At 70.1% G+C, this 110,598-nt stretch carries 117 protein-coding genes, 4 tRNA genes and 4 pseudogenes (2 of these 125 cut by a window edge); 22 read left to right on the top strand and 103 right to left on the bottom strand.

What is annotated here, in order from left to right:
* Positions 1–453 carry the 5' end (the start) of a DUF389 domain-containing protein gene (locus tag C4U03_RS12435; RefSeq protein ID WP_235017824.1) on the bottom strand. 492 nt of this gene lie to the left of the window's left edge, so the window shows 453 of its 945 coding nt (coding positions 1–453); the start codon lies at positions 451–453; its stop codon lies beyond the left edge, outside the window.
* A 102-nt stretch (positions 454–555) separates the two neighbouring features.
* On the opposite strand from C4U03_RS12435, the gene C4U03_RS12430 reads away from it, so the two are divergent.
* Together C4U03_RS12430 and C4U03_RS12425 are read left to right on the top strand one after the other, a co-directional pair.
* Positions 556–1,215: an HNH endonuclease family protein gene (locus C4U03_RS12430; RefSeq protein WP_103937866.1), complete on the top strand. Its 660-nt coding sequence runs from the start codon at positions 556–558 to the stop codon at positions 1,213–1,215.
* Between the two features lie 81 nt (positions 1,216–1,296).
* Positions 1,297–1,665 carry a hypothetical protein gene (locus C4U03_RS12425; protein ID WP_235017794.1) on the top strand — a complete coding sequence of 123 codons (369 nt, stop codon included), beginning with the start codon at positions 1,297–1,299 and terminating at the stop codon, positions 1,663–1,665.
* A 15-nt stretch (positions 1,666–1,680) separates the two neighbouring features.
* Here the strand turns inward: C4U03_RS12425 and glmM are convergent, their stop codons facing one another.
* The 3 genes and pseudogenes from glmM to rplM all read right to left on the bottom strand — a co-directional run bounded on the left by glmM (position 1,681) and on the right by rplM (position 4,460).
* Positions 1,681–3,018, bottom strand: a complete 1,338-nt coding sequence (gene glmM / locus C4U03_RS12420) for a phosphoglucosamine mutase (protein ID WP_103937865.1) — start codon at positions 3,016–3,018, stop codon at positions 1,681–1,683.
* 239 nt (positions 3,019–3,257) lie between these two features.
* Positions 3,258–3,884, bottom strand: a pseudogene (rpsI, locus tag C4U03_RS12410) (30S ribosomal protein S9).
* A 132-nt stretch (positions 3,885–4,016) separates the two neighbouring features.
* A complete protein-coding gene (gene rplM, locus C4U03_RS12405; protein WP_103937863.1) occupies positions 4,017–4,460 on the bottom strand; it encodes a 50S ribosomal protein L13 in 444 nt (147 codons plus the stop codon).
* Positions 4,461–4,851: 391 nt separating this feature from the next.
* Here rplM and C4U03_RS40375 point away from each other — a divergent pair, with 391 nt between their 5' ends.
* The 3 genes from C4U03_RS40375 (at position 4,852) to C4U03_RS12390 (ending at position 9,252) form a co-directional block, all read left to right on the top strand.
* Positions 4,852–5,691, top strand: a complete 840-nt coding sequence (locus C4U03_RS40375) for a CAP domain-containing protein (protein ID WP_160146972.1) — start codon at positions 4,852–4,854, stop codon at positions 5,689–5,691.
* A gap of 126 nt (positions 5,692–5,817) precedes the next feature.
* Entirely contained in the window at positions 5,818–7,398 is a 1,581-nt protein-coding gene (locus C4U03_RS12395; RefSeq protein ID WP_103937861.1) for a hypothetical protein, read from the top strand.
* 24 nt (positions 7,399–7,422) lie between these two features.
* Positions 7,423–9,252: a hypothetical protein gene (locus C4U03_RS12390; RefSeq protein ID WP_146087351.1), complete on the top strand. Its 1,830-nt coding sequence runs from the start codon at positions 7,423–7,425 to the stop codon at positions 9,250–9,252.
* A 54-nt stretch (positions 9,253–9,306) separates the two neighbouring features.
* Here C4U03_RS12390 and truA read toward each other — a convergent pair whose 3' ends face one another.
* The 8 genes from truA to infA all read right to left on the bottom strand — a co-directional run bounded on the left by truA (position 9,307) and on the right by infA (position 14,198).
* Positions 9,307–10,164 carry a tRNA pseudouridine(38-40) synthase TruA gene (truA, locus tag C4U03_RS12385; protein ID WP_200827201.1) on the bottom strand — a complete coding sequence of 286 codons (858 nt, stop codon included), beginning with the start codon at positions 10,162–10,164 and terminating at the stop codon, positions 9,307–9,309.
* A gap of 151 nt (positions 10,165–10,315) precedes the next feature.
* Entirely contained in the window at positions 10,316–10,906 is a 591-nt protein-coding gene (gene rplQ / locus C4U03_RS12380; RefSeq protein WP_103937859.1) for a 50S ribosomal protein L17, read from the bottom strand.
* Positions 10,907–11,010: 104 nt separating this feature from the next.
* A complete protein-coding gene (locus C4U03_RS12375; RefSeq protein ID WP_103937858.1) occupies positions 11,011–12,024 on the bottom strand; it encodes a DNA-directed RNA polymerase subunit alpha in 1,014 nt (337 codons plus the stop codon).
* Positions 12,025–12,122: 98 nt separating this feature from the next.
* Positions 12,123–12,752 carry a 30S ribosomal protein S4 gene (gene rpsD, locus C4U03_RS12370; RefSeq protein WP_103937857.1) on the bottom strand — a complete coding sequence of 210 codons (630 nt, stop codon included), beginning with the start codon at positions 12,750–12,752 and terminating at the stop codon, positions 12,123–12,125.
* 19 nt (positions 12,753–12,771) lie between these two features.
* Positions 12,772–13,173 carry a 30S ribosomal protein S11 gene (rpsK, locus tag C4U03_RS12365; protein WP_103937856.1) on the bottom strand — a complete coding sequence of 134 codons (402 nt, stop codon included), beginning with the start codon at positions 13,171–13,173 and terminating at the stop codon, positions 12,772–12,774.
* A gap of 45 nt (positions 13,174–13,218) precedes the next feature.
* The gene (gene rpsM, locus C4U03_RS12360) at positions 13,219–13,599 is read right to left on the bottom strand and encodes a 30S ribosomal protein S13 (protein WP_103937855.1); all 381 of its coding nucleotides are present in this window, start codon (positions 13,597–13,599) and stop codon (positions 13,219–13,221) included.
* Between the two features lie 186 nt (positions 13,600–13,785).
* Positions 13,786–13,899: a 50S ribosomal protein L36 gene (rpmJ, locus tag C4U03_RS12355; RefSeq protein ID WP_103937854.1), complete on the bottom strand. Its 114-nt coding sequence runs from the start codon at positions 13,897–13,899 to the stop codon at positions 13,786–13,788.
* Positions 13,900–13,976: 77 nt separating this feature from the next.
* Positions 13,977–14,198 (bottom strand): translation initiation factor IF-1, encoded by a 222-nt coding sequence (gene infA / locus C4U03_RS12350; RefSeq protein WP_067912209.1) that lies wholly within the window; start codon positions 14,196–14,198, stop codon positions 13,977–13,979.
* Positions 14,199–14,446: 248 nt separating this feature from the next.
* Here infA and C4U03_RS12345 point away from each other — a divergent pair, with 248 nt between their 5' ends.
* Together C4U03_RS12345 and C4U03_RS12340 are read left to right on the top strand one after the other, a co-directional pair.
* Positions 14,447–15,028, top strand: a complete 582-nt coding sequence (locus tag C4U03_RS12345; protein WP_103937853.1) for a hypothetical protein — start codon at positions 14,447–14,449, stop codon at positions 15,026–15,028.
* A 116-nt stretch (positions 15,029–15,144) separates the two neighbouring features.
* Positions 15,145–15,966 carry a phosphodiesterase gene (locus tag C4U03_RS12340; RefSeq protein WP_103937852.1) on the top strand — a complete coding sequence of 274 codons (822 nt, stop codon included), beginning with the start codon at positions 15,145–15,147 and terminating at the stop codon, positions 15,964–15,966.
* A gap of 38 nt (positions 15,967–16,004) precedes the next feature.
* Here C4U03_RS12340 and C4U03_RS12335 read toward each other — a convergent pair whose 3' ends face one another.
* From C4U03_RS12335 to C4U03_RS12185, 31 genes are all read right to left on the bottom strand, one after another.
* Positions 16,005–16,448 carry a DUF1707 SHOCT-like domain-containing protein gene (locus tag C4U03_RS12335; RefSeq protein WP_103937851.1) on the bottom strand — a complete coding sequence of 148 codons (444 nt, stop codon included), beginning with the start codon at positions 16,446–16,448 and terminating at the stop codon, positions 16,005–16,007.
* 9 nt (positions 16,449–16,457) lie between these two features.
* On the bottom strand, positions 16,458–17,297 hold the full coding sequence (gene map / locus C4U03_RS12330) for a type I methionyl aminopeptidase (protein WP_103938001.1): 840 nt from the start codon (positions 17,295–17,297) through the stop codon (positions 16,458–16,460).
* Positions 17,298–17,342: 45 nt separating this feature from the next.
* On the bottom strand, positions 17,343–17,996 hold the full coding sequence (locus C4U03_RS12325; protein ID WP_103937850.1) for an adenylate kinase: 654 nt from the start codon (positions 17,994–17,996) through the stop codon (positions 17,343–17,345).
* Complete coding sequence (gene secY / locus C4U03_RS12320; RefSeq protein WP_200827200.1) at positions 17,996–19,288, bottom strand: preprotein translocase subunit SecY; 1,293 nt, start codon at positions 19,286–19,288, stop codon at positions 17,996–17,998. The genes C4U03_RS12325 and secY overlap by 1 nt, the downstream gene beginning before the upstream one ends.
* A gap of 213 nt (positions 19,289–19,501) precedes the next feature.
* Positions 19,502–19,963: a 50S ribosomal protein L15 gene (gene rplO / locus C4U03_RS12315; RefSeq protein WP_103937848.1), complete on the bottom strand. Its 462-nt coding sequence runs from the start codon at positions 19,961–19,963 to the stop codon at positions 19,502–19,504.
* Between the two features lie 2 nt (positions 19,964–19,965).
* Positions 19,966–20,148 (bottom strand): 50S ribosomal protein L30, encoded by a 183-nt coding sequence (rpmD, locus tag C4U03_RS12310; RefSeq protein ID WP_103937847.1) that lies wholly within the window; start codon positions 20,146–20,148, stop codon positions 19,966–19,968.
* Positions 20,145–20,768, bottom strand: coding sequence for a ribosomal protein S5 (gene rpsE / locus C4U03_RS12305; RefSeq protein WP_456119801.1), 624 nt, complete (start codon positions 20,766–20,768; stop codon positions 20,145–20,147). The genes rpmD and rpsE overlap by 4 nt, the downstream gene beginning before the upstream one ends.
* Positions 20,769–20,829: 61 nt before the next feature.
* Positions 20,830–21,216: a 50S ribosomal protein L18 gene (gene rplR / locus C4U03_RS12300; RefSeq protein ID WP_103937845.1), complete on the bottom strand. Its 387-nt coding sequence runs from the start codon at positions 21,214–21,216 to the stop codon at positions 20,830–20,832.
* A 2-nt stretch (positions 21,217–21,218) separates the two neighbouring features.
* Positions 21,219–21,776 (bottom strand): 50S ribosomal protein L6, encoded by a 558-nt coding sequence (gene rplF, locus C4U03_RS12295; protein ID WP_103937844.1) that lies wholly within the window; start codon positions 21,774–21,776, stop codon positions 21,219–21,221.
* Between the two features lie 16 nt (positions 21,777–21,792).
* Complete coding sequence (gene rpsH / locus C4U03_RS12290) at positions 21,793–22,191, bottom strand: 30S ribosomal protein S8 (protein WP_103937843.1); 399 nt, start codon at positions 22,189–22,191, stop codon at positions 21,793–21,795.
* Between the two features lie 129 nt (positions 22,192–22,320).
* Positions 22,321–22,506 (bottom strand): type Z 30S ribosomal protein S14, encoded by a 186-nt coding sequence (locus C4U03_RS12285; protein WP_103937842.1) that lies wholly within the window; start codon positions 22,504–22,506, stop codon positions 22,321–22,323.
* 16 nt (positions 22,507–22,522) lie between these two features.
* Entirely contained in the window at positions 22,523–23,098 is a 576-nt protein-coding gene (rplE, locus tag C4U03_RS12280) for a 50S ribosomal protein L5 (RefSeq protein WP_103937841.1), read from the bottom strand.
* Between the two features lie 5 nt (positions 23,099–23,103).
* A complete protein-coding gene (rplX, locus tag C4U03_RS12275; protein ID WP_103937840.1) occupies positions 23,104–23,406 on the bottom strand; it encodes a 50S ribosomal protein L24 in 303 nt (100 codons plus the stop codon).
* Entirely contained in the window at positions 23,406–23,774 is a 369-nt protein-coding gene (rplN, locus tag C4U03_RS12270; RefSeq protein ID WP_103937839.1) for a 50S ribosomal protein L14, read from the bottom strand. Before rplN ends, rplX begins: the two co-directional genes overlap by 1 nt.
* A 67-nt stretch (positions 23,775–23,841) precedes the next feature.
* The gene (gene rpsQ / locus C4U03_RS12265; protein WP_103937838.1) at positions 23,842–24,123 is read right to left on the bottom strand and encodes a 30S ribosomal protein S17; all 282 of its coding nucleotides are present in this window, start codon (positions 24,121–24,123) and stop codon (positions 23,842–23,844) included.
* Complete coding sequence (rpmC, locus tag C4U03_RS12260; RefSeq protein WP_103937837.1) at positions 24,116–24,370, bottom strand: 50S ribosomal protein L29; 255 nt, start codon at positions 24,368–24,370, stop codon at positions 24,116–24,118. Before rpmC ends, rpsQ begins: the two co-directional genes overlap by 8 nt.
* Complete coding sequence (gene rplP, locus C4U03_RS12255; protein WP_103937836.1) at positions 24,370–24,789, bottom strand: 50S ribosomal protein L16; 420 nt, start codon at positions 24,787–24,789, stop codon at positions 24,370–24,372. Before rplP ends, rpmC begins: the two co-directional genes overlap by 1 nt.
* Before the next feature lie 7 nt (positions 24,790–24,796).
* The gene (gene rpsC, locus C4U03_RS12250; RefSeq protein ID WP_103937835.1) at positions 24,797–25,645 is read right to left on the bottom strand and encodes a 30S ribosomal protein S3; all 849 of its coding nucleotides are present in this window, start codon (positions 25,643–25,645) and stop codon (positions 24,797–24,799) included.
* Entirely contained in the window at positions 25,645–26,025 is a 381-nt protein-coding gene (gene rplV, locus C4U03_RS12245; RefSeq protein WP_103937834.1) for a 50S ribosomal protein L22, read from the bottom strand. Before rplV ends, rpsC begins: the two co-directional genes overlap by 1 nt.
* A gap of 122 nt (positions 26,026–26,147) precedes the next feature.
* Positions 26,148–26,429 carry a 30S ribosomal protein S19 gene (gene rpsS, locus C4U03_RS12240; RefSeq protein ID WP_103937833.1) on the bottom strand — a complete coding sequence of 94 codons (282 nt, stop codon included), beginning with the start codon at positions 26,427–26,429 and terminating at the stop codon, positions 26,148–26,150.
* A gap of 9 nt (positions 26,430–26,438) precedes the next feature.
* Entirely contained in the window at positions 26,439–27,272 is an 834-nt protein-coding gene (rplB, locus tag C4U03_RS12235) for a 50S ribosomal protein L2 (protein WP_103937832.1), read from the bottom strand.
* 36 nt (positions 27,273–27,308) lie between these two features.
* A complete protein-coding gene (rplW, locus tag C4U03_RS12230) occupies positions 27,309–27,611 on the bottom strand; it encodes a 50S ribosomal protein L23 (RefSeq protein ID WP_103937831.1) in 303 nt (100 codons plus the stop codon).
* Positions 27,608–28,225, bottom strand: a complete 618-nt coding sequence (gene rplD / locus C4U03_RS12225; RefSeq protein ID WP_103937830.1) for a 50S ribosomal protein L4 — start codon at positions 28,223–28,225, stop codon at positions 27,608–27,610. The genes rplW and rplD overlap by 4 nt, the downstream gene beginning before the upstream one ends.
* Positions 28,222–28,872, bottom strand: a complete 651-nt coding sequence (rplC, locus tag C4U03_RS12220; protein WP_103937829.1) for a 50S ribosomal protein L3 — start codon at positions 28,870–28,872, stop codon at positions 28,222–28,224. Before rplC ends, rplD begins: the two co-directional genes overlap by 4 nt.
* 14 nt (positions 28,873–28,886) lie before the next feature.
* Complete coding sequence (rpsJ, locus tag C4U03_RS12215; protein WP_012854632.1) at positions 28,887–29,195, bottom strand: 30S ribosomal protein S10; 309 nt, start codon at positions 29,193–29,195, stop codon at positions 28,887–28,889.
* 100 nt (positions 29,196–29,295) lie between these two features.
* Positions 29,296–30,489 carry an elongation factor Tu gene (gene tuf / locus C4U03_RS12210; RefSeq protein WP_103937828.1) on the bottom strand — a complete coding sequence of 398 codons (1,194 nt, stop codon included), beginning with the start codon at positions 30,487–30,489 and terminating at the stop codon, positions 29,296–29,298.
* Positions 30,490–30,601: 112 nt separating this feature from the next.
* Positions 30,602–32,713, bottom strand: a complete 2,112-nt coding sequence (gene fusA / locus C4U03_RS12205; protein WP_103937827.1) for an elongation factor G — start codon at positions 32,711–32,713, stop codon at positions 30,602–30,604.
* A gap of 46 nt (positions 32,714–32,759) precedes the next feature.
* Positions 32,760–33,230 carry a 30S ribosomal protein S7 gene (rpsG, locus tag C4U03_RS12200; RefSeq protein ID WP_103937826.1) on the bottom strand — a complete coding sequence of 157 codons (471 nt, stop codon included), beginning with the start codon at positions 33,228–33,230 and terminating at the stop codon, positions 32,760–32,762.
* Positions 33,230–33,601, bottom strand: coding sequence for a 30S ribosomal protein S12 (gene rpsL, locus C4U03_RS12195; RefSeq protein ID WP_067832642.1), 372 nt, complete (start codon positions 33,599–33,601; stop codon positions 33,230–33,232). The genes rpsG and rpsL overlap by 1 nt, the downstream gene beginning before the upstream one ends.
* Positions 33,602–34,192: 591 nt before the next feature.
* Positions 34,193–35,764 carry a hypothetical protein gene (locus C4U03_RS42470; protein WP_103937825.1) on the bottom strand — a complete coding sequence of 524 codons (1,572 nt, stop codon included), beginning with the start codon at positions 35,762–35,764 and terminating at the stop codon, positions 34,193–34,195.
* 283 nt (positions 35,765–36,047) lie between these two features.
* The gene (locus C4U03_RS12185; protein ID WP_103937824.1) at positions 36,048–36,902 is read right to left on the bottom strand and encodes a DUF3152 domain-containing protein; all 855 of its coding nucleotides are present in this window, start codon (positions 36,900–36,902) and stop codon (positions 36,048–36,050) included.
* 75 nt (positions 36,903–36,977) lie between these two features.
* Here C4U03_RS12185 and C4U03_RS12180 point away from each other — a divergent pair, with 75 nt between their 5' ends.
* A complete protein-coding gene (locus tag C4U03_RS12180; protein ID WP_103937823.1) occupies positions 36,978–37,736 on the top strand; it encodes a protein phosphatase 2C domain-containing protein in 759 nt (252 codons plus the stop codon).
* Positions 37,737–37,887: 151 nt separating this feature from the next.
* Here the strand turns inward: C4U03_RS12180 and C4U03_RS12175 are convergent, their stop codons facing one another.
* From C4U03_RS12175 to C4U03_RS12070, 22 genes are all read right to left on the bottom strand, one after another.
* Positions 37,888–41,766, bottom strand: a complete 3,879-nt coding sequence (locus C4U03_RS12175) for a DNA-directed RNA polymerase subunit beta' (RefSeq protein ID WP_103937822.1) — start codon at positions 41,764–41,766, stop codon at positions 37,888–37,890.
* Between the two features lie 23 nt (positions 41,767–41,789).
* The gene (rpoB, locus tag C4U03_RS12170; protein WP_103937821.1) at positions 41,790–45,272 is read right to left on the bottom strand and encodes a DNA-directed RNA polymerase subunit beta; all 3,483 of its coding nucleotides are present in this window, start codon (positions 45,270–45,272) and stop codon (positions 41,790–41,792) included.
* Between the two features lie 387 nt (positions 45,273–45,659).
* Positions 45,660–46,751 carry a hypothetical protein gene (locus C4U03_RS12165; RefSeq protein WP_103937820.1) on the bottom strand — a complete coding sequence of 364 codons (1,092 nt, stop codon included), beginning with the start codon at positions 46,749–46,751 and terminating at the stop codon, positions 45,660–45,662.
* Complete coding sequence (locus C4U03_RS12160) at positions 46,748–47,272, bottom strand: hypothetical protein (RefSeq protein ID WP_103937819.1); 525 nt, start codon at positions 47,270–47,272, stop codon at positions 46,748–46,750. Before C4U03_RS12160 ends, C4U03_RS12165 begins: the two co-directional genes overlap by 4 nt.
* Before the next feature lie 13 nt (positions 47,273–47,285).
* Positions 47,286–48,785: an MCE family protein gene (locus C4U03_RS12155; RefSeq protein WP_103937818.1), complete on the bottom strand. Its 1,500-nt coding sequence runs from the start codon at positions 48,783–48,785 to the stop codon at positions 47,286–47,288.
* Positions 48,782–50,134: an MCE family protein gene (locus tag C4U03_RS12150; protein WP_103937817.1), complete on the bottom strand. Its 1,353-nt coding sequence runs from the start codon at positions 50,132–50,134 to the stop codon at positions 48,782–48,784. The genes C4U03_RS12155 and C4U03_RS12150 overlap by 4 nt, the downstream gene beginning before the upstream one ends.
* Positions 50,131–51,432 carry an MCE family protein gene (locus C4U03_RS12145; RefSeq protein WP_235017793.1) on the bottom strand — a complete coding sequence of 434 codons (1,302 nt, stop codon included), beginning with the start codon at positions 51,430–51,432 and terminating at the stop codon, positions 50,131–50,133. The genes C4U03_RS12150 and C4U03_RS12145 overlap by 4 nt, the downstream gene beginning before the upstream one ends.
* 17 nt (positions 51,433–51,449) lie before the next feature.
* Positions 51,450–52,535 (bottom strand): MCE family protein, encoded by a 1,086-nt coding sequence (locus tag C4U03_RS12140; RefSeq protein WP_103937815.1) that lies wholly within the window; start codon positions 52,533–52,535, stop codon positions 51,450–51,452.
* A gap of 79 nt (positions 52,536–52,614) precedes the next feature.
* The gene (locus C4U03_RS12135) at positions 52,615–53,646 is read right to left on the bottom strand and encodes an MCE family protein (protein WP_103937814.1); all 1,032 of its coding nucleotides are present in this window, start codon (positions 53,644–53,646) and stop codon (positions 52,615–52,617) included.
* On the bottom strand, positions 53,643–54,971 hold the full coding sequence (locus tag C4U03_RS12130; protein WP_103937813.1) for an MCE family protein: 1,329 nt from the start codon (positions 54,969–54,971) through the stop codon (positions 53,643–53,645). The genes C4U03_RS12135 and C4U03_RS12130 overlap by 4 nt, the downstream gene beginning before the upstream one ends.
* Before the next feature lie 7 nt (positions 54,972–54,978).
* A complete protein-coding gene (locus tag C4U03_RS12125; RefSeq protein ID WP_103937812.1) occupies positions 54,979–55,827 on the bottom strand; it encodes an MlaE family ABC transporter permease in 849 nt (282 codons plus the stop codon).
* A gap of 3 nt (positions 55,828–55,830) precedes the next feature.
* Positions 55,831–56,688 (bottom strand): MlaE family ABC transporter permease, encoded by an 858-nt coding sequence (locus C4U03_RS12120; RefSeq protein ID WP_103937811.1) that lies wholly within the window; start codon positions 56,686–56,688, stop codon positions 55,831–55,833.
* Positions 56,685–57,782 (bottom strand): ABC transporter ATP-binding protein, encoded by a 1,098-nt coding sequence (locus C4U03_RS12115; RefSeq protein ID WP_103937810.1) that lies wholly within the window; start codon positions 57,780–57,782, stop codon positions 56,685–56,687. Before C4U03_RS12115 ends, C4U03_RS12120 begins: the two co-directional genes overlap by 4 nt.
* 485 nt (positions 57,783–58,267) lie before the next feature.
* Positions 58,268–58,654: a 50S ribosomal protein L7/L12 gene (gene rplL, locus C4U03_RS12110; RefSeq protein ID WP_103937809.1), complete on the bottom strand. Its 387-nt coding sequence runs from the start codon at positions 58,652–58,654 to the stop codon at positions 58,268–58,270.
* A gap of 51 nt (positions 58,655–58,705) precedes the next feature.
* Positions 58,706–59,272 (bottom strand): 50S ribosomal protein L10, encoded by a 567-nt coding sequence (rplJ, locus tag C4U03_RS12105; protein WP_103937808.1) that lies wholly within the window; start codon positions 59,270–59,272, stop codon positions 58,706–58,708.
* 332 nt (positions 59,273–59,604) lie between these two features.
* Positions 59,605–60,471, bottom strand: coding sequence for an LppX_LprAFG lipoprotein (locus tag C4U03_RS12100; RefSeq protein ID WP_160146971.1), 867 nt, complete (start codon positions 60,469–60,471; stop codon positions 59,605–59,607).
* A gap of 134 nt (positions 60,472–60,605) precedes the next feature.
* Positions 60,606–61,436, bottom strand: a complete 831-nt coding sequence (locus tag C4U03_RS12095) for a hypothetical protein (protein WP_103937806.1) — start codon at positions 61,434–61,436, stop codon at positions 60,606–60,608.
* 232 nt (positions 61,437–61,668) lie between these two features.
* Complete coding sequence (rplA, locus tag C4U03_RS12090) at positions 61,669–62,379, bottom strand: 50S ribosomal protein L1 (RefSeq protein WP_103937805.1); 711 nt, start codon at positions 62,377–62,379, stop codon at positions 61,669–61,671.
* A gap of 83 nt (positions 62,380–62,462) precedes the next feature.
* The gene (rplK, locus tag C4U03_RS12085; protein ID WP_103937804.1) at positions 62,463–62,891 is read right to left on the bottom strand and encodes a 50S ribosomal protein L11; all 429 of its coding nucleotides are present in this window, start codon (positions 62,889–62,891) and stop codon (positions 62,463–62,465) included.
* Between the two features lie 260 nt (positions 62,892–63,151).
* Positions 63,152–63,865: a transcription termination/antitermination protein NusG gene (nusG, locus tag C4U03_RS12080; protein ID WP_103937803.1), complete on the bottom strand. Its 714-nt coding sequence runs from the start codon at positions 63,863–63,865 to the stop codon at positions 63,152–63,154.
* 81 nt (positions 63,866–63,946) lie between these two features.
* Positions 63,947–64,198: a preprotein translocase subunit SecE gene (secE, locus tag C4U03_RS12075; protein ID WP_103937802.1), complete on the bottom strand. Its 252-nt coding sequence runs from the start codon at positions 64,196–64,198 to the stop codon at positions 63,947–63,949.
* 134 nt (positions 64,199–64,332) lie between these two features.
* Positions 64,333–64,405: transfer RNA gene (locus tag C4U03_RS12070), tRNA-Trp, on the bottom strand.
* Between the two features lie 233 nt (positions 64,406–64,638).
* On the opposite strand from C4U03_RS12070, the gene C4U03_RS12065 reads away from it, so the two are divergent.
* Positions 64,639–65,850, top strand: a complete 1,212-nt coding sequence (locus C4U03_RS12065; RefSeq protein WP_103937801.1) for a pyridoxal phosphate-dependent aminotransferase — start codon at positions 64,639–64,641, stop codon at positions 65,848–65,850.
* A gap of 246 nt (positions 65,851–66,096) precedes the next feature.
* Positions 66,097–67,170 (top strand): adenosine deaminase, encoded by a 1,074-nt coding sequence (locus tag C4U03_RS12060; protein ID WP_103937800.1) that lies wholly within the window; start codon positions 66,097–66,099, stop codon positions 67,168–67,170.
* 214 nt (positions 67,171–67,384) lie between these two features.
* Here C4U03_RS12060 and C4U03_RS12055 read toward each other — a convergent pair whose 3' ends face one another.
* From C4U03_RS12055 to C4U03_RS12015, 9 genes are all read right to left on the bottom strand, one after another.
* Complete coding sequence (locus C4U03_RS12055) at positions 67,385–68,086, bottom strand: GntR family transcriptional regulator (RefSeq protein WP_146087349.1); 702 nt, start codon at positions 68,084–68,086, stop codon at positions 67,385–67,387.
* Positions 68,087–68,261: 175 nt separating this feature from the next.
* Entirely contained in the window at positions 68,262–69,470 is a 1,209-nt protein-coding gene (locus tag C4U03_RS12050; protein ID WP_103937798.1) for a UDP-N-acetylmuramate dehydrogenase, read from the bottom strand.
* A 111-nt stretch (positions 69,471–69,581) separates the two neighbouring features.
* Complete coding sequence (locus C4U03_RS12045) at positions 69,582–70,007, bottom strand: MaoC family dehydratase (RefSeq protein ID WP_103937797.1); 426 nt, start codon at positions 70,005–70,007, stop codon at positions 69,582–69,584.
* Positions 70,007–70,444, bottom strand: coding sequence for a MaoC family dehydratase N-terminal domain-containing protein (locus C4U03_RS12040; protein WP_103937796.1), 438 nt, complete (start codon positions 70,442–70,444; stop codon positions 70,007–70,009). The genes C4U03_RS12045 and C4U03_RS12040 overlap by 1 nt, the downstream gene beginning before the upstream one ends.
* A gap of 370 nt (positions 70,445–70,814) precedes the next feature.
* Entirely contained in the window at positions 70,815–70,979 is a 165-nt protein-coding gene (gene rpmG, locus C4U03_RS12035; RefSeq protein WP_089324515.1) for a 50S ribosomal protein L33, read from the bottom strand.
* 75 nt (positions 70,980–71,054) lie between these two features.
* A tRNA-Met gene (locus tag C4U03_RS12030) sits at positions 71,055–71,128 on the bottom strand.
* A 368-nt stretch (positions 71,129–71,496) separates the two neighbouring features.
* A complete protein-coding gene (locus C4U03_RS12025) occupies positions 71,497–72,879 on the bottom strand; it encodes a threonine/serine exporter family protein (protein ID WP_103937795.1) in 1,383 nt (460 codons plus the stop codon).
* A 142-nt stretch (positions 72,880–73,021) separates the two neighbouring features.
* Positions 73,022–73,097, bottom strand: a tRNA-Thr gene (locus C4U03_RS12020).
* Between the two features lie 57 nt (positions 73,098–73,154).
* Entirely contained in the window at positions 73,155–74,285 is a 1,131-nt protein-coding gene (locus C4U03_RS12015) for an acyl-CoA dehydrogenase family protein (RefSeq protein ID WP_235017791.1), read from the bottom strand.
* A 299-nt stretch (positions 74,286–74,584) separates the two neighbouring features.
* On the opposite strand from C4U03_RS12015, the gene C4U03_RS12010 reads away from it, so the two are divergent.
* The 3 genes from C4U03_RS12010 (at position 74,585) to C4U03_RS11995 (ending at position 76,580) form a co-directional block, all read left to right on the top strand.
* A complete protein-coding gene (locus tag C4U03_RS12010) occupies positions 74,585–74,914 on the top strand; it encodes a hypothetical protein (protein ID WP_103937793.1) in 330 nt (109 codons plus the stop codon).
* 206 nt (positions 74,915–75,120) lie between these two features.
* Positions 75,121–75,393, top strand: a complete 273-nt coding sequence (locus tag C4U03_RS12000) for a hypothetical protein (protein ID WP_103937792.1) — start codon at positions 75,121–75,123, stop codon at positions 75,391–75,393.
* A 482-nt stretch (positions 75,394–75,875) separates the two neighbouring features.
* Positions 75,876–76,580 carry a hypothetical protein gene (locus C4U03_RS11995; RefSeq protein WP_103937791.1) on the top strand — a complete coding sequence of 235 codons (705 nt, stop codon included), beginning with the start codon at positions 75,876–75,878 and terminating at the stop codon, positions 76,578–76,580.
* 245 nt (positions 76,581–76,825) lie between these two features.
* Here C4U03_RS11995 and C4U03_RS11990 read toward each other — a convergent pair whose 3' ends face one another.
* Both C4U03_RS11990 and C4U03_RS11985 read right to left on the bottom strand, forming a co-directional pair.
* Positions 76,826–77,872: a WD40 repeat domain-containing protein gene (locus C4U03_RS11990; protein ID WP_200827199.1), complete on the bottom strand. Its 1,047-nt coding sequence runs from the start codon at positions 77,870–77,872 to the stop codon at positions 76,826–76,828.
* Between the two features lie 398 nt (positions 77,873–78,270).
* Entirely contained in the window at positions 78,271–78,738 is a 468-nt protein-coding gene (locus C4U03_RS11985; RefSeq protein WP_103937789.1) for a nitroreductase family deazaflavin-dependent oxidoreductase, read from the bottom strand.
* Positions 78,739–79,047: 309 nt separating this feature from the next.
* Between C4U03_RS11985 and C4U03_RS11975 the strand changes: the two are divergent.
* The 3 genes and pseudogenes from C4U03_RS11975 to C4U03_RS11965 all read left to right on the top strand — a co-directional run.
* A pseudogene (locus C4U03_RS11975) lies at positions 79,048–79,305 on the top strand (FtsK/SpoIIIE domain-containing protein); the annotation flags it as partial.
* Between the two features lie 79 nt (positions 79,306–79,384).
* A complete protein-coding gene (locus tag C4U03_RS11970) occupies positions 79,385–79,660 on the top strand; it encodes a hypothetical protein (RefSeq protein ID WP_103937788.1) in 276 nt (91 codons plus the stop codon).
* Entirely contained in the window at positions 79,657–80,016 is a 360-nt protein-coding gene (locus tag C4U03_RS11965) for a hypothetical protein (RefSeq protein ID WP_146087347.1), read from the top strand. The genes C4U03_RS11970 and C4U03_RS11965 overlap by 4 nt, the downstream gene beginning before the upstream one ends.
* A 745-nt stretch (positions 80,017–80,761) precedes the next feature.
* On the opposite strand, the gene C4U03_RS11960 is transcribed toward C4U03_RS11965, so the two are convergent.
* The 8 genes from C4U03_RS11960 to C4U03_RS11925 form a co-directional block, all read right to left on the bottom strand.
* A complete protein-coding gene (locus C4U03_RS11960; RefSeq protein ID WP_103937786.1) occupies positions 80,762–81,346 on the bottom strand; it encodes a hypothetical protein in 585 nt (194 codons plus the stop codon).
* A 244-nt stretch (positions 81,347–81,590) separates the two neighbouring features.
* Positions 81,591–82,754: a tyrosine-type recombinase/integrase gene (locus C4U03_RS11955; protein WP_103937785.1), complete on the bottom strand. Its 1,164-nt coding sequence runs from the start codon at positions 82,752–82,754 to the stop codon at positions 81,591–81,593.
* Entirely contained in the window at positions 82,754–83,011 is a 258-nt protein-coding gene (locus C4U03_RS11950; protein ID WP_200827198.1) for an excisionase family DNA-binding protein, read from the bottom strand. Before C4U03_RS11950 ends, C4U03_RS11955 begins: the two co-directional genes overlap by 1 nt.
* Complete coding sequence (locus C4U03_RS11945; protein ID WP_327372617.1) at positions 83,008–84,405, bottom strand: replication initiator; 1,398 nt, start codon at positions 84,403–84,405, stop codon at positions 83,008–83,010. The genes C4U03_RS11950 and C4U03_RS11945 overlap by 4 nt, the downstream gene beginning before the upstream one ends.
* A 95-nt stretch (positions 84,406–84,500) precedes the next feature.
* Positions 84,501–84,791, bottom strand: a complete 291-nt coding sequence (locus C4U03_RS11940) for a hypothetical protein (RefSeq protein ID WP_103937784.1) — start codon at positions 84,789–84,791, stop codon at positions 84,501–84,503.
* Positions 84,788–85,549 (bottom strand): DUF2637 domain-containing protein, encoded by a 762-nt coding sequence (locus C4U03_RS11935; RefSeq protein ID WP_103937998.1) that lies wholly within the window; start codon positions 85,547–85,549, stop codon positions 84,788–84,790. The genes C4U03_RS11940 and C4U03_RS11935 overlap by 4 nt, the downstream gene beginning before the upstream one ends.
* A 183-nt stretch (positions 85,550–85,732) precedes the next feature.
* Positions 85,733–87,076: an FtsK/SpoIIIE domain-containing protein gene (locus C4U03_RS11930; protein ID WP_103937783.1), complete on the bottom strand. Its 1,344-nt coding sequence runs from the start codon at positions 87,074–87,076 to the stop codon at positions 85,733–85,735.
* A gap of 1 nt (position 87,077) precedes the next feature.
* The gene (locus tag C4U03_RS11925) at positions 87,078–87,419 is read right to left on the bottom strand and encodes an SCO3933 family regulatory protein (RefSeq protein WP_103937782.1); all 342 of its coding nucleotides are present in this window, start codon (positions 87,417–87,419) and stop codon (positions 87,078–87,080) included.
* 124 nt (positions 87,420–87,543) lie between these two features.
* On the opposite strand from C4U03_RS11925, the gene C4U03_RS11920 reads away from it, so the two are divergent.
* On the top strand, positions 87,544–87,924 hold the full coding sequence (locus tag C4U03_RS11920; protein WP_160146970.1) for a GntR family transcriptional regulator: 381 nt from the start codon (positions 87,544–87,546) through the stop codon (positions 87,922–87,924).
* 231 nt (positions 87,925–88,155) lie between these two features.
* Here C4U03_RS11920 and C4U03_RS11915 read toward each other — a convergent pair whose 3' ends face one another.
* The 7 genes from C4U03_RS11915 to C4U03_RS11890 form a co-directional block, all read right to left on the bottom strand.
* On the bottom strand, positions 88,156–89,373 hold the full coding sequence (locus tag C4U03_RS11915) for a helix-turn-helix domain-containing protein (protein ID WP_103937780.1): 1,218 nt from the start codon (positions 89,371–89,373) through the stop codon (positions 88,156–88,158).
* Positions 89,374–89,607: 234 nt separating this feature from the next.
* On the bottom strand, positions 89,608–90,414 hold the full coding sequence (locus C4U03_RS11910) for a phosphotransferase (protein ID WP_103937779.1): 807 nt from the start codon (positions 90,412–90,414) through the stop codon (positions 89,608–89,610).
* A 12-nt stretch (positions 90,415–90,426) separates the two neighbouring features.
* Positions 90,427–90,903 carry a glycine-rich domain-containing protein gene (locus C4U03_RS11905; protein WP_103937778.1) on the bottom strand — a complete coding sequence of 159 codons (477 nt, stop codon included), beginning with the start codon at positions 90,901–90,903 and terminating at the stop codon, positions 90,427–90,429.
* Between the two features lie 270 nt (positions 90,904–91,173).
* Positions 91,174–91,437 (bottom strand): hypothetical protein, encoded by a 264-nt coding sequence (locus C4U03_RS39890; RefSeq protein ID WP_146087345.1) that lies wholly within the window; start codon positions 91,435–91,437, stop codon positions 91,174–91,176.
* A 25-nt stretch (positions 91,438–91,462) separates the two neighbouring features.
* Positions 91,463–91,837, bottom strand: a complete 375-nt coding sequence (locus tag C4U03_RS11900; protein ID WP_103937777.1) for a hypothetical protein — start codon at positions 91,835–91,837, stop codon at positions 91,463–91,465.
* On the bottom strand, positions 91,837–92,121 hold the full coding sequence (locus C4U03_RS11895; RefSeq protein ID WP_103937776.1) for a hypothetical protein: 285 nt from the start codon (positions 92,119–92,121) through the stop codon (positions 91,837–91,839). The genes C4U03_RS11900 and C4U03_RS11895 overlap by 1 nt, the downstream gene beginning before the upstream one ends.
* 805 nt (positions 92,122–92,926) lie before the next feature.
* Positions 92,927–93,008: transfer RNA gene (locus C4U03_RS11890), tRNA-Tyr, on the bottom strand.
* A gap of 162 nt (positions 93,009–93,170) precedes the next feature.
* Here C4U03_RS11890 and C4U03_RS11885 point away from each other — a divergent pair.
* Positions 93,171–93,659, top strand: coding sequence for a YajQ family cyclic di-GMP-binding protein (locus tag C4U03_RS11885; RefSeq protein ID WP_103937775.1), 489 nt, complete (start codon positions 93,171–93,173; stop codon positions 93,657–93,659).
* Between the two features lie 162 nt (positions 93,660–93,821).
* On the opposite strand, the pseudogene C4U03_RS42465 reads toward C4U03_RS11885, so the two are convergent.
* Positions 93,822–93,962 (bottom strand): annotated as a pseudogene (locus tag C4U03_RS42465) (tyrosine-type recombinase/integrase); the annotation flags it as partial.
* A gap of 338 nt (positions 93,963–94,300) precedes the next feature.
* Here C4U03_RS42465 and C4U03_RS11875 point away from each other — a divergent pair.
* Positions 94,301–95,626, top strand: a complete 1,326-nt coding sequence (locus C4U03_RS11875) for an XRE family transcriptional regulator (RefSeq protein WP_146087344.1) — start codon at positions 94,301–94,303, stop codon at positions 95,624–95,626.
* A gap of 248 nt (positions 95,627–95,874) precedes the next feature.
* Positions 95,875–97,140, top strand: coding sequence for a transcriptional regulator (locus C4U03_RS11870; RefSeq protein WP_103937773.1), 1,266 nt, complete (start codon positions 95,875–95,877; stop codon positions 97,138–97,140).
* A gap of 529 nt (positions 97,141–97,669) precedes the next feature.
* Here C4U03_RS11870 and C4U03_RS11865 read toward each other — a convergent pair.
* Positions 97,670–97,948 (bottom strand): helix-turn-helix domain-containing protein, encoded by a 279-nt coding sequence (locus tag C4U03_RS11865; RefSeq protein WP_103937772.1) that lies wholly within the window; start codon positions 97,946–97,948, stop codon positions 97,670–97,672.
* A gap of 48 nt (positions 97,949–97,996) precedes the next feature.
* Here C4U03_RS11865 and map (C4U03_RS11860) point away from each other — a divergent pair, with 48 nt between their 5' ends.
* The gene (gene map, locus C4U03_RS11860; protein ID WP_103937771.1) at positions 97,997–98,764 is read left to right on the top strand and encodes a type I methionyl aminopeptidase; all 768 of its coding nucleotides are present in this window, start codon (positions 97,997–97,999) and stop codon (positions 98,762–98,764) included.
* Here the strand turns inward: map (C4U03_RS11860) and htpX are convergent.
* The 7 genes and pseudogenes from htpX to C4U03_RS11825 all read right to left on the bottom strand — a co-directional run bounded on the left by htpX (position 98,751) and on the right by C4U03_RS11825 (position 106,925).
* The gene (gene htpX, locus C4U03_RS11855; RefSeq protein ID WP_103937770.1) at positions 98,751–99,620 is read right to left on the bottom strand and encodes a zinc metalloprotease HtpX; all 870 of its coding nucleotides are present in this window, start codon (positions 99,618–99,620) and stop codon (positions 98,751–98,753) included. The genes map (C4U03_RS11860) and htpX overlap by 14 nt on opposite strands.
* A 306-nt stretch (positions 99,621–99,926) precedes the next feature.
* The gene (locus C4U03_RS11850; RefSeq protein WP_103937769.1) at positions 99,927–101,438 is read right to left on the bottom strand and encodes an NADH-quinone oxidoreductase subunit N; all 1,512 of its coding nucleotides are present in this window, start codon (positions 101,436–101,438) and stop codon (positions 99,927–99,929) included.
* Between the two features lie 73 nt (positions 101,439–101,511).
* On the bottom strand, positions 101,512–103,017 hold the full coding sequence (locus C4U03_RS11845; protein ID WP_103937768.1) for a complex I subunit 4 family protein: 1,506 nt from the start codon (positions 103,015–103,017) through the stop codon (positions 101,512–101,514).
* The gene (locus C4U03_RS11840; protein WP_103937767.1) at positions 103,014–105,170 is read right to left on the bottom strand and encodes an NADH-quinone oxidoreductase subunit 5 family protein; all 2,157 of its coding nucleotides are present in this window, start codon (positions 105,168–105,170) and stop codon (positions 103,014–103,016) included. Before C4U03_RS11840 ends, C4U03_RS11845 begins: the two co-directional genes overlap by 4 nt.
* 167 nt (positions 105,171–105,337) lie before the next feature.
* A pseudogene (nuoK, locus tag C4U03_RS42810) lies at positions 105,338–105,634 on the bottom strand (NADH-quinone oxidoreductase subunit NuoK); the annotation flags it as partial.
* Positions 105,634–106,431 (bottom strand): NADH-quinone oxidoreductase subunit J family protein, encoded by a 798-nt coding sequence (locus C4U03_RS11830; RefSeq protein ID WP_103937766.1) that lies wholly within the window; start codon positions 106,429–106,431, stop codon positions 105,634–105,636. The pseudogene nuoK and the gene C4U03_RS11830, both read right to left, overlap by 1 nt.
* Complete coding sequence (locus C4U03_RS11825) at positions 106,428–106,925, bottom strand: NuoI/complex I 23 kDa subunit family protein (RefSeq protein WP_103937765.1); 498 nt, start codon at positions 106,923–106,925, stop codon at positions 106,428–106,430. Before C4U03_RS11825 ends, C4U03_RS11830 begins: the two co-directional genes overlap by 4 nt.
* 382 nt (positions 106,926–107,307) lie before the next feature.
* Here C4U03_RS11825 and C4U03_RS11815 point away from each other — a divergent pair, with 382 nt between their 5' ends.
* Positions 107,308–107,946, top strand: a complete 639-nt coding sequence (locus C4U03_RS11815) for a ComEA family DNA-binding protein (RefSeq protein ID WP_146087343.1) — start codon at positions 107,308–107,310, stop codon at positions 107,944–107,946.
* A gap of 22 nt (positions 107,947–107,968) precedes the next feature.
* On the opposite strand, the gene nuoH is transcribed toward C4U03_RS11815, so the two are convergent.
* The 3 genes in view from nuoH to nuoB are tightly spaced (each overlapping or abutting the next) and all read right to left on the bottom strand, a layout consistent with a single transcriptional unit that may run on beyond the window.
* The gene (nuoH, locus tag C4U03_RS11810; RefSeq protein ID WP_103937997.1) at positions 107,969–108,937 is read right to left on the bottom strand and encodes an NADH-quinone oxidoreductase subunit NuoH; all 969 of its coding nucleotides are present in this window, start codon (positions 108,935–108,937) and stop codon (positions 107,969–107,971) included.
* Entirely contained in the window at positions 108,930–109,799 is an 870-nt protein-coding gene (locus C4U03_RS41770; protein WP_235017789.1) for an NADH-quinone oxidoreductase subunit C, read from the bottom strand. The genes nuoH and C4U03_RS41770 overlap by 8 nt, the downstream gene beginning before the upstream one ends.
* Positions 109,796–110,598, bottom strand: partial view of an NADH-quinone oxidoreductase subunit NuoB gene (gene nuoB, locus C4U03_RS43130; protein ID WP_327372606.1) — the 3' portion only. Its footprint extends 400 nt past the window's final position; the window shows 803 of its 1,203 coding nt (coding positions 401–1,203); its start codon lies off the right edge, out of view; the stop codon is at positions 109,796–109,798. The genes C4U03_RS41770 and nuoB overlap by 4 nt, the downstream gene beginning before the upstream one ends.

Below are 110,598 nucleotides of genomic sequence, written 5' to 3'. Positions count from 1 at the left end.
GACGGCGCCGAACTCCGGCCCGAGCACCATCGCGCCGACCACCAGGACGGGCGAGTCGATCAGCGCGGCGATGCCCGCCAGTTGGGTGGCCAGCACCAGGAACGCCACGAAAGACCAGGTCAGGCGGGTGTCGTCGGCGGTGCGCTCGGCCAGTTCCTCCCATACGACCGCGTCGTCGCCGTGTCCGGGGGCCGCCTGCTCGGCATGGTCGGCCACGTCCGACAGCGACAGGTCGACCCGTTCCAGCGCGATGGATCCCTCGTGGTCGATGTCGAGGGCCTGCAACCGTTCGATCACCTCGTTGGCCGACTCCCGGGCGAGGTCGCACAACACCACGTCCCCGGCGGGACGCCGGGCGGCGTCGGGATGGACGATCACATTGGTGACTCCGACGCAGTCCTCCAGCGCGGCGCAGACCTCGTCCGTCCGGCCCTTGGGCGCGATCACTCGCATGTGCAGCACGTCCGCCATCGTCCCGTACGCCTTCCGCGGTGGCATCGTTTGCCGGGAGATGACCGGGCATAAACCGGGAAAAGACGGACGGGACGGTGTGGGATGGGGTTGCGGCGGCCGGTAGTGGCCATGGCCACCGCGCTGCTGGCGGTGGCCGGATGCAGCGCCGAGATCGGTACGAGCGGGGACGGGGCGCCCCAGGATGCGAAGCCGGACGCGCGGAGCGTCTCGGCGGCCCGCGCGGACCTGGACCGGCTGCGCGTCGCCGAGGCGGGCCGCGGCGCCGGATACGAGCGGGACAAGTTCGGGGTGCGCTGGCGCGACATCGACCACAACGGCTGCGACCAGCGCAACGACGTCCTCGCCCGCGACCTGACCGACATCGGGCGGCAGGGCCGGTGCGTCGTCGTCTCCGGCCGGCTGGACGACCCCTACACCGGCAAGGAGATCACCTTCCGCAAGGCCGACGCCGCCGAGGTCCAGATCGACCATGTCTACCCGCTGGCGCTGGCCTGGCGGATGGGCGCCGACCGGTGGACGGAGTCGCGCCGCGAGCAGTTCGCCAACGACCCCGCCAACCTGCTGGCGGTGTGGGGCGTGCCCAACCGGCAGAAGAGCGACTCGGGGCCCGGCGAGTGGAAGCCCCGCAAGAGCTACCAGTGCGCCTACGGGGTCAAGTACATCGCCGTGGCCCACAAGTACGGGCTGCCGGTGACCCGCGCCGACCGCACCGCCCTGGAAGGCTTCCTCGACCGCTGCTGACCGGCCGATCCGGCGGTGGGCGCCCGGCCCCGCCCCATAGCATCGTGATCAGCCGTATCCACCGACTCAGGGGGCAGCAGCATGGGCATCGAGCAGGCCGGGCAGTCTGGGCAGGACGACCGGGACGTCCCGCGGGACGAGACCACCGAGACCACCGAGGCCGGCGCCTGTCAGGAGTACGCGCTCCCCCGGGTCCGTACCGAACGGGCGGTGGGCGCGCGGGCTACGGGGGCGACCGTCACCGGGGCGTCCGCGACCGGCCTCACCCTGCGCGCGGGCAACGCGCTCGGTTCGCTGGCGCTGGGCTCGATGGCGCTGGGCGCGCTGGCGGTCGGGGCCGTCGCGATCGGCAAGCTCGTGGTCAAGCGGGCGGTCGTACGGCATCTGCAGGCCGGCGTCGTCGAGATCGAGCACCTCAAGGTCGGCCGTCTGGAGATCACCGACCTGTGACCGTCCCCCCGGCGGTCACAGGCCGCCGACGACCGCCGCCAGGCGCTCGGCGACCGCCTGCGCCCGGTCGTGGGTACCCGCCTCGACCATCACGCGGACCATGGGCTCGGTGCCGCTGGGCCGGATCAGCACCCGGCCGCCGTCACCGAGCTCGGTCTCGGCCTCGGCGATGGCGGCGGCAAGCTCCGGCGAGCTCGCGGCCTTGGACTTGTCCACCCCGCGCACGTTGATCAGCACCTGCGGCAGCCGGTTCATCACCTTGGCCAGTTCGTCCAGCGGGTGGCCCCGGCGGGCCATCGCCGCCAGCAGGTGCAGGCCGGTCAGCACGCCGTCGCCGGTGGTGGCGTGGTCCAGCATGATCACGTGGCCGGACTGCTCGCCGCCGAAGGTGTAGCCGCCCTCCCGCATGGCCTCCAGCACGTAGCGGTCGCCCACCGCGGTCTCCACCATGCCGATCCCGGTCTCCCGCATCGCCAGCTTGAAGCCCAGGTTGGACATCACGGTGGCCACCACGGTGTCCTTGGCCAGCCGGCCCGCCTCGCGCAGCTCGGTCGCCAGGATCGCCATGATCTGGTCGCCGTCCACGACCTCGCCGGCCGCGGTGACCGCCAGGCAGCGGTCGGCGTCCCCGTCGTGGGCGATGCCCGCGTCCGCGCCCTGCCTGACCACCTCGGCCTGCAGCGCCTCCAGATGGGTGGAGCCGCAGCCGGCGTTGATGTTCAGGCCGTCCGGCGCGGCCCCGATGGTGACCACCTCGGCGCCGGCCCGGCGCAGCGCCTCCGGGGCGACCGACGAGGCCGCCCCGTGCGCGCAGTCCACCACCACGCGCAGCCCGTCCAGCGAGACCGGCAGCGTGGACAGCAGATGCGCCACGTACTGTTCGACCGCTCCATAGGCGTCCCGGACCCGGCCCACGCCCGCGCCGGTCGGCGGGTCCCAGTCCTCGCCCAGATGGGCCTCGATGCTGTCCTCGATCTCGTCGGCCAGCTTGTAGCCACTGCGGTCGAAGAACTTGATGCCGTTGTCGGGCGCCGGGTTGTGCGACGCCGACAGCATGACCCCCAGGTCGGCGTCCAGGGTGTGGGTCAGGTACGCCACCGCCGGCGTGGGCAGCACCCCGAGGCGCAGCACGTCCACCCCGGCCTCGGCCAGCCCGGCGACCACCGCCGCCTCCAGGAACTCGCCGGAGGCACGGGGGTCGCGTCCCACCACGGCCACCGGCCGGTGCCCCTCGAACGCCCCGGCCTCGCCGAGCACCCGGGCCGCCGCGACGGACAGGTCCATCGCCAGCCGCGCGGTCAGGTCGCGGCCGGCGACCCCCCGTACACCATCGGTTCCGAACAGACGACCCACAGCTCTACTCCCACCGGTCGGGTCCTGGACGCGGTCTTGAAAAGCGATGACCGCGTGGGCCGTATAGGCTCACGCGGTCATATGACGCTTGCGGCCACCATGCCAGTTCGCGTCGTTCCTCGGCGAACGGCCGCCAAACCCGCGAAGCGACGTGGTGGCGGCCGGACGGGGACGATGGCCCCCGCCGACCCGCGCTCCACCACCCGACGGTCCAAGGGTGGGGAGCGCAGGTGCCGGTTTTAGCGCTTGCTGTACTGCGGGGCCTTGCGGGCCTTCTTCGAGCCCGTACCGGCCTTCTTGCGCTCCACCACCCGACGGTCCAAGGGTGGGGAGCGCAGGTGCCGGTTTTAGCGCTTGCTGTACTGCGGGGCCTTACGGGCCTTCTTGAGGCCGGCCTTCTTGCGCTCCTTGACCCGGGCGTCACGGGTCAGGAAGCCGGCCTTCTTCAGGACCGCGCGGTGCTCGGGGTCGACGATCTGCAGGGCGCGGGAGATGCCCATCCGCAGCGCGCCGGCCTGGCCGGTCACGCCGCCGCCGCCGACGCGGGCGATCACGTCGAACTGGCCCTCGGCCGACAGCTGCACGAACGGCTCGTTGACGATCTGCTGGTGGACCTTGTTCGGGAAGTACTGGTCCAGGGTCCGGCCGTTGATCGTCCAGTTGCCGGTGCCGGGCATGATGCGGACCCGGGCGATGGCCTCCTTGCGGCGGCCGGTGGCCGAGGCGGCGCCGGTCGCGACCGGCTGTGCCCCGTACTCCGCCGGGGCGTCGGGCGTCTCGGTGGTGTACTCCGCCGGGTACTCCTCGGAGTACTCGTCGAACTCGGCGCCCTCGACGGGCGTCTCGATGCCGCTGTTGTCGGCCACTGTTCTCCTCAGGTCTTCTAGCCGGGGCGGCAGGCCCGATCTCGCTGCTCGGGTGCCCCGGCGGCCACGGTCAAGGGGTCGTGCTCATTGCCTGCGAGTCGCCGCGAGCCGCTCGGCGCGGCTCGCCGCCGGTCACTGGGAGATCTGGGAGATCTCGAAGGGGACCGGCTGCTGGGCCTGGTGCGGGTGGTTCGGGCCGGCGTAGACCTTCACCTTCTTGAACATCTGCCGCCCCAGCGTGTTCTTGGGAAGCATGCCCTTGATGGCCTTCTCGACCGCCCGCTCGGGGTGCTTGGCCAGCAGGTCCTTGTACGCGATGGACCGCAGACCGCCCGGGTAGCCGGAGTGGCGGTAGGCGCGCTTGGTCTCCAGCTTGTTGCCGGACAGCGCCACCTTGTCGGCGTTGATGATGACCACGAAGTCACCGGTGTCCATGTGCGGCGCGTAGATGGGCTTGTGCTTCCCCCGCAGCAGGGTCGCGACCTGGCTGGCAAGCCGACCCAGCACGACATCGGTCGCATCGATGACGTACCACTGACGCTGCACGTCAGCGGGCTTAGGGGTGTACGTGCGCACGGTCGTAAGCCTTCGTTTCTTGTCGACTTCACAGCGGATCCGGGGCCCGCCCACCGGATCAACATGGTCCGAAGCGACACCCTGGAGGCCGGGGCCCTGATGTGGGCACACCGGTAGATGCAACGAACTGGCAGAATACCCAGCCGCGCGGGCATGGGTCAAAGCGAGCCGTCACGACAGTCTCCCGGCCACTTTCCAGTATGCCGTACGCGAAGCGGTGTCCCGACACGGCTCGCGGGGCCGGACACGGACGCCAGCACACTCCCGGGCGCGACCCGGCTCATCGGAGATCCGTTTCGTCCTGATAGGTCCGATACGTCGGACCTGGTGGTTTCCATGGGGATAAGGTGCGAAGGCCGACGGATTCGTCCCCGCACCCGGAAGGCCACCGATGCGCTCCCCCCGCCCCCGCACCCCGCGACGGCGCGCCCTTGTCACGGCCGCCACCGTGACCGGCGCCGCACTCGCCGTCAGCACCGGCGTCGCCCTCGACCGCCTGGTGCTGCCCGCCTTCGAGAACTCGGGCAGCACGACCGCGCTCGCCCAGCGCGACCCCGCCGCCGGCGACCCGGCGGGTTCGGCGGGCGGCACCCGGCCCGGAACCGCGGACGTCACCGGCCACGGTCCCGCCGCGCGTCCCGCCCCCGGCCGGACCGCACAGCCGCCCGAGGAGACCACGCCGCCCCTCAAGTCGCTGCGTATGCCCACCCCGAAGAAGACCGGCGACGGCGACAAGGACCGGGACGGGTCCGGCGGCGGATCCGGGTCGTCGGGCGGCTCGGGCTCCGGAAGCGGCTCGGGAGGCGGCTCCGGCTCCGGCGGCGGCGGCAACACCCCGCCCCCGTCCGGCTTGGCCGGGCTGGAGGCGAGCGTGGTGGAGCTCACCAACAAGGAGCGGGCCAAGGCCGGCTGCCCGGCGCTGCGCGTCGACCAGCGCCTGGTGACGTCCGCGCGCGGACACTCGGCCGACATGGCCGCCAAGGGCTACTTCAGCCACACCTCCCCGAACGGGGACACCTTCGCCGACCGCATCAAGAGGACCGGTTACCCCAGCCCCGGGGCCGAGAACATCGCCATGGGCTACGCGACCCCCGCCGCGGTCATGCAGGGCTGGATGAACAGTTCCGGCCACCGCGCCAACATCCTCAACTGCGGGCTGAAGGCGATCGGCGTCGGCGTGCAGACCGGTTCCGGCGGCCCTTGGTGGACGCAGAACTTCGGCTGGGCATAAGGCCCCGGAGTACCCCGGAATCAAGGCCGACCCGGCACGTTCCGCCCTTCTTCGCTCCGCTTCCATGCCATCGTGGTGCCCTGACGAGGTCTGAAACCACACAAATGGAACGGTAAGGTCCAAGTCATGGGTTACCCGGGTGAACAAGGCAGATCCGGCGGCCACTCCCCCGAGCCGCCGTCCACGCCGTACGGCCCCGGGGCGGAGCCGCACGGTCCGGAGCAGGCCGGTGCCGGCCGCCCGGGGCAGGACGATTCTCCCTTCACTCCGCCCTTCGGCGCGTTCGCCGCGCGCCCCGGCGAGTCGTTCGACACCGGCAACGACCGGCCCCCCGCCGACGACCGCTTCGGCCCCGCGGAGGGCGGCTACGACGCGGGCACGACCGCGCAGTTCGGCCTGGGCGAGACCGGCCGATTCGACTTCAGCACAGGCGGTTCCGGCATAGGCGGTTCCAGTACGGGCGGCTACGACACCGGCGGCGGTTTCGACGCGGCCCCGGGCGGCCGGTTCGCCTCCGGCACGGGCGGCTACGACATCCCCGGTGCCCGTGCGGACGGCCCCGGCTCCGGCACCCCCGGCACGGACGGCCCCGGTCCGAGCGACTTCGGCCCGGGTGGCACGGGCATGGGCGGTTTCGACCGACACAGCCCTGGCGTGGGCGGCTACGACTCAGGCGGTCCCGGCTCGGCTGCTCCCGGTACGGGCGGCTACGACTCGGGCGGCTTCGACCAGGGCGGCCAGTTCGGGGCGGGGTCCTTCGAGCGGCAGGACTCTCCGTCGTTCGGTCCGCCCGGTGAGTACGGGCCCGGACAGGGTCGTCCCGGACCTGGGTCCTTCGACGCCCCGGACGACGAGCCGTACGGCCCGATGGGCGGGCGCCGCTTGCCCGAGGACGGCGGTCCCCGCGGTCCGGAGGGGTTCAACGGACCTGAGGGGCCCGGCGAGCCCGGCGAGGGCCGCGCCGAGCGGCGCGGCCGCCTGCCGCTGATCATCGGCGGGGCGGTGGTCGCCGGCCTGGTACTCATCGGCAGCGGCTTCACGGTGTCCACCATGCTCAAGGGCGACTCCGACGACGGCGCGGCCGCCGCGAGCACGCAGACCGCGGCCCCCCGGCCGACGGCGACCCCGACGCCGACCACCCCTCCGGCGCCCCTGAACGCCAAGCTGAAGAGCCGTGCGACCGACCCGGACCCGCTGACCCTCAAAGAGGTCTTCGGCACCGCCTCCTTCACACAGAAGGGCAAGAAGTTCGTCCGGACGGCCTGGAAGCACGACCGCGGCTGCACCGGCGCGGTCAACGGGAGCAAGCTGGAGGCGGCGCTCAAGAAGGGCGGCTGCGCCCAGGTGCTGCGCGCCACCTACGCCCGCGCCGACGGCCTGCTCATCGGCACGGTCGGCGTGCTGAACCTCAAGACCGAGAGCGCGGCCAAGGCCGCCGAGAAGGCCGGTGCGGGCCGGGACGCCTTCCTGCAGCCGCTGGCCGGCACCGGGTACACCAAGAAGATCGGCAAGGGCGCCGCGCTGGGCACCACCTTCGTGCGCGGGCACTACCTGATCATGACCTGGGTGCAGCGGCCCGACGGCAAGACCATCTCCGGCAAGTACCACAAGGTGGTCTCGGCGTTCCAGCAGCAGATCATCCTCGGCAGCAACCTGAATAAGGCCTTGCACTATCGGGGAATCGAAGGCAAACCCCTCACGGGCTGATCGCGGCGAATACCCTGTTTGCCTATGTCTGGACCTGAGGAGACCTCCGAGTCCGCGGTGGACTCGGCGTCCCCCGCCTCGGACGGCACGCCGTCGGCGCCGACCCCGCCCAGCTTCGGGCAGGCCGGAGCGCCCGTCATGGAGTCGGTGCCGGACCCCGGGCCCGAGCAAGCGGCATCCGCCTCGGAGCCGGAGCCCGAGCAGGCGGCGCCCGCGTTCACCGTGCCCTTGTTCGGCCCCGACAAACCCTGGTGGGCGGCGACTCCCGACGACGATCCCCATGACGACCGGGACGAGCCGGAGACCGGTCCCAAGGCCGCCGAGCCCGCAGTCCCGGAGCCGCCCTCTGCGACTCCTCCGGCCGCCGAGCCCGCCTCCACCGTGGAGCCGGGCTTCCTGGTGGCCGGAGCGGACGTGCCCAGCGTGGACACCCGCGGCGCCGTACCGGCCAAGCCGATTAAGGAGACCTTCCTCCCGGCCTACCCCGACACCACCCCGGACGGCATCCCCCTCTACCCCGGCCCGCAGGACGAGCCGGAGGGCTCGGCCGGACCTGCCCGGCCCTCTACGAACAAGACCCCCGCCCCGCAGACGCCCCAGTCCCCCGGGCAAGAGGCGTCCACCCCCCACAGCTCCCAGCCAGAGGCCTCCGCTCCCCACGCCTTGGCACCAGAGCCGTCCACCTCCCAGGCCCCCGAGCCGAAGACACCCGTTCCACCGGCTCCCGAACGAGAGACTCCCGCCCCGCAGAGCCCCGAGCAGAAGACCTCCGCTCCACGAAGCCCCGGAGTCGAGGTGATCCCCCAGGGCGAGGAGCCCGCGGGCATCGGCCTCCAGGCCAAGGCCGGGAGACCGGCCGCCGAAAGCGTGCCGTCCGACGACTCCGGCTCGGAAGGCGCGCTGACACCCGACGCGGTGCTCCCGCCCGGTGTCGCACCCCCGGAGTACACCGGCCCCCCCGATGAGGGGCTGCCGCACACGGCACCGGCCGCGTCCGCCGAGCAACTGGCCGAGGGCGGGGTCATCTTGGTGGTGGCGCAGGCGCCGCCCGAGTCCTCCCAGCCGTTCCCGGAGACGGGCACCGAGCAGCAGCGGCGGACGCCGGACCCGGACCCGCAGCCGATGGTGCGTCGCCGCAACCAGCTGATGATCGCCATGGTGGCGATCGTGATCCTGATCCCGGCCACCGTCCTGGCCGCTTTCGGCCTGGCCTCCAGCGGAGGCGGGGACTCCTCGCGCGCCGCCGAACGGCCGACCCGTAGCGCCTCCCCCACCGCCCGCCGCACCGCGCCCGCCGCCCCGCCGCCCACCTCGCGGCGCCCCGCGCCGGCCACCATCGACAGCGAGCGGACCGACTCCCGCCCGCTGGCCCTCGTCGAGGTGTTCCCCGCCAAGGAGATCGAGCTGGCGGAGCGGTTCTTCACCCAGGACCGGACGTCGGTCAACCACCAGTGCGGGCTGGCCGCCCGGGGCGCGATGATCGGTGCGCTAGAGCGCGGGAACTGCCGCAGCGTCGTGCGCGCCACGTACATCAACCGGCTGGAGACGATCGCCGTCACCGCCGGGGTGGCGGTCATGCCGACCCACCGGGCGGCGCTGGTCGCCAACCGGGCCGGCGACCCCGCGGCCTACGAGTGGTTCCGTGCGATGCCCGGCGAGCGGTCGCCCGACATCGACCGGGCGGGCGGCCACGCCGCCGGCACGGTCCGGGGACGCTACATCGTCTACGCCTACGCCGCCTATACCGACGGCACCAGGCCCGAGCCCGGCGACCCGACCCTCAAGCGGATCGCCGACGAGTTCATCGAGTACGGGCTGCGCCCCATCGACAAGCGGGCCACCACAGGCACCTGACGGCCGAGCGGGGCCCGAGACCGCCCCAGACCGCCGGAAAGGGCCGCAGGCGCCTCAGGAGGCCGGACCGTCGGCCGCGCCGCCGCCCGTGACGCTGAGAGTGCGCACCCGCCGGGTCTCCTGAGCCCGGCGGGCCAGATCCGCGTCATCGGGATAGCGGATCTCCTCCAGGGACAGCCCGTGCGCGGGCGCCACGTTCACCGCCGAGTCCCGGACGCGGGCGCCCAGCACCTCGGCGGGCCAGCCCACATCCCGCCGCCCGTCGCCCACCACCAGCAGCGCGCCGACCAGCGCGCGCACCATCGAGTGGCAGAACGCGTCCGCCTCCACGGCGGCCGCCGCCAGCCTCGGCTCCTCGCGCGCCCACTCGTAGCGCAGCAGCCGCCGGATGGTGGTCGCGCCCTCCCGCCTGCGGCAGAACGCGGCGAAGTCGTGCTCGCCCGTCAGCAGCGCCGCCGCCTCGTTCATCCGGTCCAGGTCCAGCGGCCACGGGTGCCACAGCACGTCCCGCCGGCGCAGCGGGTCGACGCCGACCGGATCGTCACAGACCCGGTAGACGTACCGCCGCGACAGCGCCGAGAAGCGGGCGTCGAAGCCGTCTGGGGCGGGCGCGACCCGCCACACCCGCACGTCCGGCGGCAACACCCCCGCCAGCCGCCGCAGCAGCCTCCCGCCGGCCGCCTCGTACGCGTCGGCCGGCACCTCCACGTGGGCGACCTGGCCGCGGGCGTGCACCCCCGCGTCGGTGCGGCCCGCCACGGTCAGCGCGGGCGGCGGATCCAGCCGCAGCACCCGGCCCAACGCCTCCTCGATGACGCCCTGCACCGTGCGCTGCGCGGGTTGCCGCGCCCAGCCGGCGAACTCCGAGCCGTCGTAGCCGATGTCGAGCCGCAGACGCACCAGCGCCGTCATGATCTCCCGTCCCAGGCCATCCGATCACTGTCTCCGAAGCCGCGGGCCGCCGCCGGGACCGGCGGGACGGCCCGCCGGCGCAAAGCGGCGGGCCCGCCGCCCCTGCGGGGACGGCGGGCCCGTCACGTCGTGCCGAACGGACGCGGCGCGCCTACTTGGCGTCCTCGTCCTTGGCGTCCTTGGCGTCCTCGTCGCCCTTGGCCTCGGCGTCCTCGTCGCCCTTGGCCTCGGCGTCCTCGTCGCCCTTGGCCTCGGCGTCCGCGGCCTTGGCCTCGGTCGCCTGCTCCTCGGCGCCCTCGGCCGCCTCAGCGTCGGCCTTGGTCAGGTCGAGCTTCTCTGCGCCCTCGCCCTTGGTCTCGGTGGCTCCGACCGTGGCGGTCGACAGCGGCTCGGCCACCAGCTCGATCACCGCCATAGGGGCGTTGTCGCCGCGCCGCGGCCCGATCTTGGTGATCCGGGTGTAGCCGCCCGGACGTTCCGCGAACGCCGGAGCGATCTCGGTGAACAGCGAGTGCACCACGCTCTTGTCGCGGATGACCTCGGCCACCAGCCGGCGGTTGTGCAGGTCGCCCTTCTTGGCCTTGGTGATCAGCTTCTCCGCGAACGGACGCACCCGCCGGGCCTTGGCCTCGGTGGTGGTGATGCGGCCGTGCTCGAACAGCGACGTGGCGAGGTTCGCCAGGATCAGCCGCTCGTGCGCGGGGCTGCCGCCGAGGCGGGCTCCCTTGGTGGGCTTCGGCATTGCGGTTCCTTCCTGCGCCGGCCGTGTCAGGTACCGGCGGCTCGTTCACGACACCCGTACCGCCCGTGCGCGGGCGAAGCGCTCGCGCACGGGCCGGGCGGGCTCTAGTACTGCTCGGTCTCGGCGTAGCTGGCGTCGTCGTCGCCGTAGCTGTCGGCCGCCGCGGTCGGGTCGAATCCGGGCGGGGAGTCCTTCAGCGACAGCCCCATGTCGTTCAGCTTCTGCTTGACCTCTTCGATGCTCTTGGCGCCGAAGTTGCGGATGTCCAGCAGGTCCTGCTCGCTGCGGGCGACCAGCTCGCCGACCGAGTGGATGCCCTCGCGCTTGAGGCAGTTGTAGGAGCGGACGGTGAGGTTGAGCTCCTCGATGGGCAGCGCCAGGTCGGCCGCCAGCGCGGCGTCGGCCTGGGACGGGCCCATGTCGATGCCCTCGGCCTCCACGTTCAGCTCGCGGGCCAGCCCGAACAGCTCGACCAGGGTCTTGCCGGCGCTGGCCACCGCGTCGCGGGGCAGCATCGAGTGCTTGGTCTCCACGTCGATGATCAGGCGGTCGAAGTCGGTGCGCTGCTCGACTCGGGTCGCCTCGACCTTGTAGGTGACCTTCAGGACCGGCGAGTAGATGGAGTCGATCGGGATCCGGCCGATCTCCTGGCCCGGCTGCTTGTTCTGGGCCGCCGAGACGTAGCCGCGACCGCGCTCGACGGTCAGCTCCATCTCCAGCTTGGCCTTGTTGTTGAGCGTGGCGATGTGCAGGTCGGGGTTGTGCACCTCGACACCGGCCGGCGGCGCGATGTCGGCGGCGGTGACCTCGCCCGGGCCCTGCTTGCGCAGGTACATCACCACGGGCTCGTCGTGCTCGGAGGAGACCACCAGCTCCTTGAGGTTCAGGATGATGTCGGTGACATCCTCCTTGACCCCGGGAACGGTGGAGAACTCGTGCAGCACGCCCTCGATGCGGATGCTGGTGACCGCGGCGCCCGGGATGGACGACAGCAGGGTGCGGCGCAGCGAGTTGCCGATCGTGTAACCGAAGCCCGGCTCCAGCGGCTCGATGGTGAACCGCGACCGGTACTCCTCGACCTGCTCCTCGGTGAGAGTGGGACGCTGAGCGATGAGCATGATGTGCTCCCTTGTGTTCCACGACGCCCGCTATATGACGTCGTCGGATGATGCGTACCCGGGCGGGAGCGGGTGCATCCCGCCCGGGCGGTGAGCCCTTACTTGGAGTAGAGCTCGACGATCAGCTGCTCCTGGACCGGCGTGTCGATCTGCTGCCGGACCGGGAGGGAGTGCACGAGGATCCGCATGGTCGGCTCGACGACGGCCTCCAGCCACGCCGGGACCGGACGCTCGCCGGCCTCGGCCTTGGCGACCACGAACGGCGTGTACTCCAGCGACTTCTGCTTGACCTCGATGATGTCGTTCTCGCTGACGAGGAACGACGGGATGTCGACCTTGCGGCCGTTGACCCGGAAGTGGCCGTGCCGGATCAGCTGGCGGGCCATGTCCCGGGACTTGGCGAAGCCGGCCCGGTAGACGACGTTGTCCAGCCGCCGCTCCAGCAGCTGCAGCAGCACGTCGCCGGTCTTGCCGGTCTTCTTGTTGGCCTGCTCGTAGTAGTTGTGGAACTGCTTCTCCAGGACGCCGTAGATGCGGCGGGCCTTCTGCTTCTCCCGGAGCTGCAGCAGGTACTCGGTCTCCTTGGGGCGGCCGCGACCGTGCTCACCCGGCGGGTAGGGCCGGATCTCGATCGGGCACTTGGGCCCCTCGCACTTGCTGCCCTTGAGGAACAGCTTCATCTTCTCGCGACGGCAGAGCTTGCAGTCCGCGCCGGTGTAACGAGCCATGTTTCTCTCTCCCCCCGGCTCAGACGCGACGCCGCTTGGGCGGGCGGCAGCCGTTGTGCGGAACGGGCGTGACGTCCTGGATGGAGCCGACCTCCAGCCCGGTCGCCTGCAGCGAACGGATGGCGGTCTCGCGGCCCGAGCCCGGGCCCTTGACGAAGACGTCGACCTTGCGCATGCCGTGCTCCATGGCCCGGCGGGCGGCGGCCTCGGCGGCCTGCTGGGCGGCGAACGGGGTCGACTTGCGGGAGCCCTTGAAGCCCACGTGGCCCGAGGAGGCCCACGAGATCACGTTGCCGTTCGGGTCGGTGATCGACACGATCGTGTTGTTGAACGTGCTCTTGATGTGGGCGTGCCCGTGGGCGACGTTCTTCTTCTCCTTGCGGCGCACCTTCTTGGCGCCGACCTTGCTCCTGGGAGGCATCGCTTGCGTCTACTCCTGTGAGGTCATCGATCCGGATGCGCCGGACTACTTCTTGCCGGCCTTCTTCTTGCCGGCCACGGTCTTCTTCTTGCCCTTGCGGGTACGGGCGTTGGTCTGCGTGCGCTGACCGTGCACCGGAAGCCCGCGGCGGTGCCGGATGCCCTGGTAGCACCCGATCTCGATCTTGCGGCGAATGTCGGCCTGCACCTCACGGCGCAGGTCGCCCTCGATCTTGTAGTTCGCGTCGATCCAGTCGCGGAGCCGGACCAGCTCGTCGTCACCGAGCTGGTGGACCCGCAGGTCGCCGCTGATCCCGGTCTCGCGCAGGGTCTCCAGCGCGCGGGTCCGGCCGATCCCGTAGATGTAGGTGAGAGCGACCTCAAGGCGCTTGTCGCGCGGGAGGTCGACGCCAACGAGGCGTGCCATCGTCGGGCAGTTCCCTTCTGCTCGCGGAGGTCTGGCCCATCACGCTCCCCGCCCCTGCCCGGGCGGCGGCCCCGGCCTCCGTCCGGGGGTCCCCCACACACAGCCATGCCGTACGACCCCGAAGGAGGTCGTACGGCGACCGTGTGAAGGTTGCGATGAGCTTGTGCGTGTCGCGTCTGTCGCGCGTCAGCCCTGACGCTGCTTGTGCCGCGGGTCCTGGCAGATGACCATGACCCGGCCGTGACGGCGGATCACCCGGCACTTGTTGCAGATCTTCTTGACGCTCGGCTTGACCTTCACTGTGGTCTCCTACTGATCAGGGTCGCTCCCCCGCTGCCACACGGAGGAGAGGCAACCGCAGTGATCGTGTTGTGTCGTTACTTGTAGCGGTAGACGATCCGGCCGCGGGTGAGGTCGTAGGGGCTCAACTCCACGACGACCCGGTCGTCCGGCAGGATCCGGATGTAGTGCATCCGCATCTTGCCGCTGATGTGGGCGAGCACCTTGTGCCCGTTGTCCAGCTCCACCCGGAACATGGCGTTCGGGAGAGACTCGACGACGGTGCCCTCGATCTCGATGGCCCCTTCTTTCTTGGGCATGTCCTCCGCGCTTCACTGCTCGGTTCGTCTGGGTGCGGCCCGGCTCCCCACGGGGAGGACACGGCCACGCCCAGGCTCGAAGGCATGGGACATCAGGCGACCGAAAACGGACCGACTCAGGAGTCTACGTCACCGGCTCGCCAAACGCGAAATCGGGCGGCGACTCGACGGCCGGCACCGCTCCACACCCGAGTTTACCGCCTCGGCCGTTGTACCTTTCCTGAAGGAGACGTCTGAGGAGGATCGGCATGCCGAACTACGACTTCGAGCTGATCCTCAGCCGTCCCCTCCTGGAGGCCGAGCTCGACCCGCTGTTCCAGCGCACCTACGGGAACGTCACGGTGGCGTTCGTCCGGGACATGCAGGCGCTGCGCGGGAACGAGCAGCCCGGCCAGGCGAGCTGCCGCTGGCAGGCGTCCTCGCTGTCGGCGGCCATCATGGAGGTCATCGAGCAGTTGGAGGGGCTGGGGCCGGTGGCCGACGCCCCCGGCCTGCGGGTGCTGTCGGTGGAGGCCGACCCGCTGCTGTCCATGCGCGACATCGCCGAGCGGGTGGGCCGCAGCCTGGAGTCGGTGCGGCTGTCGATCCGCGGCACCCGCGGACCGGGCAACTTCCCCGCCTCCGAGACCACCAGTTCCGGGCACCGGCTGTGGCGCTGGTCACGGGTGGCCGCCTGGTACGGCGTGCACGACCCGCAGCTGCGCGAGGCCGGCCCCACCTCACGGGCCATCAACGGCTGGCTGGCGCTGCGGGACGTGGTGCCGCAGGTCGCTCCCGCCCCCGAAGAGGTCACCTCGGCACTGTCGGCCGTACTGTCGCACGTAGCCTGACCCTGCCACCATCGCTTCCCGGCGGCCCCGCCCGGCACGGGCGTCGCGTCATGCCCGAGGGAGCGGGTGCGGATCGGCGGGACGGCGCGCGCCGTCCCGCATCGGGAAGAGGATCAATGACGATCATCGCGCAGCTCAGTGACATCCATCTGGCCGTCGGGGCCGACGGCGAGGTCGACGACCGCTCCGGACCGGTCCGCGCCCTGCGCAACGCCGTGTCGAGCCTGCTGGCCCTGCCGGAACGACCGGACTGCCTGGTGCTCACCGGGGATCTGACCGACAACGGGCTGCCCGCCGAGTACGCCCGGCTGCACGCCCTGCTGTCGCCGCTGCCGATGCCGGTGTTCCCGCTGCCCGGCAACCACGACGACCGCGCCGCCCTGCGGTCGGTGTTCGCCGACCACGTCGCGGTGGTGGCCGCCCACGACGACCGGGACCCACAGGCCCCCTTCCAGTACGCCGTCGAGGTCGCCGGCATCCGCCTGGTGTGCTGCGACACGACCGTGCCCGGCCAGGCCCACGGAGAGCTGGACGCCGGCCGGCTGGCCTGGCTGGAGGCCGCCCTGGCCGCCGGGCCCGGCACGCCCACGGTGGTGGCCACCCACCACCCGCCGTTCCCGGTGGGGGTGCGCTTCCTGGACGAGCTGGCGCTGTGCGACCCGGCCGCGTTCGGTGCCGTCCTGGCCCGGCACCCGCAGGTGGAACGGGTGATCAGCGGGCATGTGCACCGGGCCTCGGCCGGCTCCGTCGGTGGGGTCACCGCCACCACCTGCCCCAGCACGTACCGGCAGATCTTCCTGGACACCAGCAGGCCCGGCCAGGCCGCGGTGACCGGTGAGCCGGCCGGGTTCGCCGTGCACATCATCGGCGGCGGGCGCCCGGCGGTCTCCCACTTCGTCCCGACGGGCAACTACCGCCCGCTGATGCACGTCGACTGAGGTCCGCCGGCTCCGGGGCGCGGCGGCTCGGCGGCGGCTCAGTGGCGGCGTCGGCCGCCGAAGAGCGTCCCGGCCAGCAGCACCGCGCCCCACGGCCCGGCCACCCAGATCCACCACGGGTAGACGACCTCGCCGGTGAGCGCCAGCGCCAGCCAGACGGTGAAGTTGATCGCGCTGACCATCGCCCAGGTCGCCCACACGGCCCGCATCCCGCGCTGGGCGAGCTCGCCCTGCGGGCGCTTGGCCACAGTGGCGGAGGCGGCCCCGCGCGCCGGCACCGGCCGCTCGTACAGGTCCTCCTCGGGCAGGTCGGCGGTGACCCGCGACAGCTCCCCGAACGTCTTGGAGACGTAGACGGCCTCCAGCCGCTCCTGCAGTTCGTCCACGGTGATCCTGCCCACCGCGCAGTGCTCGCGCAGCGACTCGGCCACCCGGTCACGGTCGGCGTCAGAGGCCCGCATCCCGGGGTCTGGAGGCGTCATCGGCCCGCCCTACGCACGGACGCCGAGCCGGGCGAACCAGCTGCGACCCTCGTCCAGCGCGGTGAGCACCCGCGGGCCGTCCTCCGTCACCGCGAAGGTGTGCTCGAAGTGGGCCGAGTGGCGGCCGTCGGTGGTGACCACCGTCCAGCCGTCGTCCAGCTCCCGGGTCGCCTTGGTACCGAGGTTGACCATCGGCTCGACCGCGAAGCACATGCCGGGCTCCAAGACCGGCCCGTACCCGGGCGCCCCGTGGTTGGGGATCAGCGGGTCCATGTGCATCTGGGTGCCGATGCCGTGCCCGCCGTACCCCTCGACGATGCCGTAGCGCCCCTGAGAGCGGATGTAGGACTCGATCGCGTGCGACATGTCGGTCAGGTGCGCTCCCGCCACGCCGGCCGCCAGGCCGTGCCACAGCGAGGCCTCGGTGACCTCCAGCAGCCTGCGCTGCTCCTCGGTGATCTCACCGACCGGAACGGTGATCGCGGCGTCCCCGTGCCAGCCCTCCACGATGGCGCCGCAGTCGATGGAGATCACGTCGCCCTCCCGCAGCACCTTGTGGGGGCTGGGGATGCCGTGCACGATCTCCTCGTTCACCGAGGCGCAGATCGTCGCGGGGAACCCGTGGTACCCCTTGAAGGACGGCACCCCGCCGTGGGAGCGGATGTTGTCCTCGGCGACGGCGTCCAGGTCGGCGGTGGTGATGCCGGGCTTGACCGCCTCCCGCAGCAGTTCCAGGGTCCGTCCCACCAGCAGCCCGGCGGCGCGCATCAGCTCCACCTGCTCCGGGCTCTTGATCTGCACGGCCGGACCCCGCCTGCGCCTACCCCACACGTGTTCTTCCCCTCTCATCGGTTCCGCGGGCATACGGCCACTCGCGGAACCGACGGACGGTGATCAAGCGCCGAACCGGCGGATCGCCTGCAGCGCCCGCTCGGTGACCTCCTCTACCGGCCCGGTCGCGTCGATGCCGACCAGAATGCCCTCATCGGCGTAGAACGACACCAGGGGGGCGGTCTGTTCCTGGTAGACCTCCAGGCGGTGCCGGACGACCTCCTCCTTGTCGTCGTCCCGCTGGAACAGCCGGCCGCCGCAGTCGTCGCAGAGGTCGTCCTTCTTGTCGTCCCAGTCGACGTGCCAGATCTTGCCGCACTGCCCGCAGGTGCGGCGGCCCGACAGCCGACGGACCACCTCGTCCTCGTCGACCACCAGTTCCAGCACCAAGTCCAGCTTGGCGCCCCACTCGGAGTCGAGGATCTTCTTGAGGGTCTGCGCCTGCGGCACGTTGCGCGGGAAGCCGTCCAGCAGGAACCCGTCCCGGGCGTCGTCCTCGCCCAGCCGGTCCCGGACCATGGCGATGGTGATCTCGTCAGGGACCAGATCACCCCGGTCCATGTACTGCTTGGCCTTGCGGCCGAGCTCGGTCCCGCCGCTGACGTTCGCGCGGAAGATGTCACCTGTCGAGATCTTCGGGACGGACAGATGAGATGCGATGAACTGGGCCTGTGTCCCCTTGCCCGCTCCAGGGGGGCCCACGAGAACGATGCGCACTACCGGAGGAAGCCCTCGTAGTTGCGCTGCTGCAGCTGGCTTTCGATCTGCTTCACGGTATCCAGTCCGACGCCGACGACGATGAGGATGCTCGTCCCGCCGAACGGGAAGTCGTTCGTGGCCTCCATAAGAGCGAAGGCGACCATCGGGATCAACGAGACGAGCCCCAGGTACAGTGCACCGGGTGTGGTGATCCGGGTCAGCACGTAGTCGAGGTACTCGGCGGTGGGCCGGCCCGGACGGATGCCTGGGATGAACCCACCATACTTCTTCATGTTGTCGGCGACTTCAGTGGGGTTGAAGGTGATCGCGACGTAGAAGTAGGTGAAGAAGATGATGAAGGCGAAGAAGACCGCCATGTGCCAGGCGTTGTCCTGCTGCAGGTAGGGCTGGAGCTTGATCATCCACTTGTTCTCCGGCCACAGCTGGGTCGCCAGCACCGGCAGGTACAGCAGCGACGAGGCGAAGATCACAGGGATGATGCCGGCCTGGTTGACCTTGAGCGGGATGTAGGTGGAGGTGCCGCCGTACATTCGCCGGCCGACCATCCGCTTGGCGTACTGCACCGGGATGCGGCGCTGGGCCTGCTCCACGAACACCACACCGGCCATGATCGCCAGACCGACCAGCATGACCAGGGCGAACGCGAAGGCGCCCTTGGTCTTGTAGATGGCCCAGAACTGGGCCGGGAAGACCGCCACCACCTGGGTGAAGATCAGGATCGACATCCCGTTGCCGACGCCCCGGTCGGTGACCAGCTCGCCCAGCCACATGATCACCGAGGTGCCCGCGGTCATCACCACGACCATGGTGATGATGGTGAACATGTCGGTCTTGTAGAGCACGTCGGGTGCGTTGGGGAACAGCCGCCCGGTCGCGGCCATCGCCACGATTCCGGTGGCCTGCAGGATCGCCAGCCCGATGGTCAGGTACCGGGTGTACTGCGTGATCTTCGTGGTGCCGGCCTGGCCCTCCTTCTTGAGGGCCTCCAGCCGTGGGATCACCACCGTCAGCAGTTGCAGGATGATGCTCGCCGTGATGTACGGCATGATGCCCAGCGCGAAGACCGACAGTTTCAGCAGCGCGCCGCCGCTGAACAGGTCCACCAGCCCGTAGAGCTGGCCCTGGTCGCTGTTACGGGCGCCCTCCACCGCCTGCCGGATCGCCTCGGTGTTCACCCCGGGGGTCGGCAGCTGTGAGCCGATCCGGAACACCACGATGATGAACAGCGTGAACAGCAACTTTTTGCGCAGGTCGGGGGTACGGAACGCCCGAGTGATCGCCGTTAGCACCAGTCCTCCTGCGCGAATCGGTATAGATGGCCGCATTGCGGGCCGGGTCCTGCGTGGAAGGCGTCGTACCACACCCCTGTGGTGTGGTAGCGCGCCGGTCGAACTCTAACAGCAGACGCGACCGGGGCTCGCCCCCCGCGCGCGGGGAGCCTTACGGCCCTCAGCGAACGGGAGGTGAGCCCCGGCGACGTCATCGGCATGGTCCTGCCGTGCCTACAGCACGTCGGTGGAGCCACCGGCGGCGGCGATCTTCTCCTTGGCGGAGGCGGAGAAGGCGTGCGCCCGCACCTGCACCGCGACGGAGATCTCGCCGTTGCCGAGCACCTTGACCGGCTGGTTCTTGCGAACCGCACCCTTGGCCACCAGGTCCTCGGGGGTGACCTCGCCGCCCTGCGGGTACAGCTCGGTCAGCTTGTCCAGGTTGACCACCTGGTACTCGACCCGGAACGGGTTCTTGAAGCCCTTGAGCTTGGGAACCCGCCGGATCAGCGGCATCTGGCCGCCCTCGAAACCGACCGGCACGGTGGAACGGGCCTTGGTGCCCTTGGTGCCACGGCCGGCGGTCTTGCCCTTGGACGCCTCGCCCCGGCCCTTGCGGACCTTGCGCTTGTTGGCGCCGGGGGCGGGACGCAGGTCGTGCACCTTGAGGGGGGTGCCCTCGGTGACGTCCGCCATGATCAGTCGACCTCCTCGACGGCGACCAGGTGCGACACCGTCCGGATCATGCCGCGCACCTGCTGGGTGTCCTCGCGGACGACGCTGTGGCCGATCCGCCGCAGCCCCAGGGTACGCAGCGTGTCACGCTGGTTCTGCTTCTCGCTGATCCGCGACTTGATCTGCGTGATCTTCAGCTGGCTCATGACGCCGCGGCCTCCGCCCTGGGCTCGCTGCCGGCGGCGCGGGCCCGCAGCATCGCAGCCGGGGCCACATCCTCCAGCGGCAGACCGCGCTTGGCGGCGATCTCCTCCGGACGGTTCAGCTGCTTGAGCGCCGCCACCGTGGCGTGCACGATGTTGATCGCGTTGGAGCTGCCCAGCGACTTGCTCAGCACGTCGTGGATGCCGGCGGCCTCCAGCACCGCGCGCACCGGGCCACCGGCGATGACACCGGTACCGGGGCTGGCCGGGCGCAGCAGCACCACGCCGGCCGCCGCCTCGCCCTGCGAGGTGTGCGGGATGGTCCCCTGGATCCGCGGCACCTTGAAGAAGTGCTTCTTGGCCTCCTCGACGCCCTTGGCGATCGCCGCGGGCACCTCCTTGGCCTTGCCGTAGCCGACGCCGACCGTGCCGTTGCCGTCACCGACGACCACCAGGGCGGTGAAGCTGAAGCGCCGACCACCCTTGACGACCTTCGCGACGCGGTTGATCGCTACGACGCGCTCGATGTACGACTGTCCCTTGTCGGCGCCACCGCGGCGGTCGTCGCGGCGGCCGTCACGGCGGTCGCCACCCTGACCGCCACCGCGCCTCTGCGCTGCCATCAGTGGTTCCTCTCGTTACTGGACGTGATACGGACCATCAGTTCTGGTCCCCGGGCCGCCATCAGAACTCCAGCCCGCCCTCACGGGCGCCGTCCGCCAGCGCGGCGATCCGCCCGTGGTACCTGTTGCCGCCCCGGTCGAAGACGACCTTGGCGACACCGGCCTCGCGGGCCCGGGCGGCCAGCAGCTCGCCGACCTGGCGGGACTTGGCGGTCTTGTCGCCGTCGGCGGCGCGCAGGTCGGCCTCCATGGTCGACGCCGAGGCCAGCGTGTGGCCGACGGTGTCGTCGATCACCTGGGCGAACATGTGCTTGGTGGAGCGGGTCACGACCAGGCGCGGCCGCTCGGCGGTGCCGACGACCTTCTTGCGGACCCGCAGGTGCCGACGGGCTCGGGACTTGGCCCGAGCCGACGTGACCCTGCCGGTCACCGGCTTGCCTGCTGCCATGACTACTTACCAGCCTTTCCGACCTTCTTGCGGACCTGCTCACCCTGGTAACGCACGCCCTTGCCCTTGTAGACATCAGGCTTGCGGAACTTGCGGATGTTGGCGGCGACCTCGCCGACCTTCTGCTTGTCGATGCCGTCCACGTGGATCAGAGCGTTGATCTGGTCACGCCGCACGGTCTCGACCCGCAGGGTGATGCCCTCGGGCGCCTTGTAGGTGATCGGGTGGCTGTAGCCGAGCTTGAGCTCCACCTGGTCGGAGCCCTTGGCGGCGGCCGTGTAGCCGACGCCCCGGACCTCCAGGGTCTTGCTGTAGCCCTTGGTGACGCCCTCGACCATGTTCGCGATGAGCGTGCGGGTCAGCCCGTGCAGCGCGCGGACGGTGTTGACGTCGTTGGGCCGGGCGACCGTGACGTTGCCGTCCTCGAGCTTCACCTCGATCGGCTCGGCGACGGTGTGCTTCAGTTCGCCCTTGGGCCCCTTCACCGTGACGGCCTGGCCGTCGATGCTGATGTCGACGCCGCTGGGGACGGCGATGGGCAGACGTCCGATACGAGACATGTTCTGTGCCCTCCCCTCACCAGACGTAGGCGAGGACTTCGCCGCCCACGCCGCGCTTGCCGGCCTGCTTGTCGGTCATCAGGCCGGAGGACGTGGAGATGATCGCCACGCCCAGCCCGCCCAGCACCTTCGGCAGGTTGTCCTTCTTCGCGTACACCCGCAGACCCGGCTTGGAGACCCGCTTGATCCCGGCGATCGAACGCTCCCGGGTCGGGCCGAACTTCAGGTCGATCACGAGCTTCTTGCCGACCTCGGCGTCCTCCACGTGCCAGGCGGAGATGTACCCCTCCTGCTGGAGGATCTCGGCGATGTGCGCCTTGATCTTCGAGTACGGCATGGCCACGGTGTCGTGGTACGCCGAGTTCGCGTTCCGCAGACGTGTCAGCATGTCTGCGATCGGGTCGGTCATCGTCATGGCCTACAGGCCCCTCCCCACCGCGGTTTCCACCCTGTGGGCGGACCTTCGGCGTGGTCGTGGGCGCCGGGTTCCCCCGCGGAGGCGGGGGACTCGCCGGGCGCCCGGTTGCTATTTCCTACAGAGCCGTTACCAGCTCGACTTGGTGATGCCGGGCAGCTCGCCGCGGTGCGCCATCTCCCGGAAGCAGACCCGGCACAGGCCGAACTTGCGGTAGACGGAGCGGGGACGCCCGCAACGCGAACACCGAGTGTACGCGCGCACCCCGAACTTGGGCTTGCGGGCGGCCTTGGCGATCAGCGCCTTCTTCGCCATTCCTGGTTCTCCTCGTTCAGCTTTCCTTGAAGGGGAAGCCCAGGGCCCGAAGGAGCGCCCGGCCCTCGTCGTCGGTCGTGGCGGACGTCACCACGGTGATGTCCATACCGCGCTGGCGGTCCACCTTGTCCGGGTCCACCTCGTGGAACATGACCTGCTCGGTCAGCCCGAAGGTGTAGTTGCCGTTGCCGTCGAACTGCTTGGGCGACAGGCCGCGGAAGTCACGGATGCGCGGCAGCGCCAGCGACAGCAGCCGGTCCAGGAACTCCCACATCCGGTCGCCGCGCAGCGTCACGTGCGCGCCGATCGGCATGCCCTCGCGCAGCTTGAACTGGGCGATGGACTTCTTGGCCCGGTTGACGCTGGGCTTCTGGCCGGTGATCAGGGACAGGTCGCGGATCGCGCCCTCGATCAGCTTGGCGTCGCGGGCCGCCTCGCCCACACCCATGTTCACCACGATCTTCACCAGACCGGGGATCTGCATGACGTTGGCGTAGCCGAACTGCTCCTGGAGGGACTTGGTGATCTCCTCGCGGTAGCGGAGCTTGAGCCGCGGCTGCGGCACCGGCCGCTCGGTGGTGGTCTCGGTCATGATCGTCAGATCTCCTTGCCGGTACGGCGCGAGATCCGGACCTTCGTGCCGTCCTCATTGATCTTGTAACCGACCCGGACCGGCTTGCCGTCCTCGACCAGCGCCACGTTGCTGATGTGCAGCGACGCCTCGCGGGTGATGACCCCGCCGCCCTTGCCCTGCGGGTCGGCCTTGGTGTTCTTCTTGATGAGGTTGACGCCCTCGACGGTCACCCGCTCACGGCGCGGGTCGGCGTGGATGACCTTGCCGGTCGCACCCTTGTCCTTGCCGGCGATGACGACGACCTCGTCGCCCTTCCTGATCTTCATCACAGCACCTCCGGGGCGAGCGAGATGATTCGCATGAACTTCTTCTCGCGCAGCTCCCGGCCCACCGGGCCGAAGATGCGGGTGCCCCGCGGGTCGCCGCCGTCCTTGATCAGGACGGCCGCGTTCTCGTCGAAGCGGATGTAGGAGCCGTCGGCGCGGCGGCGCTCCTTGCGGGTGCGCACGACGACGGCCTTGACGACGTCACCCTTCTTCACGCCCGCGCCGGGAAGGGCGTCCTTCACCGTCGCGACGATGATGTCGCCGACTCCCGCGTAGCGCCGACCCGAGCCACCGAGAACCCGGATGCACAGGATCTCCTTGGCACCCGTGTTGTCGGCGACCTTGAGTCGCGACTCCTGCTGGATCACGTCAACTCCTGTTCGTCACACCGGTTCTCCGCCCGCCGCTGCGGGCGGAGCCTGGTGGAACCAGTAATTACTTGGCCTTCTCGAGGATCTCGACCACGCGCCACCGCTTGGTGGCCGACAGCGGCCGGGTCTCCATCAGCCGGACGCGGTCGCCGACGCCGCACTCGTTGGCCTCGTCGTGCGCCTTGTACCGGGTGGTCCGGCGAATGATCTTGTGGTACTTGCGGTGCTTCACCCGGTCCTCGACGGCCACGACGACGGTCTTGTCCATCTTGTCGCTGACCACGAGGCCCTCGGCGATCTTGCGGGAGGGACGCTTGGCGCCCTCGGCCTGCGCCTGCTCAGCCATTGTTCTCGTCCTCCTGCGCCACGGGCTCCTCGGCGACCGTCACGATGCCGAGCTCGCGCTCGCGCATCACCGTGTAGATACGGGCGATCTCGCGCTTGACCTGGCGCAGCCGCCCGTGGTTGTCCAGCTGACCGGTGGCGGCCTGGAAGCGGAGGTTGAACAGCTCCTCCTTCGCCTCCTTCAGCTTCGTCACCAGCTGGTCCTCGGGCTCGGTCCGCAGCTCGTCGGCGGTAAGACCCTTGGCCATCAGGACTCACCCACCTCTCGCTTGACGATCTTGCACTTCATGGGGAGCTTGTGGATCGCGCGGGTCAGCGCCTCCCGGGCGATGGCCTCGTTGGGGTACGAGATCTCGAACATCACGCGGCCCGGCTTGACGTTGGCGATCCACCACTCCGGCGAGCCCTTGCCGGAACCCATCCGGGTCTCGGCCGGCTTCTTGGTCAGCGGGCGGTCCGGGAAGATGTTGATCCACACCTTGCCGCCACGCTTGATGTGCCGGGTCATGGCGATACGCGCGGCCTCGATCTGCCGGTTGGTCACGTACGCGCCCTCGACGGCCTGGATGCCGAACTCGCCGAAGGTGACCTTCGTACCGCCCTTGGCCATGCCACGGCGCTTGGGGTGATGCTGCTTACGGTGCTTGACCTTGCGAGGGATCAGCATGGATCACTCAGCTCCCCTCACCACTGGGAGCGGGCGCCGCCGACTCGGCGGTCGGCTGGGCCTGCTGCTCCGAACTCTGCTGCTGACGGTCACCGCCACGGCCACCACGACCGCCACGACGCTCGCCACCACGGCCACCGCGGCGGTCACCGCCACGGCCACGACGCTCGCCGCCACCGCCGCCGGGGCCGGAGCGTTGCTGGGCCGCACGGGCCTCGCGCTCGGCGCGGCTGGTCGGGGCCTCGCCCTTGTAGATCCACACCTTGACGCCGATCCGGCCGAACGTCGTACGGGCCTCGTAGAAGCCGTAGTCGATGTCGGCGCGCAGCGTGTGCAGCGGGACCTGGCCCTCGCGGTAGAACTCCGAGCGGGACATCTCCGCGCCGCCGAGCCGGCCGCCGCACTGCACCTTGATGCCCTTGGCGCCGCTCTTCATCGCGGACTGGATGGCCTTGCGCATCGCCCGGCGGAACGCCACCCGGCTGGACAGCTGCTCGGCCACGCCCTGGGCGACCAGCTGCGCGTCGATCTCGGGGTTCTTGACCTCGAGGATGTTCAGCTGAACCTGCTTGCCGGTCAGCTTCTCCAGGTCGCCCCGGATGCGGTCGGCCTCGGCGCCACGCCGGCCGATCACGATGCCCGGACGCGCGGTGTGGATGTCCACCCGGACGCGGTCGCGAGTGCGCTCGATCTCGACCTTGGAGATGCCGGCCCGCTCCATGCCCTTCTGCAGCATGCGGCGGATCGCGACGTCTTCCTTGACGTAGTCCTTGTACAGCTTGTCGGCGTACCACCGGGACTTGAAGTCGGTGGTGATGCCCAGTCGGAACCCGTGCGGGTTGATCTTCTGACCCACTAGCGGGTCCTCCTCTTCCTGCCCGCGCCGTTACCGGCCGTCGCGCTCTCCCGAGGCTCGACGATCACGGTGATGTGGCTGGTGCGCTTGTTGATCCGGTAAGCCCGGCCCTGGGCGCGAGGCCGGAAGCGCTTGAGCGTCGGCCCCTCGTCGACCCACGCCCGGCTCACGACGAGCGTGTCGGTGTCGAGCTTGAAGTTGTGCTCGGCGTTGGCGATGGCGCTCGCCAGCACCTTGCCCACCGGCTCGCTCGCAGCCTGGGGGGCGAACCGCAGCACCGCCTGAGCCTCCGCGGCGGGAAGGCCGCGGATGAGGTCCACCACGCGGCGGGCCTTCCTGGGCGTGACACGGATGAACCGCGCCTGGGCCCTGGCTTCCATCGCTGTTCCCTCTCTCCTGCTTCCTGGTCGGACACGCCTTCTCGTTCGCTGCGCGGACGGCTCATTTCTCACCGGCCACTGCGCTCACTCGTCGGCGCGTCCTCCGCGATCCCTGCGTCCGCTCAGCCGCGACGGCTGCGGCGGTCTTCCTTGACGTGGCTGCGGAACGTCCGCGTGGGAGCGAACTCGCCGAGCTTGTGGCCGACCATGGCGTCGGTGACGAACACCGGCACGTGCTTACGGCCGTCGTGGACCGCGATGGTGTGCCCGATCATCTCCGGGATGATCATCGACCGGCGCGACCACGTCTTGATGACGTTCTTGGTGCCCTTCTCGTTCTGCGTCTCCACCTTCTTCAGCAGGTGGTCGTCCACGAACGGGCCCTTCTTCAGGCTACGTGGCATGGCGTACTCCTACCGCTTCTTCTTGCTGCGCCGACGGACGATCAGCCGGTCGCTGGCCTTGTTGGCCTGGCGGGTACGGCCTTCCTTCTTGCCCTTGGGGTTGACCGGGTGGCGGCCACCGGAGGTCTTGCCCTCACCACCACCGTGCGGGTGGTCGATCGGGTTCATGGCCACACCGCGGACGGTCGGGCGCTTGTTCTTCCAGCGCATCCGGCCGGCCTTGCCCCAGTTGATGTTGGACTGCTCGGCGTTGCCGACCTCGCCGACGGTGGCCCGGCAGCGCACGTCCACCATCCGCATCTCACCGGAGGGCATGCGCAGCGTGGCGTACTTGCCCTCCTTGGCCAGCAGCTGGCAGCCGGCGCCCGCGGAGCGGGCCAGCTTGGCGCCGCCGCCGGGGCGCAGCTCGATGGCGTGCACGACCGTACCGGTCGGGATGTTGCGCAGCGGCAGGCAGTTGCCCGGCTTGATGTCCGAGCCCGGCCCGTTCTCGACGCGGTCGCCCTGCTTGAGGCCCTGCGGAGCCAGGATGTACCGCTTCTCGCCGTCCACGTAGTGCAGCAGCGCGATCCGGGCGGTGCGGTTGGGGTCGTACTCGATGTGCGCGACCTTCGCCGGGATGCCGTCCTTGTCGGCGCGGCGGAAGTCGATCAGCCGGTACGCCCGCTTGTGGCCACCGCCCTGGTGCCGGGTGGTGATGCGACCGTGGTTGTTGCGCCCGCCCTTCTTCGGCAGCGGACGCAGCAGCGACTTCTCCGGCTCGCGGCGCGTGAGCTCGACGAAGTCGGCCACGCTGGAGCCGCGACGCCCGGGGGTCGTCGGCTTGTACTTACGGATGCCCATCTTTTTCGTTCATCCCTTTTTCACTCGGCGGACCGCTCAGGCGGTCGGACCGCCGAAGATGTCGATCCGGTCGCCCTCAGCCAGCCCGACGATGGCGCGCTTGGTGTCCTTGCGCTTGCCGTAGCCGAAGCGGGTCCGCTTGCGCTTGCCCTTGCGGTTGATCGTGTTCACGCTGGTCACCTTGACCCCGAACACGGCCTCGACCGCCTGCCTGATCTGGACCTTGTTGGCGTCCGGCCGGACGATGAAGGTGTACTTGTTCTCGTCCAGCAGGCCGTAGCTCTTCTCCGAGACGACCGGCGCGATGATGATGTCCCGGGGGTCGGCGATCCTGCTCACTTGTCGCCTCCTCCCTTCTTGTTCGTCGCGCGTGCGATGAACGCCTCGTACGCGGCCTGCGTGAAGACCACGTCGTCGCTCACCATCACGTCGTAGGTGTTGAGCTGGTCCTGGGCCAGCAGGTGCACGCTGGGCTCGTTGCGCAGGCTCTTCCAGGTCAGCTCGTCCTCGCGGTCGAGGACCACCAGCACGCGCTTGGCCTGGGTGATCTCGCGCAGCGCCGCCAGCGCCGCCTTGGTCTTGGGGGTGTCCCCCTCGACGAGGGCGTCCACCACGTGCACCCGGCCGTGCCGGGCACGGTCGGACAGGGCGCCGCGCAGCGCGGCGGCCTTCATCTTCTTGGGCGTACGCTGCGAGTAGTCCCGCGGCTGGGGCCCGTGCACGGTGCCGCCGCCGGCGAACTGGGGCGCGCGGGTCGAGCCCTGGCGGGCGCGGCCGGTGCCCTTCTGCCGGTACGGCTTCTTGCCACCGCCGCGGACGTCGCCGCGGGTCTTGGTGGCGTGGGTGCCCTGGCGGGCCGCGGCCTCCTGCGCCACGACCACCTGGTGGATCAGCGGCACACTGGTCTTGGCGTCGAAGATCTCGGCGGGCAGTTCGACATCGAGCTTGCTCACTTGCCCGTTCCCTTCACTGCGTCGCGGACCAGCACCAGGCCGCCGTTGGGACCGGGGACGGCGCCCTTGATGAGCAGCAGGCCCTTGTCCGCGTCGATGGCGTGGATGGTCAGGTTCTGCACGGTCTTGCGGACGTTGCCCATCCGCCCGGCCATGCGCAGGCCCTTGAAGACGCGACCCGGGGTCGCGCAGCCGCCGATCGAGCCCGGCGAGCGGTGCTTGCGCTGGGTGCCGTGCGAGGCGCCGAGGCCGCGGAAGCCGTGGCGCTTCATGACACCCGCGGTGCCCTTGCCCTTGCTGGTGCCGGTGACGTCGATCTTCTGGCCGGCCTCGAAGACCTCGACGGTGATCTCCTGGCCGAGGGTGTACTCGGAGGCGTCGTCGGTGCGCAGCTCGATCAGGAACCGGCGCGGGGTCACGCCGGCCTTCTCGAAGTGCCCCGTGCGGGGCTTGTTCACCCTGCGCGGGTCCACCTGGCCGTAGCCGATCTGGACGGCGCTGTAGCCGTCGTTGTCGGGCGTACGGATCTGGGTGACGACGCACGGCCCGGCCTGGACGACGGTCACCGGAACGATCCGGCCCTCATCGTCGAAGACCTGGGTCATGCCGAGCTTCTCGCCCAGGACGCCCTTGCTCTGCTTACTCATCGTGGGTGCGTCCTCTAGAGCTTGATCTCGATGTCGACGCCGGCCGGGAGGTCGAGCCGCATCAGCGAGTCGACCGTCTTGGGCGTCGGATCGATGATGTCGATCAGCCGCTTGTGCGTGCGCATCTCGAAGTGCTCGCGCGAGTCCTTGTACTTGTGCGGCGAGCGGATGACGCAGTACACGTTCTTCTCGGTCGGCAGCGGCACCGGGCCCGCGACCTTGGCGCCCGTCCGCGTCACCGTCTCGACGATCTTCTTCGCCGAGGAGTCGATGACCTCATGGTCGTAGGCCTTGAGCCGGATGCGGATCTTCTGTCCCGCCATGGTGGCCTCGGTGTCCTTTGCTGGTAGTGCCGCTGGGTTTTCTGCTCTCCGTGGTGCGGCGGCCCGGCCTGGGCGGCCGGGCCGCCGCTCCGACGGTGTGTTACTTGATGATCTTGGTGACGCGACCGGCGCCGACGGTCCGGCCGCCCTCACGGATGGCGAACTTCAGGCCCTCCTCCATGGCGATCGGCTGGATCAGCTCGACGCGCATCTCGGTGTTGTCGCCCGGCATGACCATCTCGGTGCCCTCGGGCAGGTGCACCACGCCGGTGACGTCCGTGGTCCGGAAGTAGAACTGCGGACGGTAGTTGTTGAAGAAGGGGGTGTGCCGGCCGCCCTCGTCCTTGGACAGGATGTAGACCTGCGCCTCGAACTCGGTGTGCGGGGTGTTGGTGCCCGGCTTGATGACACACTGGCCGCGCTCGACGTCCTCGCGCTTGATGCCGCGCAGCAGCAGGCCGACGTTGTCACCGGCCTGGCCCTGGTCGAGGAGCTTGCGGAACATCTCGACACCGGTGACGGTGGTCTTGGTCGCCTCCTCCTTGATGCCGATGATCTCGACTTCCTCGTTGACGTTGACCACGCCACGCTCGATCCGGCCGGTCACCACGGTGCCGCGGCCGGTGATCGAGAACACGTCCTCGATCGGCATCAGGAACGGCTTGTCGGTGTCGCGCACCGGCTCGGGGACGTTCTCGTCCACCGCGTTCATGAGCTCGACGATGGAGTCGGCCCACTTCTCGTCGCCCTGCAGGGCCTGGAACGCCGAGACGCGAACGACCGGGACGTCGTCGCCCGGGAACTCGTACTCGCTCAGCAGCTCGCGGACCTCGAGCTCGACCAGCTCCAGGATCTCCTCGTCGTCGACCATGTCGCACTTGTTCAGGGCGACGACGATGTAGGGCACGCCGACCTGACGGGCCAGCAGCACGTGCTCCTTGGTCTGCGGCATCGGGCCGTCGGTGGCGGCCACCACCAGGATGGCGCCGTCCATCTGCGCGGCACCGGTGATCATGTTCTTGATGTAGTCGGCGTGACCCGGGCAGTCGACGTGGGCGTAGTGGCGCGCCTCGGTCTGGTACTCGACGTGCGCGATCGAGATGGTGATACCACGCTCGCGCTCCTCGGGGGCCTTGTCGATGTCCTCGAACGGCGTGAACGGGTTGATGTCCGGGTACTTGTCGTGGAGCACCTTGGTGATCGCCGCGGTAAGGGTGGTCTTACCGTGGTCGATGTGCCCGATGGTGCCGATGTTCACGTGCGGCTTGGTCCGCTCGAACTTGGCCTTCGCCACTGGTGTCTCCTTGTTGCGTCTCGGCCGCAGACGCGACCGCTTGGTTCCGGGTGTCGCCGGGCGGCGGCGTGCCGCCGCCCGGCCTGGTGATCTGGGCTAGGCCCGGAGGAGGCTACTCGCCCCGCGCCTTGGCGATGATCTCCTGCGCGACGTTGCTCGGCACCTCCGCGTAGGAGTCGAACTGCATGGTGAAAACAGCCCGGCCCTGGGTCTTGCTGCGCAGATCACCCACGTAGCCGAACATCTCCGACAGCGGCACGATGGCCTTGACGACCCGCATGCCGGCCCGCTCGTCCATGGACTGGATGTGACCGCGGCGGCTGTTCAGGTCGCCGATCACGTCGCCCATGTTGTCCTCGGGGGTGGTGACCTCCACGGCCATCATCGGCTCCAGCAGCGTGGGCTTGGCCTTGCGGGCCGCCTCCTTGAACGCCATGGAACCGGCGACCTTGAAGGCCATCTCCGAGGAGTCGACCTCGTGGTAGGCACCATCCTGCAGGGTGACCTTGACCCCCACCATCGGGTACCCGGCGAGCACGCCGAACTCGGCGGCCTCCTGGCAGCCGGCGTCGACCGACGGGATGAACTCCCGCGGGATGCGGCCACCGGTGACCTTGTTCTCGAACTCGTAGCCGTCGTTGCCGTCGCCCAGCGGCTCCAGGTCGATGATCACCCGGCCGAACTGGCCCGAGCCACCCGTCTGCTTCTTGTGGGTGTACTCGACCTTCTCGACCTTCTTGGTGATGGTCTCGCGGTAGGCCACCTGCGGGCGGCCCACGTTGGCCTCGACCTTGAACTCGCGCTTCATCCGGTCGACGAGGATCTCCAGGTGGAGCTCACCCATCCCCCAGATGATGGTCTGGCCGGTGTCCTGGTCGGTACGGACCTGGAAGGAGGGGTCCTCCTCGGCCAGCCGCTGGATCGCGGTGCCCAGCTTCTGCTGGTCGCCCTTGGTCTTCGGCTCGATGGCGACGTTGATCACCGGCGCCGGGAAGGTCATCGACTCCAGGACCACCGGGGCCTTGTCGTCGCACAGCGTCTCGCCGGTGGTGGTCTGCTTGAGACCCATCACCGCGACGATGTCGCCGGCGCCGACACGCTCGATCTCCTCACGCTTGTTGGCGTGCATCCGGTAGATCTTGCCGATGCGCTCCTTGCGGTCCTTGACCGAGTTGAGCACGGTGGAGCCGGACTCCAGGACGCCCGAGTAGACGCGCACGAAGGTCAGCTTGCCCAGGTGCGGGTCGCTCATGATCTTGAACGCCAGCGCGGAGAACGGCTCGTCCTCGCTCGGCTTGCGCGCGATGGCCTTCTCCTCGTCGCGCATGTCCGTGCCCTCGATGGCCTCGATGTCCAGCGGCGAGGGCAGGTAGCGGACGATCGCGTCCAGCAGCGGCTGCACGCCCTTGTTCTTGAAGGCCGTGCCGCACAGCACCGGGGTGAGCTTGCTGGCGATGGTCGCGCGCCGGATCGCCGGGATCAGCTGCTCGACGGTGGGCTCGTTGCCCTCCAGGTACAGCTCCATGATCTCGTCGTCGGCCTCGGCGAGCGTCTCGATCAGCTTGTCGTGCCACTCGGTGGCGGCCTCGGCGTGGCTGTCGGGGATGTCGACCTCGTCGTACATCTCGCCCAGCTTGGCCTCGGTGTTCCACACCAGGGCCTTCATCTTCACCAGGTCGATGACGCCCCGGAAGTCGGCCTCGGCGCCGATCGGCAGCTGCATCACCAGCGGAACCGCGTTCAGCCGGTTCTCGATCATGTCGACGCAGCGGTGGAACTCCGCGCCGACCCGGTCGAGCTTGTTGACGAAGCAGATCCGCGGCACGCCGTACCGGTCGGCCTGGCGCCACACGGTCTCCGACTGCGGCTCCACACCGGCGACACCGTCGAACACCGCCACCGCACCGTCGAGCACCCGCAGCGACCGCTCCACCTCGACGGTGAAGTCGACGTGCCCCGGGGTGTCGATGATGTTGATGGTGTGCTCGACGCTGTCCACGGGCCACCGGCAGGTCACGGCGGCGGAGGTGATGGTGATCCCCCGCTCCTGCTCCTGCTCCATGAAGTCGGTGGTGGCGGCGCCGTCGTGGACCTCGCCGATCTTGTAGCTCATCCCGGTGTAGTACAGGATGCGCTCGGTCGTCGTGGTCTTGCCCGCGTCGATATGGGCCATGATCCCGATGTTGCGGACCTTGGCCAGGTCTACACCGGTCTTGGTAGCCACTGTGCTCGCGTCCTCGCGTCGTTCGTCGTCAGTAGGTCCGCCGGGATCACCAGCGGTAGTGGGCGAAAGCCTTGTTCGACTCCGCCATCTTGTGCGTGTCCTCGCGCTTCTTGACCGAAGCGCCCAGACCGTTGCTGGCGTCGATGAGCTCGTTCATCAGCCGCTCGGTCATGGTCTTCTCGCGACGGGCGCGGGAGAAGGTCACCAGCCAGCGCAGCGCAAGGGTGGTGCTGCGGGCCGGCCGGACCTCCACCGGCACCTGGTAGGTCGCACCGCCGACCCGGCGGCTCTTGACCTCGATGGTCGGCTTGACGTTGTCCAGCGCGCGCTTGAGGGTGACGACCGGGTCGTTGCCGGTCTTCTCCCGGGCGCCCTCGAGGGCCTCGTACACGATGCGCTGCGCGATGGAGCGCTTGCCGTCCAGGAGCACCTTGTTGATCAGCGCGGTGACCAGCGGCGAGTTGTACACCGGGTCGGCGATGAGCTGGCGCTTGCCAGCGGGGCCCTTGCGCGGCATTACTTCTCCTTCTTCGCGCCGTAGCGGCTGCGCGCCTGCTTGCGGTTGCGCACACCCTGGGTGTCGAGCGAACCGCGGATGATCTTGTAACGGACACCCGGCAGGTCCTTCACACGGCCGCCGCGCACGAGCACGATGGAGTGCTCCTGCAGGTTGTGCCCGACGCCGGGGATGTAGGCGGTGACCTCGATCCCGCTGGTCAGCCGGACACGCGCGACCTTGCGGAGGGCGGAGTTGGGCTTCTTGGGCGTCGTCGTGTAGACGCGCGTGCAAACACCCCGGCGCTGGGGGCTGCCCTTGAGCGCAGGCGTCTTGTTCTTGGTCACCTTGTCCTGGCGGCCCTTGCGGACAAGCTGCTGGATCGTGGGCACCGCGTCTCCGTCTTCCTCGTACCGAGCCGGTAATTCTCACAACTGCTGGCCCTCGCCCGAAAACACCTCTGACGAAGGCCGTCATCACCGCCCCTGGCGAGGCTGTGACCTGCCGGTTTCCCGGCCTCTCCGACCCACGCGGTCGGGCGTGTCGCCCTTTCCGCTCTCACGTCAAGGCGTAACGCGACCGCCACGGCCCGCATCGGGCCGACAAGCCGGGGAGTGGATTGGCGGCGCTAGGACTGGCTCCCAGAGGGCCTCGCCGGCGCGCACGCACATGTGACCCGCTGCCACGGGCACGAAGGAAGAGACTACCCACGCTTGCGGCATAGGTCAAAGCGAGCACGCCATTACCGTGTCCGGCCTGTCCGGCGCAAGCTCGGACCCGGCCCGTCTCGGCGGCGGCCGGGACGGTCCCGGCCGTAGAACGGGCCAATGCCGACGGGAGTTCCCGTCGGCATTGTGACCCAGGAGTCCGAAAGGAGGGAAGGGGCCGCCACCGCGGATCCGGCCGGCGGCAGGTCTCCGGCCGCCCTTCGCCGCCCCGGTGACGGGGCACGTCCCTGGAGGACCTCCAGGAGTTAGAGGGAGTTAGAGGACGAACGCCACCAGGATGATCACGATGAGCACCACCACGACGATGGCGCCGACCCCGATCCACAGGCCCTTCTTGCCGTCCTTGGCGGTGTCCGCACTGCCGCCGTAGGTCTGCGCGCCGTACTGGCCCTGGGGCTGGCCGTAGTGCTGCTGCTGGCCCACCGGCTGGGCGCCGTACGCCTGCTGGCCGTACTGCTGGCCGGGCTGGGCGCCGTACGCCTGCTGCGACTGGCCCTGCTGGCCCGGCTGGCCCGGCTGGCCGTACGCCTGCTCGCCCTGCGGCTGGCCGTAGTGCTGCTGACCGTACTGCTGCCCCTGCTGGCCCTCGGGCTGCTGGCCGTACTGCTGCTGGGGGTAGCCCTGCTGCTGGCCATAGCCTTGCTGGCTGCCCGGCGCGCCGTAGGCCTGCTGGCCCGGCTGCCCGTACGGCTGCTGCCCATAGGACTGCTGGCCCTGCTGCTCGGAGCCCTGCTGCCACTGGGACTGGTCGGGATAGGCAGGCGAGGCGGGCGAGGCGGACGACTCCGAGCCCGAGCCCGGGTCGAAGGCCTGGGTGGACTGCGCGTCGCTGTCGGAGCCCTGAGAGGCGCCGTAGCCCTGGCCCGCGGCCCCGGCCGGCGGCTCGTACGAGCGCGGCTCCTCGGGGACCGGCCCGGCGTACTGGCCGGGCTCGGGCGGGGGCACCATCAGCGTGCGCTCGCCGCCGCCCGGCTGGGGCGGCTGCCAGGGCTGCTGCTCGGCCCGCCCGGGGGCCTGCGGCTGCTGCCACGGCTCGTTCTGCTGGGGGGTCTGCTGCGGGCTCTCGGCACGGTCGTGCGCCCCGGCGACGGGCACGTCGGTGCCCGGGGACCAGGCCACCGTCGCCTGGTCGGCCGCGGGGGGCCGCTCAGGCTGGGCGCCGTAGGACGGCTGCTGCTCGTCGGCGCCCGGACCCGGAACGATCAGGGTGCGCTCGCCGCCCGACACGCCCGCCGGGGGCTCCTGGGGCTGGTCGTAGGACGGCGGGCGGTACGGGTCCTGAGCTCCGCCGTACTGCTGCTGCGGCTGCTGCTGCCCGTAGGGCTGCTGAGGGGCCTGCGGCGGCTGGCCGTAGGGGCTCTGCGGAGGCTGCTGGCCGTACTGCTGCGGCTGGCCGTAGGACGGCTGCTGCCCGTACTGCTGCGGGGGCTGGCCGTAGGGGTTCTGGGGCTGGCCGTAGCCGCCGGGCTGCTGCCCGTAGGAGGGCTGCTGCGGCTGCTGGGGCGGCTCGGCGCCGAGGCCGGCGATCGGCTGCTCGATCATGGTGGGCGGCGCGGGCGGCGGGGTGGGCCGCTCCTGACGCTCGCCGGACCCCGGGCCGGCGGGCTCGGTGCGCTCCGTGCCGCCGCCCGGTGGGGCGGCGCTGCCCGGCGGAGTGGCGCCGCGCGAAGGCGCGCCGAACACCACCGTGCGGTCGCCCATCGGCCGCACCGGCGGCGCGGGCGCCTCCTGGTCAGGCCGCGCCTCCTGGCCCTCACCGCTCTGGGACGGGTCCTGGTTGTCGGGCGTCGGCCACTGCGGTCCCTGCGTGCCGCTCTGCTCGGTCATCGTCGGGCTCCTTCAGCACCGTTCCCTGGACGGTCCGCCCAGGCCCATCCTGTTGTGCTCCGAGGCGCGCATGACGCGGCCCCCAAGCTCGTCGTCGACCCATGACGACGTCACGCCATGGGCATTCAATTCTCCAGCCTGCCCGGATGGCAAGCGCCACCGCAAATCACCACGCTTCGATGGTCATCTGGTGGGACGTTCTGTACCCGGTCCGGGTTCGGCTGATGCCTGCCGGGTAACGGCCGGACCACGCCACGGCATGCCGTGTCCGTCCCGCCGACCGTCACGGTACCGCCGGGCCGGTGATGAGACGGCCGCGGGAATCATAGGGCCAGCCGTTGACCACGCAGCCCTTCATCCCGAAGATCTGCTGCTGCATCACCGGGGCGGGGCGGCCCTTGCGCGGGCAGGTCACGTGGTCGAAGCCCAGCCGGTGGCCGACCTCGTGATTGATCACCAGCGCCCGGTACAGCTGGGGCCTGCCCTTGTAGACGGGAGTCAGCAGCAGCCAGCGCCTGAGGTTGACCACCACCTCCTTGCCGCCGGCGCAGTTGACCCTGCTCTCGGTGTCCAGCCCGTACTTGGCGCAGATCCTGTCGACCGTCTTGGGGGCCGCCAGCCGGACCACGAAGTCGTAGCGGGCGGATCCGACCCGCTGGAAGGCCCACTTGCCGGCGGCGGTCCAGCCCCGGCGGTCCGCCAGGATGCCGTCGACGACCCGGGCGAACGCATCGGCCTGCTGGCCGATGCCCCCTTCGACCTCCACCGCGTACCGCAGCAGGGTGCCGCGCCCCACCTTGCGGCCGGATCCGGTGGCCCGGATGAACTTGCCGGTGCCCCGGCTGGGGATGACGGTGGGAGTAGGGGTGGGCGTGGCGCTCGGCCTCGCGGTCCCGTGGGACGGGTCGCCGAGGGAGGCCCTGCCCTTGCCGGAGGCGGCCGGCAGAAGGGTCCAGGTGAGGGCGGCGGCCGTGCCGATGGCCACGCACGCCGCCAGGACGGCGAGCAGGAACCTGACGCGGCGTCTGCGGCGTGCGGCGCCGTGGATGGCATCGTCCAGCCAGTCGTCGTCCTCGGCCGCCCAGCCGCCGTCGGCGTGTCCGTGAGGGTGGGCCCGGTGGGGCGTACGGGTGCGCATAGAGCCGACAGCATGCCAAACCTGGGGCGACTGGCAAGATGATCTTCCGTCAAGACCGCTTTTACCAGGAGCATCGTGGACATCCGCTACGCCAGCGAGGCCACGCCCGGACGGCCCAACGAGGACTGCGTCGTGGCGGGCGACGGCTGGGTCGTCCTGCTCGACGGGGCGACGCAGCGGCCCGACGTGGACTCCGGATGCGTGCACGGCCCGCGCTGGCTGGTGGCGCGGCTGGCGGGCGAGTTGGCCCGGCTGCTCACCGCGGAGGCCGCCGCTCCCCTGGCCGATCTGCTGGCGGAGGCCATCGGCGGCGCCCGCCGCGCCCACGCCGACGGCTGCGACCTGACCAACCCCGACAGCCCCTCGACGACCGCCGCCGTCGTGCGCCGCCGGGGCGAGCGGCTGGACTGGCTGGTGCTGGCCGACTCCCCCGTGGTCATCGACCTGGACGGCCGGATCGAGGTGGTGCTCGACGACCGGACCGCCCGGCTGCCCTCCTACACCGCCGAGGCGGTACGACGGCTGCGCAACGCCCCCGGGGGCTTCTGGGTGGCCGGTGCCCGCCCTGAGGCCGCCTACGAGGCCGTGACGGGCTCGGCGACGCTGTCAGACGTGCGGCGCCTGGCGGTGCTCAGCGACGGGGCCGCACGGCTCGTGGAGCGTTTCGGGCTCCTGGACTGGCGGGGCCTGCTGGACGTCCTCGACCGCGAGGGCCCGGCCGAGCTGATCCGCCGCACCCGTCTGGCCGAGCTCGCCGAGACCGCGGCCGAGCGGGCGGGCCGCCGCGGCAAGAGACACGACGACGCCACCGCGGCCCTCGTCCGATTCCGCTGACCGCCCGTCCGGCCGGGGCCGTGCCGTACGCGGGGCGGCCGTCTCCGGGCCGGCCGTGGCGGCGGCCGATCCCGGCGCGCCGCCACCGCCGGAAACGGCGAGGGCCCCTCCCGGAGAACCGGGAGGGGCCCTGTGCCTGTGCCGTCAGGGACTAGCGGTTGTACTGCCCGAAGTCGTACTCCTCCAGCGGGACGGCCTCGCCGGAGCCCTGGCCGAAGGCGTACTCGGCGCCGTCGTCGTAGGAGCCCACGGAGTACACCGCGGCCTTGGCCTCCTCGGTCGGCTCGACCCGGACGTTGCGGTACTGCGGCATGCCGGTACCGGCCGGGATGAGCTTACCGATGATGACGTTCTCCTTGAGGCCCAGCAGCGGGTCGCTCTTGGCGTGCATGGCCGCCTCGGTGAGCACCCGGGTGGTCTCCTGGAAGGACGCCGCCGACAGCCACGACTCGGTGGCCAGGCTGGCCTTGGTGATTCCCATGAGCACCGGCCGGCCGGCCGCCGGGGTGCCGCCCTCGGCGACCACCGCGCGGTTGGTCTCCTCGAACAGCGGACGCTCCACCAGGTCGCCCGGCAGCAGGTCGGTGTCGCCCGACTCGAGGATGTTCACCCGCTTGAGCATCTGGCGGACGATGATCTCGATGTGCTTGTCGTGGATCGACACACCCTGCGACCGGTAGACCTCCTGGACCTCCTGGACCAGGTGCAGCTGCACCGCCCGCGGGCCGAGGATGCGCAGCACCTCGTGCGGGTTCTGGGCACCCACGATGAGCTGCTGGCCGACCTCGACGTGGGCGCCCTCGCGGACCCCCTCCATCAGCCGCGACCGCATCGGCACCGGGTAGGCGACCTCGTCGGAGCCGTCGTCCGGGATGATGATGATCTTCCGGGTCTTCTCGGTCTCCTCGATCTTGACCCGGCCGGCCACCTCGCTGATCGGCGCCACGCCCTTGGGGATACGGGCCTCGAACAGCTCGGTGACACGCGGCAGACCGTGCGTGATGTCCGCCCCGGCGACACCGCCGGTGTGGAAGGTCCGCATGGTCAGCTGGGTGCCGGGCTCGCCGATGGACTGGGCGGCGATGATGCCGACCGCCTCACCGACGTCCACCCGCTTGCCGGTGGCCAGGCTGCGGCCGTAGCAGGCGGCGCACACGCCGATCTTGGACTCGCAGACCAGCGAGCTGCGGGTGCGCACCTCCTCCACGCCCGACTCGACCAGCCGGGTGATCACCACGTCGGACAGGTCGGTGCCGCCCGGGAAGATCACCGTGCCGTCCACCTCGACGTCCTCGGCGATGGTCCGCCCGACCAGGCTGGTCTCGGAGTTCACCGCCTTGACCAGCGAGCCGTCGGCGGCCCGGTCGGCCACCCGGAACGGGATGGTCCGGTCGGTGCCGCAGTCGGTGTCGCGGACGATGACGTCCTGCGCCACGTCCACCAGACGACGGGTCAGGTACCCGGAGTCGGCGGTGCGCAGCGCGGTGTCGGCCAGACCCTTGCGGGCGCCGTGGGTCGAGATGAAGTACTCGACCACCGACAGGCCCTCACGGAAGGAGGACTTGATCGGCCGCGGGATGGTCTCGCCCTTGGGGTTGGAGACCAGACCGCGCATACCGGCGATCTGCCGGACCTGCAGCGGGTTGCCGCGGGCCCCCGAGTTGACCATCATCCACACCGGGTTGGTCCTCGGGAACGCCTTGGTCATGTCCTCCATGACGTCGGCGGTGGCGTGCGTCCAGATCTCGATGAGCTCCTGCCGGCGCTCGTCGTCGGTGATCAGGCCGCGGTCGAACTCGCGCTGCACCTTGTCGGCGCGGCGCTCGTAGGACGCCAGGATCTCCTGCTTGTTCGGCGGCGCCACCACGTCGTCGATGGCGATGGTCACGCCCGAGCGGGTGGCCCAGTGGAAGCCCCGGTCCTTCAGCTCGTCCAGCGCGGCCGCCACGACCACCTTGGGGTAGTTCTCGGCCAGCTGGTTGACGATCGCCGACAGCTGCTTCTTGCCCACCTCGTAGTCCACGAAGGGGAAGTCGTCCGGCAGCGTCTCGTTGAACAGGCAGCGGCCCAGCGTGGTCTCCAGCCGGTACGGCTGGCCCGGCTCGTAGCCCTCGGGCGCCTGCCAGCCGTGCGGCGGCGGGACGTCCTTGAGCCTGACCTGGACCCTGGCCTGCAGGTCCAGCTCACCCCGGTCGTAGGCCATCACGGCCTCCGACACCGAGGAGAACGCCCGGCCCTCGCCCTTGGCCCCCTCCTTCTCGGTCGTCAGCCAGTACAGCCCGATCACCATGTCCTGGGTGGGCATGGTCACCGGCTTGCCGTCCGACGGCTTGAGGATGTTGTTGGTGGACAGCATCAGGATCCGCGCCTCGGCCTGTGCCTCGGCCGACAGCGGCAGGTGCACGGCCATCTGGTCGCCGTCGAAGTCGGCGTTGAAGGCGGTGCACACCAGCGGGTGGATCTGGATGGCCTTGCCCTCGACCAGCTGCGGCTCGAACGCCTGGATGCCCAGGCGGTGCAGGGTCGGCGCCCGGTTCAGCAGCACCGGGTGCTCGGTGATGACCTCCTCCAGCACGTCCCACACGACCGGGCGGGCCCGCTCGACCATGCGCTTGGCGCTCTTGATGTTCTGCGCGTGGTTGAGGTCCACCAGCCGCTTCATCACGAACGGCTTGAACAGCTCCAGCGCCATCTGCTTGGGCAGGCCGCACTGGTGCAGCCGCAGCTGCGGGCCGACCACGATGACCGAACGGCCGGAGTAGTCGACGCGCTTGCCCAGCAGGTTCTGCCGGAACCGGCCCTGCTTGCCCTTGAGCATGTCCGACAGCGACTTGAGCGGACGGTTGCCCGGCCCGGTGACCGGGCGGCCGCGGCGGCCGTTGTCGAACAGCGCGTCGACGGCCTCCTGCAGCATCCGCTTCTCGTTGTTGACGATGATCTCCGGAGCGCCCAGGTCCAGCAGCCGCTTGAGCCGGTTGTTCCGGTTGATCACCCGCCGGTACAGGTCGTTCAGGTCACTGGTGGCGAACCGGCCGCCGTCCAGCTGCACCATGGGGCGCAGGTCCGGCGGGATGACCGGGATGCAGTCCAGCACCATGCCCAGCGGGCTGTTGCGGGTGTTCAGGAACGCCGAGACCACCTTGAGCCGCTTGAGGGCGCGGGCCTTCTTCTGGCCCTTGCCGGTGCGGATGATCTCGCGGAGCTTCTCGGCCTCGGCCTCAAGGTCGAAGTTCTCCAGCCGCGCCTGGATGGCGCGGGCGCCCATGCCGCCCTCGAAGTACTTGCCGAAGCGGTCGCGCATCTCGCGGTAGAGCATCTCGTCGCCCTCAAGGTCCTGGACCTTGAGGCTCTTGAAACGGCTCCAGACCTCTTCGAGGCGGTCGAGCTCGCGCTGCGCGCGGTCACGCAGCTGCTTCATCTCCCGCTCGGCCGAGTCGCGCAGCTTGCGCTTGGCGTCGGCCTTGGCGCCGGCCTCCTCCAGCTCCGCCAGGTCGGCCTCCAGCTTCTGCTGGCGGGCCTCCACGTCGGCGTCGCGGCGCTGCTCGATCTGCTGGCGCTCCACCGAGATGTGCGCCTCCAGCGTGGGCAGGTCGCGCTCGCGCCGCTCGGCGTCCACCGAGGTGATCATGTACGCCGCGAAGTAGATGATCTTCTCGAGGTCCTTGGGGGCCAGGTCCAGCAGGTAGCCCAGCCGCGACGGGACGCCCTTGAAGTACCAGATGTGGGTGACCGGGGCGGCCAGCTCGATGTGGCCCATCCGCTCGCGCCGCACCTTGGCGCGGGTGACCTCCACGCCGCAGCGCTCGCAGATGATGCCCTTGAAACGGACCCGCTTGTACTTACCGCAGTAGCACTCCCAGTCCCGGGTCGGCCCGAAGATCTTCTCGCAGAACAGGCCGTCCTTTTCCGGCTTGAGGGTCCGGTAGTTGATGGTCTCGGGCTTCTTGACCTCGCCGTGCGACCACTGACGGATGTCGTCGGCGGTCGCCAGGCCGATCCGCAGCTCGTCGAAGAAGTTGACGTCCAGCACTGTCTATCTGTCCCCTTGTGTCCTCAGACCTCTTCGACACTGCTCGGCTCACGCCGGGACAGGTCGATGCCGAGCTCCTCCGCGGCGCGGAAGACGTCCTCGTCGGTGTCGCGCATCTCGATGGACATGCCGTCGCTGGAGAGCACCTCGACGTTGAGGCACAGCGACTGCATCTCCTTGATCAGCACCTTGAAGGACTCCGGGATGCCCGGCTCCGGGATGTTCTCGCCCTTGACGATGGCCTCGTAGACCTTCACGCGGCCCAGGACGTCGTCGGACTTGATGGTCAGCAGCTCCTGCAGGGCGTAGGCGGCGCCGTAGGCCTCCAGCGCCCAGACCTCCATCTCCCCGAAACGCTGGCCGCCGAACTGGGCCTTACCGCCCAGCGGCTGCTGCGTGATCATGGAGTAGGGGCCGGTCGACCGTGCGTGGATCTTGTCGTCGACCAGGTGGAGCAGCTTCAGGATGTAGATGTAGCCGACCGAGATCGGGTCCTTGAAGGGCTCGCCGGTGCGGCCGTCGAACAGCTTGGCCTTGCCGCCGGGGCCGACCATGCGCTGGCCGTCCCGGTTGGGCAGGGTGCTCTCGATCAGCCCGACGATCTCCTCCTCGCGGGCGCCGTCGAACACCGGGGTGGCGGCGTTGGTCCACGGCTCGGCCGCGTCCGCGCCGATGGCCTTGAGCTGGCGCTTCCACTCGGCGTCGTCGCCCTCGACCTTCCAGCCCCGGCTGGCCACCCAGCCCAGGTGGGTCTCCAGCACCTGGCCGACGTTCATCCGGCCGGGCACGCCCAGCGGGTTGAGCACGATGTCCACCGGGGTGCCGTCCTCCAGGAACGGCATGTCCTCCACCGGCAGCACCTTGGAGATGACGCCCTTGTTGCCGTGCCGGCCGGCCAGCTTGTCCCCGTCGGTGATCTTGCGCTTCTGCGCCACGTACACCCGGACCAGCTCGTTGACGCCCGGCGGCAGCTCGTCGCCCTCGTCGCGGGAGAACACCCGCACGCCGATGACCTTGCCCTGCTCGCCGTGCGGCACCTTCAGCGAGGTGTCGCGGACCTCACGGGCCTTCTCACCGAAGATCGCGCGCAGCAGCCGCTCCTCGGGGGTCAGCTCGGTCTCGCCCTTCGGGGTGACCTTGCCGACCAGGATGTCGCCGGGGACGACGTCGGCGCCGATCCGGATGATGCCGCGCTCGTCGAGGTCGGCCAGCACCTCCTCGGAGACGTTCGGGATGTCCCGGGTGATCTCCTCGGGGCCCAGCTTGGTGTCGCGGGCGTCGACCTCGTGCTCCTCGATGTGGATCGAGCTGAGCACGTCGTCCTGCACCAGGCGCTGGGACAGGATGATGGCGTCCTCGTAGTTGTGGCCCTCCCAGGGCATGAACGCCACCAGCAGGTTCTTGCCGAGCGCCATCTCGCCCTGGTCGGTGCACGGGCCGTCGGCGACGACCTGGCCGACCTCGACCCGCTGCCCCTCGTCCACGATGGGCTTCTGGTTGAAGCAGGTGCCCTGGTTGGACCGCTTGAACTTGGCGACCCGGTAGGTGGTGCGGGTGCCGTCGTCGTTCATCACGGTGACGTAGTCGGCGGAGACCTCCTCCACCACGCCGGACTTCTCCGCGAGGATCACGTCGCCGGCGTCGGTGGCGGCCCGGTACTCCATGCCGGTGCCGACCAGCGGCGCCTCGCTGCGCAGCAGCGGCACCGACTGCCGCTGCATGTTGGAGCCCATCAGCGCCCGGTTGGCGTCGTCGTGCTCCAGGAACGGGATCATCGCGGTGGCGACCGAGGTCATCTGCCGCGGCGAGACGTCCATGTAGTCGACCTCGCGCGGCGGCAGGAACTCGACCTCACCGCCCTTGGTGCGCACCAGGACGCGGGCCTCGGCGAAGGTGCCGTCGTCGTTCAGCGGCGAGTTGGCCTGCGCCTTGACGTAGCGGTCCTCCTCGTCGGCGGTCAGGTAGACGATCTCGTCGGTGACCTGGCCGTCGACGACCTTGCGGTACGGGGTCTCCACGAAGCCGAACGGGTTGACCCGCCCGTAGGCCGACAGCGAGCCGATCAGGCCGATGTTCGGGCCTTCCGGGGTCTCGATCGGGCACATCCGGCCGTAGTGGGACGGGTGCACGTCACGGACCTCGAAGCCGGCCCGCTCCCGGGACAGACCGCCCGGGCCCAGCGCCGACAGCCGGCGCTTGTGGGTCAGCCCGGCCAGCGGGTTGGTCTGGTCCATGAACTGCGACAGCTGGCTGGTGCCGAAGAACTCCTTGATGGAGGCCACCACCGGCCGGATGTTGATCAGGGTCTGCGGCGTGATCGCCTCGACGTCCTGGGTGGTCATCCGCTCGCGGACGACCCGCTCCATCCGGGCCAGGCCGAGCCGGACCTGGTTCTGGATCAGCTCGCCGACGGTGCGCAGCCGCCGGTTGCCGAAGTGGTCGATGTCGTCGGTCTCGACCGGCACCACGGCGCCGGACTCACCGGCGATCGCCAGCGCGGACTCCTCCTCGCCGGCGTGCAGCCGGACGAGGTACTCGATCGTGGCGACGATGTCGGTCTCGGTCAGGGTGCCCTGGTTCATGTCCAGGTCCAGGCCGAGCTTCTTGTTGATCTTGTAGCGGCCGACCTTGGCCAGGTCGTAGCGCTTGGGGTTGAAGTACAGGTTCTCCAGCAGGGTCTGCGCCGACTCCTTGGTCGGCGGCTCGCCCGGCCGCAGCTTGCGGTAGATGTCGAGCAGCGCGTCGTCCTGGCCGGAGGTGTGGTCCTTCTCCAGGGTGACGTTCATCGACTCGTAGGCGCCGAAGTGCTCGCGGATGCGGGCCTCGTCCCAGCCGAGCGCCTTGAGCAGCACGGTGACCGGCTGCTTGCGCTTGCGGTCGATGCGGACGCCGACGTTGTCGCGCTTGTCGATCTCGAACTCCAGCCAGGCGCCACGGCTGGGGATGACCCGGCAGCCGTAGATGTCCTTGTCGCTGGCCTTGTCCAGAGAGCGGTCGAAGTAGACACCGGGCGAGCGGACCAGCTGGGACACCACGACACGCTCGGTGCCGTTGATGATGAAGGTGCCCTTGGGGGTCATGAGCGGGAAGTCGCCCATGAAGACCGTCTGGCTCTTGATCTCGCCGGTCGAGTTGTTGATGAACTCCGCCGTGACGAACATCGGGGCGGAGTAGGTCATGTCCTTGTCCTTGCACTCCTCGACGGAGTACTTGGGCGGCTCGAACCGGTGGTCCCGGAACGACAGCGACATGGTTCCGGAGAAGTCCTCGATGGGACTGATCTCCTCGAAGATCTCCTCCAGGCCGGACTGGGTCGGGACACTCCGCCCACCGGCCAGTTGAGCCGCCTCGACGCGGGACTTCCACCTCTCGTTGCCCAGCAGCCAGTCAAAGCTGTTGGTCTGCAGAGCGAGGAGGTCCGGGACTTCGAGTGGTTCCTTGATACGCGCGAAGGAAACGCGGTTCGGACCGGTTGCGGTGTTCGAGGCGTTGCGCGAGGCTGCCAAGAGTGGTCCTTCCGAGGGCTCGCGGCGGTACTGGTGACGCGCAGGCCAGACCATCGCCGAGCAAGATCGTTAAAGCAGGTCCCATGGGTGCACGGACCGCGCACGGTTGATTTCTTGCACGAGGACAGTCAGAGGGCAGCGCAAAGGAGCAGTGTAGCCGAGTGCCACACCGCTGGCAACTCTGGCGCCGCAGTATGCATCACAGTTGCCTCGCAGCATCGCTCGTCTGAGCCTCGGAGTCAAGACCGGCCAGCGGTATTTCCCCCGCTGACCAGCAGTGAGGAAAGCCATAGTTTCGAGCGGGCGGCCCCTGCGGCGCCCCTCAGGCGCCTCGGCCCGCTCCCGGCATGTCCGGAAGCGGGCCTGCGGCGGGAACGCCCGGGACGGCTAGATCAGCTGAAGCTTCTCCACCAGCCAGCGGTCGTCGATCTTCTTCATGGTCAGCCGGAGCGTGTACTGGTGCGGCAGCCGCTCGACGGTGGAGGTCTTGGCGGTCTCCTGGTTGAGGAAGACCAGCGCCACCGCCGTGTTCCCGGACACCTGCTCGATGCCGGTCTTGAGGGCCACGCCCTCGGTGACGGTCTGCTCCTTGCGGGCGGTGCTCTTGACCCGCTCGGACTCCTTGACGAAGTCGTCGCGGAACTTGCCGGTGGTGTGCTCGGCCGCCCTGCGCAGGTCGGAGTCGACGGTGCGGTAGTCGTAGGACGACAGGTCCTGCGCGGCCTGGGCCGCTGCGAAGGCCACCTGCTTGCGGGCCTCCTCGGCACCGGACAACTGCCGGTCCTTGTGCCACAGCCAGCCCAGCGCCCCGCCCAGCGCCACCGTCAGGAGCAGCAGCACCACTCCGGAGACGCCCAGCCCGGCCCGGACGACCACCCGCCGCCGGGCGACGGGCTCGTCCTCGCCGTCCTCGTCGTCCTCGCCGACGCCGTCGACGTCTTCGGCCTCGTCGTCGGCGGCGGCGATCCCGGCGTCCCCCTCCGGCTCGGCCTCGGCCGGCTTCGCGACGGCGGCCTTCCGCCCGCTCTTCCCGGCGGCCGGGGTCTTCGCCTCGGCGTCGGTCTCGACGTCGCCGGCCTGTTCCTCATCGATCGCGGCGTCGGCGTCGGCTTCGGCGTCGGCCGGCTCGACGGAGGTCGACTTTGCGGCGGCGGGCTTCGCAGCGACCTCGGTGGCGACCGGCTCGGCGTCGCCGGACGCGTCGTCGTCCCGAACGTCGTCGTCCCGAACGTCGTCGGCCGGCGAATTCTCGTCCTCGGCGGCCCTGAGAGCCTCGGTGCCGCCCCCGGAGCCCTCGGTGGCCTTCTGGGAAGCCTCCGCCTCCTCAACCTCCCGCAGGGCGGCTCTGGCCTCCTCAGCTGCCTGTCTGGCCTGCTCGGCCAGTTCCTCGGCCCGCCGGGCGGCCTCCTCGGCCTTGCGCGCCTTGTCCGCCTTGTCCGCCTTGTCCGCGGAACGCTTGCCGCGACCGAGCATCGTCATGCGACCAGCCTCATGTTGGAAACGAGCCAGCGCCCGTCGGTGTTGGTCAGGTCGAACCGCCAACGGTGGTAGCGGGGCTGCCCCTGCGGGACCTTGGGGCTGGTGGCCATCGCGGTGATCGCCACGACCACCTCGGCGGAGTCGTCGTCCATCGACACCACGCCGGCCCGCACGTCCTGCACGGTGGTGGTGGTCTGCCCCTGCCGGGCGGCCTGGGCGATGTCCTTGGAGATGGTGGCCCACTGGTCCTTGGCCTCACCGGTCAGCCCACTCAGCACCCGGCCCAGGCTCTTGTCGATGTCGCGGTGGTCCAGGCTCTCCAGGTTGACGGCGGTCTGGCGGGCCGACTGCATGGCCGCGGCGCGCCGGTCCTCCTTGGCGTCGGCGCGCCACACCGACACGCCCAACAGCACGGTGAGCACCGCCAGCACCACGACCGCCGTGCCCAGCAGGCCGGTCACGACCGGGACGCTGACGACCCGCGCCGGCCGCCGCTCATCCCGCGATCGCCTGATCTTCACGCTGTCGGTCCCTTCATCGTGCCAGCGGGCCGAGCAGCAGCATCTTCCAGGAGGAGTCGCCCAGCAGCCGCTCCTGGCCACCGCTGTAACCCAGCAGGTACCGCTTGCCGTCCGGCCCGTACACCGCTCCGGTCGATGGATCGTACCCGGCCAGCTCCACGGATCCGGACGAAACCGGCACATAGAGGCTGTTACCGCTGAGGGTGGTGAGGCCGCCCTGCTCGCCGGTCTTCTTGTCGGCGGCCGGCCGTCCGGTGCCCTCGGAGCCCTGGGCGTTCGCGGCCTCGCCCGAGCCGGCGGTGCCGGTGGCGCCGCCCTCGGGGAACCCGGCGCCTTCGGTGGCGCCCTGCGGGACCCGCGGGTACGGCTGGCGGGCCTCCGGCGGGGTGTTGCGGGCGCCGCGGATGACCTTGTCGGAGTTCTTCGGCTCCTTGCAGCCGAGGTTCAGGGGGGTCTCCCGCTTCTCGGTGAACTGCGGCCAGCGCCGCTTGACCTGCTCGTACCCGGTGGTGCAGGGCGCCGGGGAGTCCAGGTTGAGCACCAGGCCCAGGTGCTGGGTGCCGTCGCCCGGCGTCACCGTGAACGCGCCCGCCACGGTGAGCGGGTAGAGGATGAACAGCGACCGGATGCCGGCGATCCGGGACGTCATGATCTGCCCGGTGGTGGTCAGGTTGGCCAGCAGCACCGGCAGGGTCGGCGACAGCTGCTCGATCAGCCTGGTGGCCTCGGCGCTGGCCGGGACGGTGGCGTCCAGGGTCGCGCGCAGGGCCGGGTCGTCGCGCCGCAGCTGCCCGGTCAGCACGTTGAGGTTGCGGGCGAACTCGTGGATGTGGCCGCCCATCTGGCGCTGGGTGTCCAGCACCGTCCGGCTGTTGTGCAGCAGCTCGGAGGTGTCCGGGTAGGCCTCCTCGGCGGTCTTCAGCAGCCGGTCGCTGTCGTCGAGGATGGCCTGCAGGTCGGCGGCCGACCCGTTGAACGCCTTGTCCAGCTCGTCCACGATGACGCGCAGGTGCTGCGGGTTGACCGAGGAGATCAGCTTGTCGACGTTGCGCAGCAACTCGGCGGTGGAGACCGGCAGGCGGGTGCGGTCGGCGGGGATGGTGTCGTAGCGGCCGCCGTCGCCCAGGTAGGGGCCGGCGGGCTCGCCGCCGGGGCCGGGCTTCTTGGTCGGCTGCAGGTCGATGTACTGCTCGCCGACCGCCGACCGGTTGCCGACGACCGCGATCGTGCCGTCCCAGGGGATCTTGCGGTCGCTGTTCATCAGCAGCTTGACCTTGATCCCGGTCTTGGTCAGCTCCATCGGGCCGACCCGGCCGACCGTCACCCCGCGGTAGGTGACCTCGGCGTTGGTGAACACGCCGCCGGAGTCGGTCAGGTCCACGTAGGCGGTGTACTGGTTCCCCAGCAGACCCCGGCCGATCCCGATGTAGCGGACCGCCACCACGCTGACCCCCAGGACGGTGATCAGCGCGAAGACCAGCAACTGGATCTTGACGCCGCGCTTGAGGATCACTGGTACCCCCCGGTCATCAGCTTGTAGAGGTCACTGGAGCCCTCCATGGGGGCCAGTGCCCGCGGCCTCGGAGCGGTGGACCCCGTGGGGGACGCGGTGGGGGCCGGGGCGGGCGTCCGGGCGCCGCCGGTGCCCGGTGTGTCGCCGGCGGGCGGTGCGGGCTGTGCCGGCAGGTCGGGCAGCACCCCCAGCGGCGGCTGCGGAACGCTCAGGCTCGGCGGCTTGAGCAGCAGCCGCATCTGCTCACCCTGCTGCGCCAGGTACTCCAGGTCGGTGCCGCCCAGCAGGTTGTGGGTGAGGTTCTTCATGTCCAGGTCGATCGTCATGTGCAGGTTGCCGTAGTCACCGCGCAGCACGTTGGAGAACGTGGCCGGGAACGGGAACGTCAGCATGGTCTCCAGCGCCTTGGGCAGATTGGCGCCGGCCTTGTTCAGGTTGCGCAGCGTGGTGTCCAGCGACCTGAGGTTGGCGACCAGGTCGGCCTGGGAGGCGTTGATCACCCGGGTGGTGGTGCGGCTCAGCTTGTCCAGGCTGACCAGCATCTTGGTCAGGTCGGCCCGGTTGCGGTTGAGGATGTCGATCGCCGGGCCGGTCCGGTCGATGGTGTCGGCGATGGTGGCCCGCTCGTCGGCCAGCTTCTTGCTCAGCCGGTCGATGCTGTCGATGGCCCGCACGATGGCGGCGCGGTTGGTGTCCAGGGTGCCCACGAAGGTGTCCACCCGGTGCAGCACCGACTTGATGGTGCCGGTGCGCCCGTTCATCGCCGCGTTCAGCTCGTGGGTGATGGTGGAGACCTGCTCCAGGCCACCGCCGTTGAGCAGCAGCGACATCGCCGACAGCACCTCTTCGATCTCGGCGCCGCGGCTGGTGCGGGTGATCGGGATCAGGTCGCCGTCGCCGAGCCGGTTCGCCGAGGGGGCCTCGCCCGCCGGCGGCGACAGCGCGACGAACTTCTCGCCGAGCAGGCTGGTCTGGGTGATGCTGGCGCGGGCGTTGTCGGGCAGGTTGACGTCGCGGCGCAGCTTGAACGTGACGACCGCTTGCCAGGACTGGCCCGGGGCCGTGCCGCGGGCGAGCTCGACCTCGGTGACCTTGCCGACCGACACGTCGTTCAGCTTGACCACCGACTGCGGCACCAGGTCCAGGACGTTGGCGAACTCGGCGCGGACCGTGACGGGCCGGTCGCCGAGGTCGGGGCCGCCGGGCAGCGGGATGGAGTCCACCCCGCGGAACCCGCAGCCCGACAGCGCCAGTGCCGCGGCGGTCGCCCCCGCCGCCAGGCCCAGCCGCGCGGGCCGGCGTCGCAGGCCCGCCGAGCCCGCCGAGCGGGTCCGGGTCACCCGGCTCATTGGCCACCTCCCGGCAGCAGCGAGCGGAAGTCGCCGCCGCGCCGCTGCGTGTCGCCGTTGGGGTCGGTCGTCCCCGCGCCGGTGTTGCGGTTGTTGCCGGCCGCGTTCACGACGCCCTTGCCGCCCTTGCGGGGGTTGCGCGGGTCGTTGGGGCCGTAGGCGTCCGGCGGGATCGGCTCGGGGTCGTAGTGCGTGGTCAGCGCGGTGACCCAGGACAGGTCCAGGCTCAGGTGGGTGAGCGCGTCGCCGAAGGAGTCGTAGGGCTTCATGAAGTCCAGGCACTGCTTGGCGGGGGTGCCGACCGAGTAGGCCAGCGAGCAGATCCAGTCGGCCAGGTTCCCCAGGTTCTGCGACAGGTTGGCGCGGGTGTTGATGGTGCCGCTGATGGGGTCGTAGGCGCGGGCCAGGTTGTTGATGGCGAGCGGGGCGGTCTCGAAGAACTCGGTCAGCGACTTGCGCTGCTTGACCAGCACCCCGGTGATCTGGGCCAGCTGCCGTACGTTGGTCGACAGCTCGCCGCGGTTGTCCTTGATGAAGCGCTGGACGTTGCGCAGCGTGGGGCCGAGGGTGTTCAGCGCCGCCGACAGTTCCTCGCGCTCGGCGGCCAACTGGCCCGACACTCCGGCCAGGTGCTGGTTGAACTGGCGGATCTGCTGGTCACTGCGGACCATCGCGGCGGTGATGACCCTGAGGTTCTCGATCGTGGTGGCCACGTCCTCGCGGTCCTCGCTGAGGGTGGACAACATCCGCGAGGTGTCGGCGATGGTCTGGCGCAGGTCCTCGCCCTGGCCCTCGAAGGTGTCGGCGCCGACCTGCAGCAGCCGCGACAGGGAGCCGTCGGAGTTGGCGCCCTCGGGGCCGAGCGCCTTGCTCAGGTCGTTGAGGCTGCCGCCGACCTCGTCCACCTCGACCGGCACGGCGGTGCGGTCGGTGCCCAGCGTCACGCCGTCGGGCAACGTCGGCCCGCCCTTGTAGACGGGGGTGAGCTGGATGAACCGGTCGGAGACCAGGGTCTGGCTGACGATCACCGCCTGGGCGTCGGCCGGCACCTTGCGGCGGGCCTCGTAGGTCATCTCCACCAGCACCGCGTCGCCCTTGGGGGTGACCTTGGTGACCTTGCCGACGGGGATGCCCAGGATCCGCACGTCCGCGCCCGGGTACAGGCCCACGGCCCGTTCGAAGTAGGCCGTCAGCCGGCGCTGCGGCGGCTCCTGGAGCAGCACGACGGCCGCGGCGACCAGCGCCGCGACGACGACGAGCACGCCGCCGAGCCTCAGGATGGTTCCAGATCTGCGCACAGTGGTGTCCTGCCTGCTCACGGGAGGAAGGGCAGCGGGTTGTCCTTGCTGGGCCGGGGGGTGCTGCTCGGCTGCCCGGTCCCCGGCCGGCCGCCCGCGTCGCCCGTGCCGCCGGCGCCGCCGTTGCCGCTCGGGGCGTTCTTGATGGAGGCCGGGATCGGGAGGAGGTTCTGGATGTAGTTGTCGAACCAGCGGCCCGAGCCGGTGGCGTCGGCGAACTGGCGGGTGAACGGCCCGTACAGCTCCAGCATCCGGTCCAGGCTCCGCTGGTTGCGCAGCAGCACGTCGTTGACCCGCTTCAGGTTGTCCAGCATCGGCCGCAGCTGTGCCTCGTTCTCCGAGATCAGCGCGTTGACCTGCTGGGACAGCAGCACGGTGCGGACCAGCAGCTGGTGGATCACCTCCCGGCGGGCCTGCACCGCCTGCAGGATGCGGTCGCCGTCGTCGACCAGCCGGGCGAAGTCGGCGTTGCGGTCGGCCAGCAGCTGGGAGACGCTCCTGGCCCGGTCGGCCAGCTCGTGCAGCTCGGTGTCGCGGGAGGAGATGGTCTCCGACAGCCGGCGCAGCCCCCGCAGTGACGCCCGGATCTCCTCAGGGGAGTTCTCGAACGTGTCGGCCAGCGTCTGGAACGAACGGGCCACCTCCCGGTGGTCGATCTGGTCGACCTGCCGGCTGAGGTCGTTGATGGCCGGGACCACGTTGTAGGGGACGGAGGTACGGCTGAGCGGGATCTCCCGGTTCAGCCGCCCGGTGCCGCGCGGCACCAGCGCCAGGTAGTGCGCCCCCAGCATGGTCTTGATCTTGATCTCGGCGCGGGTCAGGTCGCCCAGCCGGACCCCGTCCTCCTCGATCCGGAAGGTGACCTTGACGTGGTCGCCGGCCAGGTCCAGCCCGGTGACCTTGCCGACCCGCACGCCGGCGACCCGGACCTCCTCGCCGCTGCGCAGCCCGGCGGCCTCGCTGAACTGGGCGCTGTAGGTCGGACCGCCGCCCAGCAGCGGCAGGTTCCCGAGGTTGGCCGCCAGCACCATCAGCACCGCGATGATCCCGAACGAGATCAGCCCGATCGGCACCGGATTGCGTTCCCGGAACGGCACCCTCATGGCCGCTCCCCCCTCGTCACGCGGGCGCCGCGGGCCGCAACGGCCCGAGCGCGCTCCTGGGCTCGCCGCTCAGGCATCGCTACTTGCACCTCGCGTTCTCGTTCTGGATCCGCGGCGTCCGGTAGACCGGGCCGCCCGGCAGGGCGATGCGCGCGTCCAGCCCGCAGATGTAGAAGTTGAACCAGGAGCCGTAGGACGAGGCCGCCATCAGCTCCTCCATCCGGTTGGGGGTGCGCTCGAACAGCCGGTCCAGGTCCTTTTCGTGGTCGCCCAGGGTGTCGGCCAGCTTGTTCAGCCCGGCGATGTCGTTCTTCAGCCCCGGCCGCACGTCCTTGAGCAGGTCGGTGGTGGTGCCGGTGAGCTGGTTGATCGCCGCCACCGAGTCGAAGATCGCCTCGCGGTCGGCGGCCAGCCCGCCGACCAGCCCGCGCAGGTCGGTGATCATCTTGTCGACCTGGTCATGCCGGGAGTCGATGGTGCCCAGCACGGTGTTGAGGTTGTCGATGACCTGCCCGATGACCTGGTCCCGGTTGGCCAGGGTGTTGGTCAGCGAGGCCACGTGCGCCAGCACACTGTTGACCGTGCCGGCCTCGCCCTGCAGGGTCTGCACGATCTGCATGGCCAGCGTGTTGACCTCCTGCGGGTCCAGCGCCTTGAACAGCGGCCGGAACCCGTTGAACAGGACGGTCAGGTCCAGGGCGGGCCTGGTGCGCTCCTTGGGGATGGTCTCGCCCGGCCGCAGGTACTCGCCCGCGGTGCCGGGGGCGTCGTCGGTCAGTTCGATGTAGCGCTGCCCGACCAGGTTGCGGTACCGCAGGTTGAGCTGCACCGAGCGGGGCAGGCCGGCGCGGAACACGCCGTCCTTGTTGACGCTGAAGGTGACCTCGGCCTCGGTGCCGCGCAGTTTGATGTCCTCGACCTGGCCGACCCGCACCCCGGAGGCGCGCACGTCGTCGTTCTCCAGCAGCCCGGCCACATCGGTGAAGATCGCCTTGTAGCGCACCGACTCGGTGAAGCGCACGTTGGCGATGGTGAGCGCCAGGAGTCCGGTCACCAGCGCGGTGACCGCCACGAAGACGCCCAGCTTGAGGGCGGCGCTCGCGGTCCTCATCGAATCGTCACCACCGATCCGTCATCCAGCAGCGGCCCGTACAGCAGCACCGCCGCGTCGGAGACCTGGTCGGACGAGGTCCGCGTCAGCGGTCCCACGATGCTCTTGATCCGGTCGCGGGCCGACATCTCGGTGCCCGGGTCCACGAACACTCCGGAGGCGGCGCGGTTGCGGTGCCCCGGCGGCAGCGGCTCGTCCGGGTCGTGCGGGTCCTTCCACCACAGGTCGTCCTCGGTGCCGTCCAGCGCCAGATAGTCCGCGGAGGGGACCTTGGGGTTGGGCAGGCCGTAGCAGCGCGGGCCCCGGTGGTCCTTCATCTCCGGCAGGTCCAGCGGGTTCTTGTAGGCCGGCCGCGGCTTGACGATCTCGACGGTGACGTTGAAGGTCGGGGTCTTGCCGCCGCCGGCCTCCTCAGCCTGCGGCTGCAACTTGACCATGCCCTCGAACACGCACGACAGCGACGGCGAGTACTTGGCGAACAGCTCCAGCACCTGCCGGTTGGCGATGTTGAAGCCGACCACCTTGGGGCCGTTCTCCTGCATGAACCGGTCGCCCTTGACCGCCAGCCCGGTGACCGCCGGGATCAGGTCCTCGATGGTCTGCCGCTTGTCGGTGATCGTCTTGCTGGTGACGTTGAGGTTGCGCAGCGTCTGCAGCAGGTCGGGGGCGGCCGAGTCGTAGATGTCGGCCACGTCCGCCAGTGCCTTGAGGTCGTACACCAGCGTGGGCAGCTCGGGGTTGAGCTTGCGCAGCAGCGAGTCGACCTGCTCCAGGTTGCGGCCGATCTGGTCGCCGCGGCCCTCTAGCGCGGTGGCGATGGCGTTCAGCGTGGCGTTCAGCTTGGCCGGCTCCACCGCCCGCAGCACCGGCAGCAGGTTGTTGAGCACCTGGTCGACCTCCACCGCCGCCTGGGAGGTGTCCTGCCGGATCACCGCGCCCGAGCGCAGCCCCGCCGGTCCCCCGCCGCCGGCCGGGACCTGCAGGTCCACGTACTTCTCGCCGAACAGCGTCTTGGGCAGCAGCCGCGCGGTGACGCCGCCCGGGATCAGCCTGGCCTTGTCCGGGTCCAGCGCCAGGTCCAGCACGGCGCCGTCCGCGGTGGCGTGCGTGGCGCGCACCTCGCCGACGATCAGCCCGCGCACCTTGACGTCCGAGCGCGGCAGCAACTGCAGCCCGGCCCGCTGGGTGTGCACCTTCACGTGGACGGCCGGGGTGAGCGCCTTGTTGAACAGCGCCACCGCCAGGACCAGCAGCAGCACGATCACCAGCATCATGGCCAGGCCGTAGACGCGGTAACGCGCCTGCTGCGACATGCCGGTACTCATCTGCCCGTCACCCCGCGATCCGTACGGAGGTCGTCGCGCCCCAGATCGCCATGCCCAGGAACAGGTCGGCCAGGTTGATGACCACGATGCTGGTACGCACCGCGCGGCCCACCGCGACGCCGACGCCGGCCGGGCCGCCGCTGGCGTGGAAGCCGTAGTAGCAGTGGATCAGCATGACGAGGATGGCGAAGACGATCACCTTGCCGAACGACCAGAGGATGTCGTACGGCGGTAGGAACAGGTTGAAGTAGTGGTCGTAGGTGCCGGTCGACTGCTCGTAGAAGGTGGTCACGATCAGCCGGGTGGCCAGGTAGGAGGCCAGCAGGCCCACCACGTACAGCGGGATCACCGCGATCATCCCGGCCAGCAGCCGGGTGGTCACCAGGAACGGCACGGTGGGGACCGCCATGACCTCCAGCGCGTCGATCTCGTCGGAGATCCGCATGGCGCCCAGTTGCGCGGTGAAGCCGCAGCCCACCGTCGCCGACAGCGCCAGCGCGCTGACCAGCGGCGCCAACTCCCGGGTGTTGAAGTAGGAGGAGACGAACCCGGTGTAGGCGGCGGTGCCGATCTGGTTGAGGGAGTTGTAGCCCTGCAGGCCGACCTGGCTGCCGGTGAAGAACGTCATGAAGCCGACGATCGCCACGCTGCCGCCGATCACCGCCAGCCCGCCGGTGCCGAGGCTGACCTCGGCCAGCAGGCGCAGCACCTCGGTGCGGTAGCGGCGCAGCACCCGGAAGACCCAGGCGAACGCGCGCGCGTAGAACGACAGCTGGTGGCCGAAGTCCTCGACCCGTTCGAGAGGAGCGTTGACCGCCTTGGCGACGGCCCGGCCCCCCTTGGGAGGGGCTGCCATGGGTTACATCCCCTTCTGCGGCACGAGCTGGAAGTACAGGGCGCTGATCAGGAAGTTCTCCAGGAACAGCAGCATGAAGGTGATGACCACGGTCTGGTTGACCGCGTCGCCCACGCCCTTGGGCCCGCCCTTGGCGTTCAGGCCCTTGTAGGCCGCCACCAGCCCGGCGGTGATTCCGAAGAAGAACGCCTTGACCTCCGCCTGGATCAGGTCGGGCAGCTGCGCCATCGCATTGAACGAGGCCAGGTAGGCGCCGGGGGTGCCGTCCTGCAGCACCACGTTGAAGAAGTAGCCGCCCATCAGGCCGACCACCGACACCAGCCCGTTGAGGAACAGGCCGATGAAGGCGCAGGCCAGCATCCGGGGGACCACCAGGCGGTGCAGCGGGTTGATGCCCAGCACCTCCATGGCGTCGATCTCCTCGCGGATCTTGCGGGAGCCGATGTCGGCGCACATGGCCGAGCCCGCCGCACCGGCGATCAGCAGCGCGGTGACCAGCGGGCTGGCCTCGCGGACGATCGCCACCACGGCGGTGGCGCCAGTGAACGACTGCGCGCCCAGCTGCCGGATCAGCCCGCCGACCTGCAACGACAGGATCGCGCCGAACGGGATGGCGACCAGCATGGTGGGGATCGCCGTCACACTGACGATGAACCAGGACTGCTCAATGAACTCGCGCCACTGCACGGGGCGCTTGAACATCGCCCGGAACGTGTCCAGGCACAGGGCGAAGAACCGGCCGGGCTCCTTGATGGCGACGTTCACCAGGCCGTCGCTGAACTTCGTCAGCCGGCCGGGGCCCTTGCCGCTCTCCCTGGTCTGATCCGCTCCCTGGTTCGCGCCGATACCAGGAGTGGTCATCTGTGCGGGCCTCCTGCGGGGGGCATGCCGGGCTTCGGGCCGTGCGGGTGCTGCGGCGGCGGGCCGGGCGGCGGGGCCTGGCCCGGTCCGGCGGCGGCCCCGACCGGCCCCATGGTGGCCACGTAACGCGGCCACTCCTCGATCCAGTTGCGGCCCGTCTCGTCAACGAACGACCCGGGCGGCGGCTGTACGCCGTGCGCGCGCAGCCAGGCGCCGGGCGGGGACTGCGCCGGGCGGACCCGGCCGTCGCTGGGCATCAGCTGCGGCGGGATCGGAGGCAGCCGGCCCGGGTCGGCGCCCATGCGGGCCTCGGCCTCCAGTTCGGAGACGTCCTTCTCCTCCGACATGCCGATGGGGCCCTGCCGGCGGGCGTTGAGGAACTGCCGGACCACCGGCTCCTCGCTGGACAGCAGCATCTCGCGCGGGCCGAACATCACCAGTTCGCGGCGGAACAGCAGGCCGATGTTGTCGGGCACCGTACGGGCGGTGTTGATGTCGTGGGTGACGATCAGGAACGTGGCGTTGATCTGCGCGTTCAGATCGACGATCAGCTGGTTCAGATAGGCGGTGCGGACCGGGTCCAGACCGGAGTCCGGCTCGTCGACCAGCAGGATTTCCGGGTCCAGTACCAGCGCGCGGGCCAGGCCGGCGCGCTTCTTCATCCCGCCGGAGATCTCGCCCGGGAGCTTCTTCTCGGCCCCGAGCAGGCCGACCATCTCCATTTTCTCCAGGACGATCCGCTTGATCTCCGACTCGGACTTGCGGGTGTGCTCGCGCAGCGGGAAGGCGATGTTGTCGAACAGGTTCATCGACCCGAACAGCGCGCCGTCCTGGAACAGCACCCCGAACAGCTTGCGGGTGTCGTAGAGCTGCCCTTCCGGTAGGTACGGCAGATTGCGGTCGCCGATCCAGATGTTGCCGCGGTCCGGCTTGAGCAGCCCGACCAGCGACTTGAGGAACACGGACTTACCGGTGCCGGAGGGCCCGAGGAGGACGGAGATCTCTCCTGCGGGCAGGGTCAGCGACACGTCCTGCCAGATGACCTGACGGCCGAAGGACTTGGTCAGCCCCTCGACACGGATCTCGACGCCCACTCGTCACCTTCCGTCCAGGCCGGGGGATTCCCGGAACCAAAGTTCGAGCGTTGCCGGGGCCGCGGGCCCCGAAGCTGTCGTCACTTGGGGTGTCCGCCGACTTACTACTAACGGGTAGCTGTGGCGGGTGCCACTACGGTAGCGGTCATTGCGGGAAATGGAAGGGGTTCATCTCAGTATCTGTGACAAACCATAACGTCGTAAGCCAATCGTTACTTACATCGCGCCACCCGCCGGTCACCCGGGAACACGCGCCTCGATCCGGGCGCCGGAGAGTCTGTCGGCGGCCGCGGTGGGAGGATCCGGGAGCCCGGCCGTGGGCGTGAGACTACGCCCGGCTGTGACGGCTCACAAGCCCCTGACGCCCCTGGAAACACAGCAGGACGCCCCTGGAAATACAGCAGGCGGCCGTCCCCACCCGCAGGTGGGGACGGCCGCCTGTGCGTACCGAGCGGCTGCGCACAGCGCAGCCGGAACGGTCGGTGCTACTTGACGGAAACCGTCGCGCCGGCCTTCTCCAGGGCCTCCTTGGCCTTGTCGGCGGTCTCCTTGTTGACCTTCTCCAGCAGCGGCTTGGGAGCGCCGTCCACCAGGTCCTTGGCCTCCTTGAGGCCCAGGCTGGTCAGCGCGCGGACCTCCTTGATGACCTGGATCTTCTTGTCGCCGGCGGCCTCGAGGATGACGTCGAACTCGTCCTTGACCTCGGCCTCCTCGGCCGGGGCGGCCGGGCCGACCGGGCCGACGGCGGCCGCGACGGGCGCGGCGGCCTTGACGTCGAAGACCTCTTCGAACTGCTTCACGAACTCCGACAGCTCCAGGAGGGTCATCTCCTTGAACGCGTCGAGCAGCTCGTCGTTGCTGAGCTTGGCCATGTGTGTTTCCTCCGTACGGCTCTAACGTGCGATCTGGTGAGACCGCGGGTTTCAGTCCTCGGCGGGCGTCTCGTCGGCGGCCGGCGCAGCGGCCTCGCCCGACTCCTCGCGCTTGGCCCGCAGCGCGTCCGCCAGCAGCGCCAGCTGCGTGGGCAGGGCGTTGAAGGTCGCGGCGGCGTTGGCCATCGACGCCTTCATCGCGCCCGCCAGCTTGGCGAGCAGCACCTCGCGCGACTCCAGGTCGGCGAGCTTGGTGACGTCGGCGGCGTCCATCGCCTTGCCCTCGACGACACCGCCCTTGATCACCAGCAGCGGGTTGGCCTTGGCGAAGTCGCGCAGGCCCTTGGCGGTCTCGACCACGTCGCCCTTGACGAACGCGATCGCCGACGGGCCGGCCAGCAGCTGCGAGAACTGCTCGTCGATCCCGGCGGCGTCCGCCGCGCGCTTGGTCAGCGTGTTCTTGACCACGGCGAACTTCGCATTCTCACCGAGGTTGCGGCGCAGCTCGCCCAGCTGCGCCACGGTGAGCCCGCGGTACTCGGTCAGTAGGGCGCCGTTCGAACTGGTGAACTCTTCGGTGAGTTCGGCGATCGCGGCAGCCTTGTCGGCCTTCGCCATGGGCCTCCTTCCGATTACCTAGGGATCCAGGCCGCCGGAGGAAGGACCGGAGAAAACACAGACGCCCCGGGCGCAGGCGCACGGGGCGTGGAGGCGGCCGTGTACGGAACACGGACGCGACAGCACTCTCGTCTCACCTACGCGGGCCGTCCGCATTTTCAGCGGACCTTCGGCCGCCCAGGCGGGCGACGACCGGCGGTCTTCGGCAGTCAACAAGGGTACGCGGCCACGCCCCGGTCGCCAAATCGACCGGAACGCGACCGCGCGGACTCCGGCATCGCCGCCCGCACCGGCCGCCCGGGTGGGCGCGGGCGGGCGGGCGCCGGGTGGGGCTACCGGCCGCCGAGGAAGCGACCGAGCTGGTCGGTCACGTCGCCGACCTGGTCGGACGGCGGGGCGTTCACCGTCACCGGCTCGCCGAAGTCGCGGTACAGGACGGTCACCGTCGAGGTGTCGCGGCCGTCGGCGGTGCCCTTGACCACCAGCTTGCGCGGCAGGTTCTCAGAGTCGACCCACACGTCGAAGCTCAGCCGGTCCGAGCCGTCGGTGTGCCACTGGCGGACCTTCTCCCGCGCCTGCGGGTCGAGCCGGTTCAGCGCGTCCTCGAAGGTCACCGTCCCCGCGTAGTGGACGGTCTTGACCCCCTCGACCTCCTCCTCGCCGACCCGGCGCGCGTCCTTGGAGCCGGTGAGCATCTTGGTCTGCTCGGCGGGGTTGATCCGCTGCACCGCGTTGGTGATCTGGTCGAAGCTGAAGCCGGCCCGCTGTCCCACCTGGTCGACGTTCAGCCGCAGCCACGGCTTGTCGATGCCCGCGAGCTGGGCCAGCTGCGGCACCTTGGCGTACAGCGCGCCGTCCACCAGGATCGCCTGGCCGCCGGCGCCCGGCAGCGTCTGGCCACCCATCCTCGCCTCCTTCAGCGTGGCGCTGAAGGCCAGGGACGGCCGCAGCCGCACGTTGCCCGAACCCCGGATGGTGGCGCCTTCACCGGCGTCGGTGATCGTGAGGTCGGCCTCGAACGTGTCCGCCTGGCCGGTCCGCTCCGACGCCTTCACCAGCGCGGTATTGGCCGACAGCCTGATCGTGCCGGATGAGCCGGAGCCGTCCCCGGACCCGCCCAGGCATCCGGTGAGGGAGATGACCATGGTGGTGCCCACGGCCGCGGCCGCGGTCGCCCGGAGGGCCATTCGGCGTCCCATGAGGGGTCCTCTCTGTTGCCCTTTACCTGTTCTGACTGAGATCCAGTGTCGCCAGAGCAGGTTCGGGCAGCATCCCCCGCTGGTACGAATACCCCTGAATCCCCTACCCCTTGGGTCGTACGGGATTCCCCAGGCTATCGGTACGTGCCGAACGTGGAGCGGACCGTCACCGTCACGGTCCGTTCGTCGACCAGCATCGTGAACAGGCTTGGGCATCCCTTGCCGTCCGCCACGACCTCGACCTTCGTCGCGGTGTCGGGCGGAACGGTCTTGAGCACCTCGTCCGCCAGGTTCTGCGGCAGGAACCCGACCATCTGCCCCACGGTGGACGCCCCGCCGTAGCGAGTGAGCCCGGCGGCGTTGGGCCCCTTCCGGGTCGCTCCGGGCAGCGAGGCCACCGTGAACGTGATCAGCCTTGGGTCGGAGGCCGCCTTCATCTGGGCCAGCTGCCGCTCGGTCAGCTTCGTCTTGGTCCACTTCGTCCCGTCGAAGGCCGACAGCGTGTCGCCCTTGATGAGCACCCGCAGCGGCGAGCTGGTGGTCTCCTGGCCCACGGTCCGCTCGTGCAGCCCCTCGGTGCTCTGCCCGAACCGGGGCGCCAGCACCACCCGGGACGCCTCGTTCACCCGCTCGCCGCCGCCGTCGATCTTCCGCCGGAGCCGGCCGTCGGTGGTGCGGGTGAAGGAGTTGACGGTGAACGGCTCGGCCGTCGGCGTAGCGCTCGGACCGCCGGTGGGCGGCACCGGCGTCCCGGTCCCGGCCGGGACGAACGCCGCGATCGAGGGGGGCGCCGACGGGGTCCGCGACGCCGTCGGACCGGGCCGGTAGGCGGCCGCCGAGGGCAGCTCTCCGGGCGCCTTGGGGTCCGCCTGACCGGCCTTGATCGCCACGAGCAGCACGGTGGGCACGACGGCGACCGCCGCCACTGCCGCGACCGCGATGATCCGGTCGGCTCGACGGTTCACGGTTCTCCATCCCTGGCGCGGACGCCGCCGCCACTGGTGACACGCGAGGGTCGTTCCGGAGCAGCCGACCCACCGATAACAGAACGAGGATGGGTGATCCTACCGCTCCAGGACGGGCGTTTCCGGATATGTCACCATTTGTTCTCGGTGCGACCGGCGGCCCGAACGCCGAAGGGGCGCCCCCGGAGGACCGGGGACGCCCCTTGCGGGCCTATGACGCGAGGTGGCCGGGTCAGGCCAGCTCTGCGGTCAGGTTGCGGACCACGTTCGGGTCGACCGGGATGGACGGGCCCATCGAGGTGGTGATGGCGGCCTTCTTGATGTACCGGCCCTTGGCCGCCGCCGGCTTGAGCCTGGTGATCTCGTCGATCGCCGCCGCGTAGTTCTCCACCAGCTGGCGGTCGTCGAAGGACGCCTTGCCGATGATGAAGTGCAGGTTGGCGTGCCGGTCCACGCGGAACTCGATCTTGCCGCCCTTGATGTCGGACACGGCCTTGGCCACGTCCATGGTGACCGTGCCGGTCTTCGGGTTGGGCATCAGGCCGCGCGGGCCCAGCACCCGGCCCAGCCGGCCGACCTTGCCCATCATGTCCGGGGTGGCGACCACCGCGTCGAAGTCCAGGAACCCGCCCTGGATCCGCTCGATGAGGTCGTCGGTCCCCACGTAGTCGGCACCGGCCTCGCGGGCCTCGTCCGCCTTGGCGCCACCGGCGAAGACCAGCACCCGGGCGGTCTTACCGGTGCCGTGCGGCAGGTTGACGGTGCCGCGGACCATCTGGTCGGCCTTGCGCGGGTCCACGCCGAGCCGCAGGGCGACCTCGACGGTGGCGTCGAACTTGGTCACCGAGGTCTTGCGGGCCAGCCCCACGGCCTCGGCCGGCGTGTAGAGCCGGTCGCGGTCGATCAGCTCGGTGTTCCTGCGGTAGGTCTTGCTGCGCTTCATGGTGTCCTCCGGGAAATGAGGTTCGTGGTACGGGCCAGCGCTCGGCCCTTCCACCGGGCGTGTGGTGGACGCCCGTCAGGCGCCTACTTGACCTCGATGCCCATCGACCGGGCGGTGCCGGCGATGATCTTCTCGGCGGCCTCCAGGTCACGGGCGTTCAGGTCGGGCATCTTGGTCTGCGCGATCTCCCGGACCTGGTCCCGGGTGATCGAGCCGACCTTGGTCTTGTGCGGCTCGCCGCTGCCCTTCTCGATCCCGGCGGCCTTGAGGATCAGCTTGGGTGCCGGCGGGGTCTTGGTGACGAAGGTGAACGAGCGGTCCTCGTAGATGGTGATCTCTACGGGGATGACGTTGCCGCGCTGCGACTCGGTGGCCGCGTTGTACTGCTTGCAGAAGTCCATGATGTTGACGCCGTGCGGACCGAGCGCGGTACCGACCGGCGGCGCGGGGGTGGCGGCCCCGGCCTGCAACTGGACCTTCACGACGGCAGAGATCTTCTTCTTGGGAGGCATGCGCGCCTTCCTCTCGTTCCTGTTTCACCTGGCCCCGACTCCCGCCTTCACGCGGGCAACGTGGCGGCCGGAACACATCCGCCACGTAGGGACCTTGAAATTCCGCCGTCTCCGCTCATGCGGATCCGGCGTCACCGCACCCGCCGTTCAGCCGTGCGGAACCATCCCCGCAGGTGCGGGGCCGGCAGCCGGCCGTCGACGACCGCGCTGACGGGGTCGTCCCCGCGGGTGCGGGGCCGACCCAAGCCTATGCGAGCAGGTCAGATCTTGGAGACCTGGTTGAAGGACAGCTCCACCGGGGTCTCCCGGCCGAAGATCGACACCAGGACCTTCAGCTTCTGCTGCTCGACGTTGATCTCGTTGACCGTGGCGGGCAGCGTGGCGAACGGGCCGTCCATGACGGTGACCGACTCGCCGACCTCGAAGTCCACCGTGGCGGTGACCTTCGCCTGCTCCTTGACCTTGGCCTTCTCCTCCGGCTCGGGGGCCAGCAGGTTGGCCACCTCGTCCAGGCTCAGCGGGGAGGGCTTGTTGAGCAGGCCCACGAAGCCGGTGACGCCGGGGGTGTTGCGGACCGCGGCCCACGACTCGTCGGTCAGGTCCATCCGCACCAGGATGTAGCCCGGCAGCACCTTCTCGTTGACCTTCTGCCGCTTGCCCTGCTTGATCTCGGTGACCTCGTGCTGGGGCACCTCGACCTGGAAGATGTAGTCCTCCATGTTCAGCGACTGGGTCCGGGTCTCGATGTTGGTCTTGACCCGGTTCTCGTAGCCGGCGTAGGAGTGCACGACATACCAGTCGCCCGGTTGCATGCGCAACTGCATCTTGAAGTCGGCGTACGGGTCCTCGGCCGGAGTCTCCTCGACGGCCTCGACCTCGTCGTCCTGGGGGGTCTCCGCCGGCTCGACCGCAGCCTCCTGCGCAGAACGGGGCTCTTCGACGGCCTCGTCGTGGGGCTGTGGGGACTCGGACACGGTGACTCTTCTCTCGTTTTCGGTGGCGGAATAGGCGAACTGCGGCGCACGGGCCGGATCGGCTCGGCCGAAGACGGCGAATCAGCCGAAGATGGCGAAGATGCCCTGCTGCAGGGCCCAGTCCAGACCGGCGACGATCCCCACCATGACCAGCACGAAGACCAGCGACACCAGGGTGTAGTTGATCAGCTCGCTCCGGGTGGGCCAGATCACCTTGCGCAGCTCGGCGATGATCTGGCGGACGAACAGGGCAGGGGAGGTCCGCTTACCGGCGGACTTCTTCTCCTTGTCCTTGTCCTCGGTCGCGGGCTCGCCGCGCATCTCAGTCGCCATCGCCGTTCACCTATCGGTCGTGAATCAACCACTTGATCCCGTGGCCCGTGCGCGCCCGCCCCGTGACGTGCCCGCCGATGCCCCGCTCAGGCGTGACACCGGCGAAGACGCACTGGTGCGGGCACCGCACTTCGCAGGGCAGGAGGGACTCGAACCCCCAACCGCCGGTTTTGGAGACCGGGACTCTACCAATTGAGCTACTGCCCTTCGCTCCCCCGATCGAGACCGGGGTGGACGCGTCCCAGCTTACGGCCTGCCCGTGAGCACGCCAGCATGCGGAACCCGCCACTAGCCGACGAGTGTACGTGGACGATCCCCCGGAGTCGAACCAAAGGCCGTCGACACCTTCCGCGAGTCGTCCGCGCCCGCCCCGCGACCTGCCCGGACGCCGGTCCGGCATCCGGCTGAACCCGCCGCCGCACGTCTGGAACGATGGACTCATGAGCAGCGACCGATCTCGAATCTCCGCGCGCATCGCCGCGATCTCCGAGTCCGCCACGCTGGCCGTGGACGCCAAGGCCAAGGCGCTGAAGGCCGCGGGCCGGCCGGTCATCGGGTTCGGCGCCGGCGAGCCCGACTTCCCCACCCCGGACTACATCGTCGAGGCGGCGGTGACCGCCTGCCGGGTGCCGCGCTTCCACAAGTACACCCCGGCCGGCGGGCTGCCCGAGCTGCGCACCGCCATCGCCGAGAAGACCGCCCGCGACTCCGGCCTGCAGGTGGACGCCTCTCAGGTGCTGGTCACCAACGGCGGCAAGCAGGCGGTGTACCAGGCGTTCGCCGCGCTGCTGGACCCGGGTGACGAGGTGCTGGTCCCGACCCCGTACTGGACCACCTACCCCGAGTCGATCAAGCTGGCCGGCGGGGTCCCGGTGGACGTGGTGGCCGACGAGACCACCGGCTACCGGGTGAGCGTCGAGCAGCTGGAGGCGGCCCGCACCGACCGCACCAAGGTGCTGCTGTTCGTCTCCCCGTCCAACCCGACCGGCGCGGTCTACTCCCGCGACCAGGTGGCCGAGATCGGCCGGTGGGCCGACGAGCACGGCCTGTGGGTGATCACCGACGAGATCTACGAGCACCTGGTCTACGGGAACGCCGAGTTCACCTCGATGCCGGTGGTGGTGCCCGAGCTGGCCGACCGGACGCTGGTGCTCAACGGGGTGGCCAAGACCTACGCGATGACCGGCTGGCGGGTGGGCTGGCTGATCGGCCCGCAGGACGTGGTCAAGGCCGCCACCAACCTGCAGTCGCACGCCACCTCCAACGTCGCGAACGTGTCGCAGGCGGCGGCGCTGGCGGCGGTGACCGGCGACCTGGCGGCGGTCGCCGAGATGCGCGCGGCCTTCGACCGGCGCCGCCAGACCATGGTCCGGATGCTGAACGAGATCCCGGGCGTGGTCTGCCCCGAGCCGGAGGGCGCCTTCTACGCCTACCCCTCGGTCAAGGGGGTGCTCGGCAAGGAGATCCGCGGCAAGCGCCCGGCCACCACCGTCGAGCTCGCCGAGCTGATCCTGAGCGAGGCCGAGGTGGCGCTGGTGCCCGGCGAGGCGTTCGGCACCCCGGGCTACTTCCGGCTGTCCTACGCCCTCGGTGACGAGGACCTGGTCGAGGGCGTCAGCCGGGTCGCCAAGCTGCTGTCCGAGGCGAGCTGACCCGACGAGACGACCGCGCACCTCAGAACGCCTCGGCCCCGCACGGGGCCGAGGCGTTCGTCAGCCGGTCGCCTTGATAGATCATCTGTGCTCCCTTCGAGGCGAACGCCTACGCCTGGGACGGTCGTCGGGTTGCCCGCATCCGGGTGCGCGATGGTCACGGGTGACCATTCGCGCATGGCCCGGGCGGGTGGTCTTGGCGGGACCAGTGTCAAGGCAGGTGGCCGGATCCGGCAAAGTTGGTTCATGCGGGCCGATTCATCTTCCACTCGTCCGATTCGCGCGCTCCCCAAGGCGCATCTGCATCTGCACTTCACCGGCTCGATGCGGCACTCCACGCTGGTGGAGCTGGCCCGGCGGCACGGGGTGCACCTGCCGGAGGCGCTGGTGGAGGACTGGCCGCCCCGGCTGCGCGCCACCGACGAGCGCGGCTGGTTCCGGTTCCAGCGGCTGTACGACATCGCCCGGTCGGTGCTGCGTGAGCCCGAGGACGTCCGGCGGCTACTGCGCGAGGCGGCCGAGGACGAGGCCGCCGAGGGGTCGGGCTGGCTGGAGATCCAGGTGGACCCGAGCGGCTACGCGGGGCGCTTCGGCGGGCTGACACCCACGGTGGAGCTGGTGCTGGACGCGGCCCGGGAGGCGGAGGCGGCGACCGGGGTCGGCATCGGCATCGTGATCGCCGCCAACCGCACCCGGCACCCGCTGGACGCCAGGACGCTGGCCCGGCTGGCGGTGCGGTACGCCGGCCGCGGGGTGGTCGGGTTCGGCCTGTCCAACGACGAGCGGCGGGGCCGGGCCTACGACTTCGAGGGCGCGTTCCGCATCGCCCGCCGGGCGGGGCTGCTGTCCACGCCGCACGGCGGGGAGCTGCTGGGCCCGGCGAGCGTGCGCGAGTGCCTGGAGATCCTGCACGCGGACCGCATCGGGCACGGCGTACGGGCCGTCGAGGACCCGGCGCTGCTCAGCCGCGTCATCGAGCGGGGGGTGGTGCTGGAGGTCTGCCCGGCTTCCAATGTGGCGCTGGGGGTGGCTCCGTCGGCCGCCGCGGTGCCGGTGCGGGCCCTGTACGAGGCCGGTGCGCGGCTGGCGCTGGGCGCCGATGACCCGCTGCTGTTCGGCTCCCGGCTGGCCAGGCAGTACGAGCTGGCGCGCACCGAGCACGGCTTCACCGACGCGGAGCTGGCCGACCTGGCCCGCGCGTCGGTCACCGGCTCGGTGGCCCCGGCCGAAATCCGCAAACGGCTGCTGGACGGCATCGACGCCTGGCTCGCCGCACCCCCCTCCGTCCCGGCCGACACGGCACACCCGGCGTTCACCTAGTCCGGCGTCCACCACCGCCCACCGTGCCCGCTCCCCCGGCAGATCCCACTGATCTTGACGTTGTCGTCGTCTGAACGCGGTTCGGAGCGCATTAACGTCAAGATCGGCGAAGGTACGGCGGTCACGGGACCCGGCGAAGGTATGGGCGGCCGCACCGGCCTCGTTGGTGATGGGCGGGCTCGTCCGGCTTCGTGCGGTCTGGTGGGTGGGTGGCTCAGGGGGCCTGGTGGTAGCCGTCCGGAGTGTCGTTCCACAGGCCCTGGCGTTCGAGGTGGGCGATGAGGAGCTCGCCGGCGCGGACGATGTGGGTGCGCATGGCGGTGCGGGCCTCGTCGGGGTCGGCCTTGCGTAGGGCGGCCAGTACGCGCTCGTGGTCGTCCAGGGCGGTGCGGGGCCAGTCGGGCAGCCGCCCGTACAGGCCGCGCGGGACATAGCGGGCCACCGAGCCCAGCGACCAGGCGAGCTTGGCCGAGCAGGCGGCCAGGTTGATGCAGCGGTGGAAGCCGTGGTTGTGCTCCTCCACCAGGTCGATCCGGCCGGACCGGACGGCCTGTCCCATGGCGTGCTGGATGGCGCTCAGCTCCCGGAGCGTGCCGGTGGTCATGGTGGCGGCCGACCGGGCGGTCAGTTCGGCGGCGATGTCGGCCTGCACCCAGAACAGGTCCTTGACGTCCTGGCGCGACAGCGGGGCCACCACGAAGCCGCGGCGGGGCTCCAGTTGGACGAAGCCCTGGCTGCGCAGCGACTGCAGGGCCTCGCGCACGGGGGTGACGCTGATGCCGAACTCGGCGGCCAGCCGTTCCAGCCGCAGGTACTCCCCCGGGCGCACCCGGCCGTCCATGATCTGTTCTCGGAGCCTGGCGGCGACCTCGTCGCTGAGCTGCGGTCGGATCCCGATGGCTCGCTGCGATATCACCACGTCATCCCGCCCCACCGGGGCCCTCCCGCGGCGGGGGTACCGCGGTGCGAAGGACCCCCGCCTTCATGATGCGCCGCGAAACCCGCATCTGGAACGCATCGGTCCCGCCGACCCCGATGCCTCGGCGAGCCGGGGATCGTTCACCCGGAAGGCGGCCGAGGACGGTGGTCGCTCACAGCCGCACCCCGATCATGACGGGCTCGTTGACCAGCTCGACGCCGAACGCCTCGCGCACCCCGTCCCGGACCTGACGGGCCAGGGCCAGCAGGTCGGCGGTCCGGCCGGCGCCGTCGGGGTTGGTGAGCGCCAGGGTGTGCTTGGTGGAGATCCGGACCGGGCCGAGGGCGTGGCCCTTGGTGAAACCGGCCCTGTCGATCAGCCAGGCGGCCGAGGTCTTGGCGCGCCCGCCGGTCTCGGGGTAGCGGGGGAACGCCGCGTCCGGTCCGAGCCGGTCCGCCACGCGGCGTTCGAGCTCGGCGAGCTGCGCGGCGTCCAGGACGGGGTTGGTGAAGAACGAGCCGGCGCTGCGGGTGTCGGGGTCGGCCGGATCCAGCACCATGCCCTTGCCGCGGCGCAGCTCCAGGACGGCCTTGCGCGCGTCGTGCAGTGGGACCCGTTCCCCGGTCCGGACGTCGAGGGTGCGGGCCAGCTCGGCGTACGCGACGGGCCGGGACTCCTCGGTCTCCTCCAGCGCGAACGTCACGTCCAGGACGACGTAGCGGTCCGAGCCCTTGAAGACGCTGCTGCGGTAGGTGAAGCCGCAGGCGGCGTGGTCGAGCGTGACGATCTCGCGGGCCCTGCGGTCGTAGGCGCGGACCCCGACGACGGTCTCGGCGACGTCCTGCCCGTAGGCGCCGACGTTCTGGATGGGGGTGGCGCCGACCAGGCCGGGGATGCCGGACAGGCACTCGACCCCGGCCAGGCCCTCGGTCACGCAGCGGGCCACGAACGGCTCCCACTCCTCGCCGGCCTGGGCGGTGACCAGCACCTTGCCCGGGTGCCGCGGGTCGGTCCGCCGGGTGACGCCCCGGCCGGCGACGTGCACGACGGTGCCGTCGAACCCCTCGTCGGCCACCACCAGGTTGCTGCCGCCGCCGAGGACCAGCACGTTCTCGCCGTCCTCGTCGGCCCGGCGGACGGCGGCGACCAGCTCGTCCTCGGTGGCCGCCTCGACGAACCGGCGCGCCGGGCCGCCGAGCCGCAGCGTGGTGTAGGCGGCCAGGTTCACGTGTTCGCAGAGCACGGCCATGTTCACTGCCTCGCTTCGCTCGGCGGCTCGCGGGCCTGGCCTCGCGATGCCTTCGGGGACGCCTTCCGGACCCGGTGGTCTCCGTACCGGCCTCGCCGGGTCGCTGGGCACGGACGTGCCGAGCCTCAGCATAGAGAAGCCCTGGGCGGCGACCGTGCGTCGCCTCCCAGGGCGGCCGGGGCGCGGCGGGGTCGCCTGGCCCGGCGCTTCGGGGGGCTGGGGGCGCCCCGGGGGGAAAGCGGGTCAGGCGAGGCGGACGACCGCCTTGGCGCGGGTGAGGACCTTCTGCCCGTTGCAGCGGGCGGTCAGCGCCACGACGACCTTGTTGTCGTCGAGCTTGTCCTCGACCGTGCCGCTGATCTCCAGGGTGGCGCCGCCCTCATCGGGCACCACCACCGGGGAGGAGAACCGTACGCCGTAGTCGACGACGGCGCCGGGGTCGCCGACCCAGTCGGTCACGAAGCGGCCGCCCTGGGCCATCGTGAACATGCCGTGCGCGATCACGTCCGGCAGGCCGACGGACTTGGCGAAGCTCTCCCGCCAGTGGATCGGGTTGAAGTCGCCGGAGGCCCCGGCGTACATGACCAGGTTGGCCCGATCGACGGGGTAGGTCCTGGCGGGGATCTCGGTGCCGACCTCGACGTCGTCGTACTTCACACCGGCGGTCATCAGGCCCCCCGTTCCACGATCGTGTTGTAGGCGGTGCAGACCGGCTCGCCCTCGGCGGTCTTGATCTCGGTGCGCAGTTCGAGCTTCTCGTTGTTGCCGATCGACCTGATCTCGGTGATGGTCGTCTCGCACACCAGCACGTCGCCGGCGCGGACCGGGCGGACATACTCGAAACGCTGCTCGCCGTGGACGACCATGGCGTAGTTCAGGCCCAGCTCCGGGTCGGCCATCGCACTGCCGCCCAGCGAGATCACGATGGGGAAGGTGGGCGGCGCGACGACGTCGGGATGTCCGGCGGCCTTGGCGGCCTCCCGGTCACGGTAGATCGGGTTCGGGTCGCCGATGGCGTCCGCGAACTCCCGGATCTTGACCCGGCTCACCTCGTACGGCTCAGTGGGCGGGAAGCTCCGCCCGATGAAATCCCGGTTCAGTGGCATACGTCCGTCCTTCCAGGGTCGGGAGCCCTGTGCCCGCCTGATTCCTGCTCGGGTGACCGTAACAGAACAACGTTCAGCCCGCCCTCATCGGTCTCAGAGGGCGGGCTGGGCGTTCGGACGGGCGCTGCGCCGGTCGGCGGACCATGCGGCGGGAGCCTGCACGGACCGGGAAGGGTCGCAGACGACGCTCGGTGGCTCTTGTGGTGGGACCGGCCTGTTCGCCGGGCCTGTGGCCGACGCCTCAGATGCTCGGCCGGTCCGCGGTGGCACCGGCCCACTGGTCGGACTCGTGGGCGGTGCCGCAGATGCCCGGCGGGGTCGTGATGGGTACGGCCCGTTCACCGAACCCGCGGGCGACGCTTGGAGATGCTCAGCGGGTCTCGCGGTGCGGGCGGTGGCACCGGCAGTTGGGGCAGTACTTCTTCAGCTCCAGACGGTCCGGGTCGTTACGCCGGTTCTTCCGCGTGATGTAGTTGCGGTGCTTGCACTCCTGGCAGGCCAGCGTGATCTTCGGCCTAACGTCGGTGGCAGCCACGAGGGAGTGCCTTTCTGACGAGGGACATGGACATGCGCACCCCAACAGCCCGCCGGTGACGGGAGTTGGGGATAGTAGCGAGGGCCGGACTTGAACCGGCGACACAGCGATTATGAGCCGCTTGCTCTGCCTGACTGAGCTACCCCGCCGAGATGGTCGGTGTGGACCGGTGAGCAAGGATACCGGACCGGGACCGGACCTTGGAAACACACGGGACCTGCCCGGCTCTACGGAGCCGGCGACCCGGATTTCCTCGGCCCCTCGTCGGGGCCCGGGATCCGCCGCCGCCAGGGATATGGCGGGGAGCTGATCAGGGGCTCCGCTAAAGGACCTGCATAGAGATTACCAGAGCTGTGGAGGAACTCCGACGGCGAGCGACGGCGGCCGTTGCGGGACGAGCTCATCGCGACCTCATCGCGAGGGCGCCGGTCGGCCCGGTGGCGAGGTCAGCAGCCGCGGGCGCGGTGGGACGGCGGTGTCCGTAGCCGCGGGTGCGGTGAGTGGCGGGACGGCGGGGTCAGTAGCCGCGGGTGCGGCGGGCGGCGGGGCGGGCCCAGCGACCGGAGGCGCTGAGGCCGATGCGCCGGAAGGCCCGGACCAGTTCCCCGCCGAGGTTGACCCCCGCCGCCAGGGCGAGCGCCACCGACAGCGCGCCGATCAGGCTCAGCAGCCCGTGCCGCGGCGCTCCGGTGTTGAGCTCGACCATCCCCTGGAACAGCAGGCCGCCGGGCAGCAGCGGGCCGATGATCGGCACCACGTAGGGCAGCACGGGCACCCGGCGGTGCACCGCCAGCGCGTTCGCCAGCAGGCCCAGCACGGTCGCGGCGACGGCCGAGGCGACCACCGGCGGCACGCCCTGCCCCCGCAGCAGGACGAACAGCGTCCAGATCAGGGCGCCGCCGAGCGAGACGGCGAGCAGCACGTCGCGCCGGGCCGCCAGGGAGATCGCGAACGCCGCCGAGACTCCGGCCGCCGCCAGCACCGTCACCGGTTCCAGCGTCAGCGGGGCGCTCGGCAGTCGGCTCACGTCGATCGGGAAGTGCAGCCGCACCGCCGTGTACACCACCAGCCCGACCCCGGCGACGATCGCCGCGATCATGAAGAAGACCTCCAGCAGCCGGGCGCCCGCGCTGACCAGGTCGCCGGTGATGCCGTCCTGGATGCTGGCCACCAGCGGCCGGCCCGGCAGCAGGGCCAGGATCGCCCCGGTCACCACCGCCGAGGCCCGCGCGGGGGTGCCCACCCACACCACCAGCGCGGCCGCCGCCGTCGCGATGGCGGCGGCGATCGCCAACTGGTAGAACTCGGCGACCCCGCGCCGGGCCAGCACGGCCGCGGCCCGGTCCCCGAGCACGGTGGCGCCGAACGCGGTCGCGGCCGCCACCGGCCCGCCGCCGCTCAGCACACTGGCCGAGGCGGCGATCAGGCCGAGCGCCGCCACCAGCGCCCAGCGCGGGTACGGCGCCCGGGCCCACTTGATCTCCGCCAGCCGCTGGTGCGCCTGCGCGGGCTCCAGCATGCCGATCGAGGCGTCCTGGACGAGGGCGTGCAGCGCGGGGAGCCGCCAGTACGCCGGCGTGCGCCGCCGGATGGCCCGGGAGCCGGTGACCGGTGGGAAGCCGTGGCCGGGATGCACCGACACCAGCAGGCCGGTGAAGCTGACCTGGACCTCGCACCGGGGCAGCTCATAGGCGACGGCCAGGCCGTACATGGCCTCGGTCACCCGTTCGGTGGACTCGCCGCTGGTCAGCAGCAACTCCCCGACTCTCAGCACCACGTCGAGCGCCTCGGCGGAAACGGCCGCCCCGGGCTCGGTGTCCTCCTCGGGCGGGACGTCGGGGGCCGCTCCCTGTGTCCAGGTCCGCCAGGTCCGTTGCAGCCGCCAGGCGATCTTTCCCACTCCCTGCCGTGACCTCCCGTTTCGTCCCTTCCGTACGGAAGGCTACGACCGGGCACCTTGTGACGATCACCGGGGGGCGCGGGCTACGACGAAGGCCGCCTCCCGGCTTGCGGGAGACGGCCTGCGAAGTGAAGGTCCTGCGTGGAGCCCCTTTACGGAATCGAACCGTAGACCTTCTCCTTACCATGGAGACGCTCTGCCGACTGAGCTAAAGGGGCTTGCGTCGAGCGCGCAGTGAAACCATACACGCCCCACGCACCGGATACGAAATCGAATCAGCCCAACAGCCGCCGGGCGATCACGAGCTGCTGGATCTGGCTGGTTCCCTCATAGATGCGGAACACCCGGGCGTCCCGGTAGAACCGCTCGACGGCGACCCCACGCATGTAGCCCATCCCCCCGAAGACCTGCACCGCCCGGTCGGCGACCCGGCCGAGCATCTCCGAACAGAAGTACTTGGCGCAGGATGGGCCGAGCTTGGTGTCCTCCCCGGCGTCGTAGGCGCGGGCGGCCTCCAGCACCATCGCGCGCCCGGCGTACAGCTCGGTCTGGGAGTCGGCGATCAGCCCCTGGACGAGCTGGTACTCGCCGATCTTGTGGCCGCCCTGGACACGTTCCCGGGCATAGGCGACGGTCTCGTCCAGGATGCGCTGGGCGAAGCCCACGCAGACCGCCGCGATGCTCAGCCGGCCGTGCGCCAGCGAGGCCATGGCGGTGCGGAAGCCGGTCCCCTCGGGCCCGACCATCGCCGTGGACGGCACCCGGACGCCGTCGAAGAAGACCTCGGCGGTGTGCGCGCCGCGCTGGCCCATCTTGGCGTCCGTGGGGCCGATCCTCAGCCCGGGGGCGTCCTTGCCGACCATGAACGTGGAGATGCCGCGCGAGCCGGGCCCTCCGGTACGGGCGAAGACCATGAACACGTCGGCCTCGGGCGCGTTGGTGATGAACCGCTTGGCCCCGTCGATCACGTAGTGGCCGTCGCCGTCCCTGGTCGCCGTGGTGGTCAGTGTGCTGGGGTCCGAGCCGGCCTCCGCCTCGGTCAGCGCGAACGCGCCGATCACCTCGCCGGCGGCCAGCCTGGGCAGCCAGTGCGCCTTCTGTTCCTCGGTGCCGGCGTTGACGATCACCTGTCCGGCAATGCCGTTGCTGGTGCCGAACATGGAGCGGAACGCGGGGCTGGCGTAGCCGAGCTCGAACATCAGCCGCACCTCCTCGCTCAGCGACAGGCCCAGCCCGCCGTACTCCTCCGGCAGCGCGTAACCGAACAGCCCCATCTCCCGCGCGGTCTGCCGCACCGCCTCGGGGATCGCGTCGGTCTCCTCGATCTCCTCCTCCCGAGGAATCACCTGCTCACGGACAAAGCTGCGCGCCGCGTCGAGCACATCGGCGAAGTCCTGTGCATCCATGAGACCCATTCTAGAACGCCATTCCAGGATGGCGGCACCCCCTGCGAAGGGATGATCCCCATCCGCCCAGGGCACCGGCTGTTCACCCGGCGCCAGGTCACTTCTCCCCTGGCCTGGTGGCCGTACGACCTGCGTCACGTGAGGTCGCAACGTCCGGGGCGGCCGGGCGCGTCTCTTACGTTGAACCGAGCATGCGTACGGACAGGGCGTGGACAGCGGGAGGCGAGATGGGCGGGCATGGCGCCTCGGCGGATTCGGCGGATACCGATCGCGGCGGTCGTGCAAAGAGCGGCCTTCGGGTGCCCGGTCTGGTCAACCTCGCCCTGGGAGTGCCCGCGATGCTTCCGCTCTACCTGGCGTGGTGGCTGTGGACCGAGTACCTGCCGATGGATTGCAGGAGCCCCGCGGACGTGACCAAACCCGGGTTGACCAACTGTTACTACCCAACTCTCGATCACGCGCCTGTCGTCATGTTCCTCCTGGTCGTTACCGGAGTGCCGCTGCTGGCACTGGTGCTCGTCGTGGACGTGCTCCTGCCACTGCGGCGCGAGGGACGGCGGCTCGGGACCTGGCTCGGCATGGCCACGCTGATCCCCGTCCCGTTCCTGATCTGCCTCGGCCTGACCTGACCCCGCGCTCCGGTGACGAGCGGGCGGAGTCCCACGTCAGGCCGGGTCGGCGGCGATCGGTTCTCTGTGGTGGGTACCGACCCGAACACCCATGAGCCGGCACGGACCGAACTGCTGAGGCCCTTCCACCGGCACGATGAGACAGCCTAGGTTCTACCGGTGTAGCACCCGGGGATTCCGATCTGACAGCAGTGAAGGAGCTGCCTATGTGGCGAGCCTGGTTGTTCGTCTTCCTCCTGGCGGCCTGCCTGGTGGGCATCATGCTCGGGATGTTGGCCCAGCTCACCGGCTCGGCAACCTTGAAGCGGACGGCGGAGGTCCTGGTCCTCATCAGTGCCGCGGCCTTTCTGCCCCTCCTGGTGGAGCATGCTCTGGAAAAGCCTTTGATGTGGGCGGTCGTCGTCTTGGACGCCGGGATGGTGGTCGGCGGAGTAATCGCGTTCACGCGGGAGCTCTCGACACGGCGGACACCCACCTGAGCCGAGAAGACAGGAGTACGGGTGCCGACGGCCACCGGACCGGCCGATCCCGGATGGGACGACGAGGATTTCCCGGCGGTGGCTCCCGGCCTCCTGGCACGCCCGGACCCTGACTTGTACTCCGCGCCGATCAGGTCATATCGACAAGCTCACGGTTCGCCGTCCAACTGTCGCAAAGCTGTGGCACCACCGCGGCAAGAACGGCATGATCTCCAGCCATGAGCGGAGGCCATGGGCGATCGCCCAAAGCAGCCTGCCGGGGTAAGCCGCACAGCACGTGGAAAAGCAGCATGGCCTGCCTGGTATGCACTGCCAGGAATCAAGACGGCTGCCGGCTCTGATCCGGCAAGTGCTTCCATCGCCCTGGCCGAACCAGGGATTGCGATTCAGGCAATGCGGCACATCACTTGACGCAAGCCGTCACAGCATGTGAACGGGATACTCGCCGGCGCCTGTCGATCTCGACCTGGAAGGACACCTGAATGCCCCCCAAGCTCGTCTCCCGCCGAGTATCGCCGAGCAACATCTCGCTTCTCGACGCGGTGGCCGGCGTCGAACCCGGAGCGGTCAGCCTGCACGCCATGGATCTCGACGCGGCCGGATACGAGTGCATGGCACGCTTTCTCACCGAGCGCGGGGAGTTGCTCCGCATCCTGAAGATACGTCCCGGCTCGCGCTTCTACGAGTACGGTGACCTGCAAGGCGTCGACTTCGCGACCCACTGTCCGAACCTCAAGACGCTGGACGTCAAGCGGGTCACCTTCAACGGCTCGGTGTTCGCCCACCCCGTCCTGAAGGACCTACGGCTGCAGGAGTCGAAGTATGTCGGCGACCCTCGGATCACCGTCGGCGAGGCGCAGCGGCTGAGGAAGCTCGAATTCGACGACTGCCACGTCAAGGCGGACACCCTGGCAGTCGCCCCTGAATCCCAGCTCAAGATCTTCCAGTACTTCCTTGACGAGGACTACGCGGAGGCATGTCCGAACCACTTCGAAATCCTTGGGACGCGGCTGGAGGAGATCACCATCAACGCCTGCTGGGCTTACACCGTGACCACCAACCGGGCGTCCCAACGCCGCAATAAGTACCGGACATTCCGCGCCGGGCGGTACGGCAGCGTGACCCACATCTACTACCTGGGCAGCGGGGAAAAGCTCGTTTCGCACTACGAGTCACAGGACGGCTGAGCGCGACGGGAAGTTCGACGTCAGCGTTTCCTACGACCCGTCCTAAAAAGTGGCGATCCAGGCCGAGCGCTCAGGGTGACAGACCGGCAGGGTCGCGTTGCCGAGCCTGGAGTTCGAGCCTCCCGAGTACGCCCCTGTGGTGCTGGAGTCGCAACGGCGCATCGAGGCGGGGCAGTGTCCTCCGGCTCGTTGCCGCCCTCGGAGACTCGGTGTGTCCGGGAGTTCGCCATGGGGCCGTATTCGTGTCAGAGCCTGCGTATCAGGATTCGCCCGGAGTCGCCTCCCGAGGCGACCAGCGTGCCGTCGGCGGAGATCCTGACTCTTTCGGTACGGCCGGTCAGGCCGGTCTCGGGCCAGGACTGCCTGAACGCGGGATCGATCTCGCGGGTGGCCGTATCGACGACATCGGTGCATGCCCGTCGTCCGATGGCCAACGTCGTACCGTCGGGTGAATAGTCCCAGCCGTAGCAGAGCGCCCAGCGGTCCGGCTGGACGGGGTCGGAGAAGTGCCAGGCCAGCGTGGTCGTGTCGAGAGAGTAGGCCCCCGGCCCGCCGTCGTACCACGGGCAGGCCAGCACGAGGGTCTCGGTGGGGTCGAAGCCGACCTTGTTCACCGGTTGGCCGACCGGGATCGGAATCCGCTGGCGGACAGTGCCTTTCTCCAGGTCCCAGACCTCGATCTCAGTGACCATCGGGTCGGAGTCGTCGTACTGCCTGCCCTTGCTCCGGCTCAGCGCGAGCAGCCGCCCAGACGGCGACAGCGCCCCGTCCCAGCACTCGAACAGCGTTGCTTCGGCATGTGTCTCGAACACGGTGTTCCACTCTCGATCGAGTACACGGACGCGGTCGCCATGGTCGAAGACGAGCAACCGGGTGTGGTCGCGGTTCCACGCCGGTCGCATGCGGAACGGATTGAACTGGGCGTCCTTGTACTGCTGGTAGGCAGCGAGGACCTGGTGCCGGCCGCTTGCCGGATCCAGCAGACGGGTCTCGCCGTTGAGCGCGTAGATGATCCGCTCGCCGTCGGCGTCAAAGAGCACCCTGTGCAGGAACGTCTGGCCCTTTCCCGGCGGTTCGGCGTGCACCAGCCGGCGGCGGCCGGTCGCAACGTCCACCAAGTGGATCTCAGCCCCGTACGCCTCTTTCAGCATCGTCCCCACCACGAGGGTGCGACCGTCCGGTGACAGGTCGAATGCATCGGCGGGACAGCGGTTCGGCACCAGAAACTCCAGCACCACATCGCCGCGCGCCGCATCAGCGGCATCGGCGACACGGCAGAAGCCTTCGCGCATCTTCTTGTCCCGGAGGCTTCCGAAGACCTGATGGGCTTGGTGATCGTAGTCGACGTCCAGTTCCTTGACGGTCTCGCGGGGGCTCCTCCCCGTGCTCCACGCCGTACGGATCAGCCGTCGGCCATCGAGCCTGATGCGGTAGAACCTCGGCCGCACGGGATCCGGGAACGTCAAGGTCGTCTCGATTATGGTCATGGGAGGGGAACCTATCCCCGAAGACCGACACCCCGACGGCCGATGACATACGCCTGCGTACAGCCGGGTGGTACGTGGCGCAGGGAACGGTGCAGCAGACTCTGCCGCGCGGGCGAGTGCTCCGGACCACATGCGAACGGCCCCCGGCCAGATCGTCCTTGGTCAGGGGCCGTTCGAGAAAGGTCCGGCCAGCCCGAAGGCATTCACCGCAAGGTGAGTCGGATCACCGGGTATTCGCGGTCGGATTTGCTCTGGTACTTCGCGATGCGGGGCTGGGCGGCGGTGATGCGCTGCCATGCCCGCTCACGGTCGGCGCCGTCGAGGACGTGCGGCGTCACCGGTACGGCGTCGCGGCCGGGCAGTTCGATCGACGCCTGGTCGGAGTGCCCCATCAGGTTGACGTACCAGTCCGGGTGCAGGCTCCCCCCACCCGAGGCGACGATCAGCCAGGCGCCCTCACCGTCGTCGAACCACGCCACGGGCGTCTGCCGCGGCTGCCCGCTCCGGTGACCCACCGTGTGCAGGATCAGCACGTCCATGCCCATGAAGCTGCCGCGGCCACGCCGGATCTTGCGGTTCACACGGGCGTTCGCCTTCTGCTGCATCCACCGCGAGAACGCTCCAGGCGTACCGGGCTTGCGCTTACCCGCCTGCTGGTTCTGTGTCGTCATCGGCTACCTCCAGTCAGTCTCACCATCCCTCAGCACCGATGGCCGACAGGATCGACCATGATCCAGCGGGAGCCCGCGTGGATGGTGTTGTCCATGGCAGTCACGCTAGGCGTGGCTCGGTGGCCGGCGCTTCTCGATTCCTGACCGGTCTGGTCACCTGTGCCACCACGGACGACGGCAACCCCATCCCGGCCGGTGGCGCTCCACACATGGGCACCTCATAAGACGTGAGTGGTGCCTTCTGATCCGTAGCCACCGGCCGATACCTGCCCGAGCGTTCCTGCCCCCTGGGTCCCTGGCCGAGCCGTGCGCGCCCCGCTCACCGAGGTGGCGGTGACGCCGGAGACCGGGGAGCTGCTGCCCGTGCGTCCGGGCAGGCTGGAGAACGGGTCCGATTGGGTGATCGACTTTCGCACCGTGCCGCACTGGCTGAACGCCGGGGCCACGCAGTCCGGCAAGTCCAACATGGCCAACGCGATCCTCAAGGTGCTGGCCCCGCAACCGGTGGCCTTGGTGGGCTTCGGTCTGAAAGGCGGGGCGGAGTTCACCCCCTACGCGCCCCGCCTGGTCAGGGGCCTTTCGATGTGGTGTGGCGGGTCCAGGATTCGAACCTGGGCAGGCTAAGCCGACGGATTTACAGTGCGCCATGGCTGACAGCGCCTCCCTGACCCTGATCTGCACCGAAGCCATCGGCTATCGGCCTGCGGCCGAGCATCATCTCGCGAATATCCGTGAGATACCTTGGTCGGTCGGCCGCATCTTTATCAGCTTTTTCCGCGTCAAGATGATCAGTGTCCATGGCGCTGATGACCTGCTGCTGACGCCTGTCGGCGTGCGCTGGCGTTCGCCGGTGTTGCCGTCAAGGCCGGTCGTCGTGCTGCGTGCGAGCACTACTTGCTGCGAGGGCAGGCGTCCGGGATGATGCTCTTTGAAGATCAAGGGGGTTCCGCCGTGTGGGCTGATCTGCAAATCGCGGTGATCGGCGTGATCGGGGCGGCAATGACCTTTGCGGGAGTGCAGGACCTGCTCAGATCGAGGCCCATACGGCCCAGCAGGCAGCTTGCGGATCACCTGATCGTAATCATCCTCGGGCTGTGGTTCTTGTTCTGTTTCACCTCGGTCGCCTTCTTCGGTCTTCGCTTTACGCCGGCATCCCCCCTGCAAGTCGCCATCATCGCGCTGGTGTGGATCGCGCGAAAGATATGGTCGCTCTGGAGAGAGAGGGCTCGGAGCACAGGCAGGTCCTTCCCCCTTGGCCGAGAGCCGGGAAAACTCTGATAACTGATCTCGCGCGCAACGAGGCCCCTCCCCTGGTCTTCCTGTCTGCCGTCGCCCCACCCTTCGGGGAGCGGGCCGGGGCCAGGGCGTGAAGGTGAAGCGCCCTACTGGACGAACGACCTTCGCGCCCTGGCCCTGGTCTGCTCGGCTGCGCCTGGGACGGCGGTGGGCGGGAAGACCGGGCTTCCGCCCTCACCACCGGCCACCGGTGCCCGTGCGGTTTGGGCTTCCCGGAGCCGGAGTGCCCCCGCCGGAGGGTTGTTTTTGGGGCAAGGGTGGACGGTTGCCGGGTCCTGGTGGAGGCTGAGTGCGTTGTCGGCTGCCGGAGGGGCGTTGTGCTCGCTGCGTTCGTAGGCCTCGTGATTGGCGGGCTGGTGGGAGCGCTGTGGGGGGCCAATACTGGTCCCGACAGTGCGATAGGCACTGGCCTGCTGGGGGGTTTTGCGGGGACGTGGGTCGGTTTGATTGTGGCATCGGTGCGTAACCGGTGGAGCCGTCGTGGACGTCGCGAAGAACACTGAGGCGGCGGCGCGTACCCCGTGACCGCCGGTACAGCGGTGCGCGATGCGCGGCCAGCCGGACCGGTGACCGGCGCCCACGCCGCACGCGCCGGACGGCCCGCGCGAGACCGTCAGACCTCGATCAGAGCCGGACTCGGCGATGCGGACGATGCCGCGGCCCTCTTCCCGGAGCAGCCACCGATCGTTCGGGGCCGTTCCACAGACCGACGGCATCGCTTCACCGCTCAGTACAGGGGCGTGCAGAGGCACTTGACGTCCGAACGCTCGCGCTTCGACTTGACCATCCAGTACTCCCCAGGGCGGATGATGGCGCTCGCGTAGTCCGATCCCATCCCGCTGCAGACCGTGGTGGGCGGGTCCTCATCACCAGCAAGAATCGAGACTTCCGTCGGTTTCCCGTACGTGAAGTAGGCGGCCACGTAGAGCAGGGTCTCGGCCCTGTACACCTTGTTGAACACCACCTTGCTCCGGGCAGGCGGCTCGATGCCGCCCTCCAGCCGCGACACCAGAGCCCGCAGCGCCCGCTCCGCCTCCTCGTGCCGGTGTTCGACGTCCCTGGTGACCTGTCGGAGCCGCTCCGCGTCGGCCACCAGCCCCTTCAGGTCGGCCCGCACCTCCTCGGCCACCGAAGCGAGCAGGAACTCCACCCGGTCCACAGGCTCCCCCCGCAGCCGGGCCTCCAGGTCATCGAGCTTCCGCTCGATCCGCGCCGCATCCCCGGACACGGCGTCGACCCGCTCCGCCAGCCGTTCCTCCAACTCCGCCAGCCGCGCCTCCACCTGCGCCAGCTCGTCCCGCCGACCGAACATGGCAGCCCCCTCTCCTCGGCTGGAGGCCATGCTGGCATCACGGATCACCCAACACCCGCAACAACCACAACATGTCGAACAGATCGCCCCGCAGACCACATGCGAACGGCCCCTGACCAGGGATGACCTGGTCAGGGGCCGTTCGATGTGGTGTGGCGGGTCCAGGATTCGAACCTGGGTAGGCTAAGCCGACGGATTTACAGATCTACGCCCGGTTCCCGATCTTGGACGGTTCCGCCGCAGGTCAGGCCGGTACCGGAACGCCCGGAGGATCGTCGTCGTCCTCGTCGTGCCCCGTACGTGCCCTAGGCGCCTTGTCACCGTCCCGCAGAGCCTCTAGGCCCCGAGCCACGTCGGTGTCTCTGCCCTCCAGCCTACGCGCGTAGTGCCGGGTCGTGATGGTCGTGTTGGAGTGCCCGAGACGGCGCCCGGCCGCCAGGACGCCCCAGCGGTCTGCCACCCATGAGGCATGAGAAGCCCGCAGGTCGTGAGGCTTGACGCTGTCCAGTCCCGCCTTATCGGCGGCCGGGTCGAACTTCCACGTCCGCCATGCGTTGTAGTGGAGCGGGTTGCCCCGCCGGTTCACGAACAGCAGGGCGTTCGGTGACTGGTCTTCCATCTCGTCCAGGTGAGCACGAAGACGGCGCACCAGGAACGCGGGGATCTCCACGTCTCGCACCTGGTGATCCTTCGGAGTGCCGAACGAGGTCTTCCCCGAGATCTCGACCAGCGTCTCTGTGACGCGGATGCACGCCGCTTCGAGGTCGATGCTCCTGCGCCGGAGCGCGAACGCCTCACCGATGCGCAGGCCCGTGTAAGCCATGATCTCGATGAGGAGATCGTGCGGGGGCACCGCGGCCTTGACGAGGGCGGCGACCTGGTCCTGAGTGAGGATGACCGGATCACGCACCACCACGCGCGGGAGCTTGGTCCCCACGCACGGCGAGACTCGGATGAGTTCGTTGTTCACCGCCGTCTCCATCATGAGGGCGAGCACGACGTGAGCCTGTCGGATGCGGGAGGCACTCAAGCCCCGGCCGCTCATGTCCGCGATCCACTCACTCACCGCCATCGGCCGGATGGACGTGAGCGCCGACTCCCCGAAGCGCGGCTTGACCTGGGTCTTGAACAGCGAGAGGTAGGAGGCGTACGTCTTGGGCTTGAGGCTTGGGCGGACGGATTCCAGCCACCGGGTGCCCCACTCTCCCAGCGTGATCTTTCCAGCGTCCGGGTTGATCCACTCTCCCCGTTCGATCTCCGCTGCTTTCAGCGTGAGCCAGCGGTTCGCCTCTCGCTTGGTCGTGAACGTCTGCGGAGCGGTACGCCGCTTCCCGTCAGGGTCCCGGTAGCGGGCTTGCCAGCGTCCGGAGGGCAACTGCCTCACGCTTCCGAAGTCCCGCTTCGCCATTACGCAGCCCTCCAGTTGTCAGAGACGGTCATGGGTTCGACCAGCCCGGCATTGACGAACTCGCGAAGTGCGGATTCGGGGATGCGGATGTGTCCGCGCTTGCCCGGCTCACCGAGGCGGACGAAGCGGATGCGCCGTTCCTCGATGAGCCGTCGAGGGAACCGTTCGCTGGTGTTCAGGTACTCGGCCGCTTCCGCGACGGTCAGCAGCCGCTCACTCAGGTCGATTGAGAATGTTTGAGCTTCTGCCCTGCTCATGCAGCCGTTCTCCTGTCTGTCGATGCCGGAGGCGGGAGTGGTTTGCCGGTGAGTGCGGCGGTGACGAGGGCTTCGCCGCGCGTGAGCCCTTGACTGTGGAAGCGCCATTCACCGATGGCGGTGATCAGTTCGGGGCCCTGGTCGTCGGGCGGCTGCCAGCCGGGGAACTGTGCACGCACGTAGGCGATCCGAGCCGCGCGAAGCGCGCCAAGGGTGGTGGAGTACCGGCGGGACTTGGTCGAGAAGTGACCCCGGAACCCGAGCATGTGAGCCCACTGGACGAGCCGAAGCTCTGCGAACTGCTCCAGGGCGCCCAGGCGCAGGCACTCGCGGATGAGTCGCCGGGCATGAGGCGTGATCGGCAGCTTGTCCAGGTCGTCAGTGGGACGAAGCCGCCGGTCCAGGGTCCCGACGCACTCAGCCGCCTTGGTGGCGTACTTGGCCACGTAGCCGGCCACGGCTTCCTGTGTGAGTGCGCCCGAGGAGGTGATGCGCCGCACATCTACCTGAGCACCCCAGGTGAGGGAGCGGGCGGGGATGCCCGGAGCCGCCGGAGTGGTCACCGACACGGCCGCCGCAGCGTGCCGGACCGCGTCGTCCAGGAGCTGGACGTCCGCCCAGCCGGGCGGGGGCGTGGACGGCCCAGCGGGACCGTCGAAGCGGATGACCGCGTGAAAGTGGACGACGCCGCGCCGCTGGTACTCGGCCACCTTGGCGAAGGAGACCGCGAGGGTTTCGCGCAGTTCCTTCTGTGTGAGCCCCGCGCACTTGGCCAGGTACCGGCGCAGCGCCAGCGTGAAGCGCCGCCACAGCTCAGGAGCGAGCGCGTTGAACAGCACCGACCCCGCGTAGTCGTAGCAGTCGGGGCACAGCGGTTCACCGAGCTTGGGGTCATCCCGGTCGTGTCGAGCCCCGCAGGAGGCCACCACGCCATGCGGGCACGGCTTGGCGTCGCGGCGAGGGTGGCAACGCTCGACCCGGCCGCCGGAGCGTTCCCGCCGCGCGTGGACGGGTCCGAACGAGGGCGCGGTGAGCGTGACGAACGCGGCCGGGTGCGCCGTGACGGTCTCGGGAACCCCCTTGCCACCCGCTAGGCCCGCGCGGATGAGCTGGTAGGTATCGGCCCGATAGACCTCAGCGCAGGCAGGGCATCGGGTGGCCCGCCGGGTTTTGCAGGCAACCGGAAGCGCCCCGTCCGGTTCTGTGTCGGTGGAGTAGTGGTGCAGGACTTCACCGGTTCCGGTGTGGACGTGATCCACGGTCCCGGTGAGAAAGATCGGCTGAGCACAGCCGCCCGTGGCACGGGCGCGAGCGGCCCACCGGGCGAAGTCCGGCCGGTCAAGGATCTTGGCCATCAGCCGGGCGTCCTGCGGCGTGATGACAGGGTGAGGCACGATGGAGGGGTCTCCTTACCGTTGAGGCGGTTGGGGACGGCCCCCGACGTGGCGCGGAACTTGGTGGTTGTGTGGCCACGCCGGGGGCGTTCAGGTCATTGGCAGTGCCCGAGGCCCGCGCAGTGCGGGCAGGTGTCCCCGTAGGCGTCCAGGCCCGTCCCGCCGCAGTTGCAGCACCGCCACAACTCGCCGAGTGGGGCGAGCGGACGGGGGAAGACGACCGCCGCCCCAGACGCCGGCTCCTGTGCCGTGACTTCCTTCGCCCCGCAGGACGAGCACGAGGGACCACCCCGCAGGCCCAGCAACTTCACCCAGGTCAGTCCGCCGCTGGTGACTTGGCAGACCCGGCACCGCAGCCGCCAGGCGGTCAGTTCGTCGACCGTCATCGGGACACCTCCGCATGAAGGCCCTTGGAGTCCGCGCGTACCTGGCGCAACAGGTCCGAGGCGAGTTGGTTCGACACACCCAGCCGAGCCCGGAGGGCATCGCGGGTGATCGGGCACCCGTGCTTGTCCTCATGCTCGGCAGCGACGCGCCGGGCGAAGTCGAGCAGCGGAGCAGCCGGACCCGGCACCGCGTCCGCCGGGCGAGGCGCCGGATCAGCCGTAGTGACGGAAATCTCGGTCTGCTCGCCCTGGCCCGCCGGGAGTTGCGGACGCGGTTCGTCCTCGACCGCCGGAACCGAGGACGGCTCAGCCGGACGGCCGAAAGACGGCGGGACGGGAAGCGGGTCCGGGGACGGGACGGCGGACGGCTCAGGACGAGGAGCGGATGCGCGGCGCTCCAGCATGGAGACGGCGACCAGGAAGGCAACGGCCGGAGTACCGGCCGCCAGCCAGCCCCAGACGGACGGCTCAGCCTGTGCCAGGTTCGCGGCGAGGCTCAGCAGGATGCCCCCGACTAGGACGAGCGTCGGCCACGACAGCCGCGCCGTCTGCCGCCCGGTGCGCTTGTCCCGCTGCCGCTCGCGGGCCGCCATGACACAGGTGAGGTCGATGCACACGGCCACGGCCCAGGCCATCCAGCCGCCTTGACCGTGTTCGGCGGCAGTGTCGCGGATGTGCGTGAACGACCCGGCCGCCGCGATGCCAGCCAGGATGAGGACCGGTCCCGAGTCGGCCACGGCAGCGCCGACGCGGCGCATCATGACGCACCGCCGAAGGCCGGGACGGACGAGGACGACGCCCAGGACGAGCGAGGACGAACCGGGACGGCCCCAGGACGAGAGAGCCGCGGGGACATGGCACCTCCAGGACGGGTTTCGGGCATGGGACGGGTAGGGACGCGGCGTGATCAGGGCTCACACCGGGCCGGAGGAGACGGAGGGTTACGCGGCGTCGAGGAACGGGTGACGGCCGACGAGGTCATCCCAGGAGGGAGCGAGGTCCGCGAACTGACGCGCGGCGTGTTCGGCTTCTTCTTCCGTGACGAGCACGGCACGGGCGCGATGCCAGGTGCCGCCCTGTCCTGCCACCACTGCGACGCCGGGAGTGTCCGCAGGGATGGACCGGGCGACTTCCAAGGCCGCCGGGTCGAGATCGCCCAGCGCCATGTTCGCGGTTTCCGGGTCGTTGACCCGGTGGCAGACACGGCCGGTGAGCTGGGCACGCAAGGCGGTGACGCCGGGGCCCAGGTCAGAGCCGACGCGCTGACCGCACACCAGCAGGAACACGCCGAACGCCCGGCCAAGCTGGGCGATACGCAGCAGTGCCGTGCCGGTCTTGGCGATCAGTTCCTTCTCGGACTTGTCCGCCATCAGGAACAGCTCTGCGACCTCGTCCACCAGGACGACGATCGGCATCGGGCGAGCCGACTCCGGAAGTCTCCAGATGTTGCGCGCACCGTGCGCGCGGCACGTGGCCATCCTGTCTTCGACTTCGGCGACGAGCTTCTCCAGCAGGTCCACCGATTCCTTACGAGTGGTGGCCAGCGCGGAGAGCCGAGGAGCATAGGGCGTGAACTCCACCCCGCCCTTGAGGTCGAAGCCGATGATGGCGACCCGCTGAGGAGCCAGTGCCCGGATCACGGCGTTGGCAAGGTTGGACTTGCCCGACTGCGTCGCGCCGACGATCAGCCAGTGCGGCACCGTCCGGAAGTCCATCACCCAGGGCTCGCCGTTCTCCAGCACGCCCGGACGGACCACGAGCAGCTCCCCAGCGCCGCCGGTCACGGTGACGAGGGCGAGCGGGTCACGGCGAGTGGCCAGGAGGGTGATGCGGCCGGGCGCGTCCTCCAGGACGCGGACGCCATGCACCCGCCAGGAATGCGCCAGCCGGTCAGAGACCTTGGCATAGTCGTCTGGCACTTGGCCGTCCAGGAGCTTGACCCGCAGCCGCCAACCGTAGGGCGTGGGCTTCATCAGGCCCAGACGCGGGGCATGGTCGACCTCGACCCGCCGGACGCGCCGCTTCTGCTCGACCACCGTCGCAGCCGACCGGGCCGCCGGCCCTACGACCGGGATCGCGTCCAGGGTCACCCGCCAAGCACGCTTAGTCCGGGTGAGCTTGCAGCCCGACGCGACGGAGCGCCAGGTGAGATAGACCCGGACGACCCGGACCGGGAAGGCGACGCCATACCAGAACGACAGCGGGTGGGATCGATGCCAGGCCCAGAGCCCGGCCGCCGCAGCGGCCAGGGCCCCGAGCACCAGGTAGGCAGTGGGCACCTCCATGTCAGGCAGCCGCCGCGTTCTCGGCGCCGACCGGGACGACGCGCTCAGCGCGGAAGGAGACGCCCGACCGCCGCTCGCCGTTGATCGTCTGCTCCCAGAAGAAGCCGACCAGGCCGACCGGCGTCACAACCTGTCCGAGGGTGACCCCCGGATCGCCGGTCACCTGGACCGTGAGCAGGTCGACCCTCCCCTCCGCGTTGGAGCAGGACAAGCCGACCTGATAAACGGCGTCCCCGTTCTTGTCCATCTTGATCTCGCCGGTTTCCTGATTGACGAGCTTTGGGCGCGGCGGGGAGACGCACACGAAGGCCAGGTTCGTGGTGTCTATGGGCATGTTGCGCATGGCAGCCTCCAGGCTGGACAGGTTCGTACGTTCCTAGGTTACCTAGGAAAGCAGGAAAGCAAACCACTTGGCCAGAACTTTCCTAGAAACCCACGAACCTGAGATGGGCCGCTATGCTGCTGACATGGGGAAACGAGAACCCACAGACCGCCGCAAGGTCTATGTGCGCATCGCCGACGAGCTGAGGGCGGATATCGCGGCAGGTCGCCACCAGGTGGGGGAGCCGTTCCCGTCCATAGCCACGCTCAGGGAGCGGTTCGGCGTGGCCGGAGCCACGATCGAGCGAGCCCTCACAGTTCTCCGCGAGGAGGGCCTCATCATGAGCAGGCAGGGATCGCCGAGTGTCGTGATCGCGCGCCCAGGAGACGAGGAAGCCGGAGACGCTCCCCACGAGCCTTCCCAGGAGTTCACGCTCATCTGGAATCAGCTCCAGGAGATCAGGGAGCATCTCCGGCAGCAGAACCTCAGGCTGGACGAACTTGAGGAGCGGACGAAGGATCTCTGAGCTTGGTAGAGAGCTTGGCCATGCGACGTTGAGTCGCAGCCACCTCCGCCGAGATGTCCGCCAGCTCTTTCAGAAGCCTCTGCCGTTCGAAGTCGGTAAGCCCCGTCTTGGTGGTGGCCGTTACCCCTCTTGCTGCTATCCGTGCCGACATCTGCGCGTTCGAGTAGGTGCCGATGGATCGCCGCGAGGTGGCTCCGCCCACGCCTCGCCCCGTGGGTTGGCTGGAGTCCCTCAGTCCAGTCGCATGCGCGCCGCCAGGGCGCGGATCTGCGGTCCCTTGGAGTGCCGGCCACTGCTCCGGAGGTCGCGGACGAGGTTGCGCACCAGCGGCCGGTTCCGAACATGCTGGGGCGCGATCCGATCAGCGGTGAGGAGCGCTTCGACCGCCTTGTCTTCCTTGCGGTTCATCGCCATCCCGGCCGCGCGGCACGTCCAGTAGTGCGCCTGCCGCTCCCCCGAAGCGATCTCGGAGACCTCCACCTGTTCCGCCCGCGAGGTCACCTCGCGGGGACGGCCTAGTTCGAGGCTGATCTCAACGGCGTGAATGCGGGTGTTCACGCGGTTGAACTGGGTCTGGAACACGTTGCCGTCCGCCGGGAGTTCCTCCGCCACCCGCTGAGCCTCACTCAGGTGGCTCTCCGCTTCCTGCCGGTCCAACAAGCGTGAGTAGGCCACCGCGGCCCGGAGATGCAGCGCGCCCCAGAGCGCCCGCAGGTTCGGGTCACCTGCCCCCATGTGTTCGTCGATGTCGTCGAGGGCCGCCAGCGCCGCCGACTTGGCGCCGTCGAGCGCAGTCTCATGCAGCCACACCCCGCACAGGTCCCACGCGGACGCCGCGACCAGTTCGGGCGATCCCACCCTTTCGGCCGCCACCAGTTCCCGCTGGACGGCGGTCCAGCCGAGGTCATGATGACCGAGGAGGTTGGAGGTGACCCGAGCCATGTGGCAGGCACGCAGCATCAGCGCCTCAGCACGGTCGCGATCGGCGCCGGTCAGGCCCGCCGTGTGCAAGGTCAGATCATTGATGATCTTGGGGAGGATGTCACCCAGCGCCGAGAAACGCGCGTCCTGGCGCAACTTCTCCGCCACCGTGACCTGTCCCGCCAGTTCGGCCAGCGGAGCCGGGTCACGCTCCCCGATCATCGCGGCACCGCCGGGCATGGTCGCCTGCTGCAGCGCCAGCCGCAGTTCCGGAATCGTCGCATGACCGGAGTCGAGTTCAGCCGTCTCATGCCGGTAGGGCTGTCCGGTCAGTTCCGCAACCTCTACCTCTAGGACTTGGGCGAGCTTGGCGACCACACTCGCCCGGTCAAGCGGCAACCGCCCATTCTCGATCTTGGTTACCCAACTGACCGAGCGGTCCATGGCCTGCGCGAGCGTCGCCTGATCCCAGCCCTTGCGCTTGCGCGCACGCGCCACGCGCTTGCCCATGGTCATCTGATCACCCACGCGGGGCACTCCTTTCGCCACACTGGCAACTTACGTGCCGCGATGACGATCGCTGTCAGTAAAAGTGACAGTGCCAGCCGAACCGGCGCCCTTACCTGCGAGAACCTCAGCTGGAATCTTGCAGGCACCAGCACGACGGCTGTCCCTGCCCACTCAAGCATGCGGCAGGGAAACCACGCAAAGCACCCGTTGAGCACCTAAGGGGACGGTGGGTCAATGGGACGCCGGGGGCTGTCACCTGGTCCGGTAATCGGCCCACCGACGAGCGGCGGCAGCGTGTTCGACAGCCCACGCAGCATTCCCATGAAAGGCCAGGTTGATCCGCCATTTGTCGGCGAAGACGCGGGCGAACAGGTCGATGTGCGCGCTGTCTGCATCAGCCCACGAGGAAAAGCGGGACACCCATGCCTCAGCCTGAGCCGGGCTGTGACCCGCCTTGAGGAGCCATGGCACCACCAAGGCCAGCTCGACGAAGGCAGCGCCACGCGCGGCGAACGCCCAGTCCACAACCCGCACCCGACCATCGTCGGCTATCAGGAGGTTCGCGGGATTGAGATCAGAATGCAGGAGGGTGTGCCCCGCCAGAGGAGATACGTCGTCGGCCACCGACTCCCAGCGCCGTTCGACTCGCTTACCCGCGAGGACCTCGGGAGCCTGCATGCCTTGGAACGTCTGGATGACCTTTGCTAGCAACTCCAGGTCAGCGGAGCCGGGGGTGAAGTCGGCATGCCGCCCCCGCACGTGTTCGAAGCCAAGGGCGAGCCACCCCCCGGCCTCTGCCTGCCACAGGAGCCGGGGGGCGAACTCGTTGACGTGAGGGTTGATCGCGGCTTCCCAGCGCAGCGACCGGACCTCGGGCCCGTCCTGGTCCCCCTGCTTGCGGGCGGCCTTGACGAACACGGGACCGTCCGCCGTGTACAGCGTGGAGGCAAGGTCCGCATGGTTGCCGGTCGGCGCCGGCTCGATGCGGTCGATCCGCCCAGTGTGGGCCGCGATCCCACCTCTGATCTCCCGAGGAAGGTCGGACCAGTCGCTACGCATGGATCATCCCTGTCAGTCGATCAGCGGCGGTTGGGCGCAGTTCTCCGGGCAGCAGGACTCGCCGTCCATCCACCATTCCAGATCGACCCGGTACCCGGTGGCGCGCATCGCCGTCAGGCCGCGCTCGGACGCGGCACCCGACCGGATGTCCTCGTCCATGATCGGGAGGTGGTGCATGTACCGGCCCGCCACCATCTCGCATACCGCTTCGAAGTTGCGGGTGCGCATCATGGACCGGTGCCAGATCTTGTCCACCGCCGGGGACGGGGCGAACTTCACCCAGGCGCGCGGGTCGCCGCCGACCTCGCGCATCGTGTCGCCCCACGCCTTGAGGAAGACGAGGAACTGCTCCACGCCCGCCTCCGCGTAGGGCCGGGTGACCTTGTCGAAGACGACGACGTCGTCCACCATCTGCTCGAACATCTCCGGGGTGACCAGGGTCCGGGGGTCCTTGACCTGCTCGACCTGCTCCATCTCGACCATCGTCATGGGTTTGCCTCCTGCTTCTCGGTTGACCCTTCTTCTTCGCGGCTCGATGGATCTGCTTGAGTGGCTACATAGGCCGCCTCCCTTCATCCGTCGTCGGCTTCCCCCGAGTTGGAACCTCCGGAGGTGCGGGGCTGACACGGCGGGGTTGCCCGCCGCACCCCCGGAGGAGCCTTCTGCCGCTCTGCGTGCCCGAGCGCGACGGCAGGCCCGGCGGGTTCGGTGCCGCCGCTATGAGCGCCGTTCCGAGGACGGCGCAGAGAGGCCGGCGAATCATCGACGCCGTGCTCTCTGTGGGCAGGGGTTGAGCTGCGCCAGCTCACGGTGAGCGATATGCAGGAGCGTCGCCGGGACATGCAGGTTCATCGCGACCACGTTGGGCGGTCCGTTCACCGGGTCAGGGCCAGGCTCCATCCAGGAGAAGGTGAAGACCGCGAGCTGTATACCGCCCGGCACCTCCGCCTCATACAGCGATCCGGGCTTGATGTGATGGATGGAGCCGACGCGCACCAAAGGATCGGCCAATGCCTTGGCCATTCTGCGGTCCATCTCCGAACCGGCCCTACCGGTTGGCATCACTCGCCCCATCCCGGCCGAGAATCCTGGCCAGCACCTCAGGGGCGCGCTCGACCTCGTCCACTGGGGTCACGCCCTCCCCACCCGGCTCCACCAGGAACCACCACCGGCCCGCCACCCGGTCACATCCGACGTCGACCGATAGGCCCGGACGGTCTTCCCTGATGATCTTGAGCACCGGCGTGGAGCCTTCGCCGCTCACCACGCCACACGCCAGCCCATGCGGATCGGCCACGATCGCCGCATCCAACGCCGCCAGATGCAACCGCCGTGAACCAAAGGCCGCGTTCAAATGACGGCTGATCAGGTTGCCGCCATCCTGCTGCATGGCCGAGCCGTCCGGGTCCACCGCCCGTGCCATCAGTCACTCCCTCCGGATGTCTGCGAATGGACGATATATTTGATCCGCTCCACCACATCCGGCACATCGGAGGCGCGACCGAGGAAAACCTCCAGAGCGACCCACTGAAACCACAACTGGCCGTCTAGCGGGTTCACGCGACAGCCGATCTGCTCCGCCAGTTCGGCCGTTCCCACTCCCGCCACGTGAAGCACAGGGGGATCACCGACCACCACGCGGACCTTGAATCCCGCCTCGGTGAGCGCCGTGCCCAGCTCTTCAAGGTGTCTTTTCGCCTCGGTCATTCCGTCCTCCGCACTGGATGCGCAGCAGGAACATAAGGCCGGGCTAGATGCGATCAAGGAGAAAAAGTGACAGCCACCTGGTGCGACCGGCAGGAAACTACGCTGCGCAATCAGGGAGCAGGCGAGGAGCTTCCCCCGCTCCCATGGTGAGCACGGCGACGCCGGATATCAGCGCGATTGGAGAGACCCGACAAACCAGGAGGGACGCGAGCAACTCACGGCGACCAAGGCGCCGATGAGAACTTTCATTACGTCTTCAAGGGCGCCCGCTGCGCGGGCGCCGGGCGGCCGCGCCCGGCTCTGCGAGCCGGGCATGCGGCCTGTTCCGTCCGGTCCCGGCTCGCAGCCCGGTCACGGCCGCCCCCTCCGAGCGCGCGTCATGAAGCCGAGCTGCGATCCAGCACCAGGCCACCAGCACGAGCCGTGTCCCGCTTGCCGGTTAGCCGGCCGGACAGCTGACCGTGCCCGAAGCGGGGGCTTCGCAGCCCCCAGCCCCCCGCGAGCCGGAGCACTCATCCGCGCGAACCTGCCTGTCACATCATCGCGCCGTTCGCGCGGATGAGCACTCCGGATCGCTGGTGAGCGAGCGCGAGAACCGCACGGGCCGCCGCAGCATGGGCGCAGTCACGCCGAGGCGCCGCACGAGCGACTTGAACAGGTCTTTCCCGGATCTGGGCGTGCCCCGGGCGTGCCCCACGCGTGCCCGGAGGCGCGGGAAACGGCGGTGTCTCGCGGGGACTCACGGTCACAAACGAGAACGGCCCCCGACCAGATCATCCCTGGTCAGGGGCCGTTCGATGTGGTGTGGCGGGTCCAGGATTCGAACCTGGGTAGGCTAAGCCGACGGATTTACAGTCCGCTCCCATTGGCCACTCGGGCAACCCGCCGTGGCGCCGTCTTCTGGCGACGGGGAAAGCTTAGCGGACCTGCGGGGTGTTCGTGACATCGAGGGCTGTGCGGCTCGGCGGCGGGGGGCGGCTGGCTAGGGTGGGTCGCTACGTGGGCTGGACTGGCCTCACAGGCTGTAAGCAGTGAGAGGGGTTTGTGCCGTGGCGGACTCGTCGTTCGACATCGTCTCGAAGCTGGACCGGCAGGAGGTCGACAACGCGGTCAACCAGGCCGCCAAGGAGGTGGCCAACCGGTTCGACTTCCGGAACGTCGACGCGGGGATCAAGTGGTCGGGAGACTCCATCGAGATCCAGGCCAACACCGAGGAGCGGGCCAACGCCATCCTGGACGTGCTGAAGGACAAGCTGGTCAAGCGGGGCGTGTCGCTGAAGGTGCTGGAGGCCGGCGAGCCGAGGCTGTCGGGGAAGGTCTACAAGCTGGGCGTCTCGCTCAAGGAGGGCATCTCCCAGGAGAACGCCAAGAAGATCAGCAAGATCATCCGGGATGAGGGGCCGAAGGGCGTACGGGCCCAGATCCAGGGTGAGGAGCTGCGGGTCAGCTCGAAGAAGAAGGACGACCTGCAGCAGGTGATCACGCTGCTGAAGGGCAAGGACCTGGACGTGGCGCTGCAGTTCGTGAACTACCGATAGATGATCTTCCTGCGGGCCGCTTGCCTGGCACTTCGCCCGGCCGGCGGCCCGGGGAGGGCACGAATGGGGCACCCTGCCGCCGCGGGGCACCGCGCCGAGGGCCTTGTCGACGATCGTGCGGGGCCGCTCCCCCGAGTCCGGCCGTTCCCCGACGTACTCGTTCAGGGTGAACGTCGGGTCGGAGTGCCCGAGGACGAGTTGCACGGTCCTGACGTTCGCGCCCTGGTGGATCAGCAGGGTCGCGAAGTAGCGCCGGAGGCAGTGCGGCCCCACCTGTGGCGGGATGCCGACCGCGCGAGCCAAGCAGCCTGACGGCTGAGCTCTTTCCGACTTGCCGTCCTGGCCGGTCAACGGGCCGCCGGACGTGCCTGGCTGACACCGTGGCCTTCGGCTCCGGCCGCTTCCACGGCCAGGCCAGGCGTCCCGGCTCCGACCATGCAGGGCTCACGAGCCAGGCTGGAATGGGCTCACCGATCCCCACGCTTGCCGGTACAGGATCCCTCCCGAATGCCACAGTGACTGCATTCAGTGAATTCACGTCACATGCTGCAACTAAAGAGGCATGATAGGGGGACTGGCCGACCCCCTGGGGGGACGTCCGCTCCCCCAGGGGTGCGGGGTGACCGGAAGGTGCGCGCACCATGAGCCGAGCCGAGAGACGAGCCAAAATCACCCCCGAAGGACGCGCCAGAGGAGCGCGCCTGCGGACCGAACGCGACCGTCGCGGATGGGGCCGCCGCGAGCTGGCCCGCCTCCTGCTCGACACCATCGATGACCGGCAAAAACCCTCGCACGTCATCGTCGCCGGATACATCAAGGAGTGGGAGGAAGGCGGGGGAATCTCCGCCATGTACCGCACCGCCTACGCCAAGGTGTTCGACCTCCCCGAGGGCGAACTGTTCACCGTAGAGACGCAGCGACGTACGTTGGAAGCGACAGTGATCCCGGATGATGGGGATGACGACGTGGAGCGTCGCGCGCTGCTGCAACTGCTGGCCTCGCTCGGAGCCGGGGCTGCTCTACCTGCTTCCTCACTAGAACCACTCCGCAGCGGCTTGGAGGCCACGCTCAACGCAGGTGCCGACATCGGTGAGTGGGAGCACGTCGCGTGGGAGTACGGCCACACCTACGTGTCCACTCCCTCGGCCAAACTCGTCACGGACCTGGCCGCCGATGTCGCGGATGTTCAGCGCCTGCTGGACCGGACGTCGCAGCCTGCGGCCCGCGCAAGGCTGCTGCGCGTCAGCGCTCGACTCCTGGCGCTGATGGCGGACGGCCTGCACAGCCTTGGCGCCGATGGTGCCTCCCGGCGCTGGTGGCGGACCGCCCGGCATGCCGCCGACGCCTCCGGGGATCTGGACATCGCCACATGGGTACGAGCCCGCGAATCGTTCAACGCCCTACACTCCGGTCGGCCGACGCGGTCAGCTCTGCTGCTGGCTGAAGACGCGGTGCGGATCGCTGGGGGAAGGCCCTCGCTCGGTGCCGTGGAGGCGCACAAGAATTGTGCCTACGCACTAGCACGGCAGGGGGACGCCGATCGATCGAAGAAGGCCGTCGATGCGATGCGGGCGACATTCGAGCGACTGCCCGAAGAGGTCGTCTCCGACACCGGCAGCCTGTGGGGCTGGCCAGAGCGGATCCTGTACCTGGCGGAGGGGTACGTGTCCACGATGCTCGGCGAGCCTGCCGCCGTGGCCGCCCAGGAAAAAGCATTGGCGTCCTACCCTGCCGAGTGGCGGACAGACGTTGCCAAGATCCGTCTCCTACAGGCGATCACCCTTGTTCAGGGTCGAGAGGTCAAGGCGGGCCTTGAGCATGCCGTGACCGTTATCGAGGCCTTCCCGAGCGATCGGCGTCGTGGCAGCGTGCTGCATCTGGCGGCCAAGGTTGCGGAGGACCTGCCCGATCAGGCGCACGCCCTGCCCGCTGCCCGCGAGTTGCGGGCGCTGACGGCCGGCGTCTGATCACCCGCTGAGTAGTGCTGGAGGCAGTGCGGCCCCACCCTCGGCGGGGTGCCGACCGCGCAGGCCGAGCGGCCTGACGGCTGATCCCCGCGCTTGTCGGCGCACAATCCCTCCCGAATGTCGCAGTGACTGCATTCAGTGAACCCTTGTCACCCAACGAGATTCAAAAGGCATGATGGGGGGACTGGCCAACTCCAGGGAACGCCCGCACCCTTGAAGGGCGCGGGTGACCGGAAGGTGCGCGCACCATGAGCCGAGCCGAGCGACGGGCCAAGATCACCCCCGGAGGACGCGCGAGAGGAGCGCGGCTGCGGGACGAACGTGAACGTCGCGGGTGGGGCCGCCGCGAACTGGCCCGCCTCCTGCTCGACACCATTGACGAACGGCAGAAGCCCTCACACGTCACTGTCGCCAGCCACATCAAGGAATGGGAGGAAGGCGGGGGAATCTCCGCCATGTACCGCGCCGCCTACGCCACGGTGTTCGGCATCCCCGAGGACGAACTGTTCGTTCCCGCCCAGGCGTTGCACGGGGAGCCGGCGTGCGATGACGAGCTGGAGGCGCTCGAACTGACGCGCCGCGTCGCCGCAACCGACGTCGGAGACGAGACCCTGACCGCGCTGGAGATGGCCGTCGACGATCTCGCGTCCGCCTATCCGCGCACACCACCGGCCGAACTGCTGGCACGCACCCGCCGCCACCTCGGCTACGTCTCCCGGCTCATGGACGCGCGGATGACGCTGGCCGAGCGGCGGCGCCTGGTCATCGTCGGCGGATGGCTGTCCCTGCTCGCCGCGACATGTGACATCGACCTCGGTCGGCGCCCGGCCGCCGCCGCGCGCCTGCGTACCGCCGCCCAGCTCGCCGAGCACGCCGACCACCCCGAGATCCTCGCGTGGACGTTGGAGACGCAGGCGTGGCAGACGCTCATCGATGGCGACTACCGGAAGGCCATCACGTTGTCCCGGGGAGCGCAGGAGATCGCCCCGCGGAGCAGCTCGGCGTTCATCCAGGCGACCGCGCAGGAAGGGCGAGCGTGGGCCCGGCTCGGCGCCGGTCCGGAGACCCGCGACGCCCTGGCACGCGTGGAACGACTCGTGGCGCCCCTGTCGATGCCGGACCGGCCCGAACACCATTACCGGTACGACCCGGCCAAGAGCGACGCCTACACCGCCACCACGTTGTCATGGCTGGGGGACCCTGCGGCCGAGCCGTACGCGCGCGGTGTGCTGGCCCGCCTGGAGGCCCCAAGCAGCGGTCCGGCCCGGCCGCGCCGTGCAGCGTCCGCACGGCTCGATCTGGCCCTGGCTCTGCTCGCCGCCGACCAGCCCGACGAGGCGGCGCACACGGCTTTGCAGGCCGTGACCAGCGGCCGGTTGGTGCCGTCGAACTACTGGCGCGCGGCCGAGGTCATCGGCGCCGTGGAAGCCCGGAGCGTCCGGGGAGTGGCCGACCTCCGGGACGCGTACCACGAGCTATGCTCGCCCGCCGAACACGACCCCGGCGAAGCCTGACGTGCGTGAGTCCGGCCGTCCGGGAACTCCAGGCGGCGACGGCGCTACGCTGATCCCCGCGTACACCGGCGCCCCGTCACCTCACCAAGGGACGGGGTGCCTGTCTTTCCCGGACGTACGAGGGCCCCGCCGGCCGGTGACCGGCGGGGCCCTCACCGTTGATGTGGGCGATCGTGCCGGGGGTCGTTGCAGGACTTTGCGGGACGACGTCTTGCCTGGTCAGAAGGAAGATCACCGGACCGGTGCCGGTGGCTTCAGAACGCTTTCAGTTCGTGGACCAGCGGTGGGAGTGGGAGATCACGCGGCCGGGTCGCCGGGGGGTGACGCACCGGCCGCGTGACGACCCGGGTACCGCCCGCGCCGTTCGCGGCCCCGGGAGTGGGAGGGGTGCGCCGGAGCCATACCCCGCCAAAGGCCGTCCGGCGCACCCATGTCTGTTGTGACGCCGGATCGGTCGGCAAGGTTCATGCCGATCGCGATGTTCTCGACCGGACCGGGGCCGAGCAGGCTGAGCCGGGCGGGGGCGGGGTCAGCCGGCCAGGGGGGTCTGTCTGCCGGGCTGTTCGTCCGGCATCAGGGTGCGCGCCAGTACGCCCAGGTCGAGGTCGAGGACCCGGGCGAGGGCGGCGACGGTGAAGAAGGCGGGTGCCGCGATGGCGCCGCGTTCGATCTTGCGCAAGGTGTCGAGGGAGATGCCGGCCTCGTGGGCCACGGCGGCGGCGCTGCGCGGCCCGCGGGCGGCACGGAGCACCTGCCCGAGCGCCTTGCCCCGGTCGCGCTGTTCTTCCGTCAGCGGCGTACGCACCATGGCGATGACTCTACTAGGGATAAGAATACTGGTATTAGAATACCGGCCATGGTGAGCTACAAGAGTCCCCGAGAGTTGTCGGTCATGCGTGAGGCGGGCCGGGTGGTGGCCGTCACGCTGGAACGGGTCGCGGCGGCGGCCGAGCCCGGTATGACCCTGGCGGAGCTGGACGCGATCGCGGCCCGGTGCATCAAGGAGCACGGCGCGCAGCCGTCGTTCCTGCACTACCTGCCGCGGTCCGCGCCGACGCCCTATCCGGCGGTGACGTGCCTGTCGGTCAACGAGGTGGTCGTGCACGGCATCCCGGACGGGCGGAAGCTCCGGCAGGGAGACCTGCTGTCGATCGACTGCGGCGCCGAGGTCGGCGGCTACCACGGTGACGCGGCCGTCACCATCTCGATCGGACCGCCCGACGCGGCGGCGGCACGGTTGCTGAAGGTCACCGAGAGGGCCCTGAAGCGGGCGATCGAGGCGGCACAGCCCGGCGCGCGGCTCGGCGACGTCTCGCACGCCGTGGAGACCGTGGGCCGGGAGGCCGGGTACGGGATCCTGGAGGGCTGCGGCGGGCACGGCATCGGCACGGCGATGCACGAGGACCCCTCGGTGCCCAACACCGGACGGCCCGGACGCGGCCTCCGGTTGCGCGAAGGGTTGACCATCGCGATCGAGCCGATGTTCCACGAGGGCGGGGACGACGGCGGCTTCGTGTTGCGGGACGGCTGGAGCATCGTCACCGCGGACGGCAGCCGCGCCGCCCACTTCGAGCACAGCGTGGCCGTCACCGCGGACGGCCCCGTCATCCTCACCGCACCATAGGCCCGGGACCGCCGACCATGCGCTCCAGGCGGGCGACGCGTTCGGCGGTGGGTGGGTGGGTGGAGAACAGCCGGCCGATGCCGACCCCGCGGAACGGGTTGGCGATCATCAGGGAGCTGGTGGAGGCCAGCTCCGGATCCTGGGGCAGCGGCATGGCCCGGGTGCCCGCCTCGATCTTGCGCAGTGCGGAGGCCAGCGCCAGCGGGTCGCCGGTGAGCCGGGCCCCGGAGGCGTCCGCCTGGTACTCGCGGGTCCGGCTGATGGCCAGTTGCACGACGGTGGCGGCGACCGGCCCCAGGATCAGCATCAGCAGGGCGCCGAACGGCCCGGGGCCCTCGTCGTCCTCCGAACGGCCGATCGGCAGGAACATCGCCAGGTAGGACAGGTAGGTGATGACCGTGGCGATGGCGGCGGCCACCGAGGAGATCAGGATGTCGCGGTTGTAGACGTGCGACAGCTCGTGCCCCAGCACGGCGCGCAGCTCCCGTTCGTCGAGCATGCGCAGCAGGCCCCGGGTGCAGCAGACCGCCGCGTTGCGCGGGTTGCGGCCGGTGGCGAACGCGTTGGGCTGCATGGTCTCCGACACGTACAGCCGGGGCATCGGCTGCCGGGCCGCGGTGGACAGCTCCCGGACCAGCCGGTAGAGCAGCGGGGCCTCCACCTCGCCCACCGGATGGGCGCGCATCGAGCGCAGCGCGATGCGGTCGCTGAAGAAGTAGGCGATGCCGTTGGTGGTCAGGGCGATGACCAGCGCGACGGCCAGCCCCGCGCGGCCGCCCAGCGCCCAGCCCACCGCCAGCATCAGCGCGGACAGCGCGCCGAGCAGGGCGGCCGTTTTGACACCGTTGAACTGCACTTCGGTCAGCCTCCCGGTTACCTCGCCATTCCGCGTGACCGCGGCCCCCGTACGGCGTACGTCCTGACAACGGTTTGACCTCGGTAAACGTTCCCGTGACCGGGCCCGCGGCGGCGCGGACACCCTGCGACTCGGGCATCCCGACGGCGCAGACGCCCAGGCGGCGCGGACGCCCAGCAGCGCGGGCACCCTGCGGCTCGGGCATCCCGACGGCACAGGTATCCCGGCAACGCGAACGTCCCGGCAACACGGACATCCCGGCCGCGCGGACGTCCCGACGGCACGGACGCCCAGGCGGCGGGTGCCTCAGGTGATGGCGGCGGCCGCCTGCAGGACCAGTTGGGGGGCGACCGACAGCACCACGGCGCCGGCCGCCGCCGCGCCGATGGCCGCGCGGACCGCGGCCCCGCGGGGCATCCGCGGCGGCTCGGCGGCGCCGGAGGGCGCGGCGAACAGCCGGGCCGCCCAGGCCAGGTAGTAGTACAGCGCGATGACGGTGTTGACGGCCATGACGACGGCCAGCCAGGTCGCCCCGCCCGCCACGGTGGCCCGGAAGACGACGATCTTGGCGAACAGGCCCATCACCCCCGGCGGCAGTCCGGCCAGGCAGATCAGGAAGAAGGCCATGGCGGCGGCGGTCGCGGGGTTGCGCCGGGCCAGGCCGCGGTAGTCGTCCAGGGTGTCCCAGGACGGGGCCGGGCCCGCGGCGGGGGCTCCCGCACGGCGCCGGAACCCGATCACCACGGCGAACGCCCCGATGTTCATGACGCTGTAGATGGCGACGTAGGCGACGGTGGCCGCCACCGCCTCGGGCAGCCGTTCGTCCCCCACCGCCAGCGGGGCCAGCATGTAGCCGGACTGGGCGATGGACGACCAGGCCAGCAGCCGGATCGCCGAGCGCTGCCGCAGCGCCACCAGGTTGCCCAGCGTCATGGTGACCGCCGCCAGGACGCCCAGCACCGGCCCCCACACATGCCCGTAGGCGGGCAGCCCGAGGGCCACCACGATCGTCAGCCCGGCGAACCCGGCGGCCTTGGAGACCACCGACAGGAACGCCGTCACCGGCAGCGGCGCCCCCTGGTAGACGTCCGGGGCCCAGAAGTGGAACGGCACGGCCGCGACCTTGAAGGCGAAGCCCGCCAGCACCATCACCACGCCCACCGCCGCGACGGGCTCCAGGTCGCCGGGCACCCGCCCCAGCGCCGGGGCCACCCGGTCCAGGTGCATGGCGCCGGTCACCCCGTACAGCAGGCTGATCCCGAACAGCATCACCGCCGTGGAGATCACCGAGACCAGGAACAGCTTCAGCGCCGCCTCGGAGGCCACCCCGTCGTACCGCCGCAGCGCCACCAGCGCGAACACCGGCAGCGACAGCGTCTCCAGCGCCACCACCAGCAGCACCAGATCGCGGGCGGCCACCAGGGTCAGCGCCCCGGCGATCGCGGCCAGCAGCAGGAAGTGGAACTCCCCCGCCGGCAGCCGGGCGCCCGCCGCAGTGATCTCCTCCAGCGACAGCAGTACGACCACCAGCGCCGCCGCCAGCACCACGCCCTGGAAGATCAGCGTGAAGTCGTCGGTCACGTAGGAGCAGGACGGCGGCCCGTTCCCGCGCAGGTCTCCGGTCAGGCAGAACGTGGCGCGCCGGTCGCCGAGGGCCAGCGCTATCACGGTGACCAGCGCCGCCCCCACCGCGCCGAGCGAGACCAGTCCCAGCACCCGGCGGGACGCCCCGAAGGCGTCGGCCAGCAGCAGCGCGATCGCCGCCACCGCCACGATCAGCGGTGGCGCGATGGCCGCGTAGTCGATCGACTGGATCATCCGCGCCTCCCAGCGGGACCCACGCCACGGCGGCGGCCGAGCCCGGCGGTGGCGGAACCGGACGGTGCGGTCATCAGCCGCCTCCCAGCAGGGTCCGGACCGGGGCGGTGGTCAGGTCGAGCAGCAGCTTGGGCCACAGCCCCACCAGCAGCGTCAGGATCACCAGCGGTACCCAGGCGGCGTACTCGGACGAGGTGGGTGCCGGGAGCACCGCGTCACGGCGGTCCTCGGCCACCGGGCCGTGGGTGACCCTGGCCAGCAGCCGCAGGAAGTAGGCGGCGGTGAGCACCGCGCCCAGCGCGCCCACCGCCATGAACGTCACGAACGTCTCGCGCGGCAGCCCGCCGTCCGGCCGGTAGGCGCCCAGCAGCGCCAGCATCTCCCCCCAGAAGCCCGCCAGCCCCGGCAGCCCCAGGCTCGCCACGGACGCGAACGTCAGGAACGCCGCCAGCCGGGGGGCGCTGGTGAGCATCCCGCCGCCCAGGGCGGCCAGGTCGCCGGTGCCGTACCGCTCCTTGACGGCCCCGGCCAGGAAGAACAGCAGTCCCGTGATCAGGCCGTGCGCGATGTTGCCGAACAGCGCCGCGTTCACCCCGACCGGGGTCAGCGTCGCGATGCCCAGCAGCACGAAGCCCATGTGGCCGACCGAGGAGTAGGCGATCAGCCGCTTGAGGTCGCGCTGGGCGAGGCAGGCCAGCGCCCCGTACACGATCCCGATCACGGCCAGCAGCCCCAGCCACGGCGCCCACACCTGCGCGCCCTCGGGCGCCACCGGCAGCGCGATGCGGACGAACCCGTAGGTGCCCATCTTCAGCAGCACCCCGGCCAGCAGCACCGAGCCCACGGTCGGTGCCTCGGTGTGCGCGTCCGGCAGCCAGGTGTGCAGCGGCCACATCGGCACCTTGACCGCCAGGCCGAGGCCGATGAGCACGAACGCCGTGATCTGGACGCCGCGTGACAGCCCGCCGCCGTGCCGTTCGGCGAGCGCGACCATGTCGAGGGTCCCCGCGTTCACCGCCACCAGCAGCAGCCCGACCAGCAGCACGCCGGAGCCCAGCAGCGTGTAGAGGATGAACTTGTAGGCCGCGGCCCGTCGTCCCGCACCGCCCCACAGCGCGATCACCACGTACATGGGGATCAGCACGACCTCGAAGAACACGAAGAACAGCAGCAGGTCCAGCGCGAGGAACGTGCCGAGCATGCCGACTTCGAGGACCAGCACCAGCGCGGTCAGCAGCCGGGCCGGTCCCCCGCTCGGCGGATGCCGCACCATGTGAACGAAGCACAGGAACGTCAGCAGCGCGGTCAGCACCACCAGTGGCAGCGAGACCCCGTCGACGCCCAGATGGAAGCGCAGGTCGATCGCGGGCGCCCAGGCCCAGTCGACGCCCTGCTGCATCCGGTGCGGCTCGCCGTGGTCGAACACCGCCGCCGTCACCAGCGCCAGCAGCAGCGTGACACCGGACACGGCCACGCCGTAGCGGCGGACGGCGGCGTCCCCGGGCAGGAACCGCGCGCCCGGCAGGAGCAACAGCAACGCTCCGGCCAGCGGTACCGCCAACGTGACGAGCAGGATCACAGCAGCACCACCACTCCGAGCACGAGGAGCAGGACACCGGCGAGCAGGGCCGTCAGATAGGTCTGCGCGTTGCCCGTCTGCAGCCGGCGCAGCGTCCCGCCGGCCAGCCTCGACCAGCCTGCGGTGCTCACCACCGCCGCGTCGATGCCTCGCCGGTCGGCCGCGGCGACCATGTGTGCCAGCGCCTGTACGGGACGTACGACCAGCGCGGCGTAGACCTCATCCACATAGAACGCGCGGTCGAGGACCTTGCGCAGCGGTCCGAGACGGTCGGCGGGATCGAGCGCCGGATCCCGGTTCCACAGGACGTAGACGACCGCCACCCCGGCGGCGGCCCACAGCAGCGACAGCCCCACGGAGACCAGGTGCGGACGTAGTTCCTCGGCGCCCAGGCCGAAGAAGCCCAGCAGCGCGGTGGGCACCGCCAGCGCCGCCACCGGCCAGGTCATCAGCGTCGGCGCCTCGCGCGCCTCGAACGTCGTGCGCGGCTCGCCGAAGAACGTCATCAGCCAGGCGCGCATCGCGTACGCGGCGGTCACCCCGACCGTGACGAGCAGCGCGATGTAGATCAGCCAGGCCATGCCAGCGGGGAGATGCGCGAACGCCGCCGCGGGTTCGCCGGGACCGACCGGCTCGTAGGCGGCGAAGCCGCGGGCCTGCGGCTGCTCGCTGAGCATTCCGCCGTGCGCCGCCGCGTGCCGGGCGCCCTCGATGATGGAGTCCTTGCTGAAGAAGCCGCTGACCGGAGGAAGGCCGACCAGCGCCGCGTACCCGGCCGTCATCGACCAGAACGTGACCGGCATCGCCCGCCGCAGCCCGCCGTAGTGCCCCAGCAGGTTGGACCCGGCCACGAAGATCACCGATCCGGCGGCCAGGAACAGCAGCGCCTTGAACGCCCCGTGCGTCACCAGATGGAAGATCGCCGCGCTCTGGGCGCCCACCGCCAGCCCCGCCGCCATGTAGGCGAGCTGACTGATCGTGGAGTACGCCAGGACGCGCTTGAGGTCGTTCTGTGCCAGCGCCGCCAGCGCGGATCCCAGCATGGAGACCACGGCCATGGCGCCCAGCACGGTCAGCGCGGCCGAGGAGGACAGGAACACCGGGTAGAGGCGGGCCACCACATAGACGCCGGCCGCCACCATCGTCGCCGCGTGGATCAGCGCGCTGATGGGCGTCGGGCCGGCCATCGCGTCCGGCAGCCAGGTGTGCAGCGGGAACTGCGCGCTCTTGCCGGCCACCCCGGCGAGCAGCAACAGGGCGGCGGCGGTGACCGTGGCCTGCGGCATCTCCGGGATCCGCGCCAGCACCCCGCCGATGGAGAAGGTGCCCGCGCCGATCCCCAGGACGAAGATCCCGATCAGGAACCCGACGTCGCCGATCCGCGTCATCAGGAACGCTTTGACGGCCGCCCGCGAGTTGGCCCGCTCCTCCCAGTGGTGGCCGATCAGGAAGTACGAGCAGACCCCCATGACCTCCCAGCCGACGTACAGCACCAGCAGGTCGCCCGCGTACACCACCAGCAGCATGGCGGCGGTGAACAGCGAGATGAACGCCGTGTAGGACGAGTAGCGCGGGTCCTTGGCCATGTAGGCGACCGAGTAGACCTGCACGGCCAGCGCGACGCAGCAGACCATCAGCCCGACCAGCGCCGCCAGCCCGTCCACCCGCAGGCCGACCGCGATGTCGATCGTGCCGGTCGGGATGGACGTCAGCACGCCGGTACGGACTCCGGGCTCGCGCCAGACCACCACCGCCACGATCAGCGCCAGCACGGTCGAGACCGCCATCGGCAGGCAGGCGATCAGGGCGGGGCCGTTGTGGCGGAGCCCGCGCAGCGCCATGTCGCCGGCGACCTGCCGCCCGAGTTCGGCCGAACGGGGACCGCCGCCCGGGACGGGGGCGGTCTCCGGCCGGGCCACCGGCAGGGGCGTGGTCGGCGCTTCGGCGCTCACCTCGACGGGCGTCTCCTCGGGTGTTCCGGGAGGCGGCTGGGCGTCGGGAGTCCGCGGGCCGCCGGGGCTCCCCGGAGCGCCGGCGGACGCGGCGGGCAGCGGACGGGCGCCCAGCCGCCGGGACGCCCAAGGCCCCAGCAGCATCCCGGCGAAGGCCGCCGCGAACGGCAGCAGGATCGTGAGCGAGGCCAGAACGATCACGTGGCGTCCCCCTCGCGCGCCACCGCGCTCGCCCGCCGCCGCGCCGCCTCGTCCACCGACCCCGGCCCGCCCGCCGACTCTGACCCGCCCGTCGGCACTGGTCCATCTGCCAGGTCTCCGGGAACGGCAGGCGTACCGGACGCGCCGGGTGCGCCGGGCGGCTCGCCGAGGGTGCTCAGCCGGTCCACCTCCACCATCCGGCGGTTGCGGAAGATCAGCAGCACGATGGCCAGGCCCAGCCCGATCTCGGCGGCGGCGATCACGATCGTGAACAGGGTCAGCACCTGGCCGCCGTGCAGCCGGTCGCGCCACAGCACGTCGAAGGCCACCAGGTTCAGGTTGACCGCGTTGAGCATCAGCTCGACCGACATCAGCACCAGGATCGCGTTACGGCGGGCCAGCACCCCGTACACACCCACCGAGAACAGCAGCGCCGCCACGACGACGGGATAGACGGCATGCATCAGCCGCCGCCCTCCTCACGCCCCCGAGCACCGTCCGCCCCGCCCCGGGAGCCCTCGGCAGCACCGGCCTTGCCGTCGCCACCCTTGACGTCGGTCTCGGCGCCCGCGATCTCGGCACTGTGATCGACCTTGGCGCCACCGCCCTTGGAGCCGCCGCTCCCGGTGCGGCCGCCGGTGTCAGTACCGGCCCCGGTCTTAGCGCCGCCCACCCGGGCGCCGCCGTCCGGCGCGGGGCCGCCGGTCCGGGCGGGAATGTCCGTGCCGGGCTCGTCGTCCTCGGCGCCGATGTCGGTACGTGACAGCACGATGGCTCCGACCAGTGCGGCCAGCAGCAGCACCGACAGTACCTCGAACGGCAGCACCCAGGTGCGGAACAGGCTGCCGCCCAGCGGCTCGGCACCGCCGCCGCCCGCCTCCAGCCTGATCCGGGAGTCCCGGAAGCCCATCACCAGCACGGTGATCAGCACGGCGGCGGTGGCCACCGCGACGGCCAGCGCGGCCCAGCGGTTGCCGGAGTCCAGCGGGTCGTCCTCGCCGGAACGCGGCACCGGGCCGATCGGCGCCCGGGTCAGCATGATCCCGAACAGCAGCAGCACCACCACCGCGCCGACGTAGATCAGCACCTGCACCCAGGCCACGAACTCGGCGGTCAGCACCAGATAGCCGCCGGCCAGCGCACCGAACGAGACCACCAGCCACAGTGCCGCGTGGACCAGTTGCCGGGTGGTCACCACCATGACCGCCGAGCCCACCGCCACCACGCCCAGCAGGGTGAAGACGATCTCCTGTCCGGTCACGGCCCTCCGTTCCGTCCGGGACCCCGTCCGGCGGCCGGCCCCGCGCGCTGGGCCGCCCGCTCGGCGACCGTCACCTCCTTGGGCGTCTCGGCGGCCGGGTCGTGCGCCTGCGGCGGCGGCACCGTCCACATCCACTCGCGCAGCCGGTCCTTCTCATGGGTGAGCTCGGCGATGTCGTACTCGGCGTACTCGAACTCCGGCGACCAGAACAGCGCGTCGAACGGGCACACCTCGACGCAGATCCCGCAGTACATGCACAGCGCGAAGTCGATCGCGAACCGGTCCAGGACGTTGCGGGTGCGGGGACGGCCGCCGCCCTCGGCCGGCAGCGTCTCCTTGTGGGAGTCGATGTAGATGCACCAGTCGGGGCACTCGCGCGCGCACAGCATGCAGACCGTGCAGTTCTCCTCCAGCAGCGCGATCACCCCCCTGCTGCGGGGCGGCAGGTCGGGCTGCACCTCCGGGTACTGACGCGTGACGGACCGCCGCGTCATCGTCCGCAATGTGACGGCCAGCCCCTTGGCCAGTCCGCCTCCTGGTAGCCGTGCCACGGCCCCATGATTGCGTATGACGCCCCGGGAAGAAACGCCGCATCCCCCTACGCAACGCGACGACCATCCCCTCGACCCGGTGACTTCCGCCGTTCCGGTGCGAGGGAACGCGGCGCGTCGTCCAGTCGTCATACCGGGTGTGAAGTAAGAGGCAAGCGGCGCCTTAGGAGCCCTTATGGCGTGGCCGGGAAATCAGCCTCCCCCGAGGCCCCCTCATCAACCGCATCCCCCCTACCGGCCTCACCCGCCCCGGGGGGCGCGGCCGTATCCGCCGACACCGCCCGGGCCTCCGCTCCATCCGCTGCCGCCTCGTCCACTGCCGCCCATGCCGCCGGAGCCGCCGCGGTCCCAGGGCGTGCTGTGGGCGTTCACCCCGCTGATTACGTGTGGCTTCGCCACGCCGTTCACGTTCACGTACGCGGCGGTCAAGCGGCGGTCGGCGGGCCTGGCGGTGGCCTCGGCCGGTTACCTCGCCGGCTGGTCCGCGATGATCACGTTCATGGACGCGGGCTGGCCGCTGTCCGCGCTGGCCTCCATGCTGCTGATGATCCTGTGGATCGGCGGCTTCGCGCACGCACTGACCGTCCGGACCCGCGTCTACCCGCAGGCCGCTCCCCGGGACAAGGCCAACGAGTACGCCATCCATGTCGCCAAGTACCGGCGCACGTTGCGCGAGGAGGCGCGGACGCTGGCCGCCGAGGACCCCGCCCTGGCCCATGAGCTGGGAATCGGCCGTCCCGACGTGCCCCGCGCCTATGACGACGGTGGGCTGATCGACGTCAACCACGCGCCGCCGTTCGTGCTGGCCACGCTGCCCGGCATGACGTCGGAGCTGGTCGAGCGGATCGAGCGGATCCGTCGGGAGCAGGGCCCCTTCGTCTCGGTGGAGGAGCTGGCGATCAACGCCGACCTGCCGCCCGACCTGGTGACCCGCGTCGGCGAGTACGCCATCTTCCTGCCCTGACCCGCGGCGGCCTGAGATCCCGTCAGCCCTCGACGGCGACCTTGATGACGCCGGTGAGGGCGAGCTGGGCCAGGGCCAGCGGCACCAGCCAGGCCCAGGCCAGGCGCTGGAGCTGGTCCTCGCGCATCCGCGGGTAGCTGACCCGCAGCCAGATCACCACGAACGACAATGCGGCCACCTTCAGCAGCGTCCACAGCCAGCCGAGCTGGGTGTCGGCGAACGGGCCGTGCCAGCCGCCCAGGAACAGCACCGTGGTCAGCGCGCACAGCACCACGATCCCGGCGTACTCGGCCAGGATGAACAGCGCGAACCGCAGCCCGCCGTACTCGGTGTAGGGGCCGAAGATGATCTCCGAGTCGGCCACCGGCATGTCGAACGGGGGCCGCCGCAGCTCGGCCAGCCCGGCGACGAAGAACACCACCCCGCCGATCGCCTGCCAGGGCAGCCACCACCACTGCCACTCGTCCACGATCGTGGTCAGCGACAGGCTGCCGGCCGCCATCGCCACCGACGCCGCCGCGAACACCATCGGCAGTTCGTAGGACATCAGCTGGGCGGCCACCCGCATCCCACCCAGCAGCGAGTACTTGTTGGCGCTGGCCCAGCCCGCCATGATCGCGCCGATCACGCCGACGCCCATCACCGCCAGCGCGAAGAACAGCCCGAGTCCCAGGTCCAGCACCACCTGGCCGCCCGGCCCGACCGGCACCACGACCAGGACCACCAGGTAGGGCACCAGCGCGACCGCCGGGGCCAGCTTGAAGATCCGCCGGTCGGCGGCGCGCGGGACGACATCCTCCTTCTGCGCGAACTTCACCCCGTCGGCGACCAACTGGGCCCAGCCGTGGAACCCGCCGGCGTACATGGGCCCGAGCCGCCCCTGCATGTGCGCCATCACCTTGTGCTCGGCCTGCCCCACCAGCAGCGGCAGCACTGCGAACAAGGCGGCGAGCAGCGCCAGCTTGAGCGCCACCTCAAGGACCTCAGGCATCGCCACCCCCGTCGATCCCCCGCGGCCGCCGCCCCCGCCCGGCCTCACCGGACTCTTCGCTCCGTCCCGGCGACTCATCCGCACCAGCCGGCCCGCCACCTGCGGACGGCCCGCCCCCGCCGGACCCCTCACCCCGATCCGGCCGTTCGCCCCCGCCGCCCGTTTCCCCTCGGCCAGACGCTCCAGCCACATCCGACGACTCAGCACCGCGAACAGGCTCAGCACCGCCCGGCCGGGTTCCCCGACCTGGGCGTTCCGGACGAGGTGGGCGTTCCGGTCGGGACGGGCGGTCGGGGCGGGCCGAGGTGGTGGCCTGGGGGCCCCAGTCGTCGGGGACGCCCGGGGGGCGGACGCGGCGGCGGCTGGGGGCGCCGGTGCCGCTCTCGCCGGGTTCCTTGGCGCCTGGCCAAGGCTTGGCGACCCGCGCGGCCAGTACGAAGTCCTTGCGCAGCGGGTTGCCCTGGAAGCCGTCGGGCAGCAGCAGCGGCTTGAGGTCGGGGTGGCCGTCGAAGACGACGCCGAACATCTCGTACGTCTCGCGCTCGTGCCAGGCGGCGCCCCGGTAGACGCCGGTCGCGGTCGGCAGCAGCGGCCGCTCGCGCGCCACCAGGGTGCGGATCAGCAGGTGGTGGCGCTGCCGCAGGGAGTAGACGTGGACGACGACGCGGAACCCGTCGGCCTGCTCGTCCACCGCCGTCAGCCAGTCGAAGTAGTCGCAGTCCAGTTCCGTCCTGGCGAAGTCGAGCGCGGCCAGCCAGGACACCGCGGGGACGTCCACCACGGGCTGCCCGAAGCTGTCGGACAGGACGGCGTCCTCACCGAAGCGCTCCGCCCAGGCGGCGGCCGGTTCCCGCGCGTTCACCCGCGCCGCCGTTCTCCGCCGCGGCCCTCGTCCTCGCCGTCGGCATCGCTCTCGGCGTGGCCCGGGTCGTCGCCGAATCCGGGGATGAAGGACAGGTCGCTGGCGGGCCTGCCGACCGTGGGCAGTTCGGTCGTGGGAGCCTCCGCCTCGGACGTCTCACCACCGCCCGCGTGTCCGCCGGCGGTCCCTTCGGCCGGGTCGGGGGGCTGGACGATCGGCAGCCTTTCGGTCCGCTTCGCGTCCTCCGACGACACGGCTTCCTCTGGCGGGGCGACCGGCTGAGTGACTCCGGCCGCATCCTCAGCGGATTCGACCACCGGAACCGGCTCAGTGACTCCGACCGGCTCCTCAGCGGGCGCAACCGTCGGAACCGGCTGAGTCACCCCGGCCGTCTCGTCGGCGGGCTCAGCCACCGGGACCGGCTGGGTGGGTTGCTCCGCCTGTTCGGTGGGCGGGGGTGTCGGGGCGGTTTCGGTGGACTGCTCGGTCTCCGTAGACGGCTGGATCACCGGGACCCCCGCCGTGGGGACGTCCGCCTCGTCGAAGAAGGTGTCGAGGGGCGGCTGGTCGGTGTCCCAGTCGGCGGGGACGTCCCCGAAGTCCACGGGAGGCGGGGGCGGGGGCAGGATCGGCCGGCGTAGGACGGTGGCCTCCATCCGGCGGGCGGGCGGAGCGGGGGCCACCGGCTCGCCGGCCGGGCCGTACCGGTCGCCCAGCGACTCGCCGGCGATCTTCTCCTGGAGATGGATGATCCCCTGCAGCAGCGCCTCCGGGCGCGGCGGGCAGCCGGGCACGTAGA

The organism is Thermomonospora echinospora, from assembly GCF_900108175.1.
In the GTDB taxonomy this organism is placed as follows: domain Bacteria; phylum Actinomycetota; class Actinomycetes; order Streptosporangiales; family Streptosporangiaceae; genus Thermomonospora; species Thermomonospora echinospora.
Note: the sequence above shows the minus strand (reverse complement) of the source record. Positions and strands in the feature narration are given on the sequence as shown.

Excerpts from the sequence above, each read along its gene's own strand:
- C4U03_RS11930 (WP_103937783.1), bottom strand. The coding sequence starts at position 87,076 with ATGGAGGTGCCCACTGCCTACCTGGTGCTCGGGGCCCTGGCCGCTGCG.
- rplO (WP_103937848.1), bottom strand. The coding sequence starts at position 19,963 with ATGGCGGACGTCACCGAGGGCACCCCCCTCAAGGTGCACGACCTGCGT.
- C4U03_RS12045 (WP_103937797.1), bottom strand. The coding sequence starts at position 70,007 with ATGACCGCCGGTGTGAAGTACGACGACGTCGAGGTCGGCACCGAGATC.
- C4U03_RS12335 (WP_103937851.1), bottom strand. The coding sequence starts at position 16,448 with ATGACGCCTCCAGACCCCGGGATGCGGGCCTCTGACGCCGACCGTGAC.
- C4U03_RS12150 (WP_103937817.1), bottom strand. The coding sequence starts at position 50,134 with ATGAGCCGGGTGACCCGGACCCGCTCGGCGGGCTCGGCGGGCCTGCGA.
- C4U03_RS11950 (WP_200827198.1), bottom strand. The coding sequence starts at position 83,011 with ATGAGCAGGGCAGAAGCTCAAACATTCTCAATCGACCTGAGTGAGCGG.
- C4U03_RS12135 (WP_103937814.1), bottom strand. The coding sequence starts at position 53,646 with ATGAGGACCGCGAGCGCCGCCCTCAAGCTGGGCGTCTTCGTGGCGGTC.
- C4U03_RS11935 (WP_103937998.1), bottom strand. The coding sequence starts at position 85,549 with ATGCGCCGCGTCGGCGCTGCCGTGGCCGACTCGGGACCGGTCCTCATC.
- C4U03_RS11905 (WP_103937778.1), bottom strand. The coding sequence starts at position 90,903 with ATGACGATGGTCGAGATGGAGCAGGTCGAGCAGGTCAAGGACCCCCGG.
- rplC (WP_103937829.1), bottom strand. The coding sequence starts at position 28,872 with ATGAGTAAGCAGAGCAAGGGCGTCCTGGGCGAGAAGCTCGGCATGACC.
- C4U03_RS12000 (WP_103937792.1), top strand. The coding sequence starts at position 75,121 with ATGTGGCGAGCCTGGTTGTTCGTCTTCCTCCTGGCGGCCTGCCTGGTG.
- C4U03_RS11900 (WP_103937777.1), bottom strand. The coding sequence starts at position 91,837 with ATGGCACGGGCGGTGGACCCGGACGGCTCGGCCATGCAGCAGGATGGC.
- map (WP_103938001.1), bottom strand. The coding sequence starts at position 17,297 with ATGAGAGGGGAAGAACACGTGTGGGGTAGGCGCAGGCGGGGTCCGGCC.
- C4U03_RS12065 (WP_103937801.1), top strand. The coding sequence starts at position 64,639 with ATGAGCAGCGACCGATCTCGAATCTCCGCGCGCATCGCCGCGATCTCC.
- rpmC (WP_103937837.1), bottom strand. The coding sequence starts at position 24,370 with ATGGCCAAGGGTCTTACCGCCGACGAGCTGCGGACCGAGCCCGAGGAC.
- C4U03_RS12130 (WP_103937813.1), bottom strand. The coding sequence starts at position 54,971 with ATGAGTACCGGCATGTCGCAGCAGGCGCGTTACCGCGTCTACGGCCTG.
- rplK (WP_103937804.1), bottom strand. The coding sequence starts at position 62,891 with ATGCCTCCCAAGAAGAAGATCTCTGCCGTCGTGAAGGTCCAGTTGCAG.
- C4U03_RS12050 (WP_103937798.1), bottom strand. The coding sequence starts at position 69,470 with ATGCTGAGGCTCGGCACGTCCGTGCCCAGCGACCCGGCGAGGCCGGTA.
- rplE (WP_103937841.1), bottom strand. The coding sequence starts at position 23,098 with ATGACCGAGACCACCACCGAGCGGCCGGTGCCGCAGCCGCGGCTCAAG.
- infA (WP_067912209.1), bottom strand. The coding sequence starts at position 14,198 with ATGCCCAAGAAAGAAGGGGCCATCGAGATCGAGGGCACCGTCGTCGAG.
- C4U03_RS12425 (WP_235017794.1), top strand. The coding sequence starts at position 1,297 with ATGGGCATCGAGCAGGCCGGGCAGTCTGGGCAGGACGACCGGGACGTC.
- C4U03_RS12125 (WP_103937812.1), bottom strand. The coding sequence starts at position 55,827 with ATGGCAGCCCCTCCCAAGGGGGGCCGGGCCGTCGCCAAGGCGGTCAAC.
- C4U03_RS12015 (WP_235017791.1), bottom strand. The coding sequence starts at position 74,285 with ATGGATGCACAGGACTTCGCCGATGTGCTCGACGCGGCGCGCAGCTTT.
- C4U03_RS11910 (WP_103937779.1), bottom strand. The coding sequence starts at position 90,414 with ATGCGTAGCGACTGGTCCGACCTTCCTCGGGAGATCAGAGGTGGGATC.
- C4U03_RS40375 (WP_160146972.1), top strand. The coding sequence starts at position 4,852 with ATGCGCTCCCCCCGCCCCCGCACCCCGCGACGGCGCGCCCTTGTCACG.
- secE (WP_103937802.1), bottom strand. The coding sequence starts at position 64,198 with ATGGCGACTGAGATGCGCGGCGAGCCCGCGACCGAGGACAAGGACAAG.
- C4U03_RS11955 (WP_103937785.1), bottom strand. The coding sequence starts at position 82,754 with ATGGCGAAGCGGGACTTCGGAAGCGTGAGGCAGTTGCCCTCCGGACGC.
- C4U03_RS11875 (WP_146087344.1), top strand. The coding sequence starts at position 94,301 with ATGAGCCGAGCCGAGAGACGAGCCAAAATCACCCCCGAAGGACGCGCC.
- C4U03_RS11985 (WP_103937789.1), bottom strand. The coding sequence starts at position 78,738 with ATGACGACACAGAACCAGCAGGCGGGTAAGCGCAAGCCCGGTACGCCT.
- C4U03_RS12390 (WP_146087351.1), top strand. The coding sequence starts at position 7,423 with ATGTCTGGACCTGAGGAGACCTCCGAGTCCGCGGTGGACTCGGCGTCC.
- C4U03_RS12120 (WP_103937811.1), bottom strand. The coding sequence starts at position 56,688 with ATGACCACTCCTGGTATCGGCGCGAACCAGGGAGCGGATCAGACCAGG.
- C4U03_RS11920 (WP_160146970.1), top strand. The coding sequence starts at position 87,544 with ATGGGGAAACGAGAACCCACAGACCGCCGCAAGGTCTATGTGCGCATC.
- rplR (WP_103937845.1), bottom strand. The coding sequence starts at position 21,216 with ATGGCAGCAGGCAAGCCGGTGACCGGCAGGGTCACGTCGGCTCGGGCC.
- C4U03_RS12430 (WP_103937866.1), top strand. The coding sequence starts at position 556 with ATGGGGTTGCGGCGGCCGGTAGTGGCCATGGCCACCGCGCTGCTGGCG.
- C4U03_RS11995 (WP_103937791.1), top strand. The coding sequence starts at position 75,876 with ATGCCCCCCAAGCTCGTCTCCCGCCGAGTATCGCCGAGCAACATCTCG.
- C4U03_RS12395 (WP_103937861.1), top strand. The coding sequence starts at position 5,818 with ATGGGTTACCCGGGTGAACAAGGCAGATCCGGCGGCCACTCCCCCGAG.
- rplJ (WP_103937808.1), bottom strand. The coding sequence starts at position 59,272 with ATGGCGAAGGCCGACAAGGCTGCCGCGATCGCCGAACTCACCGAAGAG.
- map (WP_103937771.1), top strand. The coding sequence starts at position 97,997 with ATGGTGAGCTACAAGAGTCCCCGAGAGTTGTCGGTCATGCGTGAGGCG.
- rpsH (WP_103937843.1), bottom strand. The coding sequence starts at position 22,191 with ATGACGATGACCGACCCGATCGCAGACATGCTGACACGTCTGCGGAAC.
- rpsS (WP_103937833.1), bottom strand. The coding sequence starts at position 26,429 with ATGCCACGTAGCCTGAAGAAGGGCCCGTTCGTGGACGACCACCTGCTG.
- C4U03_RS12140 (WP_103937815.1), bottom strand. The coding sequence starts at position 52,535 with ATGAGGGTGCCGTTCCGGGAACGCAATCCGGTGCCGATCGGGCTGATC.
- rplA (WP_103937805.1), bottom strand. The coding sequence starts at position 62,379 with ATGAAGCGCAGCAAGACCTACCGCAGGAACACCGAGCTGATCGACCGC.
- C4U03_RS11925 (WP_103937782.1), bottom strand. The coding sequence starts at position 87,419 with ATGCGCAACATGCCCATAGACACCACGAACCTGGCCTTCGTGTGCGTC.
- C4U03_RS12285 (WP_103937842.1), bottom strand. The coding sequence starts at position 22,506 with ATGGCGAAGAAGGCGCTGATCGCCAAGGCCGCCCGCAAGCCCAAGTTC.
- rpsK (WP_103937856.1), bottom strand. The coding sequence starts at position 13,173 with ATGCCTCCCAGGAGCAAGGTCGGCGCCAAGAAGGTGCGCCGCAAGGAG.
- rpsD (WP_103937857.1), bottom strand. The coding sequence starts at position 12,752 with ATGGCTCGTTACACCGGCGCGGACTGCAAGCTCTGCCGTCGCGAGAAG.
- C4U03_RS12040 (WP_103937796.1), bottom strand. The coding sequence starts at position 70,444 with ATGCCACTGAACCGGGATTTCATCGGGCGGAGCTTCCCGCCCACTGAG.
- rpsE (WP_456119801.1), bottom strand. The coding sequence starts at position 20,768 with ATGGCAGCGCAGAGGCGCGGTGGCGGTCAGGGTGGCGACCGCCGTGAC.
- C4U03_RS11960 (WP_103937786.1), bottom strand. The coding sequence starts at position 81,346 with ATGTTCGGTCGGCGGGACGAGCTGGCGCAGGTGGAGGCGCGGCTGGCG.
- C4U03_RS11825 (WP_103937765.1), bottom strand. The coding sequence starts at position 106,925 with ATGACGCGGCGGTCCGTCACGCGTCAGTACCCGGAGGTGCAGCCCGAC.
- rpsJ (WP_012854632.1), bottom strand. The coding sequence starts at position 29,195 with ATGGCGGGACAGAAGATCCGCATCCGGCTCAAGGCCTACGACCATGAG.
- C4U03_RS12340 (WP_103937852.1), top strand. The coding sequence starts at position 15,145 with ATGACGATCATCGCGCAGCTCAGTGACATCCATCTGGCCGTCGGGGCC.
- truA (WP_200827201.1), bottom strand. The coding sequence starts at position 10,164 with ATGACGGCGCTGGTGCGTCTGCGGCTCGACATCGGCTACGACGGCTCG.
- C4U03_RS12100 (WP_160146971.1), bottom strand. The coding sequence starts at position 60,471 with ATGGGACGCCGAATGGCCCTCCGGGCGACCGCGGCCGCGGCCGTGGGC.
- rplX (WP_103937840.1), bottom strand. The coding sequence starts at position 23,406 with ATGAAGATCAGGAAGGGCGACGAGGTCGTCGTCATCGCCGGCAAGGAC.
- rpmD (WP_103937847.1), bottom strand. The coding sequence starts at position 20,148 with ATGAGCCAGCTGAAGATCACGCAGATCAAGTCGCGGATCAGCGAGAAG.
- C4U03_RS11815 (WP_146087343.1), top strand. The coding sequence starts at position 107,308 with ATGCCGCCGGAGCCGCCGCGGTCCCAGGGCGTGCTGTGGGCGTTCACC.
- C4U03_RS12165 (WP_103937820.1), bottom strand. The coding sequence starts at position 46,751 with ATGACGATGCTCGGTCGCGGCAAGCGTTCCGCGGACAAGGCGGACAAG.
- C4U03_RS11990 (WP_200827199.1), bottom strand. The coding sequence starts at position 77,872 with ATGCGCGAAGGCTTCTGCCGTGTCGCCGATGCCGCTGATGCGGCGCGC.
- C4U03_RS11965 (WP_146087347.1), top strand. The coding sequence starts at position 79,657 with ATGATGCTCTTTGAAGATCAAGGGGGTTCCGCCGTGTGGGCTGATCTG.
- C4U03_RS12375 (WP_103937858.1), bottom strand. The coding sequence starts at position 12,024 with ATGCTCATCGCTCAGCGTCCCACTCTCACCGAGGAGCAGGTCGAGGAG.
- rplL (WP_103937809.1), bottom strand. The coding sequence starts at position 58,654 with ATGGCCAAGCTCAGCAACGACGAGCTGCTCGACGCGTTCAAGGAGATG.
- rplF (WP_103937844.1), bottom strand. The coding sequence starts at position 21,776 with ATGTCTCGTATCGGACGTCTGCCCATCGCCGTCCCCAGCGGCGTCGAC.
- C4U03_RS11940 (WP_103937784.1), bottom strand. The coding sequence starts at position 84,791 with ATGACGGTCGACGAACTGACCGCCTGGCGGCTGCGGTGCCGGGTCTGC.
- C4U03_RS11865 (WP_103937772.1), bottom strand. The coding sequence starts at position 97,948 with ATGGTGCGTACGCCGCTGACGGAAGAACAGCGCGACCGGGGCAAGGCG.
- C4U03_RS12345 (WP_103937853.1), top strand. The coding sequence starts at position 14,447 with ATGCCGAACTACGACTTCGAGCTGATCCTCAGCCGTCCCCTCCTGGAG.
- rpsG (WP_103937826.1), bottom strand. The coding sequence starts at position 33,230 with ATGCCGCGCAAGGGCCCCGCTGGCAAGCGCCAGCTCATCGCCGACCCG.
- C4U03_RS11870 (WP_103937773.1), top strand. The coding sequence starts at position 95,875 with ATGAGCCGAGCCGAGCGACGGGCCAAGATCACCCCCGGAGGACGCGCG.
- rplQ (WP_103937859.1), bottom strand. The coding sequence starts at position 10,906 with ATGCCGAAGCCCACCAAGGGAGCCCGCCTCGGCGGCAGCCCCGCGCAC.
- C4U03_RS11850 (WP_103937769.1), bottom strand. The coding sequence starts at position 101,438 with ATGATCCAGTCGATCGACTACGCGGCCATCGCGCCACCGCTGATCGTG.
- rpsM (WP_103937855.1), bottom strand. The coding sequence starts at position 13,599 with ATGGCACGCCTCGTTGGCGTCGACCTCCCGCGCGACAAGCGCCTTGAG.
- rplB (WP_103937832.1), bottom strand. The coding sequence starts at position 27,272 with ATGGGCATCCGTAAGTACAAGCCGACGACCCCCGGGCGTCGCGGCTCC.
- C4U03_RS42470 (WP_103937825.1), bottom strand. The coding sequence starts at position 35,764 with ATGACCGAGCAGAGCGGCACGCAGGGACCGCAGTGGCCGACGCCCGAC.
- C4U03_RS12060 (WP_103937800.1), top strand. The coding sequence starts at position 66,097 with ATGCGGGCCGATTCATCTTCCACTCGTCCGATTCGCGCGCTCCCCAAG.
- C4U03_RS39890 (WP_146087345.1), bottom strand. The coding sequence starts at position 91,437 with ATGGCCAAGGCATTGGCCGATCCTTTGGTGCGCGTCGGCTCCATCCAT.
- C4U03_RS12185 (WP_103937824.1), bottom strand. The coding sequence starts at position 36,902 with ATGCGCACCCGTACGCCCCACCGGGCCCACCCTCACGGACACGCCGAC.
- C4U03_RS11970 (WP_103937788.1), top strand. The coding sequence starts at position 79,385 with ATGGCTGACAGCGCCTCCCTGACCCTGATCTGCACCGAAGCCATCGGC.
- rplP (WP_103937836.1), bottom strand. The coding sequence starts at position 24,789 with ATGCTGATCCCTCGCAAGGTCAAGCACCGTAAGCAGCATCACCCCAAG.
- rplV (WP_103937834.1), bottom strand. The coding sequence starts at position 26,025 with ATGGAAGCCAGGGCCCAGGCGCGGTTCATCCGTGTCACGCCCAGGAAG.
- nuoH (WP_103937997.1), bottom strand. The coding sequence starts at position 108,937 with ATGCCTGAGGTCCTTGAGGTGGCGCTCAAGCTGGCGCTGCTCGCCGCC.
- rpsQ (WP_103937838.1), bottom strand. The coding sequence starts at position 24,123 with ATGGCTGAGCAGGCGCAGGCCGAGGGCGCCAAGCGTCCCTCCCGCAAG.
- C4U03_RS11895 (WP_103937776.1), bottom strand. The coding sequence starts at position 92,121 with ATGACCGAGGCGAAAAGACACCTTGAAGAGCTGGGCACGGCGCTCACC.